109 protein-coding genes (2 of these 109 only partly in view) are annotated in these 115343 nt (G+C 55.8%); 52 read left to right on the plus strand and 57 right to left on the minus strand.

All coding sequences use genetic code 11. The features are described from left to right. From ACT3T6_RS05710 to ACT3T6_RS05740, 7 genes are all read right to left on the minus strand, one after another. A protein-coding gene (locus ACT3T6_RS05710; RefSeq protein WP_193054044.1) for a universal stress protein crosses the window boundary here: on the minus strand, positions 1-241 show its 5' end (the start). Its footprint begins 605 nt before the window's first position; only the first 241 of its 846 coding nucleotides appear in the window; its start codon is at positions 239-241; the stop codon falls past the left edge of the window. 111 nt (positions 242-352) lie between these two features. Beyond that, the gene (gene thiD, locus ACT3T6_RS05715) at positions 353-1174 is read right to left on the minus strand and encodes a bifunctional hydroxymethylpyrimidine kinase/phosphomethylpyrimidine kinase (RefSeq protein ID WP_087110476.1); all 822 of its coding nucleotides are present in this window, start codon (positions 1172-1174) and stop codon (positions 353-355) included. Between the two features lie 8 nt (positions 1175-1182). Continuing rightward, complete coding sequence (locus ACT3T6_RS05720) at positions 1183-2598, minus strand: TRAP transporter large permease (RefSeq protein WP_087110474.1); 1416 nt, start codon at positions 2596-2598, stop codon at positions 1183-1185. Further along, positions 2598-3146 (minus strand): TRAP transporter small permease subunit, encoded by a 549-nt coding sequence (locus ACT3T6_RS05725; RefSeq protein ID WP_087110472.1) that lies wholly within the window; start codon positions 3144-3146, stop codon positions 2598-2600. The genes ACT3T6_RS05720 and ACT3T6_RS05725 overlap by 1 nt, the downstream gene beginning before the upstream one ends. Positions 3147-3281: 135 nt before the next feature. Further along, complete coding sequence (locus ACT3T6_RS05730; RefSeq protein ID WP_087110470.1) at positions 3282-4106, minus strand: endonuclease/exonuclease/phosphatase family protein; 825 nt, start codon at positions 4104-4106, stop codon at positions 3282-3284. Positions 4107-4133: 27 nt separating this feature from the next. Beyond that, the gene (locus ACT3T6_RS05735; RefSeq protein ID WP_087110468.1) at positions 4134-4766 is read right to left on the minus strand and encodes a thiol:disulfide interchange protein DsbA/DsbL; all 633 of its coding nucleotides are present in this window, start codon (positions 4764-4766) and stop codon (positions 4134-4136) included. Positions 4767-4863: 97 nt separating this feature from the next. Continuing rightward, positions 4864-5493, minus strand: coding sequence for a c-type cytochrome (locus tag ACT3T6_RS05740; RefSeq protein WP_407647901.1), 630 nt, complete (start codon positions 5491-5493; stop codon positions 4864-4866). A gap of 338 nt (positions 5494-5831) precedes the next feature. On the opposite strand from ACT3T6_RS05740, the gene yihA reads away from it, so the two are divergent. Beyond that, positions 5832-6485 (plus strand): ribosome biogenesis GTP-binding protein YihA/YsxC, encoded by a 654-nt coding sequence (yihA, locus tag ACT3T6_RS05745; RefSeq protein WP_087110463.1) that lies wholly within the window; start codon positions 5832-5834, stop codon positions 6483-6485. Here yihA and ACT3T6_RS05750 read toward each other — a convergent pair. From ACT3T6_RS05750 to argH, 7 genes are read right to left on the minus strand one after another with little or no spacing between them, the layout of a single operon-like run. Beyond that, positions 6474-7214: an HAD family hydrolase gene (locus ACT3T6_RS05750; protein ID WP_087110461.1), complete on the minus strand. Its 741-nt coding sequence runs from the start codon at positions 7212-7214 to the stop codon at positions 6474-6476. The genes yihA and ACT3T6_RS05750 overlap by 12 nt on opposite strands. Continuing rightward, complete coding sequence (locus ACT3T6_RS05755) at positions 7211-8122, minus strand: tyrosine recombinase XerC (RefSeq protein WP_087110458.1); 912 nt, start codon at positions 8120-8122, stop codon at positions 7211-7213. The genes ACT3T6_RS05750 and ACT3T6_RS05755 overlap by 4 nt, the downstream gene beginning before the upstream one ends. Beyond that, positions 8115-8825: a DUF484 family protein gene (locus ACT3T6_RS05760; RefSeq protein ID WP_087110456.1), complete on the minus strand. Its 711-nt coding sequence runs from the start codon at positions 8823-8825 to the stop codon at positions 8115-8117. The genes ACT3T6_RS05755 and ACT3T6_RS05760 overlap by 8 nt, the downstream gene beginning before the upstream one ends. A 33-nt stretch (positions 8826-8858) precedes the next feature. Beyond that, complete coding sequence (gene dapF, locus ACT3T6_RS05765; protein ID WP_193054045.1) at positions 8859-9692, minus strand: diaminopimelate epimerase; 834 nt, start codon at positions 9690-9692, stop codon at positions 8859-8861. Continuing rightward, positions 9692-10963, minus strand: coding sequence for a diaminopimelate decarboxylase (lysA, locus tag ACT3T6_RS05770; protein ID WP_193054046.1), 1272 nt, complete (start codon positions 10961-10963; stop codon positions 9692-9694). Before lysA ends, dapF begins: the two co-directional genes overlap by 1 nt. A 23-nt stretch (positions 10964-10986) precedes the next feature. Continuing rightward, positions 10987-11109 carry an LPS translocon maturation chaperone LptM gene (lptM, locus tag ACT3T6_RS05775; RefSeq protein ID WP_087110450.1) on the minus strand — a complete coding sequence of 41 codons (123 nt, stop codon included), beginning with the start codon at positions 11107-11109 and terminating at the stop codon, positions 10987-10989. Beyond that, positions 11106-12509 (minus strand): argininosuccinate lyase, encoded by a 1404-nt coding sequence (argH, locus tag ACT3T6_RS05780; protein ID WP_193054047.1) that lies wholly within the window; start codon positions 12507-12509, stop codon positions 11106-11108. The genes lptM and argH overlap by 4 nt, the downstream gene beginning before the upstream one ends. 294 nt (positions 12510-12803) lie before the next feature. Here argH and hemC point away from each other — a divergent pair, with 294 nt between their 5' ends. From hemC to ACT3T6_RS05800, 4 genes are read left to right on the plus strand one after another with little or no spacing between them, the layout of a single operon-like run. Then, a complete protein-coding gene (gene hemC / locus ACT3T6_RS05785) occupies positions 12804-13748 on the plus strand; it encodes a hydroxymethylbilane synthase (RefSeq protein WP_087110446.1) in 945 nt (314 codons plus the stop codon). Beyond that, entirely contained in the window at positions 13745-14566 is an 822-nt protein-coding gene (locus ACT3T6_RS05790; RefSeq protein ID WP_193054048.1) for a uroporphyrinogen-III synthase, read from the plus strand. The genes hemC and ACT3T6_RS05790 overlap by 4 nt, the downstream gene beginning before the upstream one ends. Positions 14567-14583: 17 nt before the next feature. Continuing rightward, positions 14584-16038 (plus strand): uroporphyrinogen-III C-methyltransferase, encoded by a 1455-nt coding sequence (locus tag ACT3T6_RS05795; RefSeq protein WP_193054049.1) that lies wholly within the window; start codon positions 14584-14586, stop codon positions 16036-16038. Then, positions 16035-17297: a heme biosynthesis HemY N-terminal domain-containing protein gene (locus ACT3T6_RS05800; protein WP_193054050.1), complete on the plus strand. Its 1263-nt coding sequence runs from the start codon at positions 16035-16037 to the stop codon at positions 17295-17297. Before ACT3T6_RS05795 ends, ACT3T6_RS05800 begins: the two co-directional genes overlap by 4 nt. A 78-nt stretch (positions 17298-17375) precedes the next feature. On the opposite strand, the gene mscL is transcribed toward ACT3T6_RS05800, so the two are convergent. Further along, positions 17376-17891 (minus strand): large-conductance mechanosensitive channel protein MscL, encoded by a 516-nt coding sequence (gene mscL / locus ACT3T6_RS05805; RefSeq protein ID WP_193054051.1) that lies wholly within the window; start codon positions 17889-17891, stop codon positions 17376-17378. Between the two features lie 344 nt (positions 17892-18235). Here mscL and ACT3T6_RS05810 point away from each other — a divergent pair, with 344 nt between their 5' ends. The 7 genes from ACT3T6_RS05810 (at position 18236) to etfB (ending at position 27454) form a co-directional block, all read left to right on the plus strand. Beyond that, positions 18236-19372, plus strand: a complete 1137-nt coding sequence (locus tag ACT3T6_RS05810) for a GlxA family transcriptional regulator (protein ID WP_193054052.1) — start codon at positions 18236-18238, stop codon at positions 19370-19372. A gap of 196 nt (positions 19373-19568) precedes the next feature. Further along, positions 19569-20546, plus strand: a complete 978-nt coding sequence (locus ACT3T6_RS05815; RefSeq protein WP_193054053.1) for a dipeptidase — start codon at positions 19569-19571, stop codon at positions 20544-20546. A gap of 96 nt (positions 20547-20642) precedes the next feature. After that, entirely contained in the window at positions 20643-21176 is a 534-nt protein-coding gene (locus tag ACT3T6_RS05820) for a DUF5943 domain-containing protein (RefSeq protein WP_192526879.1), read from the plus strand. Between the two features lie 11 nt (positions 21177-21187). Further along, entirely contained in the window at positions 21188-23260 is a 2073-nt protein-coding gene (dgcA, locus tag ACT3T6_RS05825) for a dimethylglycine demethylation protein DgcA (RefSeq protein ID WP_193054054.1), read from the plus strand. An 84-nt stretch (positions 23261-23344) separates the two neighbouring features. Next, on the plus strand, positions 23345-25366 hold the full coding sequence (locus ACT3T6_RS05830) for a (Fe-S)-binding protein (RefSeq protein ID WP_193054055.1): 2022 nt from the start codon (positions 23345-23347) through the stop codon (positions 25364-25366). Beyond that, the gene (gene etfA, locus ACT3T6_RS05835) at positions 25363-26640 is read left to right on the plus strand and encodes an electron transfer flavoprotein subunit alpha (RefSeq protein WP_193054056.1); all 1278 of its coding nucleotides are present in this window, start codon (positions 25363-25365) and stop codon (positions 26638-26640) included. Before ACT3T6_RS05830 ends, etfA begins: the two co-directional genes overlap by 4 nt. Beyond that, complete coding sequence (gene etfB / locus ACT3T6_RS05840) at positions 26630-27454, plus strand: electron transfer flavoprotein subunit beta (RefSeq protein ID WP_192526875.1); 825 nt, start codon at positions 26630-26632, stop codon at positions 27452-27454. The genes etfA and etfB overlap by 11 nt, the downstream gene beginning before the upstream one ends. 81 nt (positions 27455-27535) lie before the next feature. Here etfB and ACT3T6_RS05845 read toward each other — a convergent pair whose 3' ends face one another. The 3 genes from ACT3T6_RS05845 to ACT3T6_RS05855 form a co-directional block, all read right to left on the minus strand. After that, on the minus strand, positions 27536-28423 hold the full coding sequence (locus ACT3T6_RS05845) for a DMT family transporter (RefSeq protein WP_193054057.1): 888 nt from the start codon (positions 28421-28423) through the stop codon (positions 27536-27538). Between the two features lie 96 nt (positions 28424-28519). Next, on the minus strand, positions 28520-30271 hold the full coding sequence (locus ACT3T6_RS05850; protein ID WP_193054058.1) for a sodium:solute symporter family protein: 1752 nt from the start codon (positions 30269-30271) through the stop codon (positions 28520-28522). A gap of 176 nt (positions 30272-30447) precedes the next feature. Further along, positions 30448-32025 (minus strand): BCCT family transporter, encoded by a 1578-nt coding sequence (locus ACT3T6_RS05855; protein WP_193054059.1) that lies wholly within the window; start codon positions 32023-32025, stop codon positions 30448-30450. A 200-nt stretch (positions 32026-32225) separates the two neighbouring features. Between ACT3T6_RS05855 and ACT3T6_RS05860 the strand changes: the two genes are divergently transcribed. Next, the gene (locus ACT3T6_RS05860; protein ID WP_193054060.1) at positions 32226-32459 is read left to right on the plus strand and encodes a hypothetical protein; all 234 of its coding nucleotides are present in this window, start codon (positions 32226-32228) and stop codon (positions 32457-32459) included. A gap of 98 nt (positions 32460-32557) precedes the next feature. Here the strand turns inward: ACT3T6_RS05860 and ACT3T6_RS05865 are convergent, their stop codons facing one another. Then, positions 32558-33844, minus strand: coding sequence for an aromatic ring-hydroxylating oxygenase subunit alpha (locus ACT3T6_RS05865; RefSeq protein ID WP_193054061.1), 1287 nt, complete (start codon positions 33842-33844; stop codon positions 32558-32560). A 368-nt stretch (positions 33845-34212) separates the two neighbouring features. On the opposite strand from ACT3T6_RS05865, the gene ACT3T6_RS05870 reads away from it, so the two are divergent. Continuing rightward, positions 34213-35319, plus strand: a complete 1107-nt coding sequence (locus tag ACT3T6_RS05870) for a hybrid-cluster NAD(P)-dependent oxidoreductase (RefSeq protein ID WP_192526870.1) — start codon at positions 34213-34215, stop codon at positions 35317-35319. Between the two features lie 173 nt (positions 35320-35492). On the opposite strand, the gene fdhA is transcribed toward ACT3T6_RS05870, so the two are convergent. Then, positions 35493-36680, minus strand: coding sequence for a formaldehyde dehydrogenase, glutathione-independent (fdhA, locus tag ACT3T6_RS05875; protein ID WP_192526869.1), 1188 nt, complete (start codon positions 36678-36680; stop codon positions 35493-35495). 437 nt (positions 36681-37117) lie between these two features. Here fdhA and glyA point away from each other — a divergent pair, with 437 nt between their 5' ends. From glyA to ACT3T6_RS05915, 8 genes are all read left to right on the plus strand, one after another. Further along, positions 37118-38446, plus strand: a complete 1329-nt coding sequence (gene glyA, locus ACT3T6_RS05880) for a serine hydroxymethyltransferase (RefSeq protein WP_192526868.1) — start codon at positions 37118-37120, stop codon at positions 38444-38446. A 46-nt stretch (positions 38447-38492) separates the two neighbouring features. Beyond that, positions 38493-39743: a sarcosine oxidase subunit beta family protein gene (locus ACT3T6_RS05885; protein WP_192526867.1), complete on the plus strand. Its 1251-nt coding sequence runs from the start codon at positions 38493-38495 to the stop codon at positions 39741-39743. Positions 39744-39755: 12 nt separating this feature from the next. Further along, positions 39756-40145 (plus strand): sarcosine oxidase subunit delta, encoded by a 390-nt coding sequence (locus tag ACT3T6_RS05890; RefSeq protein WP_192526866.1) that lies wholly within the window; start codon positions 39756-39758, stop codon positions 40143-40145. After that, positions 40142-43195: a sarcosine oxidase subunit alpha family protein gene (locus ACT3T6_RS05895; protein WP_192526865.1), complete on the plus strand. Its 3054-nt coding sequence runs from the start codon at positions 40142-40144 to the stop codon at positions 43193-43195. Before ACT3T6_RS05890 ends, ACT3T6_RS05895 begins: the two co-directional genes overlap by 4 nt. Then, positions 43188-43835: a sarcosine oxidase subunit gamma gene (locus ACT3T6_RS05900; protein WP_192526864.1), complete on the plus strand. Its 648-nt coding sequence runs from the start codon at positions 43188-43190 to the stop codon at positions 43833-43835. The genes ACT3T6_RS05895 and ACT3T6_RS05900 overlap by 8 nt, the downstream gene beginning before the upstream one ends. A 66-nt stretch (positions 43836-43901) precedes the next feature. After that, complete coding sequence (purU, locus tag ACT3T6_RS05905; RefSeq protein WP_192526863.1) at positions 43902-44768, plus strand: formyltetrahydrofolate deformylase; 867 nt, start codon at positions 43902-43904, stop codon at positions 44766-44768. Positions 44769-44922: 154 nt separating this feature from the next. Continuing rightward, positions 44923-46305, plus strand: a complete 1383-nt coding sequence (locus ACT3T6_RS05910) for an L-serine ammonia-lyase (protein WP_192526862.1) — start codon at positions 44923-44925, stop codon at positions 46303-46305. A gap of 313 nt (positions 46306-46618) precedes the next feature. Beyond that, positions 46619-47521: a LysR family transcriptional regulator gene (locus ACT3T6_RS05915; RefSeq protein WP_192526861.1), complete on the plus strand. Its 903-nt coding sequence runs from the start codon at positions 46619-46621 to the stop codon at positions 47519-47521. Between the two features lie 9 nt (positions 47522-47530). Here ACT3T6_RS05915 and ACT3T6_RS05920 read toward each other — a convergent pair whose 3' ends face one another. From ACT3T6_RS05920 to salA, 11 genes are all read right to left on the minus strand, one after another. Beyond that, positions 47531-47728, minus strand: a complete 198-nt coding sequence (locus tag ACT3T6_RS05920; protein ID WP_192526929.1) for a universal stress protein — start codon at positions 47726-47728, stop codon at positions 47531-47533. Between the two features lie 97 nt (positions 47729-47825). Continuing rightward, positions 47826-49022 (minus strand): benzoate/H(+) symporter BenE family transporter, encoded by a 1197-nt coding sequence (locus ACT3T6_RS05925; RefSeq protein WP_192526860.1) that lies wholly within the window; start codon positions 49020-49022, stop codon positions 47826-47828. A gap of 96 nt (positions 49023-49118) precedes the next feature. Continuing rightward, on the minus strand, positions 49119-50363 hold the full coding sequence (locus ACT3T6_RS05930) for a benzoate/H(+) symporter BenE family transporter (protein ID WP_192526859.1): 1245 nt from the start codon (positions 50361-50363) through the stop codon (positions 49119-49121). 72 nt (positions 50364-50435) lie between these two features. Next, entirely contained in the window at positions 50436-51236 is an 801-nt protein-coding gene (gene benD, locus ACT3T6_RS05935; protein WP_087110386.1) for a benzoate diol dehydrogenase BenD, read from the minus strand. Beyond that, positions 51233-52258 (minus strand): benzoate 1,2-dioxygenase electron transfer component BenC, encoded by a 1026-nt coding sequence (benC, locus tag ACT3T6_RS05940; RefSeq protein ID WP_192526858.1) that lies wholly within the window; start codon positions 52256-52258, stop codon positions 51233-51235. The genes benD and benC overlap by 4 nt, the downstream gene beginning before the upstream one ends. A 24-nt stretch (positions 52259-52282) precedes the next feature. Further along, positions 52283-52771 (minus strand): benzoate 1,2-dioxygenase small subunit, encoded by a 489-nt coding sequence (gene benB / locus ACT3T6_RS05945; protein ID WP_192526857.1) that lies wholly within the window; start codon positions 52769-52771, stop codon positions 52283-52285. A 26-nt stretch (positions 52772-52797) separates the two neighbouring features. After that, positions 52798-54165, minus strand: coding sequence for a Rieske 2Fe-2S domain-containing protein (locus ACT3T6_RS05950; RefSeq protein ID WP_192526856.1), 1368 nt, complete (start codon positions 54163-54165; stop codon positions 52798-52800). Between the two features lie 110 nt (positions 54166-54275). Then, a complete protein-coding gene (gene catA, locus ACT3T6_RS05955) occupies positions 54276-55247 on the minus strand; it encodes a catechol 1,2-dioxygenase (protein ID WP_192526855.1) in 972 nt (323 codons plus the stop codon). Positions 55248-55314: 67 nt separating this feature from the next. Beyond that, on the minus strand, positions 55315-55605 hold the full coding sequence (gene catC / locus ACT3T6_RS05960) for a muconolactone Delta-isomerase (protein ID WP_087110376.1): 291 nt from the start codon (positions 55603-55605) through the stop codon (positions 55315-55317). A 57-nt stretch (positions 55606-55662) separates the two neighbouring features. Then, complete coding sequence (locus ACT3T6_RS05965; RefSeq protein ID WP_192526854.1) at positions 55663-56781, minus strand: muconate/chloromuconate family cycloisomerase; 1119 nt, start codon at positions 56779-56781, stop codon at positions 55663-55665. 476 nt (positions 56782-57257) lie between these two features. After that, the gene (gene salA / locus ACT3T6_RS05970) at positions 57258-58544 is read right to left on the minus strand and encodes a salicylate 1-monooxygenase (RefSeq protein WP_192526853.1); all 1287 of its coding nucleotides are present in this window, start codon (positions 58542-58544) and stop codon (positions 57258-57260) included. Between the two features lie 204 nt (positions 58545-58748). On the opposite strand from salA, the gene ACT3T6_RS05975 reads away from it, so the two are divergent. Beyond that, positions 58749-59654 carry a LysR family transcriptional regulator gene (locus ACT3T6_RS05975; protein ID WP_192526852.1) on the plus strand — a complete coding sequence of 302 codons (906 nt, stop codon included), beginning with the start codon at positions 58749-58751 and terminating at the stop codon, positions 59652-59654. Positions 59655-59676: 22 nt separating this feature from the next. Here ACT3T6_RS05975 and ACT3T6_RS05980 read toward each other — a convergent pair whose 3' ends face one another. Beyond that, positions 59677-60567, minus strand: a complete 891-nt coding sequence (locus tag ACT3T6_RS05980; protein ID WP_192526851.1) for a LysR family transcriptional regulator — start codon at positions 60565-60567, stop codon at positions 59677-59679. A 196-nt stretch (positions 60568-60763) separates the two neighbouring features. On the opposite strand from ACT3T6_RS05980, the gene ACT3T6_RS05985 reads away from it, so the two are divergent. From ACT3T6_RS05985 to ACT3T6_RS05995, 3 genes are read left to right on the plus strand one after another with little or no spacing between them, the layout of a single operon-like run. Then, complete coding sequence (locus ACT3T6_RS05985) at positions 60764-60976, plus strand: hypothetical protein (protein ID WP_087110367.1); 213 nt, start codon at positions 60764-60766, stop codon at positions 60974-60976. Continuing rightward, a complete protein-coding gene (locus tag ACT3T6_RS05990; protein WP_192526850.1) occupies positions 60969-62426 on the plus strand; it encodes a sodium:solute symporter family protein in 1458 nt (485 codons plus the stop codon). Before ACT3T6_RS05985 ends, ACT3T6_RS05990 begins: the two co-directional genes overlap by 8 nt. A 16-nt stretch (positions 62427-62442) precedes the next feature. Further along, complete coding sequence (locus tag ACT3T6_RS05995) at positions 62443-63744, plus strand: amidohydrolase (protein WP_192526849.1); 1302 nt, start codon at positions 62443-62445, stop codon at positions 63742-63744. Positions 63745-63786: 42 nt separating this feature from the next. Here ACT3T6_RS05995 and ACT3T6_RS06000 read toward each other — a convergent pair whose 3' ends face one another. Continuing rightward, the gene (locus ACT3T6_RS06000) at positions 63787-64194 is read right to left on the minus strand and encodes a nuclear transport factor 2 family protein (protein ID WP_192526848.1); all 408 of its coding nucleotides are present in this window, start codon (positions 64192-64194) and stop codon (positions 63787-63789) included. Positions 64195-64330: 136 nt separating this feature from the next. Further along, positions 64331-65515 carry a 4-hydroxybenzoate 3-monooxygenase gene (gene pobA, locus ACT3T6_RS06005; RefSeq protein ID WP_192526847.1) on the minus strand — a complete coding sequence of 395 codons (1185 nt, stop codon included), beginning with the start codon at positions 65513-65515 and terminating at the stop codon, positions 64331-64333. A gap of 150 nt (positions 65516-65665) precedes the next feature. Here pobA and ACT3T6_RS06010 point away from each other — a divergent pair, with 150 nt between their 5' ends. Further along, the gene (locus ACT3T6_RS06010) at positions 65666-66562 is read left to right on the plus strand and encodes a helix-turn-helix domain-containing protein (protein ID WP_192526846.1); all 897 of its coding nucleotides are present in this window, start codon (positions 65666-65668) and stop codon (positions 66560-66562) included. Positions 66563-66593: 31 nt separating this feature from the next. Here ACT3T6_RS06010 and ACT3T6_RS06015 read toward each other — a convergent pair whose 3' ends face one another. From ACT3T6_RS06015 to ACT3T6_RS06030, 4 genes are all read right to left on the minus strand, one after another. Continuing rightward, on the minus strand, positions 66594-67883 hold the full coding sequence (locus tag ACT3T6_RS06015) for a TRAP transporter large permease (protein WP_192526845.1): 1290 nt from the start codon (positions 67881-67883) through the stop codon (positions 66594-66596). After that, on the minus strand, positions 67873-68400 hold the full coding sequence (locus ACT3T6_RS06020; protein ID WP_192526844.1) for a TRAP transporter small permease: 528 nt from the start codon (positions 68398-68400) through the stop codon (positions 67873-67875). The genes ACT3T6_RS06015 and ACT3T6_RS06020 overlap by 11 nt, the downstream gene beginning before the upstream one ends. A 3-nt stretch (positions 68401-68403) precedes the next feature. After that, positions 68404-69435, minus strand: coding sequence for a TRAP transporter substrate-binding protein (locus ACT3T6_RS06025; protein WP_192526843.1), 1032 nt, complete (start codon positions 69433-69435; stop codon positions 68404-68406). A 180-nt stretch (positions 69436-69615) separates the two neighbouring features. Continuing rightward, positions 69616-70281 (minus strand): GntR family transcriptional regulator, encoded by a 666-nt coding sequence (locus ACT3T6_RS06030; protein ID WP_193054062.1) that lies wholly within the window; start codon positions 70279-70281, stop codon positions 69616-69618. 145 nt (positions 70282-70426) lie between these two features. Here ACT3T6_RS06030 and ACT3T6_RS06035 point away from each other — a divergent pair, with 145 nt between their 5' ends. Genes ACT3T6_RS06035 through ACT3T6_RS06045 form a run of 3 tightly spaced genes read left to right on the plus strand, consistent with a single transcriptional unit; the run spans position 70427 to position 73531 of the window. Next, positions 70427-71491 carry an aromatic ring-hydroxylating dioxygenase subunit alpha gene (locus tag ACT3T6_RS06035; RefSeq protein WP_192526841.1) on the plus strand — a complete coding sequence of 355 codons (1065 nt, stop codon included), beginning with the start codon at positions 70427-70429 and terminating at the stop codon, positions 71489-71491. Then, positions 71488-72456, plus strand: coding sequence for a PDR/VanB family oxidoreductase (locus tag ACT3T6_RS06040; protein WP_192526840.1), 969 nt, complete (start codon positions 71488-71490; stop codon positions 72454-72456). Before ACT3T6_RS06035 ends, ACT3T6_RS06040 begins: the two co-directional genes overlap by 4 nt. 49 nt (positions 72457-72505) lie before the next feature. Continuing rightward, entirely contained in the window at positions 72506-73531 is a 1026-nt protein-coding gene (locus ACT3T6_RS06045) for a TRAP transporter substrate-binding protein (RefSeq protein ID WP_192526839.1), read from the plus strand. A gap of 97 nt (positions 73532-73628) precedes the next feature. Here the strand turns inward: ACT3T6_RS06045 and pcaG are convergent, their stop codons facing one another. The 10 genes from pcaG to ACT3T6_RS06095 all read right to left on the minus strand — a co-directional run bounded on the left by pcaG (position 73629) and on the right by ACT3T6_RS06095 (position 84160). Next, positions 73629-74261 (minus strand): protocatechuate 3,4-dioxygenase subunit alpha, encoded by a 633-nt coding sequence (gene pcaG / locus ACT3T6_RS06050; protein WP_192526928.1) that lies wholly within the window; start codon positions 74259-74261, stop codon positions 73629-73631. Between the two features lie 30 nt (positions 74262-74291). Further along, entirely contained in the window at positions 74292-75014 is a 723-nt protein-coding gene (gene pcaH, locus ACT3T6_RS06055; protein WP_192526838.1) for a protocatechuate 3,4-dioxygenase subunit beta, read from the minus strand. 137 nt (positions 75015-75151) lie between these two features. After that, on the minus strand, positions 75152-76087 hold the full coding sequence (gene pcaQ, locus ACT3T6_RS06060) for a pca operon transcription factor PcaQ (RefSeq protein WP_192526837.1): 936 nt from the start codon (positions 76085-76087) through the stop codon (positions 75152-75154). Positions 76088-76262: 175 nt separating this feature from the next. Next, a complete protein-coding gene (locus tag ACT3T6_RS06065; RefSeq protein ID WP_192526836.1) occupies positions 76263-77714 on the minus strand; it encodes an aldehyde dehydrogenase in 1452 nt (483 codons plus the stop codon). A 57-nt stretch (positions 77715-77771) separates the two neighbouring features. Then, positions 77772-78941, minus strand: a complete 1170-nt coding sequence (locus tag ACT3T6_RS06070; RefSeq protein WP_192526835.1) for an alpha/beta fold hydrolase — start codon at positions 78939-78941, stop codon at positions 77772-77774. Positions 78942-78952: 11 nt separating this feature from the next. Next, positions 78953-80155 carry a 3-oxoadipyl-CoA thiolase gene (pcaF, locus tag ACT3T6_RS06075; RefSeq protein WP_192526834.1) on the minus strand — a complete coding sequence of 401 codons (1203 nt, stop codon included), beginning with the start codon at positions 80153-80155 and terminating at the stop codon, positions 78953-78955. Between the two features lie 10 nt (positions 80156-80165). Continuing rightward, complete coding sequence (locus ACT3T6_RS06080; RefSeq protein ID WP_192526833.1) at positions 80166-80939, minus strand: CoA-transferase subunit beta; 774 nt, start codon at positions 80937-80939, stop codon at positions 80166-80168. After that, on the minus strand, positions 80939-81772 hold the full coding sequence (locus tag ACT3T6_RS06085; protein WP_192526832.1) for a CoA transferase subunit A: 834 nt from the start codon (positions 81770-81772) through the stop codon (positions 80939-80941). Before ACT3T6_RS06085 ends, ACT3T6_RS06080 begins: the two co-directional genes overlap by 1 nt. Before the next feature lie 199 nt (positions 81773-81971). Next, the gene (locus ACT3T6_RS06090; protein WP_192526831.1) at positions 81972-83312 is read right to left on the minus strand and encodes a class-II fumarase/aspartase family protein; all 1341 of its coding nucleotides are present in this window, start codon (positions 83310-83312) and stop codon (positions 81972-81974) included. A 176-nt stretch (positions 83313-83488) separates the two neighbouring features. Then, a complete protein-coding gene (locus ACT3T6_RS06095; protein ID WP_192526830.1) occupies positions 83489-84160 on the minus strand; it encodes a TetR/AcrR family transcriptional regulator in 672 nt (223 codons plus the stop codon). A 158-nt stretch (positions 84161-84318) separates the two neighbouring features. Here ACT3T6_RS06095 and ACT3T6_RS06100 point away from each other — a divergent pair, with 158 nt between their 5' ends. The 5 genes from ACT3T6_RS06100 to ACT3T6_RS06120 all read left to right on the plus strand — a co-directional run bounded on the left by ACT3T6_RS06100 (position 84319) and on the right by ACT3T6_RS06120 (position 89979). Beyond that, positions 84319-85353 carry a DctP family TRAP transporter solute-binding subunit gene (locus tag ACT3T6_RS06100; protein ID WP_226913505.1) on the plus strand — a complete coding sequence of 345 codons (1035 nt, stop codon included), beginning with the start codon at positions 84319-84321 and terminating at the stop codon, positions 85351-85353. Positions 85354-85453: 100 nt separating this feature from the next. Beyond that, on the plus strand, positions 85454-85951 hold the full coding sequence (locus ACT3T6_RS06105) for a TRAP transporter small permease (RefSeq protein ID WP_192526829.1): 498 nt from the start codon (positions 85454-85456) through the stop codon (positions 85949-85951). Then, positions 85948-87213 carry a TRAP transporter large permease gene (locus ACT3T6_RS06110; protein WP_192526828.1) on the plus strand — a complete coding sequence of 422 codons (1266 nt, stop codon included), beginning with the start codon at positions 85948-85950 and terminating at the stop codon, positions 87211-87213. Before ACT3T6_RS06105 ends, ACT3T6_RS06110 begins: the two co-directional genes overlap by 4 nt. Positions 87214-87241: 28 nt before the next feature. Then, on the plus strand, positions 87242-89110 hold the full coding sequence (locus ACT3T6_RS06115) for a bifunctional sugar phosphate isomerase/epimerase/4-hydroxyphenylpyruvate dioxygenase family protein (protein WP_192526827.1): 1869 nt from the start codon (positions 87242-87244) through the stop codon (positions 89108-89110). Then, complete coding sequence (locus tag ACT3T6_RS06120; protein ID WP_192526826.1) at positions 89107-89979, plus strand: shikimate dehydrogenase family protein; 873 nt, start codon at positions 89107-89109, stop codon at positions 89977-89979. The genes ACT3T6_RS06115 and ACT3T6_RS06120 overlap by 4 nt, the downstream gene beginning before the upstream one ends. A 63-nt stretch (positions 89980-90042) precedes the next feature. Here ACT3T6_RS06120 and aroQ read toward each other — a convergent pair whose 3' ends face one another. After that, the gene (gene aroQ / locus ACT3T6_RS06125) at positions 90043-90483 is read right to left on the minus strand and encodes a type II 3-dehydroquinate dehydratase (protein ID WP_192526825.1); all 441 of its coding nucleotides are present in this window, start codon (positions 90481-90483) and stop codon (positions 90043-90045) included. Between the two features lie 141 nt (positions 90484-90624). Here aroQ and ACT3T6_RS06130 point away from each other — a divergent pair, with 141 nt between their 5' ends. From ACT3T6_RS06130 to ACT3T6_RS06140, 3 genes are all read left to right on the plus strand, one after another. Further along, entirely contained in the window at positions 90625-91419 is a 795-nt protein-coding gene (locus tag ACT3T6_RS06130; protein WP_192526824.1) for an IclR family transcriptional regulator domain-containing protein, read from the plus strand. Between the two features lie 74 nt (positions 91420-91493). Then, the gene (locus ACT3T6_RS06135) at positions 91494-92342 is read left to right on the plus strand and encodes a DUF72 domain-containing protein (RefSeq protein ID WP_192526823.1); all 849 of its coding nucleotides are present in this window, start codon (positions 91494-91496) and stop codon (positions 92340-92342) included. 150 nt (positions 92343-92492) lie between these two features. Then, positions 92493-93836, plus strand: coding sequence for a sodium-dependent transporter (locus ACT3T6_RS06140; protein WP_192526822.1), 1344 nt, complete (start codon positions 92493-92495; stop codon positions 93834-93836). A 71-nt stretch (positions 93837-93907) separates the two neighbouring features. Here the strand turns inward: ACT3T6_RS06140 and ACT3T6_RS06145 are convergent, their stop codons facing one another. After that, positions 93908-94126, minus strand: coding sequence for a PA3496 family putative envelope integrity protein (locus tag ACT3T6_RS06145; RefSeq protein WP_087110325.1), 219 nt, complete (start codon positions 94124-94126; stop codon positions 93908-93910). A 272-nt stretch (positions 94127-94398) separates the two neighbouring features. Here ACT3T6_RS06145 and hexR point away from each other — a divergent pair, with 272 nt between their 5' ends. The 3 genes from hexR to ACT3T6_RS06160 all read left to right on the plus strand — a co-directional run bounded on the left by hexR (position 94399) and on the right by ACT3T6_RS06160 (position 98755). Then, positions 94399-95253 (plus strand): transcriptional regulator HexR, encoded by an 855-nt coding sequence (gene hexR, locus ACT3T6_RS06150; protein WP_087111253.1) that lies wholly within the window; start codon positions 94399-94401, stop codon positions 95251-95253. 86 nt (positions 95254-95339) lie between these two features. Continuing rightward, positions 95340-97538 carry a DNA helicase II gene (gene uvrD / locus ACT3T6_RS06155; protein WP_192526821.1) on the plus strand — a complete coding sequence of 733 codons (2199 nt, stop codon included), beginning with the start codon at positions 95340-95342 and terminating at the stop codon, positions 97536-97538. A gap of 128 nt (positions 97539-97666) precedes the next feature. After that, positions 97667-98755 (plus strand): TRAP transporter substrate-binding protein, encoded by a 1089-nt coding sequence (locus ACT3T6_RS06160; RefSeq protein ID WP_172116804.1) that lies wholly within the window; start codon positions 97667-97669, stop codon positions 98753-98755. Positions 98756-98839: 84 nt separating this feature from the next. Here ACT3T6_RS06160 and ACT3T6_RS06165 read toward each other — a convergent pair whose 3' ends face one another. After that, on the minus strand, positions 98840-99253 hold the full coding sequence (locus ACT3T6_RS06165; RefSeq protein ID WP_087110319.1) for an acyl-CoA thioesterase: 414 nt from the start codon (positions 99251-99253) through the stop codon (positions 98840-98842). Positions 99254-99336: 83 nt separating this feature from the next. On the opposite strand from ACT3T6_RS06165, the gene ACT3T6_RS06170 reads away from it, so the two are divergent. The 6 genes from ACT3T6_RS06170 to cysZ all read left to right on the plus strand — a co-directional run bounded on the left by ACT3T6_RS06170 (position 99337) and on the right by cysZ (position 105306). Next, the gene (locus tag ACT3T6_RS06170; protein WP_412767871.1) at positions 99337-100287 is read left to right on the plus strand and encodes a PstS family phosphate ABC transporter substrate-binding protein; all 951 of its coding nucleotides are present in this window, start codon (positions 99337-99339) and stop codon (positions 100285-100287) included. A 98-nt stretch (positions 100288-100385) separates the two neighbouring features. After that, positions 100386-101501, plus strand: coding sequence for an ABC transporter permease subunit (locus tag ACT3T6_RS06175; RefSeq protein WP_193054063.1), 1116 nt, complete (start codon positions 100386-100388; stop codon positions 101499-101501). Then, on the plus strand, positions 101501-102910 hold the full coding sequence (pstA, locus tag ACT3T6_RS06180) for a phosphate ABC transporter permease PstA (protein ID WP_193054064.1): 1410 nt from the start codon (positions 101501-101503) through the stop codon (positions 102908-102910). Before ACT3T6_RS06175 ends, pstA begins: the two co-directional genes overlap by 1 nt. Next, complete coding sequence (gene pstB / locus ACT3T6_RS06185) at positions 102904-103719, plus strand: phosphate ABC transporter ATP-binding protein PstB (RefSeq protein ID WP_192526819.1); 816 nt, start codon at positions 102904-102906, stop codon at positions 103717-103719. The genes pstA and pstB overlap by 7 nt, the downstream gene beginning before the upstream one ends. A gap of 44 nt (positions 103720-103763) precedes the next feature. Next, positions 103764-104489 (plus strand): phosphate signaling complex protein PhoU, encoded by a 726-nt coding sequence (gene phoU / locus ACT3T6_RS06190; RefSeq protein WP_192526818.1) that lies wholly within the window; start codon positions 103764-103766, stop codon positions 104487-104489. Between the two features lie 76 nt (positions 104490-104565). Continuing rightward, positions 104566-105306, plus strand: a complete 741-nt coding sequence (cysZ, locus tag ACT3T6_RS06195) for a sulfate transporter CysZ (RefSeq protein WP_172116799.1) — start codon at positions 104566-104568, stop codon at positions 105304-105306. Between the two features lie 82 nt (positions 105307-105388). Here cysZ and ACT3T6_RS06200 read toward each other — a convergent pair whose 3' ends face one another. The 6 genes from ACT3T6_RS06200 to ACT3T6_RS06225 all read right to left on the minus strand — a co-directional run bounded on the left by ACT3T6_RS06200 (position 105389) and on the right by ACT3T6_RS06225 (position 110687). Further along, complete coding sequence (locus ACT3T6_RS06200; protein WP_192526817.1) at positions 105389-105721, minus strand: hypothetical protein; 333 nt, start codon at positions 105719-105721, stop codon at positions 105389-105391. Between the two features lie 667 nt (positions 105722-106388). Beyond that, a complete protein-coding gene (locus ACT3T6_RS06205) occupies positions 106389-106769 on the minus strand; it encodes a hypothetical protein (RefSeq protein WP_192526816.1) in 381 nt (126 codons plus the stop codon). A gap of 305 nt (positions 106770-107074) precedes the next feature. Beyond that, entirely contained in the window at positions 107075-108370 is a 1296-nt protein-coding gene (phoR, locus tag ACT3T6_RS06210; protein WP_192526815.1) for a phosphate regulon sensor histidine kinase PhoR, read from the minus strand. A 2-nt stretch (positions 108371-108372) separates the two neighbouring features. Then, positions 108373-109062 carry a phosphate regulon transcriptional regulator PhoB gene (phoB, locus tag ACT3T6_RS06215; protein ID WP_087110299.1) on the minus strand — a complete coding sequence of 230 codons (690 nt, stop codon included), beginning with the start codon at positions 109060-109062 and terminating at the stop codon, positions 108373-108375. 129 nt (positions 109063-109191) lie between these two features. Next, positions 109192-110088, minus strand: coding sequence for a 4-hydroxybenzoate octaprenyltransferase (ubiA, locus tag ACT3T6_RS06220; protein ID WP_192526814.1), 897 nt, complete (start codon positions 110086-110088; stop codon positions 109192-109194). A 35-nt stretch (positions 110089-110123) separates the two neighbouring features. Further along, positions 110124-110687, minus strand: coding sequence for a chorismate--pyruvate lyase family protein (locus ACT3T6_RS06225; RefSeq protein ID WP_192526813.1), 564 nt, complete (start codon positions 110685-110687; stop codon positions 110124-110126). A gap of 85 nt (positions 110688-110772) precedes the next feature. On the opposite strand from ACT3T6_RS06225, the gene ACT3T6_RS06230 reads away from it, so the two are divergent. From ACT3T6_RS06230 to yccS, 5 genes are all read left to right on the plus strand, one after another. Further along, entirely contained in the window at positions 110773-111966 is a 1194-nt protein-coding gene (locus ACT3T6_RS06230; protein ID WP_192526812.1) for an NAD(P)/FAD-dependent oxidoreductase, read from the plus strand. A 105-nt stretch (positions 111967-112071) separates the two neighbouring features. Continuing rightward, positions 112072-112344 carry an HU family DNA-binding protein gene (locus ACT3T6_RS06235; protein ID WP_018918476.1) on the plus strand — a complete coding sequence of 91 codons (273 nt, stop codon included), beginning with the start codon at positions 112072-112074 and terminating at the stop codon, positions 112342-112344. Next, positions 112344-112700, plus strand: coding sequence for a hypothetical protein (locus tag ACT3T6_RS06240; protein ID WP_087110291.1), 357 nt, complete (start codon positions 112344-112346; stop codon positions 112698-112700). The genes ACT3T6_RS06235 and ACT3T6_RS06240 overlap by 1 nt, the downstream gene beginning before the upstream one ends. A 171-nt stretch (positions 112701-112871) precedes the next feature. Next, a complete protein-coding gene (locus tag ACT3T6_RS06245; protein WP_192526811.1) occupies positions 112872-113876 on the plus strand; it encodes an MDR family NADP-dependent oxidoreductase in 1005 nt (334 codons plus the stop codon). 109 nt (positions 113877-113985) lie between these two features. After that, positions 113986-115343 carry the 5' portion of a YccS family putative transporter gene (yccS, locus tag ACT3T6_RS06250; protein WP_192526810.1) on the plus strand. 859 nt of this gene lie beyond the right edge of the window, so 1358 of the gene's 2217 nt are visible here — the first part of the coding sequence; the start codon lies at positions 113986-113988; the stop codon falls past the right edge of the window.

Here is a 115343-nt window from a genome sequence, read left to right on the forward strand (position 1 = left end):
TTTGCACCACGGTCTTGGGGGCTTCCAGCGCGTAGTCTTCACGAATATCGGTCAACGTGGCGCCAATATCTTCATTGATCGCATGCTCTACTGCTTGCAGTAGCCGATGCGGCAGATGGGGGTCCAGCACATGCAGAACATCCAGATGGGCGTTGTGCGTATAAGCAAGGCGCAAGGCGCGCGCAAAGCCAGCGCGATTTTCAGCAGAGAGGTCAGTGGCAAACACAAACGTGCGGGTCATGGCATAACGCTCCTCAGACAAGCATCCAGGCAGTCGTTTCACAGACACCCTTCAGCATGGTGGGCGAAGCCATATCCCGCAAGCTAACGATTCATTTTAGCGTGTAGCGCGTTACCACCAGGCATGAAAATGGTGCACCGGCCCGCGCCCTTTGCCAACGCTTAGTTGAACGCTGGCCTCAAGAGCAGCATGCAGCCACCGTTTAGCATCGCTAATAGCCGCAGCGGGGGCCTGGGCAGGCGCATCCATGGGCAGCTTTGCCAGGCAGGCCGCAATAGCGGATGACAAGGCGCAGCCGGTGCCGTGTAAGTTCTCTGTTTGGATACGTGACGCAGGTAGCCACTCGTGACCATCCGGCGTTGCCAGCAAGTCAGGGCATGTCTCGCCACGCAAATGCCCCCCCTTTAACACGACATAAGGCGCGCCCAGCTGGGCCAAGCCTGGCAACATGGCTTCCATGGCGTCCAGGCTCGTAGGTGAGGCGGTATCCAGCAGCACGGCGGCTTCTGGCAGGTTAGGTGTGATCACATCGGCCAGCGGTACCAGAATGTCGCGTACCGCCCGAATCCCCACATCGTCTACCAAAATATCGCCACTTTTGGCGACCATCACCGGATCAAGCACGATCCAGCGTGGGCGGCGCTTGCGCAGTACATCAGCAATCACGTCAGCGACATCCTGGCTTGCGACCATGCCAATCTTGACGGCATCCAGCTCCACATCGTCCAACAGGGTTTCCAACTGCTCACGGATCGCCTGGGGGGATACCGGATAGACCGAGGAAACGCCGCAAGTATTTTGCGCAATCACCGCCGTAATCACATTGGTGCCATAGACGCCCAGCGCCGAGAACGTCTTTAAATCACCCTGCAGCCCTGCGCCACCGGAGGGATCAGAGCCTGCAATCGTCAGTACATTTACGTTTCGTGTCATGGGGTTTCCTAAATAACCGACGGTAGCCACGTGGCAAGCTCGGGGAACAGCGCCAGCGCCAATAGCATTCCCAGTTGCAAAAGAATAAACGGAATGACGCCTCGGTAGATGGCGGAGGTCGGCACACTTTGTGGCGTTACGCCCCGCAGGTAAAAGAGCGCAAACCCAAACGGCGGCGTTAAAAACGAGGTTTGCAGGTTAACGGCGATCATAATACCTAGCCAAATGGGGTCAACGCCCATGGCCAGCAGAACCGGGCCGACAATCGGCACCACAACAAAGGTAATTTCGATAAAGTCGAGGATAAACCCAAGCAGGAAGATCACCAGCATGACCACGATCGTGGCGCCTACAACGCCCCCCGGCATCGCTTCAAACAGGTGGGTCACCAGTTCTTCACCGCCGAAGGCACGGAAAACCAGCGAAAACAGCGCCGCCCCAATCAGGATTAAAAACACCATGCTGGTGACTTTAGCGGTGGAGTACACCACCTCGCGCAGCATGGGAACACTCAGTTGGCGATTAAAAGCGGCCAGCAGCAAGGCACCAAACGCGCCCACGGCGGATGCCTCGGTGGGCGTCGCAATGCCGCCCAAAATAGACCCCAGCACGGCAACGATCAGCAGTACCGGGGGTAAAAGCCCTTTTATGAGTAGCGGCCAGATACTGCCGGTATGCCCAAGCTCTTGCATCAACGCCTGACGATCAGCGGCAGGAGCGGCGCCCGGCTTAAGCCACGCCACCATCAGTAAGTAGATAATATATGCGACCACCAGTATCAGGCCGGGCACCAGTGCGCCAACAAACAGATCCCCTACGGAAAGCGTTTTCGGGCTCCAGGCGCCCATGGCAAGCTGGGCCTGTTGGTAGGCATTGTTGAGCACGTCGCCCAGTAACACCAGCGCAATGGACGGTGGAATAATCTGACCAAGCGTTCCGGTCGCACAAATAGTGCCGGTCGCAAGCGCTGGCGAGTAGCCACGCTTTAGCATCGTAGGTAGCGAGAGCAGGCCCATGGTGACCACAGTAGCCCCTACAATACCGGTAGACGCGGCCAGCAGCATACCGACCAAGACCACGGCAATGCCCAGCCCCCCACGTAGAGCGCCAAACGCCATGGTCATCGCGTCTAACAGTGTTTCAGCGACCTTGGACTTCTCAAGCAGCACACCCATCAGCACAAATAAAGGCACCGCCAGCAGGGTGCTATTGGTCATGATGCCGTAAATTCGGTTGGGCATGGAGTTCATCCAGCGCGCTTCAAACGGCACCGCAACGCCCATCGACTGAAGCAACCATCCCAACCCGGCAAATGCCAGCGCAGTGCCCGCCAGCGACAGCGCCACCGGATACCCCAGCATTAAAACAACGCAAACCGTGGCGAATAGTATCAGCGGCATACCTTCCAATAGAGTCGCCAGCACTAGATGATCTCCTCATGCTCAGAAATAGGCGCAGGCAGTTTGCCGCGAATGATCAATATTTTGCGGATTAACTGGGCTACCGCCTGGAGAAGCATCAGCGCCACCATCGCCAGGATCATTGACTTGAGTAGAAAGACGGCAGGAATACCGCCATTGGCGGAGCGTTCCATGATCGACCAGCTGCTGTAAACGTAGTGAAAGCTCGTGATCGCAATAAATAGCATCACCGGGATCAGTAAAAACAGCGTACCGAGAAGATCGATCCAGGCACGGCCGCGGTCGGACATGCGCCGATAAAAGATATCCACCCGCACATGGCCCTCGTGACGCAGCGTCCAGCCAGCGCACAGCATAAATACGGCGGCATGCATATACATTACCGACTCTTCCATCACAATACTGTTCATACCGAAGGCGTAACGCATGACAACGATGGCGAACTGAACCAGCATCATGATCACAACCAGCCAGGCAATGGCCCGGCCAACTCTCTCCGTCACGCAGTCGAGCCAGCGGAGCAACCGCGGCTCATGAGCATTGGCGTGCATGTTAAATGTCCTACACAAAGAAACGGCCTGGAATCATCGCTGATTCCAGGCCGAACGTCATCCCTAAACAGGCAATTATCTACCGGTTAAAGCGGCTTAAAACGCACATATTCGCCCGTTTGACGGCCTTAAGCGTTAGTTGGCGTTTTCAATCGCCAATAGACAGGCGTTAGGTAACGGTAGATCAACGGCAATAGGCAGGTGATCAGAGAACAGATGATCCATTACCCGCACCTCAGCGGCCTCCAGCGTTTGCGAGAGCAGAATATGGTCCAGCGCACGTCGTGGCTGCCACGAGGGATAGCTCAATAGCGGTTTAACCGGATGAAGCGGCAGCGAGGCACTAAACCGCTGATGGGCGTGCAACTGATCCGGCGTGCAGTTGAGATCGCCCATCACCACCACGTGATGTAGCGGCTCAATAATTTCACTCAAGTAGTCAAGCTGACGCCCACGCCCACGCTGGCTAAGCGCCAAGTGAGCAATAAAAATATGTAACGCATCCGGCCCGTTACCAAAACGTACGTGAATGGCCCCGCGACCAGGTAACGTACCGGGCAAACGGTGCTCTTCAATCTTCGTAGGTGTCAGACGCGAAAGCAGGCCGTTACTGTGCTGGGCGATACGCCCCAGATTACGGTTTAACTGTTTAAAGTGATGCGGAAACCCGGCCTGAGCGGCCAGGTACTCCACCTGATTGATACGACTGGAGCGAAAACTGCCGCCATCGGCCTCCTGAAGCCCCACCACATCAAACTGGCTCAACACATCGCCCATAATATCCAGACGTTTAACGCGCTGAGGGTTCGGCAAGAAGTGCTGCCAACTGCGGGTAAAGTAGTGATGATAAGCAGACGTTTGGATGCCCACCTGCAAATTAAACGTCAGCAAGCGAAGGTGCCCCGTTTCTAGCAGAGACGATAACTTGCCCGGCTGATTCACTGTTGTCAGATTGACCATCTGCTTATCACCCCATGCCCTTACACCTTACTGCGCGCGCTCAGTACGCACGCGCTCGATGAGTGCTTCTGCCACTTGCGGCATATTCTCAAGGCTGCCTGCGGTGCTGGGGGTAATAACGTAACGGCCATCAACCACCAGCGCGGGCACACCCATCAAGCGCATTTCACGAATACGACCGTGGGCGTTGTTAACTTCGCTGCGTACGCCAAACGAAGTTAAGGATTTTTTGGCATCTTCTTCACTGACACCATAATCGGCAAAAAAGTCGGCAATATCGTCCGCATCCGTTAACGCGCGGTCATCCTGGTGAATCGCCGTAAAGAAATCAGCATGCAAATCGTCTTCAATGCCTAGCGACTCGGCAGCATAAAAAGCCGTCGCGTGAACATTGGAGTTTCCGCCCATGACAGCGGGCATATGCACAATACTTACGTCATCATCTAGTGTTTCGTACCATTCAGTGATGGGTGCTTGAAGGCGGTTGCAGTGAGGGCAGCCGAACCAGAACACTTCGGTCACTTCGATGTGATCCTCATCGACCTGAGTCGCGACCGGTGAATCAAGCAGCGTATAGTCTTTACCTTCTACCAATTCCTGAGCGCTGACAGATGCTGAAAGGCCTAAACCGGTCAGGGCAACCAATAACGTTTTGAACATGCGACAATTCTCCAAGGGATAAGCGAAGATAGGACTATCTCTAACGCTATCAGGTTCCCTCACCGATAGGAAAGAGCATTCATTTTCAGGATACCACTTAGTGTAAACCAAAGAGGTAGTTAGCCACGGCCTGCATATCCTCCTCGCTTAGCCGAGTCGCAATATCGTGCATGCTACCGCTTGGGTCGTTCGTTCGTTCACCGCTAGCAAACGCGTGTAACGCCGTCATCGTATAGGCGGGGTACTGACCAGCAATCGCCGGGTAAACGGCGCTGCCAACACCGCCACCCGTGGGCGTATGGCATGCGCTGCAGGCAGGCACACCACGCGAGCGCACCCCTGCACGATAAATCTCTTCTCCGCGTGCCAATAGCGCCTCGTCTTCCGCATTGGCATGGCCCAGATTAGCCTCCTGGGCTGCATAATAGGCGGCAACGTTCCACGCATCCTGGTCAGAAAAGTCGTCAACCATGCCTGTCATTTGCACAACCACCCGCTCGCCATCACGAATATCTCTAATCTGTTTGGCCAGGTAAGAGGCTTGCTGCCCCGCTAAATGCGGAAATGCACTGGCCGGACTGATGCCCGTTTGCCCATGACAAGCCGCACACGTTTGCGCGCGCTGTTGACCGGCGGTGATATCCGTTGCTTGCGGGTCAGCAGGCTGCGCAGAAACGATAACGGGGGCACTTAAAGCAGCCGCCAAGCTTGCCAGCGCTGCTTTCACACAGATGTTCGTAAAGATTTTCGTAAAGACGTTCATAACGACGCTCATGATGACTCTAAGGACGGTTCTAATAACGACTCACTATGCGATTCAAGGGCTACGCTATTCATAACGGTGGGCGCTATCTGGCATGTCAAATAGGGTGCTCAACCTACCGATTAGTCGCTGTTGGCTTAAGCCCAGTGGTACACTAACGCCCCAGGTCACAGGTATCACCGCTTTTTAGCACAATGCTTGACCTGACTGACGGGGTAATTCGTCGCAGTGCGGCGTGCCATGTCATTATACGCGTGGTTAACGCAGACTGTTTTATAGGTTCGATTTTCAGGATTCATTCCATGTCCACCCCTCAAGATAGCCCCGTCGCTCGGTTGAACTACCCTACCGCCAAATTTGTTATCAGCGCCCCAACACTGGCTACCTGCCCTGACGATACGGGTGCGGAAGTGGCGTTTGCAGGACGCTCTAACGCGGGCAAATCGAGCGCTATCAACGCGCTCACGCAACAGAACGGCCTCGCCCGCACTTCGCGCACGCCAGGGCGCACGCAGCTGATCAACTTTTTCAGCGTCATGAACGACGAGGCGCGGCGTCTGGTTGACCTTCCAGGCTACGGTTATGCGAAAGTGCCAGAAGCCGTCAAAATCGAGTGGCAGCAGCATTTGTCTGACTACCTGCGGGGCCGGTTTAGCCTGCGCGGGCTGGTGCTGCTGATGGACGTTCGCCACCCGCTGAGCGAGTTTGACCAGATGATGCTGAGCTTCGCCGACCAGCGCAATATGCCGGTACATATCCTGCTAACCAAGGCCGACAAGCTGAAAAAAGGCCCGGCAAGTGCCTCGCTGCAAAAAGTCCGTTCTCGCTTAAAAGAGTGGGAAGACCTGGTGTCAGTTCAGCTTTTCTCATCGCTCAAGCGCCAGGGCGTCGATACACTTTCGCAAAAGCTTGACCAGTGGTTGCATACGCCACCGGAAGACACCTCAGGCCACTGAACCGTCCAGCTTATCCAATATACCCGGCAGCTCTTTAATATGTGCGATGCGGTGTACCCTGGGCGGCAGCGCCTGGCTCTGGTCGCTTGAGACCCACACCGCGTGCATGCCCAGTTGCTGAGCCGGTAAAATATCCTCTTCCCACGAGTCGCCGACGTGCATCGCGCACTCGGGCGTGACATTAAGCCTTGAAAGCGCCGTTAGAAAGGGCGTGTGTTCCGGCTTGGGCGCCAGAAGCTCGCCTGCAGCAATCGCCACCGGAAAATACGCCGCCAACGGCTGACGCTTTAAATGAATATTGCCGTTGGTAATGGCCGCCAGCTGGTAGCGCTCGCCTAACGCGGAAAGCAGGCCCGCCGCTTCCGGATGCGGAGAAACCTGGATACGCAGGCGATGAAACTCGTTCATGGCCGCTGCCGCCCACAAAATGGCCGCACTCCGGGGCAGGCCCTCGGCTTCCAACTGCGCCTCCAGAGCGCGCAGGCGTAGCCAGGTAAAGTCGCCGCGCCGCTCGGGCACATCTTTAGCGAACTGCTGGCGGCGCTGTAAATAGTCCTCCACGCCCGCCTCATAATCCAGCGACAGCGGCGCCTCTTGACGCGTTGCGCGCCAGATACTCAGCGCCTCAAGTAACCAGCCGTAATGCCCCTCCTCCGTGCGTAGCATCACGCCCTGGTTATCCCAAAGCGTATCGTCTAAATCAAACGTGATAGCTGCTAGTGCGGTCATGGTGTGTTTCCAGAAGGGCGGCGCTTGGCGCGTGGGTGGGCGGCGTCATAGCTGGTCGCCAAATGCTGCCAGTCGAGCCGAGTATATACTTGGGTGGTGGAGAGGTTTGCGTGGCCTAACAGCTCCTGAACCGCACGCAGATCCTGGCTTGATTCAAGCAAATGGCTGGCAAACGAGTGACGCAAGCGGTGAGGATGCAAGTGCTCGGGCAAGCCCCGGCTAACAGAGAGTTGGGCAAGACGTTTTTGAATGGCTCGATGCCCCAGCCGCGCCCCACGCTGGCCCACAAAAAGCGCCGTTTCACCCTCAGGTGCCATAGTTGCCCGGCAGGCAATCCACTCCGCCAGGGTGTGCTGGGCGCGCTGCCCGACAGGCACCTGGCGTGGTTTACTGCCTTTGCCTATCACACGTACGCGGCTGGTCTGCAGATCGTGAAGGTCCAGCGCGGCAAGTTCTGCCAGGCGCAAACCACTGGAGTAAAAAAGCTCCAACATGGCCTGGTCGCGTACGGCCAGGGGCGAACCATCATGCGGGCTATCCAGAAAATGGGCCAATGCATCCACATCGACCGGGCGCGGCAGGTGGCTGGGTTGCTTAGGCGTGCGCAGTAGCGCGACCGGGTTATCGGCAAGAATCCCCTGCTTGACCAGGTCATCGGCAAAGCGCGAAAGTGCCGCTCGGCGCCGTGCAAGGCTGCGTGCGCCAAGCCCGCGGCTGCGCTCTGTGCCTAGAAAAGTGCGCAGCAGCGCCGTATCCAGCAGCGCTGGGTCCTGTATTTCGCGCTGCTCGGCAAACCGGCACAGGGCGCTTAAATCCTGCTGATAGGCGGCGACGGTTGCCGGGCTTGCATGTTGGCCTAGCGCGCCGATATAGCGTGCCACCGCTGCGGCAAGAAGCGACTCAGCCATACGTTTCCAAGCGAATTAAAAGCCGTGCCACGATATCCCCAAGATACTCGGTAAACAGCGTATCCATGCTGGCGCGATAGCAGTCAGGGTTGGGGCTTGCCAGTAGCAGGTATCCCAGCGACTCGCCCGCCGAGAGGCGCGAGATAGCGCAGGAGCCCGCTTTACGTGGCGCTTTAGTATGCGGCAATAGGCACTTCCAATCGCTAACGCTTAACTTGGCACAGCGGCTGGTTTTACCGTCCAGTAACGCGGCCAAACGTGTACTGGCGTGCTGGTCCAGCACATGGCGCGGAGGCTGGGGCATGGTGGGTTCGCTATCGCTTAACGACGCCGGGCACCAAAGTGCCATCGCGGGCGTATCAAATCGCTCGTTAAGCTGAGTCGCCAGAGCTTGCGCTAAGGCGTCACGGCTATCCGCTTCGACCAGCGCCATCAGGGTTTCCCGTAGGCGCCGATACTGAGCTTCGTTGTGCCGAGCAGTTTCCAGTAAGTGCTCCAGGCGATCTTCGGCCTTCTCCGCCCGCTGACGCAAGTCCAGCACCAGCCTCTCAAGCAGCGATACCGCACCATCAATATGCGGGTGCGGCACTTTAAGCTGCTGCAACAACCCTTCACGGCCTACAAAAAAATCGGGATGCCGGGCAAGCCAAAATGCTACCTGGTCTGGATCGAGCGTCTTGCGCGGTTCAGGGGCTTGAGACATCACCGTTCTCCTTGTATCCGTTACGCGTCACTATCAATTAAGTGCTACGCGACCATCAAAAACGCGTGTAGCCGGGCCGACCATGATCAGCGACGCTTCCGGGTCGGGCCACTCGATCGTCAGCTCGCCGCCGGGCAGGTGAACGCTCACCGGGCTTTTCAGGATGCCCTGGCGGATTCCGCTAGCAACAGCGGCGCACGCACCGGTACCACAAGCAAGCGTTTCGCCACTGCCCCGCTCAAATACCCGCAGACGAATCTGGTTAGCCGAAAGAACCTGCATAAAGCCCACGTTAACACGCTTGGGGAAGCGAGGGTGCGCTTCCATCAACGGCCCAAAACGCTCAACCTGGGCGCGCTCAACGCTTTCCACCTGCAATACCGCGTGGGGATTACCCATGGATACCACACCAATGTGAAGCGTTTCACCGTCGACCTCAAGTTCGTGTAATGGTTGGTCGCCTGGGGCTTCAAAGGGCAGTGCTGCCGGGCTAAAGCGCGGCCGCCCCATATCGACACGCACAAGGCCATCGTGCTGTACGTGCAAAACCAGCGGGCCACCGGCTGTTTCTACGTGAATCTCATGTTTGTGGGTCAAGCGCTGGTCGCGCACAAAGCGCGCAAAGCAGCGAGCGCCGTTGCCACAGTTCTCCACTTCACTTCCGTCGGCATTGAAAATACGGTAGCGGAAGTCCATCTCGGGGTTGCGGGGCGGCTCAACCACCAGCAACTGATCAAAACCAATCCCAAAGCGACGATCAGCCAGCTGTTGGATATGCTCCTCACGCAGCCGGGCACGCTGGGTTACCAGGTCAACGACCATAAAGTCGTTGCCCAGGCCGTGCATTTTGGTGAAATGCAGAAGCATTAGCGCGCTCCTTCAGGCAGCAGCGCTTCGCCCGCCCAAAGGCTTTCGACCGTTTCACGGCGCCGTACCACGTGGCACGTATCGCCATCGACCATTAGCTCGGCCGGACGCGGACGGCTGTTGTAGTTGGACGCCATAACAAAGCCGTAAGCACCTGCTGAACGCACCGCCAGAAGATCGCCTTCGGCAATCGCAAGCTCACGCTCTTTACCCAGAAAGTCGCCGGTTTCGCACACCGGGCCGACCACGTCATACACCGCACTTGGGCGAGTTTCACGAGTGTCCACCGGCACGATAGCCTGCCACGCCTGATACAGCGCCGGGCGAATCAGGTCGTTCATGGCCGCATCAACAATGGCGAAGTTCTTGGTTTCGCCGGGCTTCAGGAATTCAACCCGCGTCAGCATGACGCCTGCATTGGCGGCAATAGAGCGGCCTGGTTCAAACAGCAGCGTCAGATTTTCGCCGCCTTCCCAGCGCGACAGGCGAGCCAACAGCTGGCTTGCGTAATCAAACGGCTGCGGGGGCGTTTCATCCCGGTAAGGCACGCCCAAACCGCCGCCTAGATCCAAATGATCAATCTCGATACCCCGTTCGCGCAGGCGCTCCATCAGCATCAATAGTCGATCCAGCGCGTCCAAAAACGGAGCGGTTTCGGTCAACTGCGAACCAATATGGCAATCCAGCCCCTTCACCTCAAGATTCGGCAGGCTGGCCGCCAGCTCGTAAACCTCAAGCGCGTCATCGACCGCGATGCCAAACTTGTTGTCCTTGAGCCCGGTGGAAATATACGGATGAGTGCCCGCGTCCACGTCCGGATTAACGCGCAGCGAAACCGGGGCAACGTTACCCAGTTCCCCCGCTACAGCGTTTAAGCGCTCCAGCTCAGGGCGAGATTCAACGTTGAAGCACTTGATGCCGACTTCAAGCGCACGGGCCATTTCGTGGGGCTGCTTGGCAACACCTGAGAACACCACTTTTTCAGGGTCTCCTCCGGCTGCCAGCACGCGCTCAAGCTCACCAATGGAGACAATATCAAACCCGGCGCCTAGCCTTGCAAGCAGGCCCAGCACCGCCAGGTTAGAGTTGGCTTTAACGGCGTAGCAGATCAAATGCGGGTGACCGCCAAGCGCTTCGGTGTAAGCGCGAAAGTGGCGCTCAAATGTTGCCTTGGAATAAACGTAACAGGGCGTGCCGTGCTCTGCGGCAATCTGCGAAAGCGGCACATCTTCGGCGTAAAGCACGCCGTCGCGGTAGTTAAAATGATCCATAATGTCGTCTCTCCTGCAGCCGCTTACCCAGCCTGTTCGGCCACACCGTTATCGGGTGAGTTATCGTCGGGCAGGTAGAGCGGTCCCTTCTGACCGCAACCCGCGACGAATAAAGCGATGATCGCGATAAGCGCTAATGTTTTCATGCCTGACCCTGCAGTAACGAGAGCGCCTCGCGGGCACGCTGTGCTGCGGCACGCACCTGATTGGGCGCCGTCCCGCCAATGTGATTACGCGCGGCCACCGAGCCTTCCAGCGTCAGTACGTCAAAAACATCCTGCTCGATGATAGAGGAGAACTGTTGAAGCTCTTCCAGACTCATTTCCGAGAGATCTTTTTGGGTTTTCAGGCCGTAAGCAACCGACTGGCCGACGATTTCATGGGCATCGCGGAAGGCAACGCCTTTACGGACCAGATAGTCGGCAAGGTCGGTGGCGGTAGAGAACCCACGCCGCGCCGCTTCATACATGCTGTCTTTTTTCGGCTCAATGGCAGGCACCATATCCGCGAACGCTTTCAAGCAGTCGCGCACCGTATCCACCGCGTCAAACAGCGGCTCTTTATCTTCCTGATTATCCTTGTTGTAGGCCAGCGGCTGCGACTTCATCAGCGTCAGCAGGCCCATCAAATGACCATATACGCGGCCTGTTTTACCGCGTACCAGCTCCGGTACGTCAGGGTTTTTCTTCTGCGGCATAATGGAAGAGCCGGTGCAGAAGCGGTCAGGCAGGTCGATAAAGTCAAACTGGGCGCTGGTCCACAGCACCAGTTCTTCGCTCATGCGCGACAGGTGCATCATCAAGATGCTGGCAAAGCTGGTGAATTCAATCGCGAAGTCGCGATCCGATACGGCATCCAGCGAGTTCTCTGCCGGACGCTCAAAGCCCAGCAGCTCAGCGGTGACGTGGCGGTCAATCGGGTACGTAGTACCCGCCAGCGCAGCGGCGCCCAGCGGCAGTACGTTAACGCGTTTACGGCAATCCAGCAGGCGCTCATGGTCACGGGCGAGCATTTCCTGCCAGGCCAGCAGATGATGACCAAAGGTGACCGGCTGGGCGGTTTGCAGGTGGGTAAAGCCGGGCATGATGGTATCGGCTTCGCGGTCGGCAAGCTCGATCATGCCTTCGCGCAGGCGCTTTAATTCCACCTCAATGACGTCAATCTCGTCGCGCATAAACAGGCGGATGTCGGTCGCTACCTGATCATTACGCGAACGACCGGTGTGAAGCTTCTTGCCAGTGATACCGATCTTGTCGGTCAGGCGTGCTTCGATATTCATGTGGACGTCTTCAAGCGGCACCGACCAGTTAAATTCGCCGCGCTCGATTTCACCTTGAATTTCGGTCAAACCGTTAATAATCGCGTCGCGTTCTTCGTCGGTCAGCACGCCTACGCGGCTAAGCATGGTGGCGTGGGCAATAGAGCCCTGAATATCCTGGCGCGCAAGGCGCTGGTCAAAGGTGACAGACGCGGTAAAACGCGCCACAAAGGCATCGGTAGGCTCGCTGAAGCGACCGCCCCAGGACTGATTCGTAGCTTGGCTCATCGGAGGTATATCCTGCTGACAAAACAAAAGAGTCGATGGCGGAAAGTGTAACAGAGTCATTGCGCTTATGGCTTGAGTTCGGGCCGCCTACATTTGCAGAGTAATGGCGTTTGGCCCGCCGAGCACTTATCTTTAAGGCAATTCTTTAAGACTGCTCTTGGAGACAGCTTTTGAAGACAGTGGCTTAAAACAGCTTCTTAAAAACAGCCAGTTATTTTTACTGTGCGCCCGGGTGCTTTATGATGAGACACATCATAGCTTGACGCGCCGCGTCAGCGGCAAAGGGAGAATAACGTGTCATCCATCACCAAACTGCGTATTGCTACGCGGAAAAGTCAGTTGGCCATGTGGCAAGCCGAGCACGTCCGTGACCGCTTGATGGCTGCCCATGAGGGCCTTGAGGTTGAGCTGGTCGCGCTCTCTACTAAAGGCGACAAAATTCTCGACACCCCTCTGTCTAAAATTGGCGGCAAGGGGCTATTTGTTAAAGAGCTGGAAGACGCCATGCTGGATGGCCGCGCGGATATTGCCGTCCACTCGATGAAGGATGTCCCCATGCTTTTCCCCGAAGGCTTAGGGCTTTCGGTTATTTTAGAGGGCTCAGACCCTACCGATGCGTTTGTATCCAACCATTATAAAAGCATCGATGAATTGCCTGAAGGGGCCAAAATAGGCACCGCCAGCCTGCGTCGCGGGCTCCAACTTCGTGAAGCTCGCCCTGACCTGCAAATTCTCAGCCTGCGCGGCAACGTGCAAACCCGGCTGGCCAAACTAGACGATGGTGAATTCGATGCCATTATCCTGGCGACCTCTGGCTTAAAACGCTTGGGCCTTGAAGAGCGTATTGCCCAGGCACTGCCGCCAGAAGTGTGCCTGCCCGCCTGCGGCCAAGGCGCGCTGGGCATTGAGTGCCGCCTGCATGACCCGGAACTGATCGGCCTGCTGGCTCCGCTGGATGACCCGGACACCGCCACCCGCGTACGTGCAGAACGCGCCATGAATACGCGCCTGGAAGGCGGCTGCCAAGTACCGATTGCCGGTTTCGCGGTGCTCGACAAGGCCAATGAGACGCTGTGGCTGCGCGGGCTGGTGGGCAATCCTGAGGGCACCGAAGTATTGCGTGCTGAAGGCCGCGGCTCAATGTACGAGCCTGAAGCACTGGGCATTCGCATTGCCGAAGAGCTGCTTGACCAGGGTGCAGGCGATATTTTGGCCGAGGTCTACGGCAACCACGTATGACACAGCCAGTGCTGATCTGCCGACCTGGCAAGCGCGGTGAAGTGCTTGCCAATACGCTGCGCGCAACGGGCGCCTGGGTAGAGCCAATGGCGGTGATGAGCCTTCAAGCGCTACCAGAGGACCCGCTGATGCGCCGCGTCTGGCTGGATATTGACCAGTACGACAAGGTAATAGTGGTTAGCCCCTTCGCGGCCCTGTGTTTAGGTAACGCGCTGGATCGCTACTGGCCACAGCTACCCACTGGCATTGCTTATTATGGCGTGGGGAGCGCTACGGCAGAGGCACTGTTTGACCAGTTGGGCGTACGGGTACGCATCCCATCAGCAGCGGCTGACAGACCCGGTGCTGACCAACAAAAGGCTGGAAATGAGCGCGGCGATAACACCAGCGAGGCACTTTTAGCGCTCGCCTCACTGAAGAATGTCGCACATCAGCGGATATTACTGGTGGCGGGAGAAGGTGGCCGAACGCTACTGGCCGAGACGCTGACAGAACGCGGTGCTCAGATGACCCGGGTCGCTGTGTATCGGCGCATTTTTCATCCGCCTTCGGCCTCACTCCAGGCCCGCCTTGCTACGGGAGATTTTCGAGCACTCATCGTCACCAGCAGCGAACTGCTCGAACATCTGGCAAAATGGTGTGATCAAACAGCGTTGAACCAACCGCTAATCGTTTCCAGTCAGCGTTTAGCTACACTGGCCGGTACACTGGGTTTTTGTGACCTCAAGGTGGCGTCGGGAGCAACGCCAGCTGCCCTTGCAGCTGCGTTGGGCAGGTCCTGTAATCCTATGGGTGCCGATGTCGATCAAGGAACTTAATTAAGGGCTAGCGACAGATGAGCAAACAACCAAACGACCAGGAAGACGTACAAAAAGCGTCCGCCGACGCGCCTCAAAAAAGCGCCACGCCGGGCGAAACTGCCGCGTCTACCTCAACTCCCTCGCCATCAAGCGCGGTTGAAAGCAGCCCACCCGCAAGCTCGGCTGCCGAACCATCAAGCAACGCGCCTAAAAATGCTAGCTCTCGTCGGCGTGGCAAAAACAGCGGCAAACCTGACGCGGCCTCTGCCACCGCCCCCCCTCCCAGTACGACGCCTAACAGCGAAAAACCGACAGCCAGCGTTACAGAACCTGCCACGGCTAAAAAAGAGCCCGATGGCAATACGGCAACGCCCAATCGCCCCTCCGGTAACGGTGGAAAAGGCACAACGCCGCCTCCCCCAAGTGGAGGTGAGCAGTATAAAGGCCGCAAAGGCGGCCTGTTAGCCTTGGTGTTGGTACTGGTGCTGGGCGTGGCGCTTATTGTGGTGGCCTGGCAAGGCTGGCAACGCCTTAATAGCCAGCAACAGCGCATCAATGCGTTAAGCCAACAGACTGACAGCAGCGCGACGCAGCAATCCGTGAGCGAGCTTGAATCACGCATTGAAAGCAGCGAACGCGAACGTACCCAGGCCCTTGATGGCACGCTGGAAGAGTTACGCAGCGAGCTTGATAGCTACCGCAGCGACGTCAACAGCACGCTGGATGACGTGCTGAACCAGCTTTCCCAGACGCAAGACACCGACGACCGCGATTGGCTACATGCAGAAGCGGCCTATCTGCTGCGCCTGGCAAATCAGCGCCTCCAGCTTGAAGGCGATGTTGACGGTGCTGCTGCGCTGCTGCGTACCGCCGACGCCCGCCTGGCGGATGCTGACAACCCAGCGCTAACCGCCGTGCGTCGTGATATTGCTAACGAGCTTGCCGAACTGGATGGCGTGCCGCGTGTGGATCGTACGGGACTCTATCTAGCGCTTAATGCGCTGCAAGAACGCGTTTCCAGCCTGCGTCTTTCGCAGGAAGTGGAAGAAAGCGCCGTCACCTCCGGCATTGAGCAGCCGCCTACCGGCAACTTCCAGCGTCAACTGGCACGTTTTGGTGAAGAGCTTAAAGACCTGGTCGTGATTCGTCATCACGACGAACCGATGGAAATGCTGGTCACTCCCGAGCAAGAGTCGTACCTGCGCCAAAGCCTGCGCTTGATTCTTGAGCAGGCCCAGCTTGCCCTGTTGAAAGAGGAGCAGCCGCTGTATGAAGCCAGTATCGATAAAGCGCTGGAATTACTTAACGGCTACTACGACCTGGACAGCGAGGCCACGCAAAGCGTGATCTCAAGCCTTCAGGAGCTTAAGCAAGCGGATATTGAGCCCGAACTGCCGGATATCAGCGCCTCCCAGCAGGCCATGACCCACTTTATTGAAAACCGCTTCAGGACGCGCCAGCAAAATGGCGAAGAGGGAGGTGATGCATGAGAAAACTTATTCTCCTGCTGGTCGCGGGCCTAGCCGTCGGTGCCCTGTTTGGGCACCTGATGATGTCAGTACCTGGTTATTGGTTAATTCGGGTAGGTGAAACCTCGGTCCAGACCTCGTTCTGGTTTGGCCTGATTCTGCTGCTGGCCGCATTTATTGTGGTGCATTTTGCACTGCGGCTGCTGACCGGCATCCTTCGTCCTGTGGGCCGTTTCCGTACCTGGAACAGCCGTGCGCGTAATCGCCGTGCCATGAAGCGTACCGTGCGTGGTTTGGTCGCCTTGACGGAAGGCCGCTGGAAAAAAGCCGAAAAAACCCTGGTCCACGCCGCCAATGACTCCAGCACGCCGCTAGTTAACTACCTGTCGGCCGCCCTGGCAGCACATTACCAGGGTAACCACACTAAATCTCAAGAGCACCTGAACCAGGCCCAGCTCACCACCGAAGGCGCCGACACGGCCATTGGCTTGATGCAGGCGCAGCTGATGATTGATCGACAGCAGCCTGAAGAGGCGCTGGCAATTCTGAATCGCCTGGACAGAAAACTAAGCGACCACCCGCAGGTACTGAAACTGCTCAAGCAGGTACACCTGAGCGTCAACGACTGGGAGGGCTTGCGCTGGCTGCTGCCACGCCTGGCTGCCCAAAAGCTGATTGCCCAGCAGGAGCGCGAGCAGCTTGAATTCAAGGCGTACCGTGAGCTGATTCTGTTTGAAGCTAAAAATCCCGGTAATATCGAGCGTGTTCGCGGCCTCTGGGCAGACATGCCCGAGTACCTGCGCGGCAACACCGAACTGGTCGTGCTGTATACCGATGCGCTGGTCCAGTCGAACGAAGAGAGCATCGCCGAGCGTCTGCTAAACCACTCGCTGGATCATCACTGGGATGCCCGGTTGGTGAAGCGTTATGGCCTGCTTAACGTGCATGCGGCGCGCCAACTGACAAAAGCTGAAAAGTGGCTGCAAGAGCGCCCCAATGACCCCGAGCTACTGCTAACCTGTGGCCGCCTCTCCCTGCGTACCGGTAAGTGGGAAAAAGCTCTGGAGTACTTTGAGGCCAGCCAGCGCCAGCGTCCCAATGGAGAGGTGTGCGCCGAGCTTGCGCGTCTCTACGCAAGCCTTGGCGAACACAATAAAAGCCAGCTTTACTACCGTCACAGCGTAGAAATGCTAGCGCAGTCACTGCCTTCGCTCCCCCAGCCCAGCGATGCCAGCGACAGCCAAAAATCGGATACGCAAGCGACCAAAAAACGCGCTTAAGGTACACTACGAAAAAAGGGGCGTCCTACGAGGCGCCCCTTTTTTATGCCGTTGATCCGTCCTGAATAGCGTTTCCCGTCACGCCTGCGGTGGAGGCGTTGCCGCCTTTAGAGACTGCTCTTCAGCTTGCGTGGGTACGGGCAGCTCTGACGTACAGTGTCCGCAGCGGGTCGCTTTGATAGGCACCGTCATAAAGCAGTAGGGGCAGGGTTTTTCGACCGGACTTTTGGGCGCCTCTACCTCTTCACGCTTTAAGCGGTTGATGGTTCTCACCAGCATGAAGACCACAAAGGCAACAATCGTAAAACTGACGACCGCATTGATAAACAGGCCAAGGTTGAGGGTCACCGCACCATCTGCCTGAGCCGCCGCAAGTGTGGGGTACGATGCTGACGTTGCTCCCTCTCGGAGCACGACAAACAAGTTAGAGAAATCGATACCGCCGACCAACAGGCCGATCACCGGATTCATGACATCTTTTACCAGGCTTTGCACAATCAGTGTAAACGCGCCGCCGATAATGATGCCCACCGCCATGTCTACCACATTGCCTTTAACGGCAAACTCGCGGAACTCCTTGAAAAACCTGGCCATTGATGCCTCCTTACGCATTCAGATTATGAGCTTATAGCGTTTTTGTGTGCAAAGCCTTTGGGTTCAATGACTTATTAAAACGACGCTGAGTGTTGAAAAAACGTTTCGCTAATCACTGACACCCGCTTAGTATCGGTATTTACCGCCTTTAAAACGACCTCAAGCATTCTATTTGCGACACCCGTTGAGTTGCCTTTCAGATTGCTTTGTCAGTATAAGCGTCATTCGTGCCAATATGCAGGCAAGCAGCACGTATCTAGCGCAGGGGCTCACAACAAGACACCAGCGACATAGAACGATAATAAAAAGAACATCAATGATGTTAGGTGATAGAGGTAAAGACCATGACCACCGATCAATCCCAAAAAACCATGCCAGTAGGTCACTCGCACATACCGCAAACGCTCGGTTTTCTGCTGCTGGACAACTTCACCCTCATTTCGCTGGCGTCAGCGATTGAACCACTGCGTATGGCAAACCAGTTGGCGGGGCGAGAGCTTTACCGCTGGTATACCTTGACTCAGGACGGTGCACCGGTGCGCGCCAGCGACGGCCTTAATGTGACGCCGGACGCCTCTATCCATGCGCCGCTCTCACTTGATTGGGTAGTCGTATGTGGCGGGGTCGCTCCTCAGCACAGCGTTAGCCGCGAGCATATTCAATGGCTACAGGCTCAGTCGCGCCAGCTGCGACGCTTGGGTGCTATCTGTACCGGTAGCTGGGCGCTGGGTCAGGCGGGTTTACTGGATCATTATGAAATCAGCATTCATTGGGAGTGCCTGGCCTCTCTTCAGGAAGCCTTTCCGAAAATCGTCCTGACGACGCGGCTGTTTTCCATTGACCGTGACCGTTTCACTGCCTCGGGCGGCACGGCGCCGCTGGATATGATGCTCAACCTGATCACTCACGATCACGGCAAGGAGCTTTCCGCCGGTATTTCCGAAATGTTCGTCTATGAGCGTATGCGCAACGAGCAGGATCAGCAGCGCGTGCCGTTAAAACACGTGCTGGGTACGACGCAGCCCAAGTTGCTGGAAATCGTCGCGTTGATGGAATCCAACCTTGAAGAGCCGCTTGAGCTTGATGAGCTGGCAAGCTATGTCGATGTTTCCCGCCGCCAGCTGGAGCGACTGTTCCAGCGTTACTTACACTGTTCGCCTTCCAGGTATTACCTAAAGCTGCGCCTAGTCAGGGCGCGCCAACTGCTCAAGCAAACGCCTCTCTCGATCATTGAGATTGCCTCGGTATGTGGCTTTGTTTCTACCCCGCATTTTTCCAAGTGCTATCGAGAATGTTTTGGTATTCCGCCACGCGATGAGCGCTTGGGCATCCATACACGCCAAAAAGCGCCGGAAAAGATTCCTCCGCTGCTGAAGCGCTGGGGAGCAGAACCTGTCAGCAACGAGCCGGCATCAAGCGCGCTGCTGGCTCTGGCCTATGCCCAGGGCGAACCCACCTTTGCCAGCGTTCCTCTTGGCTAAACGGGTGTACCACCGCTGAACTAGAGCTGCCGCAAGGCGGCTCTTTTTTTGTACCGTGTTTTCTGTTTATTCACCAGGCTTCCTGCGCCTGCATTTCTCATGATGACGCTTTTGGAATTTCCATCGTCGTTTCCAAGAGCAGATAGGCACCACCTCAGCGCTATGCTCCCTACATAAACAATTCAGGAGCCACGTTATGAACCCTGCCGAATTACACCAGGACGCCATCATCATTGACGGCCTAATCATTGCCAAATGGAATCGCGAACTGCTGGAAGACATGCGCCGTGGCGGCCTGACGGCAGCCAACTGCACTGTCTCGGTTTGGGAGGGGTTCAAGGCAACGGTGGACAATATTGTCGCCTCCAACAAACTGATGGAAGAGTGCAGCGACCTGGTTCGCCCGGTGCGTACCACCGCCGACATCATGCGCGCCAAGGAAGAGGGCAAGACCGGAATCATCTTTGGTTTCCAGAATGCGCACGCCTTTGAAGATCAGATCGGCTATGTCGAGATCTTCAAACAGCTCGGCGTAGGCATTGTGCAGATGTGCTACAACACCCAAAACCTGGTCGGTACTGGCTGCTACGAGCGTGACGGCGGGCTGTCCGGCTTTGGCCGCGAGATCGTTGCCGAAATGAACCGTGTGGGTATGCTGTGCGATCTTTCCCACGTAGGCGCCAAGACCTCTGAAGAAGTCATTCTTGAGTCCAAAAAGCCGGTGTGCTACTCCCACTGCCTGCCCTCCGGACTCAAGGAACACCCGCGCAACAAGTCGGATGCAGAGCTCAAGTTCATCGCCGACCACGGCGGCTTTGTCGGCGTCACAATGTTCACCCCGTTCCTCAAGAAGGGCGTTGATTCGACCATCGACGATTACTGCGAAGCGATTGAGTACATCATGAACATCGTGGGTGAAGACGCCATCGGTATCGGCACCGATTTCACCCAAGGCCATGACCAGAACTTCTTTGAGTGGCTGACCCACGACAAGGGCTATGCCCGCCGCCTGACCAGCTTCGGCAAGATCATTAATCCCGAAGGTATCCGTACTATCGGCGAATTCCCCAACTTGACAGAGGCGCTTCTCAAGCGCGGCCTGAGCGAATCTCAGGTCAGAAAAATCATGGGCGAGAACTGGGTTAGAACCTTGAAGGATGTGTGGGGCGAATAAGTACATGCACAGCCTGTACTGCCGTTCGACGAGATCCTGGAAGCCACTGAATAACTCAATGTCTTTTGAATAAATATAAGTGTAAGGAATACAACCGTGACCAAAACCGCCCCCGAGCTCCCGATTGACGTCGACAGCGAAACCGGTATCTGGACAACCGACGCGCTGCCGATGCTGTATGTCCCGCGCCACTTCTTCGTCAACAACCACGTCGCCATTGAAGAGGCCCTGGGTGCTGAAAAATACGCCGACATCCTCTACCAAGCGGGCTATAAAAGCGCTTGGCACTGGTGTGAAAAAGAGGCCGAACTCCACGGTATGGAAGGCGTGGACGTGTTCGAGCACTACATGAAGCGTCTTTCGCAGCGCGGCTGGGGCATCTTCGTGACTGAAGAGATTGACCTGAATGCAGGCACGGCCCGCGTGCGCCTTGAACACAGCGCCTTCGTGTATCAGATGGGCAAAGTGGACCGTAAAATCGAGTACATGTTCACCGGCTGGTTTGCCGGTGCCATGGACCAGATTCTGAGTGCGCGTGGAAGCTCGCTGCGCACGGTTGCCGAACAGACCCAAAGCGGCGCCGAAAAGGGCTGTGAGTACGGCCTGTTTGTTGTCACGCCCAAGAACTGAGGATCGCTGCCATGGCATTTGAGGCACTGTTCAAGCCGATCCAGATCGGCAACCAAACCATTCGTAACCGTGTGGTCAGTACGGCCCACGCCGAGGTGCACGCCACCGACGGCGGCATGACCACGGACCGCTACGTCAAATACTACGAAGAGAAGGCCAAGGGCGGCTGCGGCCTGTGCATCTGCGGCGGCTCGTCGATTGTTTCCATCGACAGCCCCCAGGGCTGGTGGAGTTCGGTCAATCTCTCGACCGACCGCATCATCCCGTACTTTCAGAACCTGGCCGATGCCGTGCACAAGCATGGCGGCAAGATCATGATCCAGATCACCCACATGGGCCGTCGCTCACGCTGGGATGGCTTCGACTGGTCGACGCTGGTATCGCCGTCGGGCATTCGCGAGCCAGTGCATCGCTCGACCTGCAAGACGATCGAAGTAGAAGAGATCTGGCGCATTATCGGTGACTTCGCCCAGGCCGCGCGCCGGGCGAAGGAAGGCGGTCTCGACGGCGTTGAGCTCTCTGCCGTACACCAGCACCTGATTGATCAGTTCTGGAGCCCGCGCGTCAACAAGCGCACCGATGAGTGGGGCGGCAGCTTCGAAAATCGCATGCGTTTTGGCATGGAAGTGATCAAGGCGGTGCGCGCCGAGGTGGGCAATGACTTCGTGGTGGGCCTGCGCATTACCGGGGACGAGTTCCACCCCGATGGCCTCGACCACGAGGAGATGAAGCGCATCGCGGCCTATCATGACGCCACCGGCATGATCGACTACTTCGGCGTGATAGGCTCTGGCTGTGATACCCACAACACCCTGGCCAACGTCATTCCCAACATGTCGTTTCCGCCCGAGCCCTTCCTGCACCTGGCCTCGGGCATCAAGGAAGTGGTCAACGTGCCGGTCATCCATGCCCAGAACATCAAGGACCCCAATCAGGCCCAACGTATTCTTGAAGGTGGCTACGTGGACCTGGTGGGTATGACCCGTGCTCATATTGCCGACCCGCACATCATCGCCAAAATCAAGATGGGCCAGATCGACCAGATTAAGCAGTGCGTGGGTGCCAACTACTGCATCGACCGGCAGTACCAAGGACTCGACGTGCTGTGTATTCAGAACGCCGCGACCGCACGTGAATACATGGGGCTGCCGCATATTGTCGAGAAAAGCGAAGGCCCCAAACGCAAGATAGTCATCGTGGGCGGTGGCCCAGGGGGCATGGAAGCGGCACACGTATGCGCCAAGCGCGGTCATGATGTCACCCTGTTTGAAGCCCAGGATCAGCTCGGTGGTCAGATCACTCTGGCCTCGAAAGCCCCCCAGCGCGATCAGATTGCTGGCATCACTCGCTGGTACCAGCTGGAGCTGGCACGCCTTGAGATCGACCTGCGCCTGAATACCCGTGCCGACGAAGCGACCATTGCTGATCTGCGCCCGGACATAGTAATTCTGGCTACCGGTGGGCAGCCGTTCCTCTCCCAGGTACCGGAGTGGGGTTACGACAGCGACCTGGGCAAGAGCCTGGTGGTCAGCACTTGGGACATTCTTAGCGGCAGCGTAGCGCCGGGCAAGAATGTACTGGTCTACGACACTATCTGCGAGTTCTCCGGCGTTTCAGCGGCCGACTACCTGGCAGACAAGGGATCAAAGGTCGAGATCGTTACCGACGATATCAAGCCGGGTGCCGCGGTGGGTGGCACCACCTTCCCGACCTACTACCGCAGCCTGTACGAGAAAGAGGTGATCATGACCTCGGATCTCGCCCTGCATAAGGTATATCGCGAAGGCGACTCACTGGTGGCGGTGCTTGAAAACGAGTACTCCGGCGCGCTAGAAGAGCGGGTGGTGGATCAGGTGGTGGTGGAAAACGGCGTGCGCCCGGATGAAGCCCTCTACTACAGCCTCAAGGAGCAGTCGCGTAACAAGGGCCAGACCGATATCGAAGCGCTCTACGCGATCAAGCCTCAGCCCTGTCTGTCTGAAAGCGGCGATGGCTTCGTGCTGTTCCGTCTGGGTGACTGCACCGCGCCACGCAACACGCATGCCGCCATTTATGACGCGCTGCGGTTATGCAAGGACTTCTGACCCACTAACGCTGTAAGCTGAATGTCATGGGCCATCAGGCTCATGACATTTCGTACTTACGGTGTCTCTGAGAGGAGAGACGCCATGCTTGATACCCTCCTACCGATACTGCTGTTTTCTGCGCTGTTACTGGCTGCCATTGGTGCTGTGCGCCGTGTGCGTCTGTGGCGCCAGGGGCGGCCCTCTCCTGCACCGATTATCCGCGGCCTGATGCAGGTACCCAGGCGCTACCTGGTGGATCTACACCACGTTGTCGAGCGGGATAAACTCATCTCCCATACCCACGTGGCCACCGCGGGCGGCTTTGTGCTGGCCGCATTACTGGCAATTGTGGTACATGGCTTTGGGCTTGATAGCACTATCTTGGCCTGGGTATTGCTGGCCGCCACGGTGAGCATGTTCTTGGGTAGTTTAGTGGTTGCCAAGCGGCGCAGCCCGCCACCCTCACGGCTTTCCAAAGGGCCGTGGATGCGCCTGCCCAAGAGCCTAATGGCGTTCTCCATCGGCATGTTCGTGGTGACGCTGCCCACTGCCGGTATTCTGCCAGAAGGCTTTTTCCAAAGCGGAGCAGGCTGGCTGGCTGCACTGGTGCTGGCCGGTGTCATCACCTGGGGCCTTGGCGAGATGTTCTTCGGCATGACCTGGGGCGGGCCGATGAAACACGCTTTTGCCGGCGCCCTGCACCTGGCCTTCCATCGCCGCCCCGAGCGTTTTTCCAAGCGCGCTGGCGGAGAGCACCGCTCAACCGGGCTCAAATCGTTGGCGCTGGATGACGAAAGTGCCAAGCTCGGCGTTGAGGTACCGGCTGACTTCACCTGGAACCAGCTGTTAGGCTTTGATGCCTGCGTTCAGTGTGGGCGCTGTGAAGCCGTCTGCCCGGCCTTTGCCGCCGGCCAGCCGCTCAACCCCAAGAAGCTGATTCAGGACATGGTAGTCGGCATGGCAGGCGGCACCGACGCCCACTATGCAGGCTCGCCCTACCCCGGCAAGCCGGTCGGCGAGCATGGCGGCAGCCCCCACGACCCGATTGTTGCCCGCACGGGTAGCGCATTGGTGGATGCCGAAACGTTGTGGTCCTGCACGACCTGCCGCGCCTGCGTTGAAGAGTGCCCCATGATGATTGAGCACGTTGATGCCATCGTCGATATGCGCCGCTTTCTGACCCTGGAACACGGTAATACGCCCAATAAGGGCGCCGAAGTGCTAGACAACCTGATTGCGACCGACAACCCCGGCGGCTTCGAACCTGACTCACGCCTGCACTGGGCGGCAGACCTCAATCTGCCGCTGATGGCCGACAAGCGCGAAGCCGAGGTGCTTCTGTGGCTGGGCGACGGCGTGTTTGACATGCGCAACCAGCGCACGCTGCGCGCGTTTATCAGTGTGCTGCGTGCTGCCGAGATCGATTTCGCCGTACTGGGTAATGAAGAGCGTGATAGCGGCGATGTCGCCCGCCGTCTGGGCGATGAGGCTACTTTCCAGAGTTTGGCGCGGCGCAACATTAAGACGTTGAGCCAGTACCGCTTCGCACGCATCGTTACCTGTGACCCGCACAGTTTCCACGTGCTGAAAAACGAGTACGCCGATCTCAGCACCGCCGACATGCCTTCCCGGTATGAGGTTTTCCATCACAGCACCTATATCAACCAGCTCGTCACCGACGGCAAGCTCACGTTCAAAGCCTGGAAAGGCGGCAACGTGACTTATCACGACCCCTGCTACCTGGGCCGTTATAACGGTGAATACGAAGCCCCACGCGCGGTGCTCAAGGCGCTAGGGATTGAGGTTAAGGAGATGGCTCGCTCTGGCTATCGCTCGCGCTGCTGCGGTGGCGGTGGCGGCGCACCGATCACCGATATTCCTGGCAAGCAGCGGATTCCCGATATGCGTATGGAAGATGTTCGCGAAGCCGGTGCTGACCTGGTCGCGGTAGGCTGCCCACAGTGCACTGCGATGCTTGAAGGCGTGGTAGAACCCCGCGCTGACATCAAGGATATCGCCGAACTGGTCGCCGACGCGTTGATCATCACAACGCCTGACGAAAAGGCGACCCAAAGTAAGCCCGCGCCAGCATCACCGCGCGCCACCCTGGAGGTAATGCCATGAGCGAGCTTGTTCGTCGTGACCCTCGAAAAGAGTGGATCGCCCGCAACCGCCTGCACCCGCAACATCTTGAGATGCTCGCCGAACTGGGTGGCGGCGCAGTAGCCAGCGAATGGATGGGGCCTAACGGCGTGATGCGCCGCAACCCCCATGCGGTCGGCTTCATCGGTCCCAACGGCATTCGGCGCATTGATCGTAGCGGCGTCCAGCAGGCGGCACAGGCGCCAGGGCGCAGCGTTGAGGCCAAGGATACGAGGACGCCGGTCACTATCGACACTCCCGCCTTTATGGTGGCGGTCGTACCGGATATGGCTGGTGGGCGCCTTTCCTCCCACGACCGTGATCTGTTAGGGCTTGCCCGCCAGCTAGCCGATGCCGACCCGGCCCAGCCTGGTGCCGTACTGGCCGTGGTGTTTGGCGAGCATAAAGAAACCACCTTTGACGAGGCGGGTATTGACCGGCTACTACACTTGGAAGGCGAGCGTTTCTCGGGCTACCTGCCGGAGCTTAGCGTCGCCACCTTGCAGAGCGTAGATCGTGAAATGATGCCCCGCTACTGGCTGCTACCCGACTCAAGCGTTGGCGGTGAGCTCGGCAGGCGCCTCGCCACAAGGCTTGGCGAGCGCCCGGCCGCTCAGGTCTGGCAGGTCGAGGCAGACACTGAAAGCGCAACCGGCTGGCGCTGTACCGCACGTGGTGCGGCAGGTAGAAACGACATTACCCGCGTCCTGCCCCGTATCGTACTGGCCTTGGCCGAGTGCGCCGACCCGGTCAGCGAAACCCGCCACGCGGCTGAGCCGATCACACTTTCTAACGGGCTTCCCGAAATACTCGGCCGCATTGAGGACATGGGCGAAGTCGCGGTGGACCCGGCCAGCGTATCGCTCGCGGAAGCAGAATTTATCCTTTCTGCTGGCAATGGCGTGAAAAGCTGGGATAGCTATCATCACGCTGCCGAGGTGCTCGGCGCCACCAAAGGCGCCTCACGGGTGGTGGTGGATGACGGCTTTATGCCGCGCGACCGCCAAGTGGGCGCCACCGGCACCTGGGTCTCTGCCCGCGTTTATGTAGCGGTAGGAATTTCCGGCGCTATCCAGCATCTTCAGGGCATTCAGAGCTGCGAGAAGGTGGTGGCGATCAACCTCGATGAAGGCTGCGATATGGTCAAACGTGCCGACCTGGCAGTGATCGGCGATGCCAGCCAGATACTCGCTGCCCTTGTTACACAGGTTGAGCAGTACCGCGCTGAACAGCAGGAGAATCGCGATGCCGCATGATGTCAGTAACAAAAGTGCCAAGCAATCAACCGCCAACGCGCTGAACGTCGCTGTACTGGTTTCGGTAGGCCAACACCCACTGACCGCGCGCGCACGCCGCGCCGACCAGGATGCCCGAGCGGTAGAAATGGCCCTGACGCTGGAAAACGCCTCGGTCAGCCTGCTACATGCCGGCCAGCAAAATAGCGATCATGAAGAGGCCATCCGCGGCTATCTCGGCATGGGTATCAACTCTGTTGGCTTGATCGAGCAGCAACCCCACGCCGATGTAATCCCCGCGCTGGCCAACGCGTTACGCGCCAGCGCCCCGCAGCTGGTGCTGACCGGTACTCGCGCCGAAACCGGCGAGGCCTCGGGTGTAACGCCCTACCTACTGGCCGAGGCGCTTGGCTGGCCGATCATTACCGGTCTAGCGGCGGTAGAAAAGGTCGAGCAGGGAGTGATCACGGTGCTGCAAGCATTGCCGCGCGGCAAGCGGCGGCGCCTGCGCATTCGTCTACCGGCGCTTGCCACGGTGGACAGCAGCGCTCCCGCCGCCCGCCAAAGTGCCTTTGGCCCCGCCAGGCGCGGCGAGTTAGCCCATCAAAAAGCGGCCAGCGAGCTTGATGAAGCACTAAGCACTTGGCAGTTCCAGCCAGCGCGCAAGCGTCCCAAGCGGCTTAAGATCGTTAAGTCATCATCGGCGCGTGACCGTTTCAAAGCCGCCGCTGCCAAGTCCGGCGGTGGTGGTGGGCAGACGCTTAACGACGTCACCCCAGAACAGGGTGCCGAAGCGATCTTCAAACTGCTCAAGGAGGAAGGAGTACTGCGCTAGGCGCACTGCTTCACGATAACGATACTGTCAGCCCGCCTTCTCGGCGGGCTTTTTAGTCCAGGTTCATGAGCGGCAAACGTACTACTTTCCCATAAAGCCCGAGTATAGCCGCAGGCGCTGCCTTTCCAAATGCAGGCCAATCCCCGCATGTACCATCAGCACGCTGATCACCACCGCCCCGCCCGCAAGCGTTGAGGCCGTGGGCTGCTCGCCCAACAACCACCATACCCAGAGCGTACCCAGCGCGGTTTCAACCAGATAGAACAACGCCACTTCCGTCGACGGCAGATAGCGGGTCGCGCTGTTGATCAGCACGGTGGCCAGCGGCATCTGAATAAGCCCCATCACCGCGAGGACGCCATAGCGCGGGGCATCCAGCGCAAACGGCGAAGCCAAAGGCAGCGCGATTGCCGCAGAAAGCAAGCCCCCACCAGCAATCACCACGATGCGATCAATGCTCGGAAAGCGGCGCAGCACCGTCAAATTACCGCCAATCGCCGCTGCCGCCGCCAGCGCATAAAGATTGCCTACCAGCATGCCGTGAGCGCCCTCGCCCATAAAGACCAAACTCATGCCCAGCATGCAGACGGCGATCGCAACCAGCGTGCGCAAAGCGACACGCTCTTTGAGAAACACCCGTGAAAACAGGGCAGCGAACAGCGGCGCAGTGCTAAGGATCACCACCACGTTGGCTACGTTGGCGTTCATCACCGCGAGTACGAAAAGCGCCGAAATCAGCCCCAACAGTATTGCCGAAACCAGCGATGAAAAAGGGTTCACGCGTAGCGTGGCCAGTCGGTTGCCTCGACAACACGCAAGCCCCAGCACACAGAACATCAAAAAGCCGCGCCAGAAGACGATGGTCCAACCCTCGGTATCGGCAAGGCGGATCAGCAGGCCGTCGAAACTGAGAAACACCACCCCCAGTACCACCATCAACAGACCGCGCTGATAACCACTTAACTGCATGATATTGACTCCCGGTTGGCAGAAAAAGATAACCGCTCACCCATGGGCGAGCGGTTAAGCGTAACAGTTGAGCGCAGGCTCACGGCCCAGGCCGTGTTAACGGCCAGGTGACACGGCCACCGGCGCAGTTGAAGCCCTCTGCTGGCGAGGGCGAACTACCCAGAACCCTACGGCTCCCGCCATCAGCAACATGCTCCCGCAGCCGACCGCCAGCATATAGCCACCCTGCACGGCACTGCCAGGCACACTAAACTGCTCGGCGAACCCGGCCAACGTGACCGCGTACTGTTGCCAGAGAAATACCCCGATGGCGCCACCGGAAAGCATGGTGCACAGGGCAATCACACGGGTGCCTGTCACCCAGCCACTGACGGCCTGAGCATCAAATGTATGCAGAAACGTCTGGTACTCTTTCTCGGCCTGGCTGACATGGGTAAACCTGGAAGCCAGCGTAATCGCCACCAGCGCCATCAAGGTGCTTAGCAGTACCGGGTGCAAATATACCGGCAGGCTAAGCCACTCGGCCTGAATCATCATCGACAGCGCGACGTTACCCACAAAGCCCACCGCCAAGCCCCAGCCCGCGCCTGCGGCGGTAATCCGCTTGCTCCAGATGCTCATCAAAGCAACCGGCCCCCAGGAAGAGGCAAATAGCGTGGCGGCAAACCATACCACTGACATAACCGCAGGCGGTTGAAACAGCGCCAGCAGCAGTGCTATCAAGCCCGCAGCGAGCACCGCAATACGGCTTTTTCGCATGGCCGACGTCTCATCTTGCGAGGCTGAGAGGATATCGTTGGAGAGGCTAAAGCCGATGATCGACAGAAACGTCGAGCAAGACGATAGCCCCGCCGCAAAGACGCCCGTTAGAATGACCACACCAAGCCAGGTTGGCAGCACGTTGAGCGCCACCCAAATCATGGAGCGCTCCGGGTCCAGCCCGGCATCGTAAAGATTGATGGCCGCCCCGGTCATCATCATCAATGCGTAGAAGATGGCCAGCGCCACTGCCGTCAACATGGCCGAACGCATTACCACGTGCTCATTGCGGGCCATCAGGTAACGGCTGGATTGCCAAGGACTCGCCGCCAGCACCGCTGCCCACACAAGGCCGAGTGTTAGTCCCCAGGTAAGCGCCTCGCCAGGCGAGGAGAAGTTGGCCTCAGGCCCTTCCAGCACGCCGTGCCATAGCGCAATGCCGGGCTTGTCGGTTTGGGTAAGCAGGCCTTCCACCACACCGTTCCACCCGCCCAAATCTTGAATCACATAGATCGAACCGCCCAAGGCTGCCAGCGAGAAGATCACAAACATGATGGTGTCGGTGAGCATGACACCGGGCGATCCCGAATAGAGAATAAAACCCGTATACGTTGCCCACACCAATACCAACCCGACCCAGTACGGCATACCGGTCAGCTCAGAGAACATGATGCCCGCGCCCTGCATAACGCCTAACAGATACGCGCCAAGGCCGATAATTGTGGTCAGCCCGGCAATCACCTGAACACGGCGCGAGGCAAAGCGCTTGCCAAAAAATTCCGGCACGGTACGTGCCCCGCTGCGCCGAAGGTAACGCCCAAACACCAGCGCACCCAGCAGGCATCCCGAGGTGCTGACGGCCGCGAAGATCAGCATCACAAACGGATAGCCCTGATAGGCAAAACCCGTTTCACCGAGAAACGCGCTGGTGCTGAGATAGCTTGCTACCAGCGTACCCAGGATAAAAAACGTGGGAGCATTGCGGCCAGCAACCAGATAATCATCCAGACCTTTGACGCGCCGTCCGGCGAGATGCCCGATAACAAAGTAGCCCACCAGGCTGAGCAGTATTGCGATGGTGTAAATCATGAGAATAGCCGTCAGGTTATTAATATTGTTTAGCCATGGTGCAATGCTTTGGCTGTCTACTCTTTGCTATTAGCGGCAACGCATGCAGGAATCACGACACGATATCCGCTAACCAATAGGGGCGCCATTGAAATGGCGCCCCTATTGGCAACAACAAAGTACAGCAACAAACCTGACTATCGCGCTATTTTGGGCACCGCATTGAGCTCGCGCCACTCCTTGTGAAGCCCTTTGTAAAGGCTGAAACACATCAGCAGAAGCACCAGCGTAAAGGGTAACCCTGTCGCCACCGCGCCTGCTTGCAGCGCGCTAAGCGCCGCGCTACCGCCACCGTAAAGCAGCACACCAGCGATGACACCTTCAAGCGCGGCCCAGAACACCCGCTGCCCCTTGGGCGCATCGGTTTTCCCACCCGCGGTGATATTGTCGATGACGAGGGAGCCAGAATCCGCCGAGGTAATGAAAAAGACCAGCACCAGCACAATCGCCAGCGTCGAGGTGATGCCAGTGAACGGCAGTAGCTCCAGCATGTGGAACATGGCAAGCGAAACGTCGCTGATGCCGTTGGCTAATTCGCCCATGCTATTTTCGGCCTGAAACAGTGCCGCGCCGCCAAAGGTGCTCATCCATACCAGCGTGACCAGCGTCGGCACCAACAGCACCGCAATCAGGAACTCGCGTACCGTGCGCCCCCGGGATACACGGGCAATAAACATCCCCACAAACGGCGACCAGGAGATCCACCACGCCCAGTAGAAGATGGTCCAGCCGTGATACCAGACGTCATCATCGCGGCCAATCCAGTTCGAAAGCGGCAGGATATGGCTGACATAGTCCACTGCCGTGGTGCCAATTCCCGTTATAATCATCAGCGTCGGTCCGGCGATTACCACAAACAGCAGCAGCACTGCCGCGACCACCATATTGATGTTCGAGAACAGCTTGACGCCGCCGTCGATTCCCCGCCATACCGAAAACAGTGCAATCACTGTAACCACCAGGATGATTGCCATCTGCGTTCCAAGGGTATTGGGTATGTCGAAAAGATAGGCAAGCCCGCCAGCCGCTTGGGTAGCGCCAAAGCCAAGCGACGTTGCCAAGCCAAAGATGGTTGCCAATACGGCAAGAATATCAATGGCATGGCCTGCCCAGCCGCGCGTTCGCTCACCCAAAATCGGGTAAAAAGCAGAGCGCAGGGTTAGCGGCAAGCCTTTATTGTAGGTAAAAAAAGCCAAGGATAGCGCGACAACGCCATAGATCGCCCATGGATGAAGCCCCCAATGAAACATGGTGGCGCCCATAGCGGCGCTAGCGCCCTCCGGTGTACCTGGGGGAATATTCAAGGGTGTACCGTACCAATCGGTGTAGTAGGCCACTGGTTCAGCAACACTCCAGAACATCAGCCCGATACCCATACCCGCCGCAAACAGCATGGCGAACCAGGAGGTGCGCGAGTATTCCGGCTTGGCATCATTTCCGCCCAAGCGTATCCGCCCAACCGGAAGACAGATAAGCGCCAGACAGAACACTACAAAAATATTACCCGCAATCATGAACAGCCAGTCGAAATGCTCAATCGACCAGTTCTTGGCAAGGCCAAGCTGGGTATTCGCAGCATCGGAATAGATCAGCGCATAAAGAATAAACAGCAGAATGGCGAGTGCGGAGAGCGGAAAGACGGGGTTATGGAAATCCAGCCCCATCACCTGCTTGTTATCCTGACCGGGGGTCAAAACAGGATCATCATGGTCCATAGGTTATCCTCATTGTTATTTTTTTCTGTACGCTAACCGCCAAGGTGGCGGATAGGGCGTTTAAATTTTTAGGCGATACTCACTTGCGCAGTTATTCAAAACCGACCCCGGCATAGCTATTGCCGCGTTGCCAGCGCTATTGCCGGCCGATTTATAGGTACACTGACAGACCAACAACCAACACAAGAGAGGATGCCGTCATGATGATTGTCGAACTGATTGATGGTGATGATTTTCGGGCACAGCTGACCGCGCTGGGTATCGATATTCCAGAGAACGCCGACCCCGATACATGTGCTCAAATCGCCGCTGAGGCCCATCGCAAGCAGGAGATTGTCGAGCTGCCAACGTTGGTGCGCAAGCTTATCGATCAAAAGGACATTCTGCTGCCTTCGGTACGCCACGCTATTGAGCGTTTTCTGCCCTTTGAGTAAGGGCATGAGCTGATTGATTAATGCGTTGATGAACGGATTGGCAATTGCTAGACGCAGGCTGGCCCGCCAAAGCGGGCCAGCCCATCATCAGCGTGCAGTTAGCCCTGCGCCAACTGCAGCGATACGCTATCGCTTCCCAGATTGCTGAGCATGCGCTCGGAGTACCAATCAATAAAGTCGATGACGCCAAACTCGTAGGTTGGTGAATAGGGGCCGGGCTGGTAGGCCTTGGAGTTGATACCGCGCTGATTCTCTTCCGCCAGCTGGCGATCCTGATCGTTGGTGGCGTCCCACACGCGACGCATGTTTTCCGGGTCGTAATCCACGCCCTCTACCGCGTCCTTGTGCACCAGCCACTTGGTCGTGACCATGGTTTTCTGCGGGCCAAGCGGCAATACACGGAACACGACGGCATGGTCGCCCATGAAGTGGTTCCAGGAGTTGGGCAGGTGCAGAATGCGCAGCGAGCCCATGTCCGGGCTGGTCAACCGGCCCATCAGCTTGTTACACGCTGGCTTGCCATCCATGGTCATGGACACCACGCCATCAAGTAGCGGTGTGCGCGTCAGGCGGTTACGCTTGTCAAAGCGCTTGAGCCGCCAAGGCACCTGCTCGCCGTTCCAATCGGCCTGCTTGCGGGTCACCAGGTCTTTATATTTGTCCGTCGCGCGCGGGTCTTCGGTATCGTCAAACTCGATTAGCGAGTTCAAAAGCTCTGGGTGCGCACCATTACAGTGATAACACTCGCGGTTATTCTCGATGACCAGCTTCCAGTTGGCCTGCTCAATAATACTCGACTCTACAGCGACCTTGACGTTATCCATCTGGTACGGCTCAAGGTAGTGCTCAAGCGTCTCCAGGAGGTCGTCGATGGCGGGCGGGTTATCGCTCAGATTAATAAATACAAAGCCCCCCGCCGTGCGCACGTTAACCGGCTTCAGCCCGAACTGGTTAAGGTCGAAGTCCGTACCCATGTCGCTTCCGGCAAACAGCAAGCGACCGTCAAGCTCGTAAGTCCACTGATGGTAGGGGCATACCAGTTTAGCGACTTTTCCTTTGTCCTTGGTGCACAGCCGTGAGCCACGATGGCGACATACGTTATGAAAAGCATGAATCTGACCTTCACCGCCACGCACAATCACAACGGGATTATCACCGATTTCCAAGGTCATAAAGTTGCCCTTGGCCGGGATCTCGCAGGTCATCCCTGCGAATAGCCACTCTTTTTCAAAGACTTCCTGCATGTCGAGCGCAAACAAGCGGGCGTCGTTATAGAACGGTTGGGGTAGAGAAAACGCGTGCGCGCGGGACTGTAGCATATCAACCGTCGCTTCACGCATGGCAGCCAGAGGGTCGTTGAGTGTGTCATCCATTGTCTTGTTCATACCAGATATCCTTTTAAATACCGCCTCCCTTACCCAGGGTGGCGACAGAGTCATTAACCAAACGTAATTGTGTTGTTGTTAAGTTGCTGAACCTGGCGATTGTGTGAAGCGCGCAGCGCTTGCTACTTGTTGATGGATTGTGGTCCACGCCATTTGCTTTCAATTGTCTGCCCACGACACTATGTGGCGTGGCGACGACGTGGGCGGAGATTTTTGATAGGCAGAAGGTGCCGCAAGGTAAGTGCGTGTCGCTAACAGGCAAGCTGGTCATAAAGCGCGTACCCAGAATGCAGGTTAATGGTGCTGGACCGTGCAGACAGGACGGGCCGGTGAAGGCAACGCGATAGCACGGCCATATTGAGACGACGATGACAACGAACTTCTTTAATCCCGTCACGACCCAAACCTGGACCAACGGCCGCCACCATGTGCGGTGCGTCAAGATCATTCAGGAAACCTGGGACGTTCGCACGTTCTGCTTTATGGCTGAACAGCCGGTAATGTTCTTCTTCAAGCCGGGCCAATTTGTGACACTAGAGCTCGAAATCGATAATCAGCCCGTTATGCGCTCCTATACGATTTCAAGCTCTCCCTCTGTGCCTTACAGCTTCTCAATCACGGTCAAACAGGTGCCGGGAGGCCAGGTCTCCAACTGGCTGCATGCCAATTTAAAGGTCGGCGACGAGCTAGTGGTCCATGGCCCGGTGGGCAACTTCAACTCCATCGACTTTCCTGCCGAAAAGGTACTGCTTCTCTCAGGCGGCGTAGGCATCACACCGCTAATGTCGATGACGCGCTGGCTCTTCGATACCAACGCCAACGTCGATGTGGAGTTCATCCACAGCGCCCGTGCCCCGCGCGATGTCATTTTCCATCGCGAGCTGGTGCACATGTTCTCGCGCATCCCCGAATTCAAGCTCCATATCGTGTGCGAGAAGAAAGAAGATATCGGTGAGGCATGGGCTGGCTACCGCGGTTTTCTAACCCAGCCCATGCTTGAGCTAATGGCACCGGACTTCCTTGAGCGGGAGATCTTCTGTTGCGGCCCCGTACCGTATATGAATGCCATCAAAGCGATTTTGCGCGCCAACAACTACAACATGGACCACTACCATGAAGAGCTGTTTGGCGAGACGCCGGTTGACGTTCAGGAAGACGTCCTGGAGCTTGCCGAGCAGGCCGAAGTGGAAGCCGAGCTAGCAGAGCCTGAGGATCTGATCAACATCGAATTTGCCCAGTCGGGCAAAAGTGTACGTATACAAGCAGGCGAAACGGTTCACGCCGCAGCCGCCAAGCTGGGGCTGCATATTCCCAAGGCGTGCGGTATGGGCATCTGCGGCACCTGCCGAGTGGAGCTGAAATCTGGCGAGGTGGAAATGGAGCATAACGGCGGTATCACCGACGAAGATATTGAAGAGGGCTACATTCTGTCCTGCTGCAGCAAACCGAAAGGCGACCTGGTGGTCGATTTCTAACGCGGTAGCCCCTCATTCATCCACAACACTAGCCCAACCCCAAAACGGATACTGAGCTCCTCGGTATCCGTTTTTTGTGCCGTACACTCGCCTTAAGCGGACACAAAAAAACGCCCATGGCACGTAGCCATGAGCGTTATTAGCGTTGGTTACCCGCTTCTTTTAGCGCTTAATCAGGCAACACCAAGCAATCCATGCGGATCAAGCACGAACTTGCTGGCCACGCCCGCATCGAACTGCTCGTAACCTGCTGGCGCATCTTCCAGCGAAATCACCTGGGCGTTAACGATCTCGGCAATGTTCAAACGCCCGTGCAGAATGGCCTGCATCAGCTGGCGGTTGTACTGCACTACCGGCGTCTGGCCGGTATGGAACGAGAGCCCCTTGGCCCAACCCTGGCCAAAGCGCAGGCTCAGGCTACCAGTTTGTGCAGCTTTCTCGGTCGCACCCGGATCTTCCGTTACGTATAGACCAGGAATGCCGATAGAACCGCCTTCGCGAGTGACTTCCATCATCTGGTTAAGCACCACTGCCGGCTGCTCTTTACCGCCATGCCCGATCGCTTCAAAGCCCACCGCATCAATGGCGCTGTCCACACTAGGCTCGCCGACCACTGCGGCAATCATCTCGCCCAAACGGTCATGCTTGCTTAGATCAATCGGTACAAAGCCCATCTTGCGGGCGTGCTCCAGGCGATCCTTGTTGAAATCGCCAATCATCACTACCGCTGCGCCTAACAGGCGTGCCGAGGCGGCAGCGGCCAGCCCTACAGGGCCTGCGCCCGCTACGTACACGGTGGAACCCGCACCAACGCCCGCTTTCAAGGCGCCGTGGAAACCAGTCGGAAGAATATCGCTCAACATGGTTAGATCGCGAATCTGGCTCATGGCCTGATCACGGTCCGGGAACTTGAGCAGGTTGAAGTCAGCGTAGGGCACCATTACGTAGTGCGCCTGACCGCCCACCCAGCCACCCATATCAACATAGCCGTAGGCACCGCCCGCTCGGTCATCGTTAACATGCAGGCAAAGACCGGTGTGGCCCTCTTTACAGGTGCGGCAGCGGCCGCAAGCGACGTTGAAGGGAACGGATACAATATCGCCAATGTTTAGAAACTCGACGCCCTTGCCTTTTTCGATCACCTCACCAGTGATCTCGTGCCCCAGCACCATACCGGTAGGCGCCGTGGTGCGTCCGCGTACCATGTGCTGGTCGGAGCCGCAAATATTCGTGGACACTACTTTCAGAATGACACCGTGATCAATGGGCTTGCCATGGGGGGTTTCCATTTTCGGGTAGGCGATATCCTGAACTTCGACTTTACCGTCGCCGATATAAACAACACCACGATTGTTGGACATGCGAAATCCTCTCTTCCGGGTGCTGGCGCAGTCTCAAGAGGTTTTCTCAGAGAGCGGTCTCAAGGACGCTATCAAGGGCCACTCCAACAACTGCGCTGGCATCATTATTTTAAATCGAGCTGGCGTATGTGAAGCGCTTTCGAGAAACGCTTCCTGATCAGCAGGCCAATTAAAGATTAGCCTGTTGCCGCAGCATGACGCACCCGGCCTACCCGCAATTACTTATAAACGACGTCGAGCAATAAATGAGCGACGCCTTATAAAGGCCCATAAAAAATTCACGTCAATGTCGCAAATACGCCGAGCGGTGACGTCGGTAAGCATCTTGGGGGGCAAGCCCAGCGATACTATCGCGGCACGATAGCGTGAATGGTGATGCCATTCCTGACGCTAACAAACTCCCAGACCGAATATAAGCGACTAGCCTGGAGACCCAGATGACTCACAATAACTTTTCTCCCGAAGCCCGCTTGGCCAACTACGACACGGCCCTTGCCTCGGCAATCGCTGAAGAGACAGCGCGTCAAGAAGCCCACATCGAACTGATCGCCTCTGAGAACTACACCAGCAAGCTGGTGATGGAAGCGCAAGGCACCCAGTTGACTAACAAGTACGCCGAAGGCTATCCCGGTAAGCGCTATTACGGCGGCTGTGAATTCGTCGACAAGGTGGAAGCGCTGGCTATCGAGCGGGCTTGCAGCCTGTTTGGTGCCAACTATGCCAACGTACAGCCCCATTCCGGCGCTCAGGCCAATGCGGCGGTATTCATGGCGCTGGTAAGTCCTGGCGACACTATTCTGGGCATGAGCCTGGCCCACGGCGGCCACCTGACCCACGGTGCAGCCCCCAACTTCTCGGGCAAGCACTACAACGCTATCCAGTACGGCCTGGTCGAAGGCACCGGCGAAATCGACTACGACGAAGTAGAGCGGCTGGCGCGAGAGCATAAGCCGAAAATGATCATTGCGGGTTTCTCGGCCTATTCACGCGTGGTCGACTGGCGCCGTTTCCGTAACATCGCCGATGAAGTCGGCGCCTATCTGATGGTCGATATGGCCCACGTAGCGGGCCTGGTAGCTGCTGGTCTCTACCCGAGCCCGCTGCCCTATGCCCATGTCGTGACGACCACGACCCACAAGACACTGCGCGGCCCGCGCGGCGGCCTGATTCTCTCCGCCGATGGCGACGAGACGCTTTACAAGAAGCTCAATGGCGCGGTATTCCCCGGCCAGCAGGGCGGCCCGCTGATGCATGTGATCGCGGCCAAAGCGGTGGCGTTCAAAGAGGCCATGAACCAGGACTTCGTTAACTACCAGCGTCAGGTTATCGCCAACGCCCGTGCGATGGCGCGCATCTTCGTTGAGCGTGGTTTTGATGTGGTTTCCGGCGGTACCGACGATCACCTGTTCCTGGTCTCGCTGATCAAACAGGGCATTACCGGTAAAGATGCCGACGCAGCCCTTGGGCGCGCGCATATCACGGTCAACAAGAACACCGTGCCCAACGACCCGCAAAGCCCCTTCGTTACCTCGGGCCTGCGCATTGGCACTCCGGCGGTAACCACCCGCGGAATGGTTGAGGCAGACTGTGAGCACCTGGCAGGCTGGATTTGCGACATTCTTGACGTACTGGCCGACCAGCAGGACACCACTGACGTAGAAAACCAGGTACGTGAAAACGTCGCCGACCTGTGTGCCCACTACCCGGTATATGGCCAAGCCCAAACCACCAGTGAGCACGTAGCCGATAGCGCCTCAATCGCCTGACGATAGCCGCCAGCCGGCTCCGCGGAGCCGATCAAGGAGAAACTTTATGCAACGTTATTCCGGCTTCGGACTGGTCAAACATGCGCTTGGACATCACGAAAACTGGGAGCGCCAGTGGCGCAACCCTGAGCCCAAGAAGCGCTACGACGTCATCATTGTCGGTGGTGGCGGTCACGGACTAGCCACTGCTTACTACCTGGCGAAAGAGTTCGGCATCAAGAATGTCGCCGTGGTTGAAAAGGGCTGGCTGGGCGGCGGCAACACCGCACGTAATACCACCATCGTACGCTCTAACTATCTATGGGATGAATCAGGGCGGCTTTACAACCACTCGCTGGATCTGTGGAAGGGCCTCTCCCAGGATTTGAACTACAACGTGATGTTTTCCCAGCGCGGTGTACTCAATCTGGGCCACACCCTGCAGGACATGCGTGATATTCAGCGCCGCGTTCATGCTAACCGTTTGAACGGTATCGACAGCGAGGTAGTCACTCCGCAACAGATCAAGGAGATCGAGCCTCAACTGGATATTTCCAGCCGTGCCCGCTACCCGATCATGGGCGCTTCCTGGCAGAAGAGTGCCGGCGTGGCGCGCCACGATGCGGTGGCCTGGGGCTATGCGCGTGGTGCCGATGCTCTCGGCGTGGATCTTCTGCAAAATACCGAGGTCACCGGCTTCAAGATTCGCGATGGCAAGGTGCTGGGCGTCCACACCAACCGCGGTGATATCGAAGCCAATACCGTGGGCTGCGTGGCGGCGGGCAACTCCGGCGTATTGGCTAACATGGCGGGCATCAAGCTGCCGTTGGAATCCCATCCGCTACAAGCATTAGTGTCCGAGCCGCTCAAGCCGGTCCTCAATACCGTCACCATGTCCAACCACGTTCACGGCTACATCAGCCAGTCCGACAAGGGCGACCTGGTCATCGGGGCGGGCATCAACGGCTACGTCGGTTACGGCCAGCGCGGCAGCTACTCGACCATTGAGCACACCCTTCAGGCCATCGTCGAGATGTTCCCGATGTTCTCTCGGGTGCGTATGAACCGCCAGTGGGGCGGCATCGTCGATACCTGCCCGGATGCTTGCCCGATCCTGTCCAAAACGAAGGTTAAAGGTCTGTATTTCAACTGTGGCTGGGGCACCGGTGGTTTCAAGGCGACCCCCGGATCCGGGCATGTTTTCGCCGCAAGCCTGGCCAAGGGTGAAATGCACCCCATCGCTGCGCCTTTTTCCATCGACCGTTTCAATACCGGTGCGCTGATTGATGAACACGGCGCCGCTGGCGTGGCGCACTGAGGAGAGCCCATCATGTTTTATATCTTCTGCCCCTACTGCAAGGAGCACCGCGAGGAAGAGGAGTTCCACCCTCGCGGCCAGGCCCACTTGATGCGCCCTTCCGACCCGGACAATACCAGCGACGAGGAGTGGGGTGACTACCTGTTCTTCCGCAACAACCCGCGCGGTATTCACCACGAAATGTGGGTGCACTCGGTGGGCTGTCGCAAGTTCTTCAATATCACCCGCAATACGGTGACCTACGAAATTCTCGAAACCTACCCCATGGGTGAGCAGCCAAGCATTACGGCGGCAACGCCCGATGTTCGTCACGAACAAGGTGTTCAAGTGGCCGATGGCGGCTGGCAGACCGTGGGCGCACGGCCTGAAAACAAAGCACTGAATGAGGAGGCCTCGCCATGACCCAGAAAAATCGTATTGATGCCGGCGGGCGTGTCGATCGTTCCCAAGTGCTTGAATTCACCTTTAACGGCCAGCGTTACCAGGGTCTGAAAGGCGACACGCTCGCTTCGGCACTGCTCGCCAACGGCGTGAATATCGTCAACCGTAGCTTCAAGTATTCACGCGCTCGCGGCATTGTCGCCGCCGGTGCCGAAGAGCCCAATGCCGTCGTTCAGTTGGGCGCCAAGGATGACACCCAAGTGCCCAACGTCCGCGCTACCCAGCAGGGCCTGTACAACGGCCTGGTGGCGCGCAGTACCAATGGTTGGCCCAACGTTCAGCGTGACGTAATGAGCTGGGTAGGCAAGCTGGGCGGTGGTTTTATGCCGCCAGGGTTCTACTACAAGACCTTTATGGCCCCTGCCTCAATGTGGATGACCTATGAGAAGTATATCCGCATGGGCGCGGGGCTAGGTCGTGCACCGACCGAGTCCGATCCGGACATTTATGATCACATGCATCACCACTGCGATGTGATGGTGATCGGCGCGGGCCCAGCGGGGCTTGCCGCGGCGCTTTCTGCCGCGCGTTCCGGTGCGCGTTCCGGTGCGCGTGTGATCCTGTGTGATGAACAGGAAGAGATGGGCGGCTCGCTACTGGATAGCCGCGAAACCCTGGATGGCGTTTCAGCGACGCGCTGGGTTGAGCAAACAGTAAAAGAGCTTGGCGCGATGGATAACGTGACGCTGCTGCCACGCACCACCGCCAACGGCTATCACGACCACAACTTTGTCACGCTGCACGAGCGGCGTACCGAGCATATGGCCGATACCGCCCGTGAAGCGGGCTTCCCCGGTGAATCACGTGCGCGTCTTCACCGCGTGCGCGCCCGCCAAGTGGTGCTGGCCAGCGGCGCCCACGAACGCCCCTTGGTGTACGCCAACAACGACTTGCCGGGCACCATGCTCGCAGGCGCCGTTTCCAACTATATTCGCCGCTACGCGGTGGTGCCCGGCAACAGCCTGGTGCTTTCCACCAGCAACGACCACGCTTACCGCGCAGCTCTCGACTGGAAAGAAGCCGGACGTAAGGTCGTCGCCATTGTCGATGCCCGCGCCAACCCTGATGGCGACCTGGTTCGCCAGGCACGCGACAGCGGTATTCGCGTGATCACTGGCAGTGCCGTCATCGAAGCACGCGGTAATCAGCGTGTTACCGGCGCACGCGTCTCGGCCGTTGATCTTGAGCGTTTCGTGGTGACCGGCAAAGCCGAAGAGCTTGAGTGCGATACCATCGCCACCTCCGGCGGCTATAGCCCGGTGATCCACCTCTCCTCACACACCGGCACACGCCCGGCATGGGACGAAGAGTTATTAGGTTTTGTGCCCGGCACGGTCAAGGGCATGCAGTCGGCTGGCGGCGTGGCGGGCTATTATGCCCTCGGCGAAACGCTTGCCGATGGCGCTCGCATTGGGTGTCAGGCAGCGCTGGAGTGCGGCTTTAACAGCGCCGAGGAAGCTGCCCTGCCCGCCACGCGAGCGCGGCGTGATGCGCCTTCCTGCGCGCTTTATCAAGTGCCGCATGAAAAGAGCGCCCTACGCGCGCCCAAGCAGTTTGTTGACCTGCAAAACGATGTCACCGCGGCGGGTATTGAGCTTGCCACCCGCGAAGGCTTTGAATCCATTGAGCACGTCAAGCGCTACACCGCGCTGGGCTTTGGTACCGACCAAGGGAAGCTTGGCAACATCAACGGCATGGCGATTGCTGCACGCTGCCTGAAACGCTCGATTCCCGAAGTAGGCACCACCGTGTTCCGGCCCAACTATACGCCGGTGACCTTTGGCGCCATCGTTGGCCGTCACTGCGGCGAGCTGTTTGACCCTGAGCGCTACACCGCGCTGCACCAGTGGCACGTGGAAAACGGAGCCGAGTTCGAGGATGTCGGCCAGTGGAAACGCCCGTGGTACTTCCCTCGCACCGTGAATGGCAAGAAAGAAACCATGCACGATGCAGTCAACCGCGAGTGCTTGGCGGTGCGCGAAGGCGTGGGCATTCTGGATGCCTCGACGCTTGGCAAGATTGATATTCAAGGCCCGGATGCCCGCGAGTTCCTGGGTCGCGTCTATACCAACAAGTGGGCCCAGCTCGCCCCTGGCCGCGTGCGTTACGGCCTGATGTGTAAAGACGACGGCATGCTGATGGATGATGGTACCACCAGTTGCCTGGGTGATAACCACTTCCTGATGACCACCACCACCGGCGGCGCGGCAGGCGTACTCGAGTGGCTGGAGCTGTGGCACCAGACCGAGTGGCCGGAGCTTCAGGTCTACTTCAACTCGGTGACCGACCACTGGGCAACCATGACCGTGACCGGCCCGGACGCCCGCAAGCTTTTGTCCGAGCTGACCGACATGAATCTTGATAAAGAGAACTTCAAGTTCATGGATTGGCGCGATGCCACGGTCGCCGAGGTGCCCGCGCGCATCTTCCGCATTTCGTTCACCGGCGAGCTGGCGTTCGAGATCAACGTGCAAGCCAACTACGCCATGCACGTCTGGAAGAAGCTTTTCGAGCACGGTAAAAAGTACAACCTGACGCCTTACGGTACCGAAACCATGCACGTCCTGCGTGCGGAAAAAGGCCTGATCATTGTCGGCCAGGATACCGACGGTTCGGTGACGCCGGAAGACCTTGGAATGCGCTGGGCGATCGGCTACGACAAGCCCTTCCCGTGGATCGGCAAGCGCGCCCTGTCACGCCCCGACACCCGCCGTACGGACCGCAAGCAGTTTGTCGGCCTGAAACCCAAAGACCCAAGCGTGGTACTGGAGGAAGGCGCCCAGGTCGTCTTTGACGGCAAGCAGTCGATCCCTATGGACATGAAGGGGCACGTAACGTCGAGTTACTACAGCGCCTCGCTCAAACACGGCTTCGCCCTTGCCGTGGTAATGGGTGGTCACGAGCGAATGGGGCAGACCGTCTATATTCCCATGACCGATGGCACAGTGCATGAAGCTGAAATCGTAAGCCCTGTCTTCATCGACCCGAAAGGAGAGCGCCAGCATGTCTAACGCGAGTGTACCTAACGTTTGCGAGTTCAACACCGTGCCCGACGGCAATCCGCAGGTCGAATCTCCTCTGGCGTGGAGCTACCAGCAGCACCCGGTGCCCCGCACTAATGGTCAGGCAGGCGTTGTCCTGCGTGAAAAAGCACTGCTGGGCCACCTGGTGCTGCGCGGCGGGGCCATCGTGCTCGATGAAGCGGTTCGCGCCACGCTTGGCATGAGCCTACCGGCCAAGCCCAATGCCCTGGAACACGACGATAGCGGCGAGCGCACAATCCAGTGGCTCTCGCCCGACGAATGGCTAGTGATTGTGCCGGGCGGCGAAGAGTGCGCGCTAGAAAGTGCGCTGCGCCAGGCCTTGGGCGATGCCCACGTGAGCATCGTCAATGCAAGCGGCGGCCAGACAGTGCTAACGCTTAGCGGCGACAATGCCCGCGAGGTGCTGATGAAGTCGATCTCCTATGACGTACATCCCAGCACATTTACCGTGGGCAAGGGGGTAACCACCGTGTTTGCCAAGGCCACCGTGGTTTTGCGCCGCCCTTCCGAGACACACTGGGAATTGGTGGTGCGCCGCAGCTTTGCCGACTACTGCTACCGTTGGCTGCTCGACGCCTCGGCGGAATATGGTATCGACACACAATAATAAGCCGGCAGGCCGGCACCACCGGCCTGCCCTGACTGCTGATCAAGCTGATGAAAGAGAAGCGCCATGAGCCGAATGACGGATACCTGGATACTTGCCGCCCAATGCCCCAGCATTCTGGGCACGGTCGATGTGGTGACCCGCTTTTTAAAAGAGCAGCACTGCTATATCACCGAACTGAGCTCATTTGATGACCGGTTGGGTGAACGCTTTTTTATTCGAGCGGAGTTTCGTCCCGAGCGAGAAGCGTTTGATGAGCAGGCGTTTCAGGAAAATTTTCTGCCGCGCGCCACCGATTTCGACATGACGTTTGAACTGACCCCTCCGGCCAAGCGCACGGGTGCAGTCATTCTGGTATCCAAGGCAGATCACTGCTTAAACGACCTGCTCTACCGCTACCGTACCGGGCAGTTGCCACTGGATATCAAGGCGATTATCTCCAATCACCCGGATCTTGAGCCCTTAGCGAGCTGGCATGATCTGCCTTACTATCATCTGCCTATCACGCCCGAGACCAAGGCAGAACAGGAGGCCCAGGTACTCGATATTATTGAGAATACGGGGGCGGAGCTAGTAATTCTGGCGCGCTACATGCAGGTATTGTCACCGAGCATGTGCGAGCTTTTGAGCGGGCGAGCCATCAACATTCACCACTCACTACTACCGGGCTTCAAAGGTGCCAAGCCCTACCACCAGGCCTACGAAAAAGGCGTTAAGCTGGTAGGCGCTACGGCGCACTACATTAATAACGACCTCGACGAGGGGCCGATTATTGCTCAAGGAGTGGAGCCAGTTGATCATGCACACTACCCTGAGGACCTGGTCGCCAAAGGGCGCGATATAGAGTGTCTGACGCTCGCCCGCGCTATTGGCTATCACCTTGAGCGGCGAGTCTTTCTGCACAATGGGCGCACGGTGGTATTTGGCAACTAGCCGCGCTTGCTTGACGCTACTCCTTTCATCCACAGAACAATCATCAAGTCTGCTCATTAATCGACGCCAGGACCAGGTTACGCGGCATTAATTCGCGATTCCCCTGTCCAACGTTGGGTGAGTCGACTTTTTATTTCCCATTCAGAGGTCTTCCATGCCTATTAGTGTCTTCGACCTTTTCAAAATTGGCGTCGGCCCCTCCAGCTCACACACGGTCGGCCCCATGATGGCGGCCTTCAAGTTTTCGGCCGTTCTGCGCGATAGCCAGTTGCTCGACCAGGTGAGCCGCCTGGAAGTGCATCTGTATGGCTCGCTTTCCGCCACGGGTATCGGCCATGGAACCGACCATGCCATTATCATGGGCTTGTTGGGCGAACGCCCGGACACCATCGATCCTTCGATTATCAACACCACGATTGCGGCGTTGAAAGAGACGCGTAGCCTATCGCTGGGGCGCCAGAAAGATGTCACGTTTGAATGGGACCAGGACATTATCTTTCATGAAGAGAGCCTGCCCCATCACCCGAACGCCATGAAACTTTGCGCCTTTGCCGAAGATGGCAGCCTACTGACCGCCAACACGTACTACTCGGTAGGCGGCGGTTTTGTGGTTGACCAAAACCAGGTGGATGCCAAGCTTGAAGACATGGACACCGCCAAGATCCCCTTCGACTTTAACTCCGCCGAAGAACTACTCGCCATCTGTAAGCGTGAAGGCATGAGCATCAGCCGCCTGATGATGGAGAACGAGAAAACCTGGCGCGGCGAGCAGGAAGTAAGAGACGAGCTGTGGCGCATCTGGCAGGTCATGTGCGAGTGCATCGATAACGGCCTAACCCACGAAGGCATTCTACCCGGTGGGCTTAACGTCAAACGCCGGGCAAGGCAGCTGCATCAGCGCCTGCAGGCGGCCGAGCAGAACGACTGCCTGATCGCCACAACCTTTTCCGCCATGGAGTGGGTCAACATCTTTGCACTGGCGGTGAACGAAGAGAACGCTGCGGGAGGGCGCATGGTGACGGCCCCAACCAACGGGGCAGCGGGTATTATTCCCGCCGTGCTGCACTACTACATGAAGTTCCAGGCGGGTGCCAATGACCGCAATGTGGTGGACTTCCTGCTTGCCGCCGGTGCCATCGGTATTCTGTGCAAGAAAAATGCGTCCATATCCGGCGCCGAAGTGGGCTGCCAGGGCGAGGTGGGCTCAGCGTGCGCCATGGCCGCCGCAGGCTTGGCCGAGGTGATGGGCGCTACGCCTGAGCAGGTCGAAAACGCGGCTGAAATAGGTCTTGAGCACAACCTCGGTTTGACCTGCGACCCAGTAGGCGGGCTGGTTCAGGTGCCCTGCATCGAGCGCAACGCGATTGCCACCGTCAAGGCGATCAACGCCGCCCAAATGGCCCTGCGCGGCGACGGCACTCACTTTATCTCTTTAGATAAAGTTATCCGCACCATGCGTGATACCGGCAAAGACATGCTGGACAAGTACAAGGAAACGTCCAAGGGTGGGTTGGCGGTTAATGCGATTGAGTGTTAGCGCAGCGCTTTAGCCACGTTACACGCCACAATGTGCCAAGTTACATTGTGGCTTTTAGGCGTCAGCATTGAGCTTCACGTCCAGCGCCTAATATCCCGACTCTCTCAGGTCCCTTTCTCAAGACCAGCCTGCCTATAAGCGTTGCCTTTACCTTGACTAAAGTCGTAGCCAGCTCATCGTTTGAATACTGGTAGGGTATACGACTTTATTACAATGCCTAAACGATTGGCTGAAAAATGCCCCAGTTGCTGGCTTGGCAACAGCTAAGTTCATAAAGGTAATGTTAAGTTGTCGCTTATACCTTGGAGGCATCATGGAGCTACGCCACCTTAGATACTTTTGCATTGTGGCCGAAGAGCTTAATTTCACCTGTGCTGCTGAAAGATTGCACATGTCGCAACCGCCTCTATCGCGCCAAATTAAGCAGCTAGAGCAGGAAGTGGGTGCCGAATTGTTTGAGCGAAGCTCAAGAGGGTTGCGCCTAACGCCTTCTGGTGTATTTTTTCAGCAGCACGCTTTGCAGATATTAGAAAAAGTGGAAGTCACCATCGATGCCACGCGACATATGGCGCGCAGCAAGCGTGCGCTATTCGGTATTGGTTTTGTGCCATCTGTTTTTTATGGACAGCTTCCGACATTAGTCCGTGACTTACGCCGCATTGAGAATGTTGAACTTACACTGGCAGAACTCACAACAGTACAACAAATTCAAGCACTCAAAGCAGGCCGCATCGATATGGGATTCGGACGCATTCGCATTGATGATCCAGACGTAGAGCAGGATATTCTCTTCGATGAACCGTTGATTGCAGCCCTCTCGAGCGGCCATCCACTCGAGGGTACGACCCCGACCTGCGAGGAGCTGGCTCGCTATCCCCTCATTGTTTTCCCCGCAAAACCACGTCCCAGTCTTGCGGATATGATACTAGGTATTTTCCGACGCCAAGGTTTAAAGGTTGAGGTGGTACAGGAGGCGAACGAAGTACAGACAGCGCTTAGCCTTGTCGCCTCCGGTATAGGCATTACATTGGTCCCAGAGCAAGTAAAACGCGTTCAACGTGACGGTATTACCTATGTAGCATTGGCAGACAAGACCATAACCTCCCCCGTTATCTGCAGTCGTCGGCGAGGAGAAAAACCCTCGCCTCTAATGCAGGAAGCCAACGCTATCTTAGAGGTGCTCGTGGAAAATCGCCGTTCTGGCCGTTACCCATAGCACCACCCTTTATGGGCGCAGTATGGCGACCGGACAAGCCGCTTCGTGCAGCACTTCGTGACTAACGCTGCCAGCCACTACTTGCGAAAGACCACTACGTCCATGGGTTGTCATGGCAAGCATCGTATTATGACGACTTGCCAAATAGCTGACGATAGAGTCCGCTGTGCCGCCACCCCAAGCTGGGCCGCAAATATTTGCCCAAATGCCAAGGCATGCAAAGCACTTTCACTATCATCCATCAACCGCCACAACGATCTTTTCCATGGTCCACCCCACTACCGCGTAAGCAGTATCACGGTTATTAGGTTTTATGGTTAAGCGAGTTAAAACGTCGATGCAGCAGGTTATAGGCAAGCGCCCCAACGATCACTCCCCAGAAGGCGGAGCCTAAGCCTAGAAAACTAATGCCAGAGGCGGTGGCAATAAACGTAATGACAGAGGCTTCCAGATGGCTCTTTTCGGCCGCAAACGCACTGATATTGCTACTAATCGCGCCAAGCAGTGCAAGGCCTGCGAGTACCGCCACAAACTCCCCTGGCAACGACGTAAATAGCGCTACAATAGTGTCTGCAAAAATAGCACCAAACAGGTAGAAAACCCCATTTGCCACCCCGGCAACATAGCGCTTAGCAGGATCTTCGTGAGCTTCCTTACTGGTACAGATTGCCGCGGTAATCGCTGCGATTACCGTGGTGATACCGCCAAAAAAAGCGGTGAAAAAGGACGTTGCGCTAGCCACGATAACGATTGGTCTGGCCGGGGTCGAATACCCAGAGGCGCGTAGAATCGCCATGCCGGGTAGGAACTGTCCCGTCAAACTCACCAGTACCAAGGGAATAGCCAAGCTCAGGGTCGCATTCCAGGACCACTCAGGGCGAATAAGCTGAGGCTCGGCAAGCTGGAGTGCCACTCCCTCCAGGCTCGCGCCCTCCAGCAAGACGGCTAACGTGATACCAGCAATTAATAGCAGTACCAGGCTATAGCGCGGAGTAAGTCGCTTAAAGAGCAAATAAGCGATAATCATACCAATCGCCAGCGCCGGCACACTCTCTAAAGAGACGAAGACGCCCACCCCGAATTGGAACAGAATGCCTGCCATCATCGCGCTGGCGATACCTGGCGGTATCATTCGGATAATGCGGTCAAAAGTGCCTGTAACGCCGATCAGAAAAATGATCACAGCGGCTGTTAGGTAGGCGCCCACCGCTTCATTGAGCGTCAACCCCGGGAACAGCGTTACCAACAGCGCAGTCCCCGGCGCCGACCAAGCGGTCACCACCGGCACTTTTAACCACAGGCTTAAAAAGATACCCGAGATAGCTGCGCCGATAGAGATAGCCCACACCCAGGACGTCATCATGGCACTGGATATTTCGGCACTCTGAGCCGCTTGGAAAAAAATGGCCAAGGGCCCGGAGTAAGAAATTAGCACCGCCACAAAACCAGCAGTGATGGCAGGGATCGACAAATCCTTTTGCAATTGCTTATGAAATTGCATGCAACACACTTCCCCGTGTCAGTATTTAACGAGCAACCAACGGCCCCGGCAAGCATCTGCTTACTGAGGCCGTATCAAGCAACGCCGAGGTGAGTTTCAAGGCGAGAGGTCAGCTGCTCCACGAGTAAAAATGACGTCAAAGTCTTTGGTTTCGACGATTGCCGAAACAACGACACCCAGCACTAACGCCCAAAACGTGGCGCCAATGCCAAGAATCTGAATACCGGAAGCGGCGATCAGAAAGGCGAACAACGCGCCTATTTCATGCTTTCTGCCAGAAAAGGCGATGGCCATCGAGGAAGTAATCACGCGCATTAGCGCCAATCCCGCAATAATGGCGATGAAATAGCGCGGCGTAGCCTCCAGTAAGCTGACCACGTAACCGTAGAATGGCGCGGCAATTACGAAAATAGCTCCTGCTATCACGGCAGCAACCCAACGTTTATCGGGGGCTCCCGCTTCTGGAGAAGCGCATACGCCGGTCATGGGCGCCGCAATGCAGGTGCTATGCAGATTAAAGAATGACGACACCATGGTACCTAAGCCCCCTACAGCGGTAATCGCATTCGCTGGCGCATCTTTATAGCCCATCCCCTTTATCAAACCGACTCCCGCAGGGGTCTCCATTCCAATCAGGATGATAGCAAGTGGTAAGCCATACGTTAGGAAAGCTTCCAACGTAAACGCAGGCATGATGAACTCAGGGAATCGAATAGTGGCGTCGATGCCGGATAAATCAACGCCTGTCACGGTTAGATAGACAAGACCAGCCACCATCGAAATGATCAATGGCGGAATCTTGCGAAAGAGCCGAGAAGAGATAAAGAACGCCAGTATCATGATCGACGCTGGTACAATGGCACTTTCAAGCGGCTTGACCATATTGAGACCGAAACTAAGCAGCATTCCACCCACCATGCCCATCACTATCGGCATCGGTATCAAGCGCATGACGATCCCCATTATCCCCGTCACACCGGCAACCAGCGTGATAGCCCCAGCAATAAAGCTAGCGCCCAAGGCAGCTTCCAAGCCAATTACCGGAATAACCGCGGCAAACATCAATGCCCCGGGAATGGAGTTAGCCATGGGAAGCGGCAAACGGTAGTAAGCGGGCATGAAAAGCCCAAACAGGCCATTGATCATCAAGTAGCTGATAACCCAGATCATGATGAAGGAGGGGTCGAGGCCGGCCGATGTGCCCGCACTGATGTGAACGACGCCGACGCCGAGCCCTAATATACCCGCTACCAACCCCGTACTGGCATTGTCGGCATTGAGATCGCGCAGAAAATCACGGGGCGCATGTCTTAAGCTGACACCCTTCTCGATATGTTTCACGGTGTGCTCCAGGGAATTATTGTGCTTAGAGTTATTGTTAACACTTATACAGATTTATTTTTAATCGACTCGTTAACCGAGGTCACCGCCTGCGACAGGAAGCACGCTGCCGGTGATATAACTGGCCTCATCGGATGCAAGGAATAGAATAGGAGCGACCATTTCATCCAGCGTGCCATAACGTCCCATTAAGCAGCTCTGCTTCGTCTGATCGATATGGGCTTGAAACCATTCTTTTTCCGTCTCGTTCGTTGGCTCTGGCGTTCCACGCGAAATACGCCTTGGTGGTGCTTCTGTGCCACCAGGTGCCGTTGCAACAATACGAATACCGTGCTCGGCATACTCAAATGCTAGCGACGCGGTTAATGCATTAATACCGCCCTTCGCTGTCGAATAAGGAATACGATGAATACCCCGGGTTGCCGCTGAAGAAACATTGACGATCACACCTTGCCCTTGAGCTACCATGGCTGGCAGCACTGCTCGACAGCACCAAAGCGAGGGCATCAACGAGCGGTTGATCTCCGCTGTAATCTGCGTTTCGGTAAACTCGGTAAATGGCTTGAAGTTAATCGCTCCGCCTACGTTGTTCACCAGAATATCGATACGGCCAAAGTGAGCGAGCGCCGTATGCATCGCTTGCTCAGCGCCTCGCCACGTTTCCAAGTCAGCCTGTACCGCAATCGCTTCGCTTCCTTGCTTGCTAATTTCAGCGACAACTTCGTGGATAGCGTCAGCGCGATCTATCAGTACCAAACGCGCGCCTTCAGCGGCTGCGCGCTCGGCAACTCGTAGCCCAATCCCTTGAGCAGCTCCGGTGATCACCATTATTCGATCTTGAAAACGCGCACTCGCGAAACGTTGATTGCTCATGCGCCCTCTCCCACTTGGTTAGGGGTGAACTTCTCATAGTGAAAGCTTTGCGGTTCAATGCCTTCTGCGTCGAAGTGCTTTAGAACGGCATCTACCATCGGGGGTGGGCCACACAAGTAAATGTCGACATCGCCGTCATGCATTACGCTGGCATCCATATGGTGCGTCACATACCCTTTACGTGGATGCTCGCTGGCTTCGTCGACGACGACGGTGGCGTAACTGAAGTTTGATAACTTCTCAGCGAAGGCATCTAACGCGTCGGTTTTGACCAAATGATCATCTTTATTGGCACCGTAAATCATATGGATCGGTGCATCACAGCCCTTCTCGACCATCTGCTCAAGCATGGAAAGGAATGGCGCTAATCCCGTGCCGCCCGCCAACATAAGGACAGGACGTGTCACTTCGCGTAGATAGAAGCTGCCCAGTGGACCAGTGAGCGTAAGCTTGTCGCCCACCGCGGCACGTTCAGTCAAATAGCCACTCATTACCCCATTGGGAATATTACGAATTAAGAAAGTGGCACGCTTATGACCGGGCTGCGAGCTAAATGAATAGGAGCGGTGTACTTCAGTACCGGGAACATCAATATGAATGTATTGGCCAGGTAAAAAAGCGAGGCCTCCTTCATCACCCAGATCGACCACCAGTTCAATACTGTCTTCGGAGAGCTGCTCAACCGCTGCTATCGTGCCTTCAAGCTTGCCTACTTGTGTTTTACACAGCGTGGAGGCCACTGGCACTTGGATCACACAATCCGAAGAAGGCACCATTTGGCAAGTAAGTATCTGTCCCTCAGCGGCTTCCTCATCGGAAAGCGCTTCCTCCAGGTACTCATCACCCATATCAAATTGGCCCTGCTCGCAGTGACCCTTGCAGGTGCCACACACGCCGTCTGAGCAATCCATGGGTAGGTTAACTTTTTGCCGGTAAGCGGCATCCAGAACGGTTTCCCCTTCTTTACAGCCGATGAAGCGAGTCACTCCGTCTTCAAAGTTGAGGGCAATGGTATAGCTCATGATTAACTCTCCTCTACCATCGGGTCAGACGTGATAAACGTCGATAACCTGATGGATATAGTCGTTATTAAGCTGCACGACTTTTCTTGTGATCAACGGCATCTCACCCGACACGTCCAGCGTATAAAACGAGCTGCCGAAAAAGCTGTCGGTCTTCTTGTAACGGTGGCTTAGCGTGTGCCAGTTGAAACGCAACTCCACCGTGTCGTCGTCCTGAGACAAAATCTCAATATTGGTAACCTGATGGGTGGTGCGCGGTTCCGGCATACTCGCTCCGCTGCGTTCGGTTTTGATTCGGTAAACACGATCTTCCAACCCTTCGCGGTTGGGATAGTAAATCAACGAAATTTCACTGTGCGGATCGCGGGTCAACTGATCGTCGTCATCCCAGGCGGGCATCCAGTACTCGGCATCTTTGCGGTAAAGCGCGAGCCATTCGTCCCATTCCCGATCGTCCAGCAGTCGCGCTTCGCGGTACAGGAAGGCTTGGAGTTCGTGATAGCTAATGCTCATGGTCTTTTCCCTCTCTTCACAGACACTCAGGCGGACGCGGTGGCGATAAACTGGCTACGCTCTTTATCGATGGCGCGCAGCATCTCGTGGACCCAGTGCTTGTGGTGCAGCACGTAGAGCCCTTCGTCTTCCGGGGAGGCCCCGCTGAGTAGCGGTTTCATGCCAATCGCCTGGGCGTTTTCATCAGCGCCTTCGATCCACTGCTGAGCACCGCGAGAGAGGTCATTCCATTCCGCTAGGGCGCCGTCGTAGCCCTCCTGGCAGGCACGGAATTCTTCAAGGTCATCTGGGGTGCCCATGCCAGAAACGTTGAAAAAGTCTTCGTATTGGCGAATACGCAACCGACGGTCCTCCGCCGACTCTCCCTTAGGGGCGAAGCAGTAGATCGTGACTTCGCTCTTGTCCACGGAGAGAGGACGAATCACGCGAATCTGCGTGGAGAACTGGTCCATCAGATAAGCGTTCGGATAAAGGCAGAGGTTGCGCGTCTGGTTGACGATTGAGTCGGCACGAGCCTCGCCAAACTGCTCCTTGATCCAGTCCTTACTCTGATAGACCGGACGAACATCCGGGTTAAGCAGCTGCGTCCAGAGCATCATGTGACCGTTTTCGTAGGAGTAGAAACCGCCCTTGCTCTTCGACCAGCCGTCGGCATCGACCGACTTGGTGCCACCGGCGTCGTAATTGCGTCGCTCCATAGTCGAGGCGTAGTTCCAGTGCACAGAGCTTACGTGGTAGCCGTCGGCGCCGTTCTCGGCACCCAGCTTCCAGTTACCGTTAAAGGTATAGGAAGACGTGCCGCGCAAAATCTCGAGGCCTTCCGGGGCCTGGTCGACAATGTTGTCGATTACCTTGGTGGTTTCGCCCAGATGCTCGTCAAGCGGCATAACATCGTCGCTTAAGCTGCCGAACAAAAAGCCCTTGTAGTTCTCGAAACGCGGCAGGCGCTTGAGGTTGTGAGATCCATCCTGCTTGAAGTTCTCCGGATAGGCGCCAGTTTTCTCGTTCTTGGCCTTGAGCAGTTGGCCATCGTTCTTAAACGTCCAGCCGTGGAAGGGGCAAGTAAACGTGCCCTTGTTGCCACGCTTGCGGCGGCACAGGGTCGCGCCGCGGTGGGCACAGGCGTTGATCAGGCCATGCAGCTCGCCCTGCTTGTCGCGGGTAATGATTACCGGCTGGCGGCCCATAGTGACGGTCATGTAGTCACCTGGCTCGGCGACCTGACTTTCGTGGGCCAGAAACAGCCAGTTGCCTTCGAAAACGTGCTTTATTTCAAGTTCGAAAAAATCGGGGTCGGTAAACATGCTGCGGTGGCAGCGGAACCGGCCGTTGGCCGGGTCATCTTGAACGGCATTGCGAACACGGGCTTCAAGTTGATCAAGCTTCACGGTCATGATCGCGCTCCTCGGGGTTATTATGATGTGCTGTTGAACTTGAGAACGACAGGTTTCAGGGGAGTCTGCCGTTCTCATGGGGTGGACAGTCAGGGGCTGTGCCGAGGGACTTATACCTTGGCAGTACCCGCCAGTTGACTGGCCAGGTCTTGCTCGTCCTCTTTGGCACGGGGCCGAGCGTGGCGTGCCTGAAGCTCCGGGGCAGAGACTTGTGTCAGCTCAACATCGAATACTACTTGGGAGAATGGACCGCTCAGGTCCCGCTGGGCGATTTCAGCCGGGTCGTCGATGCGCTCGGCGGGGATCACCAACTCTTCTCGAGTGGCGAAGGCGAAGTCATCAAACGTGTAGGGGTCGCCCGCCAAGTTGATCTGGGTGGTCAGGTGCTGATGGCCCGGGGCGGAAACGAAGTAGTGGATATGGGCCGGGCGCTCGCCATGACGGCCAAGCGACTTGAGTACCACATCGGTGGGCGCGCCTTCGGGAACGCCGTAACCGGAGGGAATGACGCTATGAGCGGTATAACGACCGTCACTATCGGTGTAGATCGTGCGGCGCAGGTTATACTCGGACTGCGACGGGTCAAAGAAAGAGTAGCCGCCCTTGTCGTTGGCGTGCCATATCTCAACCTTGGCCCCGGCAATCGGGGTGCCATCCACGTCCCGAACCTGGCCGGTCAGCCACATGGTCTCGCCTTCGGTGGTTTCGTCGGCCATACGCGCAAACCCTTCAGCTTCCGGGGCACCGGCCACGTACAGCGGGCCTTCGATGGTACGCGGCGTGCCGCCGGTGCGCTGGGCCTCGGCATCGATGGCATCGTGACGCATATCAAGGAAGTGATCGAACCCAAGGCCCGGCGAGAGTAGGCCGAACTGGGTCTGGCTACCCAGCGCGTTGAGCAGATTAACCGCCGCCCAGTACTCTTCTTCAGTGACATCGAAGTCATCGATCAACTTGAAAAGATCGCCCACCAGGCGATGGACAATCTGCTTGGCACGGCCATTGCCGCCAGCCTGGTCGAGCCCGGCGACCGTGTTAATGAAGTCTTGTACTTCTGGCGTGTCGAAGATTTTCACAGTCATTATATAATCCTCAGATTTTTATAAGATATTGTTCTATTAGTAATAAGCTGACGTGGTGCGTATTTGTTTAACTATCATCTTCGCGAATGGAGGAGGGGTGGCGGCACAAGGGCTTGACGCTGATCTCCATATACGGAAATAGTGGGAGATTGCTAACGAGCTCTTGTAACTCAGCATTATCTTTAACGTCGAAAATACTGACATTGGAGTAGCTGCCCGCTACCCGCCATAAGTGACGCCACTTGCCCTGACGCTGTAATTCTTGCGAATACTCTTTTTCGGTTGACTTGATCCTGGCCGCCTGCTCAGCCGGCATATCGGGCGGTAGTTTGACGGTCATTTCTACTTGAAAAAGCATGCCTATCTCCTTTCTAAATCACGTGTACGCTTAGTGATGGCAACTTGAACACAAGGGTTATTTACGGGCGTAGTGGGCCAATTTATCTTCGTCCAGCGTCATTCCCAAGCCCGGCCCTTTAGGCACCTCGACACCGAACTCGGTGTAATTGAGAGGCTCGACGACGATGTCGTCTTTTTGCAAAAGCGGGCCAAACATCTCGGTGCCCCAAGCCATTTCTGGGAGGATGGACCAGGCGTGAAGTGATGCGGCTGTGCCGATAGTGCCTTCCAGAAGCGTACCGCCGTATAAACCTATACCGGCGGCCTGAGCGACGTGGGCCAGCTCTAAGGCGCCATAAATGCCGCCAGCCTTGGCCAGTTTGAGAGCATAGGCACCGCTGAAGCCGCGACAGATAAGGCCCAGCCCGTCGCGCGCATCCTGCACTGCTTCGTCTGCCAGCATTGGAACGTTAAAGCGGTTGGCTAACCGCACTAAACCAGCGTGTTCCCGTGCAGGGATAGGTTGCTCAATCAGATCAATGCCAGCATCTTGAAGCGCCTGGATACCACGCACCGCCACGGACTCATCCCAAGCCTGATTGACGTCGACACGTACACTGGCACGATCGCCTAACGCCTCTTTAATCGCCGCCACATGACGGACATCTTGGTCGACAGGGTTAGCGCCTATCTTCAGCTTGAAATCACAGTGGCGGCGCTGCTCCAGGCGTAGTAACGCTTCATCGATATCCTTGGCGGTATCGCCACTAGCCAGCGTCCATAACACGGGGAGATGCGCTTGCTGATGGCCGCCGAGAAGTTCGCTGATGCTCAGGTCCAAGCGCTTCCCCTGCGCATCCAGCAGCGCCGTTTCGAGTGCCGACTTGGCAATCATGTTGCCGCGAGCATGCCGATTGAGCCGCGTACGCAGGGAGTGGATGTTAGTAGAAGGCTGACCAATCAGCAGAGGTGCTAGATAAGTATCGATATTGCGTTTGATACTTTCTGGACTCTCTGGGCCATAGGCCAAGCCACCGATAGTAGTGCCCTCTCCGAGCCCTTCGATACCATCAGAGTGGCGCATACGCACGATGACCATGGTCTGGCAGGCCATGGTTGCCATGGAGAGTTTGTGGGGACGAATAGTCGGTAGATCGACTAGCAGCGTCTCGATATGTTGGATGACGGTTGACATGGCAACTCCGGCGTAAGGCAATCATTTCACTGAATATCAGTTTGATTGGCGCTGTCAGCCGGAACCAATATTGTTTAAGTGCTTTGCCATACCAAGGAGGTATTACCAGGGAGTAATTAGCTCGGCAGTTTTAGCGTTCCGACGCCATTATTGATTCACTCTCGTCACTGCCAAAGCCTGCCGGCATCCATTATTTTTTGTTAATTATCAATTTCTTGAGAAAACACCCGACAACTAAGCAACTCATTCCCAAGAATTGGATGGCGTAGCGTACGGAAAATAGCTGTTTTCTTGCACAAGCAGCTCCTGCTACTTGCTAGATAAGGTATCTACGAACCTGAAAACCTATGCCTTACTGTGGCTTGTAGCGGTAATCTTCTTTCTTCAAAGTACACTGAGTTATGAATCTTTTGCGACAAAAGAATAAGCCGCTACTGCCGAATCAGCGTCATTTCACGGCTTACTTGGTGGTAACGTTAGGGAGCTAAGGCTAATTTATGTCTTGCTGCCACCACATCATCATAGGGGTCATGGTCCCAAAGCCACTCGAAACGGGTTTCCAGATTTTCGATCAGCCTGGTTTCATCGGCGCTACTACCAACACCGGCATATTCGTAGATATCCCCGGCTTCATGGGATGTTCGCTGTGCCTTGCAGGTGCGGTCATAGCGCACCTGCTCAAAGGCAGACAGCACATCACTCACATTATGGCGATCACAACTAGTATCTGTCAGCAGGCTGGCTAGCACATAAGCATCTTCAAGTGCCAGGCCGGCTCCAGCCCCTTGGTGCGGCACTAGCGCATGAGCAGCGTCGCCAACGATTAACACGCGATCCCGATGGTAACGGGTTAACTCAGGTAACTCATGTAATGCCCACCGCATTGGTTCTGGAATACATTCCAGGATAGCCTGGCAAGCAGGACCCCAATCTTTAAACACCCCCAGCATTTCTTTGTGAGTTACGGCTTGTACCCACTCTTCACCTTCGGGTAGCTTGGGATTTGTTGTCGAACGATCAGTAATAAAGGCGACAACATTAACCAATTGCGACTGTTTAACTGGGAACGTCAAGATGTGACGATCTTTACCAAGATACATTTGAGGTACTAGTGCTAAACGCTTCTTGCTGCCGTGAGCCTCTAAGGTAGTCTCTAGTTCACTTGTCGGGATCATGCCACGGTAGGCGTAAGTACCACTCCAAAGCGGCGTAATCTCGCCGTACTGCTCTGGGGGTAAAACGTGCTGACGCACTGCTGATTTAATCCCGTCAAAGCCTATAATCACGTCGCCGGTGAAGTGCGTACCGTCACTGAAGTAAGCCGTTGCACTCTTGGCATCCTGCTGCACCTCGACACAGCGCTTGCCGAAGTGAGCGATGCCGTCAGGAAGGTTGGCAACAATGGCATCCAGAAAATCAGCACGGTGCACCGAGGATTGACCAACGCCTGGTGCTAAGCTGGCAGTTAAATAAGTGTCATCACTGCCACGCCGCCATTCAAACCACACATCTTCAAAGGGCGCGGGTGAAGAATCGGCAATACGTTGATAAGAGGCTTCCAATCCCAGCCGTTGAATAGCTTTCACAGCATTAGGGCCAAAGGAAACTCCAGCACCAATCTCAGAGAACTGGGGGGCTGATTCAAAAAGCTGAACATCAAGCTGGCTATCGCGGGATAACGCAACCGCAAAGGCCACGCCACCGATGCCACCACCGATAATACCAATAGAAAGACGTTTTTGTTGCACCTGTGTGGCTTGCATATTGTCACTCCGGTCAGAGATTTATCGTTATCATGTTGAGCTTTATGCTCTTGCCCTAACGCTATTCGGATGAAACAGCGGCCACCACACAGCCCTCTTCATTCGAACTATAAGCGGCGCTAATAACATTACGAAACAATGAGTTGGAATCAGTTCATTTAAATTAAATAGACCAATGTCGAACAAATGACGAGGCATCGAGGGATGGTAAAACTTACGGATATCGACCTTAACCTACTGGTTGTTTTTGATCTTCTGTACCAGGAACAGAACACCCAACGGGTCGCTCTACGTTTAGGTATTACCCAACCTGCCGTGAGTCATGCGCTTAAGCGTTTAAGGCTTTTACTGCAGGACGAACTCTTCGAGCGCACTTCTCAAGGGCTTCAGCCAACGCCGCGCGCCAGTCAGTTGCATCCCGGCATCGCCGATGCACTCGCAAGAGTGAACGATACCTTGAACATAAACGAGGTTTTCAATCCCGCGGTGAGCGAGCGCACCTTTAATATCAACATGACTGATATTGGCGAGATCGTCTTTCTGCCGCGCTTGCTTGAGCATCTTTCAAAAGCAGCGCCGGGCGTGTCACTGACAACCGTGCGCAGCCGCAATAGCGACCTGAAACAGGAGATGGAGGCGGGCCAGATCGACCTATCCGTTGGCCTTATTCCACAGCTTGGGGCTGGTTTTTATCAACAACGGCTATTTGGGCAGCGCTATGTGTGCCTAATGCGCCAGGGTCACCCGTTGGCCACCGGCGAGTTTGATGTGGAGCGTTTTCGCACCGCCTCTCACGCCGTGGTAATGGCACAAGGTACCGGCCACGGCATCGTAGAAGAGCAGCTGGCACGTGCCAAAATCACGCACCCCGTCAGGTTAACGTTGCCGCATTTTGCCGCCATTCCTTATATCATCAGCAACAGCGACCTTATCGTCACGGTGACCGATAAATTGGCCGAAGCTACCTGCGAGCGTTTTGGGCTAACGATTCGAGAGCACCCATTGGCGTTTCCCGAGATCCCGATCAACCTTTTCTGGCACCGCCGCTTTCACCAGGACCCAGGCAGTCGGTGGTTGCGTGGGCTGATGTTCACGATGTTTTCCGAGTAATTACAACGAAAAAGCGCCAACTTCATCCAAATATATCTCCTGCCATTTGGATGAAATTATCAAGCACGGGAGATGCGCTGCTCCTGCGCCACGCCAGCCAAAGTGGCATATCACAGGTTGTTAACTCTTCTAGCTCAATAAAATGGATGCCAGGCATGGGATGGCAGCGACTGGCAGCCGGGACAATCGCTATCCCCAATCCTGCCGAAACCATACTGAGAATGGTAATGTTATCCGCGCCATACTGCACCACGCGAGGCTCAAAGTTTAGCCGTGCAAAGTGCGTAATCACACGATCATAATAGACTGGAGAAATACTGCGGTACCCCCATACAAACTCAGCCTCAGCAAGGTCCGCAAGTTTTGTCGGAGGCAATCGTGCCCAAGACGAAGAGGTGGGTACGGCGAGTATTAGGTGATCTTGCTGAAGTAGACGTGCGTCAATGCCCGACGGAGCATGATCATCGTGATAGATAATACCGACATCAAGACTACCCTGTTGCAGCTTTTCTAACTGAGGGCCGGAAAGCAATGGCAAGACATCCAGCGCCACATGGGGATAGCGGCTACGATAGTCGCCCATGAGTTTGGCCACTTCGGTTACCCACAAATGCGTCACGGTTATACCAAGGCTAAGTTTTCCTGTTTGCCCACTGCCCAGCGCTAACAAGCGCGCCTTGATATTCGCACGCTCGTCTAACATGCGTGTAGCATCGTCGTAAAGCGCACGCCCCGCCACTGTCAATCGGATCCCGCGAGCGTGGCGATCCAGAAGTGGTGTACCAACCTTTTCTTCTAACAGGCGCATCTGCCGTGTCAACGCAGGCTGTGCAACGTGTACCTTGCGGCTAGCCCCAGAAATCGATCCGCTCTCCACCACGGCAATAAAATACTCCAGTTGACGAAACTCCATGGTTTGACAACACCTCGCATACGCCCGTGAACCACAAGTAAAAGCAGCTTAGCTACCAACACTTTAAACCATACCGCCCATTCATACCTAAATGGTATATCTAACATCTAAAAGATATATTTTTGATATCCCAATGCTTGTTTCATAGTGAATAAACAATCCATAACAAGACTCGCTATGACGAGCAGGAAACCCGATGAACAAGACATACCACCTTCTAACAGGGTTGCACTTTGCGGTGTGCACCCTGGCAATGATCTGGCCCGGCGCACTGATCGCCAATCGTATCGAACCCACCGTACTCGGACTGCCCTTTCTATTTTTCTGGTACATCCTCTGGATGCTGATTCTATTTGTCGGTATGTGGGTAGCCTTTGTGATTCGCCACGGAGGTGATCGCCATGAATGATTCAATCATTGTCGTCGGCATCACCCTGACCTATCTCGCTCTGGTGCTATGGGTGGGACTCCGCGCTCGCGGTCAGAAAAATTCAAGCCTAGAGGGCTATGTAGCAGGTGGACGCCATGTTGGCGTGGTGATTTTGTTCTTCATCCTCGGCGCCGAAATATTCTCCGCCTTTGCCTTCTTGGGCGCGCCGGGCTGGAGCTATCAGCATGGTGCACCAGCCTTCTATATTCTCGCTTACCTGTCGCTGATGCCCATCACCATTTGGGCCATGGGACCACGAGTGGCCAAGCTAGGTCGAGAACGGGGCTATCTCACCCAAGGCGACATGATTGCCGATCACTATCAAAGCAAAACGCTGGGTATGCTGGCTGGCGTGATCGGTGTGCTAGCGCTAGTCCCCTATCTTACGATTCAGATTGCCGGTGCAGGCCTGTTGTTTCAGGCGGCTACTGATGGCCTGATCCCCTTCTGGCTGGGGGCATTGCTAGCCTTCCTGGTAGTCGCCGCCTACGTCTTCTGTAGTGGTCTGAACGGCATCGGGTGGACCAACCTACTCCAAGGAATCATGATGATAGTCATCGCTTGGTTCCTGGGCCTCTCCATCTCTGAGCGCCTCTACGGCGGCGTGGGCGAAATGTTCCGCCAGATCCAGTTAACCATGCCTGAATACCTGACCATGCCTGGGGCCACTGGTATGAACTGGGGCTATTTCAGTACTGCGGTGCTGGTCAGTGCTTTCGGCGGTGCCATGTGGCCGCATCTGTTTATGAAGTTCTATTCGGCGGACAGCGGTAAGACGCTGCGTAAGGTTAGCGTCTTTTACCCGCTTTACGCCTATCTGTTGGTGCCGCTATTGTTTATCGGCTTTGCGGGCATTTTGACCTTCTCCGGCTCTCCTTTAGAACGCTCCGATACGGTGCTCCTGCGTATGGTAATGGACGCGGCCAACTTCTCACCCTGGGTGGTCGGCTTGATGCTTTCTGGCGCGCTGGCCGCTGCCATGTCTACAGGCGCTAATCTAGCCCATACCGCTGCCGTAGTGTTGGTGCGTGATGTGGTTGGCCCCACCATAATGAAAGGGGCAAGCGAGAAGGTGATCATCAGCGCAACACGCGGCAGCGTGCTCGGCTTGTCGTTGATCGCCTACCTGTTTGCACTGGCCAACCCCTCGTCGCTGGTACTACTCCTACTCGGCGCCTATGGCTTAATTGTTCAACTCTTCCCGATGGTAATTGGCGCGCTGTTTATGCCACGCCTACGCCGCGCTAGCGTCATGGCGGGCGCCCTATTCGGCAGCCTGGCCTACTTGCTGATGGAATTCGCCTGGGGCTCTCCACTTGGCTGGCACGCTGGCATCTGGGCGATGCTGATCAACGTCGGCACTGTGGCTGCCTGGCAGTGGTTGGTTAACCCCACCCTTGCGGCCTCTACGTCAACATCTCCCCATTGAATGCCTGGAGAAACACATGGCTACCCAAACAGAATGTTTCAATTTAAAAGATGCTATCAGCAAACAGGCCGAGGCAACGTTCGTAGATATCCAAACGCTATATCGCGAGTTGCATCGAACGCCAGAGCTTCCCTTCCAGGAGTATAAAACCAGTGCGCGTCTCGCCGACGCTTTGGAAAGCCTCGACTATGAAGTAACACGCGGCGTAGGCGGCACTGGCGTCGTCGCTCTAATGCACAACGGAAGCGGCCGTACGGTCATGCTGCGTGGCGATATGGATGCCCTCCCCATCAAGGAAGAGACTGGACTCGATTTTGCCAGTAACGAAACCACTACTACGTCAGATGGTAATGAAATACCACTGATGCACGCTTGCGGGCATGACCTACACAGCAGCTGTATTGTAGGAACAGCTGCTGTGATGGCAGCGCTAAAAAAACACTGGTCCGGCACGTTGATGCTCATCTGTCAGCCTGCAGAAGAGATTTTTGGCGGTGCCAAAGCGATGTTAAATGATGGCCTCTATGAACGCTTCCCACGCCCAGACATCATTTTAGGTCAACACAATATGCCAGCATTAGCAGGAAGTGTTGGGCATATTTCTGGCAGCGCCATGGCCGCCTGTACTAATTTGGCGGTGACTATTCATGGCGCTGGGGGCCACGGGTCTATGCCTGCACAAACGGTAGATCCGGTCGTGATCGCAGCGCATGTGGTCACCCGGCTACAGAGTATCGTTTCCCGGGAAGTACCACCGGAAGAAACCGTGGTGGTCACCGTAGGAAAGCTCCACGCGGGCACCCAAGCTAATATTATCCCCCACTCCGCCGAACTTGAGATTAATATCCGTAGCTTTGATGATGTGCTGCATAGCCAAGTAGTGGCATCTATTAAGCGTATTATCCGCGCAGAATGCGAAGCGGGCCGCTCGCCCAAACTGCCGGAATTCCGAACACTCAACGAGACTATCGCTCTGCACAACGATCCGATGGCGGTAGAGCATGTTCGCCATGCCCACACTGAATATTTTGGCGATGCCAACCTTTTCGCCATGCCACGCCTTAATGCCAGCGAGGATTTCCCGCTGCTTGGCAACGCCGAAGCCAGCGGTTTTGGTGGCAAAGATATCCCCTACGTCTACTGGTTTATTGGCGCCACGCCCGCCGAGCGCTGGGCAAAAACCTTAGGAACGAGCGTGTCGCAGAAAATGCGCCACCTTGAAATGCCTCATTCACCTTACTATTTTCCGGGTAATGACGTGACGTTGCGAACCGGTATTGAGGCAATGGCAACCGGCGCTCTCGCCTATTTAGCCTAGTGTCACTGCAACCTTAACGGCCACGGTCTACCAGCACAGCCGTTAAGGTTTTGGCTTGGCCCACGCCGCGCGGGTGCTGTGGGCAGCCGTTTTATTGGTAATCTTCCAAGTACCGTCGACCTTCACCAGGGCAATAACATCGACCCAAGAGTCTGCAAGATTGTCACTGTTATCAAAACCCAGTAGCACGCTGGCCACGTCCCCGGCTTGGGTGACTGCAATAAAACGGCTTGTGACCTTTCGGTAGCTATTCGCCCAGCGTTCAAAACGAGCGCTGATCAGATCAGTCGCTAGAATGCCTTCAGCATCCACAGCAAATATCCACGCATCCTTATGAAAGGCCTCCTGCAGCTTTTCCATACCGCCTTGAAAGCCATCAACATATAGCTGCACGACGTGTTTAATCTCATCAATCTCGAAGGCATTACCTATTGTAGTAGCGTTATTCACGTTTGAACTCCTGCAAGTAATTTAGCGTTTTTTTATAGCCTTGGCATCTCGCGGGCCTGTTGCCAGCTAGCAAACAATACCGTAATGGCCCAAGCACGCACTTGGGCATTGAGAGCAAACAGAATCAGGCTTGGCGCTACTCAAGCGACTCATAAGGCAAGCCTACATAGTTTTCCGCGATGGTTGTGAGCCCCGCTTCAGAGCTCGTCACGTAGTCGAGTTCAGCCAACTGTAGGCGGCCATTAAAATCATCCTGTTCTGAAAAAGTGTGCAGCATGGACGTCATCCACCAGGAGAAGCGCTCCGCTTTCCAGATGCGTTTCAGGCAGGTTGGCGAATAGCGCTCGATCAAATCTGTTCGACCTTCCTGATAGACCTTGACCATCAATCGATAGAGCGTATTCACGTCGCTGGCCGCCAGGTTGAGCCCCTTGGCGCCGGTGGGTGGAACGATATGCGCCGCGTCGCCCACCAGAAACAGTTTGCCGTACTGCATGGGTTCCACCACGAAGCTGCGCAGCGGTGCGATGCTTTTTTCAATCGATGGCCCGGTCACGAGCTTTTCTGCCACTTCATCAGGCAGGCGGCGCTTAAGCTCTTCCCAAAAGCGCTCATCCGACCAGTCTTCGATTTTTTCGTCTAGCGGTACCTGAAGATAGTAACGGCTGCGGGCAGCGGAACGCATACTGCATAGGCTGAACCCACGCTCGTGGCGTGCATAAATCAGCTCGTCGGATACGGGTGGCGTATCCGACAACATCCCGAGCCAGCCAAAGGGGTAGATCTTCTCAAACTCGGTAATACGGTCTTGCGGAATCGCCTGGCGCGATACGCCATGATAGCCATCGCAACCGGCGATGTAGTCGCAATCAAGCCGCACTGTTTCGCCGTTGTGCTCGAACGTAAGATAAGGCGAGTCGCTGTCCAGATCAAAAGGCTGAACGTTTTCCGCCTCATAGAGCGTTGTTGCGCCAGCGGCCTCACGGGCCTCCATCAAGTCACGGGTGACTTCGGTCTGGCCATACACCATCACCTTGCTGCCGCCGGTCAGCTTATCCAGCGGAACACGTACTCGTCGATTATTAAACGCCAGCTCAAAACCATTGTGAGGCACGCCTTCTCTGTCCATGCGCTGATGCACACCAGCTTCGCGCAACAGATCCACCATGCCCTGTTCCAGCACGCCTGCCCGGATACGGCTGAGTACGTACTCACCTGAACGGCGCTCTACAATAACGTTATCAATACCCTGACGGTGTAATAATTGGCCCAATAACAGGCCGGAGGGGCCCGCGCCGATAATGGCGACCTGTGTCTTCATAGGGGATGCCTCATTGTTATCATTGGCTTAAATACATGACTTGTATTTTTCAATGAAACGGAGGGCATAATAAGGCAGTATACAAACCACTATTTGGACTTTTAAGGTATTATCACTCAACCTTAGTCGCATATCCCAAGGGGGCAAGCGATGCTACCAAGCGCCACGATTCCAGTGTTTAAACTCTATGGCGAGACGCAGCATTGGCCAACCCCGGATCTTCTGCACTGCGAGTCAATTCCAGAGCGTAGCCGTCTGCATGACTGGCATATTCATCCGCATAGACATGCCGATCTTGTCCATATTCTATTGATTAGCCAAGGCAGCGTTGAACTAGAGCTAGAAGGGAGCAGCCACCCACTGGAAGGCATGTCCGTCATTATTGTGCCGGCCATGACCATTCATGGTTTCCGTTTCTCACCTGATGTGGATGGGCATATTATTACGTTAGCAAAACCACTGGCGGATCATCTGCATGGCACATTGGATAATGGAAGGATATTGAAAAAAGCCGGTTTTTATCATCTCACCTCTGCTAATAGCGCAGCACGGATTGCCACACTGGTTGACCAGGTCGATCAGGAGTATCGGCAACCCGCCGTTGGCCGCAAGCAGCTTCTGGACACATTGGCCCGAGCCCTGACAATAGAGCTTGAGCGTTTAGTAATGCCTCCAAAGGCAAGCCTCAAACGTCTAGGACCACAGCGGCGCGAGAAAGGGCAGCAGCATTTCGAGCACTTTCAAGCACTAATCGAAAAAGCCTATCGAGAACAGCCAAGTATTGAAGCATTAGCCAAAGAGGTCGGTATTAGCAGTGCTCATCTAAACTTGCTATGTCGCAAGATTGCATGCCGCAGTGCACTGGAACTTCTGCATGAACGTCTTTTGCTCGAAGCCAAGCGTCAACTGACTTATACCAACATGACAATTGCTCAAGTGGCTGATAACCTGGGTTTTTCTGAACCAGCCTATTTTACTCGTTTCTTCAAGCGCAATACCCAGCTGGCGCCGCGTGAATTTCGACAGCGCCAGCTGGGTAGCGAGTAGACGCGTCACAACGCTCCCACCCTGATCATGCTTAAAGCAAAAAGAACGTGCTAAGCACGGGAAACGCTATAAGCAGCGCTAAGCGAATGAAATCAGCGACAATAAAGGGGGCCACTCCCTTAAATATTTCGCCTAGTCTAACGTGCGGTGCCATAGCCTTGATGACGAATACGTTCATGCCCACTGGTGGCGTAATCAGCCCAAGTTCGACTGTTAAGACGGTAATAATGCCGAACCAGATTGGGTCAATTCCCAGCGCTTGAATAATGGGATAGACGACAGGCACGGTAATCACCAGCATCGCTATCGAGTCCATGAACATGCCAAGGATAAAATAGAGCAGCAGGATGCATAGCACGATGACGATAGGCGCCATCTCGGTTCCATACAGGAAGTCGCTAATCGAAAAAGAGATACGCGATACAGAAATAAAGTAGCCAAGCGTTTCAGCGCCTACCAGCATAAAAAAGACGACAGCAGAAAGCGCCAGCGTCTCCTGAACGCTTCGCCAAAAGCCTACCCAGCGCATACCCTTGAAGAGTGCATAGAGCAGCGTAGCGAAAGCCCCGACACTTGCTCCTTCCGTAGGTGTGAAAAGACCAAAATAGATGCCCAGTATCATCACCAAAAAAACGGCGAAGAAGGGAATCAGCCCCGATATTGAGCCCACCTTGGCTCGCCACGAAGTAGGCTCACCTGCCACCGCCAGCGAGGGACGCAACCGCATGACAACGGTTACCGTCAGCGCATACATGACAAGCCCCATCAACCCCGGAATCAACCCCGCCATGAACATGTCGCCCACCGATTGCTCAGTGAGTATGGCGTAGATCAGCAGGGCAATACTGGGAGGGATCATGATGCCTAGCGTGCCGCCAGCGGCCAGCGCACCGGTGGCCAGGCCACGGTTGTAGCCATAGCGCTCCATTTCGGGAAGTGCCACACGCGTCATGGTGCTAGCCGTCGCCAGCGAAGAGCCTGAAATTGCCGAAAAGACGCCGCATGAGCCTACTGCCGCAATAGCCAGGCCACCTTTCCAGCCACCACAGATGGTACGCGTGGCATCAAAAAGCTTACCTGCCATGCCCGAGTGCGCCGCCAGCACCCCCATCAGGATGAACATGGGTACAGCGCTGAAACTGTAATTGGAAAGCACCTCGATAGGTACCGTTTTTAACTGGGCAATAGCAGCGCTCCAACTGATCACCCAAGCAAAGCCACCCACACCAATCAATAGCATGGTCAGAGCAACGGGCACCCGCAACACCATCAGCACCAACAGCAGACCAAGGCCTATAGCCCCTATCATTTCACTCCCCATTGGAAACCTCTCCTTCAACGCCAAACAGCGCTCCCAACAGGGCGTGCAGCGCGCTTCGCACGCCTAGCAGCAAGCTAAGTACTGCTGCGGCGTAGTAGATTGGGCCCATCGGTAGGCGCAAATCCTGGGTGACCTCGCCATGGCGCGAAGCAGCCGCCGCTGAATCCAGAAGTCCTATAAACAGCACCATACCTAACGCTGCAAAACCAATTAGATAAACACCTTGAAGCCGGTTTTTTATCCACTGAGGAAGGCTATGCGACAGTGCTTCCACAACAACCTGACTCTTTTCCACGTTGGCCGCCATGGCAGCCAGCAATGAACAGAGCATCAAGTAACTCACTAGCTCCACGCTTCCGCTCACGCGTAGCGCTATGGCACCTTCCGTTAAACGATAAAGATAGCGCGTGCTCACATCCGCAATGGTTACCAATAAAAGCGCCACCAATGCCACACCCGCGACCCAGCGACATAGCAAGGCCAGCCAGTGGCTGGCCTTCTCCAGGTAGGTCTGCATCAATTACTCCTGAGGGCCTGCGCAAGAGGCGCTGGCTACCAATGCTGCCTCATAGACCTCTCGGGCCTGGCTCAAACCACGCTCTTCCAGCTCGCTGAGGTACGTTTCGATACCGGCTTCCAGCGGGCCTTGCCAATCAGGGTTCTCAAGCGGGTTTTCGATTTCACGAATGGTATGACCCGCTTCAACGGCTTCCTGCTTACCTTCTACATCAATACGGTCGAACACGGCACCGGCCTTTTCTGCCCACTTCATACCGGAGTTGTTGTCGATCACCGCTTGCTGCTCAGGAGATAAGCGCTCATAAGTACGCTGGTTCATCGTGGCAACAAACACCAGCGTATAAAACGGTACTTCTGTGTGGTAGCTCACCAGTTCGTTGATACGAAACCCCTTTAAACCTTCCCAAGGAAAGCTCAAACCATCAATAACGCCACGCTGCATGGCGGTATAAATATCTGGCGCTGGCATACCTACAGGGTTTGCCCCCATGTTCTCCAACATTTGACCGGCAACCGCCGTTGGACGACGGATACGTAGTCCTTCCAGATCAGCAGGTGTTTGAACATCGGTACCAATAGTGTGAATGCCACCAGGCCCGGTAGTGAACATGAATAGCGGGCGCGTATCATCGTATTCACTGGCCAGATGGCCATCGTCGTAAAGGCTTTGTAATACACAAGCGCCTTGGGTAGCCGAACTTGCCACACCAGGGAGTTCAACAATCTGTGACAGTGGGAAGCGGCCCGCCGTGTAGCCCTGTGCCGTCGCACCGATGTCGGCGATACCATTGGCGGCAGCTTCGTAAATGGAGTCAGGCTTAGCTAGCGTACCCGACGGAAATACCTGAATGGACAGATCGCCACCGGATTCTTCAGCAATTGTATCGGCCCATACTTGTAGGATATCTTCGTTGACGCCTGATGCGCCCGGCCAGAAATGAGCCATACGCAAGGTCGTCGAAGCCTGTGCCGCACTCATCGTTAGACCTGCAATGACGGCTGCCAACACGCACTGAGTTAATTTCGTTTTCATTGGGGGGACTCCGAGCCTTGAGCATGCGATGTTCGCATAACGAATATTAGTTCGTTTCACTAAACCAACTTTAATCCACTAACCGCCTTAGAGCTAATCGACCTTGGTCTACGTCAACACCCTTTATGACTTTCCACCCGTATTTAATGTTGGCTTTATACGAAATAAAGAACGCCGTTATCAAAGCAGTTCCGAGTAACGGATTCCAATTAGCGCATGCTCGCGCATCAGCATCTCGACACGCGCCCCTTCACCATTTACCAGCGATTGAAAAATAAGCTCATGATGGAGTTGAGCAAGCTGAAGCTTGCGGTACTCATGCGAGAGCTTACCTTTATCAATTACGATGGAAGCCGCCGCCGCAAAAGGCAGATGGTTATTGCGTGAAATGGCATCGGCGATAACGCCGCTACCGGCCGAGCACACAATGAGCTCATGAAAATGCCAGTTAAGCTCTATCAAGCGTTGAATATCCTCTTCAACCAGGTGCCCCTTATCAAGCACTTCCCTGCCTTTTTGGATCCAAAACTCAAATTCTTTACGCTGTTGACCAGATACGCCATATTCCGCCAAGCGTCGTGCAGCGAGGCCTTCAAGCACTCCTCGCACCTCCACCGCACAGTGCACATCCGCATCGGTAAATTCACGCACCATAAAGCCACGCTTGCCCGCACGCTTGAGCAACCCTTCCTGTTCAAGCGTGCGGAATGCCAAGCGTACTGGCGTCCTTGAGGTCCCGAGCTGTTCTGCGACGGCCTCTTCACCTAACCGCCCCCCTTGGGCATAGTGACCATCCTCAATCAACTTGCGTAGCTGGCTGGCAACGCTCTGATTGTTATTACTCATTTGTCTTCTCTCATTTCCATAACGATTGGGGTGCTTAACCAGAACCCTACACCAAAGTCTAGGTTGACGATAAAAACCTCTATGGCCTTTACTTTGGATCCAAAACCAACAAAAACCAATAATTAATTCCGACAAGGAGTAGCCCGTGACTCAGCCAGCCCCCTACCCATTAAACACGTGGTACGTTGCCTGTACTCCCGATGAACTCGACGATAAGCCACTGGGGAGAACTATCTGCAATAAGCAACTCGTTTTCTTCCGCGGTGATGCGGGCCGTGTCGCTGCCATGGAAGACTTCTGCCCCCACCGTGGGGCGCCCCTCTCCTTGGGCTTCGTGCGCGATGGCAAGCTGGTGTGCGGCTACCATGGCCTTGAAATGAACTGCAGCGGCAAATGCGACAGCATGCCTGGCCAACGCGTTCGCGGCTTCCCTAGCGTGCAATCGTACCCCGTTGAGGAGCGCCATGGTTTTATCTGGATCTGGCCTGGCGATCCCGACAAAGCGGATGCCAGTCTCATTCCCAAGCTTGAGTGGGCGAACAACCCTGACTGGGCGTATGGCGGCGGGCTCTACCATATTAAGTGCGAATATCGACTGATGATCGATAATCTCATGGATTTGACCCATGAGACGTACGTCCATGCCTCAAGTATCGGGCAGCCTGAAATCGAGGAGGCAGCACCCGATACCAAGGTGAATGGTGATGAAGTCATTACCAGCCGCCAAATGGAGAATATTCCTGCGCCGCCTTTCTGGCAGGCAGCGCTGCGTGGCAACGGCCTCGCCGACGACGTTCCAGTGGATCGCTGGCAGGTTTGTCGCTTCACCCCACCTAGCCATGTATTGATCGAAGTCGGCGTCGCGCATGCTGGCAACGGCGGCGCTGATGCGCCAGCGGACAAGAAAGCCTCAAGCGTGGTGGTGGATTTTATTACGCCTGAATCGGACACCTCCATCTGGTATTTCTGGGGCATGGCGCGCAATTTCAAACCTGAGGATCAGGCGCTGACGGATAAAATCCGTGAAGGTCAGGGCAAGATTTTCGAAGAGGATCTTGAAATGCTCGAGGCGCAGCAACGCAACCTGCTTCGCTATCCGGACCGTCAGCTGCTGAAGCTTAATATCGACGGCGGTGGTGTGCAGGCGCGCCGCATCATTGACCGCATCCTCACCGAGGAGCGCGAGGCTAAAGCGGAGGCCACCGCATGACCCATACAGTTCCTTCGCTTATCGTGGAGGTCAAGGCACGTCATGATGAGGCGCTCGATATCGTGACCTTCGAGCTCGCTGATCCGCATGGCCGGGAGCTACCGGCCTTTAGCGCGGGTGCACACGTTGATGTGCGCGCTAAAGACGGCGTTATCCGTCAATATTCTCTTTGTAACCACTCAGACGAGCGCGACCGCTACTTGATTGGCGTATTGCGCGACCCCGCTTCACGCGGTGGCTCCAGCGCCATGCACGATGAGATACAGGTTGGCGATCTTGTGCAGATCAGTGCGCCTAAGAATCACTTTGCACTCAAGCCTGCCCCGCGCATTGTACTGCTGGCAGGCGGTATCGGCATTACACCACTGCTCTGCATGGCCGAGCGCTTGGCGCATACTGATGGCGCCTTCGAGCTCCATTACTGCACGCGCTCCCGGGAGCGAACCGCTTTTTATCAACGCCTTGTTGATGCCGATTTTGCCGCCCAGGTACATTTCCACTTCGATGATGGCGAGCCAAGCCAGCACCTGGATCTCGACACTCTGCTTGGCCAGCCAGACGCTGATACCCGCGTCTATGTCTGCGGGCCTAAAGGCTTCATTGATGCGGTCATGACGACCTGTAAAGCACATGGCTGGCCTAGCGACCAAGTGCATACCGAGTATTTCAGCGGCGCCGAGACCGACAGCTCGCAAGATGGCAGTTTCGAAGTGCGTATCGCCAGCAGCGGCGAAAGCTTTACCGTGCCCGCCGACAAGACCGTTCATCAGGTTCTCACCGAGAACGGCATTGAAGTGATGGTCTCCTGTGAACAGGGGGTTTGCGGTACGTGTTTAACACGCGTATTGGAGGGTGAGCCGGATCATCGTGATCTTTACCTGGAGGATCATGAACACGCTGCCAATGACCAGTTCACGCCTTGCTGTTCACGCTCTAAAAGCAAAGTGCTTGTACTGGATCTGTAATACGCCAGCCACTTTAATAGCCTATTGGATAGTCCAAAGGATAACTACAATGAAGAAACTCCAGACAACCGTGACCCAGGCCGCACTGCTCAGCGCACTCGTTTTATTGCCGGCGGCCGCCCAGGCCCAGACAACGCTGCGTTTGGCACATGTATGGCCCGGCGGCTCAATGATCGATAGCGCGCTTTTCGAAGCGTGGGCAGAGAGCGTTAGCGAGGCTTCAGAGGGCCAGCTTAACGTCGAGGTGTTTCCCAGCCAAACGCTAGCCAAGTCGGCACAGACGTACGAAAGTACGACGCGTGGTATCGCTGATGTCGGTGCGTCCGCTCAAGGTTACACGGCCGGCCGATTCCCGCTGACTCAGATCGTTGAGCTGCCCGGGGTCTCTTCTAGTGCACAGGAAGGGGCGTGTATCTTGCAGTCGCTTTTTGAGCAGGGCTATCTGGAGCAAGAGTACGCCGACACCCATCCGCTATTCTTCTTCACCACGGGCCCGGGTTATCTGCATACCAAAGAGAAGCGGATTCAAACGCCTGACGACTTGGCGGGTTTGCGGCTGCGCAGGCCTACGCCCTTGGTAGGCGATATGATGGAGCGCCTCGACGCACAGGCCGTCGGTATGCCCGCTCCGGATGTATTTACGTCAATGCAGCGTGGCGTCGTGGATGGCTTGAGCTTCAACTGGGAAGGGATGAAAACGTTCCGCCTCAATGAACTGGCGCAGTACCATACCGAAGTACCTCTCTACGATCTGTCACTGTTCGCGGTCATGAACCAGCGTAACTACGAGAACCTCCCCGCAGAGCTTCAGCAGGTGATCGATGAACATAGCGGTATGGAGTGGTCGATGCGCGCCGCCGAGGTCTACGACACGTTGATCGCGCAAGGCCGGCAAGAGGCTGAAGAGGCAGGGCATGAGTTTATCGTTATCGAAGATGCGCTTAACGACCCGGATTGGGGTCCGGTATTACAGGAAACCATCGACAGCTACTTAAACGAGGTAGGGGGTAATGCCAGAGAGATCTACGATACGGCGATGGGCCTGAAAGAAGAGTGCGCGATTACTAACGCTTAGCAAGCGGCCTTACTAGCACTTGATCGCCGCCAACAAAAAAGCGCCGGACTCAACCCCGGCGCTTTTTGCTTACTGATACTCACCCATGAAACGTGCGTCAGAAGTCAAAAAAGACCGTTTCACCAGGCCCCTGCAAGCGAATATCAAAACGATAGCGGATAACGCCGTCGGCCTCTTCGCGTTTGGCAATCAGCGTCTGGCGACGCTTATCGGATTCAACCCGCGAAAGCACCGGACACTCGCGGTTGGCCTCAACCTCATCATCAAAATAGAGACGCGTTTGCAGGTGAATATTCACGCCACGAGCAAAAATCGCCAGGTTGATGTGCGGCGCCATCAGCTTGCCGTTAGGGTGCGCGACGGCGCCCGGCTTGATGGTCTTTAACGACCACTCGCTGCCCTGCTCGGCTATCGTGGCGGTTCTTCCGAAGCTGTTGAATGGCTTGCGCAGGTCGTAATCGGCCTGATAATGCCCCTCGGCATCGGCCTGCCATGCTTCCAGGAAGGCATCACGCACCAGATCACCGTTACCATCAATCACGGTGCCCACAATCTCGATAGGCTCGCCCGAGGCATCGGGCTTGGCCATTTCGCTCCAGATCTCTTCGTCGCGCTCGGGGTTACCGGCCGCGGCCAGTGCCAAACCAATATGCACGTAAGGTCCAGCGGTTTGCGAGGCGGTTTCACGCAGCATCATTTCGCTCACCGGCTGGGTGTTAGGCTGTTTCATCATCAATCCCCCTGCCTTATTGGTTTTCAGCTATTGATTTTCAAAGAAGGTTTGCAGCTCGCCGCGCACCACAATGTCAAAACGGTAAGCCAGGCAATCCATCGGCCTGCTGTTAGCCATATCTAGGCGGCCAACCATCGTTTCCACGGCTTCGGGGTCTTTCAGCGTGTGCACGATGGGGCATAGCGGAATCAGGGGGTCCCCCTCAAAGTACATCTGCGTAATCAGCCGGGAAGAGATAGATGGCCCCATGACCGAGACATGAATATGCGCAGGCCGCCAGCTATTCACATCATTCGGCCAAGGGTAGGGGCCTGGCTTGATGGTACGAAAACGGTAAAAGCCCTGATCGTCGGTCAGGCAGCGGCCCACACCACCAAAGTGAGGGTCCAGCGGTGCCAGGTAAGCATCTTTCTTGTGGCGATAGCGCCCGCCCGCATTGGCCTGCCACATTTCTACCAGCGTATGGGGCACCGGCTTGCCAAACTGGTCCATCACGCGGCCAAACAAGATGATCCGTTCACCCTGAGGCAGCCCTTCGCCTTGCGTGAAGTTCATCAACAGGTCGTTGTCATAGGGCCCCACCCGCAGATGGCTGAAATCAGGCCCTGTCAGTTCTGAGGCAGTGGGCTGCTGCATGCTCATCAATGCCTGCTGGGGCGAGCGCGCAACGGAGGTTTTATAGCCAGGGGCATAGGCAGGCGGATGCCAGTTACGGTCACGGGTTACAAAGCGATTATATTTAGGCTGCATGGCAAATGCTCTTTATGGCGAGGTAAGCATCGGGCGGCGCTTGCCCCCTTTGCACTTTCACTCGCCAAGTGTGCCGCGTAGCCTCCGCCATGCCAATTGAAGAGTCATCCCCACTCATAACCTATAGGTTATCGGCTTTACGACCTTGGTATAATACGCTCCGCCGCCACTTGGCGTAGCGTTTCGCAAAAAGCGTCGCGGGTCAGCGACTTCGTCATACTCACATTCGTGCAAATGCCTACAGACCCACCCTGCGCCTCAAACGGCAATGCGAGCTCTTTGAGCAGACCGCTCTCCAGCTCTTCGCTCACCGCTTCCCGCGGAGCTATCCAGAGCGCGTCACTCTCCAGCGTGTAGCGGTAGCTGACCGGCAGCGAGAGGGTCTCCAGCAACAGCGGTGGCAGCGTGATGGCATGGCGTACACAAAAGCTGTCCACCTGTTGGCGCAACGTAGTTTGCGGGGGTGGCAATGCCCAAGGGTAGGCGATGAGCTGGCTCGCGGCTACCGGCGTTACCTGGGCAAGCGGATGACCGTTGCGTGCCACGATAACCAGCGGTTCATAGTAAAGATGTTCAAAATAGAGATCGCCAATTTCCCGCGCCTCGGTCATTCGCCCGACCACCATATCAAGCTCGCCCAGGCGCAAGCGCGAAAGTAGATAGGCACTGGCACCGGTTACTACCGAGACGCTGGTATCGTGCTGGCCCGTTGAAGCACTGTGCCAGCGCTGTATCGCCACAGGCAGGAGGCGGCTCTCGACGGTGGATAACGCTCCTACACGCAGCCAGCGGCCGCCATGATGCGCATCACCGATGGCACTGACACCTTCGTCCAGCGCCCGCATGGCAGGGCCTGCATGGCGCAGCAGCGTCAAGCCCGCTTGGGTGAGCGACACCCCTTGCGAGGTGCGCTCAAAAAGCGGCGTTTGCAGGATCTCCTCAAGCTCGCGTATCGCCTTGGAGATCCCCGGCTGGGTAATCGCCAGCGCCTCAGCGGCACGGGCAAAGCTGCGCCGCTTGGCAACTTCTAGAAACGCCATCAAGTGGCGTAGTTTGATGCGGGCGTTGAGCATAGCTTTCTATTATCAGCGAAACAGAAGACGCTACCTTCGCTGATTAGCGCATACAAGGAAATCGTTAAATTTACGCTGCACACTTATCCGACAGGTTTAGGGATTGTTGGCCTCGGCACGGCCTTGTTGTCAGAACGGCGCCCTGGAGCGCCATTCTGAACCGCCGTTATACGCGCTAGATAGGATAGTGGCGCGGGCCAGTTTGCAGCGTCATCCAACGCAGTTCCGTGAACTCCTCGATGACCGCCTTGCCACCGAAGCGCCCGTAACCGCTACTTTTTACGCCACCAAACGGCATTTGCGGCTCGTCATGTACCGTTGGGGCATTGATATGACAGATGCCTGTTTCAATGCGCCCAGCAACCCGCAGCCCGCGTGCGCTATCGCGGGTAAACACGGCGCCTGAAAGACCGTACTCGCTATCATTGGCAACGCGAATGGCTTCCTCTTCACCCTTGACGCGAATCATGGCGACCACAGGGCCAAAGGACTCTTCCGAATAAAGCCGCATTGCCTTTGTGACGTTATCCACCAGCGTTGGCTGCATCACGACACCCTCGGCCTTTCCTCCAGAGGCTAAACGGGCGCCATTGCTGAGGGCATCATCAATCAGCTCGTTGAGCTTATAGCCAGACTCCTGGTTGATGAGTGTCCCCAGTGCATTGCCTTCTGCACGAGGATCCCCCGCTGTCAGTGTCTTCGCTTTGGCCGCCAACTTCTCGACAAACTCATCGGCAACGGCTTCATCTACGATCAAGCGCTCGGTCGACATGCAGATTTGCCCCTGATTGAAGAAGGCGCCGAAAGCGGCCGCTTCAACCGCTGCGTCAATATCGGCATCATCAAGCACCAGAAAAGGCGCCTTGCCGCCCAGCTCTAGCAGTACGGGCTTAAGGTGCTTAGCGGCTTTCTCCGCAATGATGCGCCCAACCGTTGTAGAGCCGGTAAAATTGATACGCCGAACCGCCGGATGCTCGATTAATGCGCCCACCACGCTTGCTGCTTGCTCGGGCTGGTTATGGATAACGTTAACCACGCCGTTACCCAGGCCCGCATCATGCAGCACCTGCCCAATCAGCGCGTGCGTATTCGGACACATTTCAGAAGCTTTAAGGATAACGCTGTTACCACATGCCAAGGGCGCGGCAATGGCCCGCGTGCCCAGTATGATAGGCGCGTTCCACGGAGCGATTCCCACCACCACGCCGCACGGTACGCGAATGCCCATGGCCAGGCTATCAGGCACATTGGAGGGAATCACATCGCCCTGTATCTGTGTGGTTAAGGAGGCCGATTCACGCAGTAAGTTCGCCGCCACCATGACATTAAAGCCTGCCCAACCCGGTGTAGCGCCCGTTTCATCGACCATGGCATCAATAAATTCTTGCTGGCGGTCCTCCATTAAATCGGCGGCTTTAGTCAGCTTCGCTCGACGCGCGGCGGGGCCTGTCTGAGACCAGGACTTGAAAGCGCCGTGAGCCGCTTCGATAGCCCGGTTGGCATCGTCAAGCGAGGCCGCTGCCACTTGAGAGACCGTTTCGCCGCTCAGCGGATTGCAGCGCTTGAAGGTGGCGCTATCTGAAGCAGGACATTGTTGGCCGTCGATTAATAGTTGAACTGACGTCATGACATGGCTCCATTTGATGTATGAATTGTTATTAGTGTTCAGAAGACAACTGATCGATTATTCACCCCAGCCCAGCTCTTTGGCGAGCGCAAAGGCATGGTTGGCCGCCGGTACGCCGCCATAAATTGCTACATGCATGATTACCTGACGAAGCTCGGCTTCCGTCAGGCCAATACGTTTGGCGGTTTTCAGGTGTAACGTCAGCTCCTCGCGACCAAGAGCTGCCAGAATACCGGTGGTAATCATGCTGCGCTCGCGGCGGGTCAGGTCCTCGTTACTCCAAAGCTCGCCCCAGGCCAGGCGGGTAATCATCTGCTGGAAGGGGATATCCAGGCTGTTAGCGTTAGCGGTTGAACGCGCCACATGCTCCTCGCCCAATACCTGCTGGCGAGTTTGCAGACCGGTGGCGTAAGCCACGCCCTGGTTTGCCACATCCCCCAGCTCTGCCGCCATGGCGCTCAGGAGTTTCTGTGCAAAACGCGCTGGCGCCTCTATCGATGGCACGTGCCCGACACCGTCAAAAATTTCCAATGTCGCACCGTCAAGCTCTGCTGCCAGCGCGTCAAGCGTCGTGGGCGGTGTAGCAAGGTCCTCGCTGCCGCCGAATAGCTGCACCTTGGCTGACTTGCCGGATAGCCGCCCGGTAAACGTATCACGGCCCAGCATCTCACACAGTTGAGCGTAGGATTCGTCGTCGCCGCGGCCCATCTGAATGCACCAGCCCGCTTTCAGCGCGGGGCTTGCTTCAAAGGCCGTGGGCGCAAACCAGCGCGGCACAATCTCTTGTGACATCGCCGCGAGACCTTCCTGACGCACGCGACCCGCGCGAGTGTTCCAGAGCTCTGAGTTGCCGATAACCGCGCCGGTATTGGTGAGCGTGGCAGAGAGCAAACGGTCGCTGTGCTCAGCGATCAGCTGCTGACCGATTACACCACCAATGGAAGTACCGACAAAGTGAAAGCGCGCAGCGCCTGAACGCTCTGCCAGCGCCAAGGCCTCGGCGGCCAGATCAGCGGGCGTAACCTGTGCTCCACTGACCGCCTGACTAGCCCCGTGACCAGGTAGGTCCCAAGTCAGCACGCGATAGCGTGGCAAGAGTACCGGGATGATGTCATCCCACACTGCTTGGCTCATGCCCAAGGGGTGCGCCAGCACTACCAAGGGGTTAGCTTCTATGCCGAGCAGCCGATAGGCCACGCTGCGGCCATTGATGGTATGAAATGCCATGGCGACCTCCGTTAAACGCGTTCGATCAGTGTGGCGATGCCTTGGCCAACACCCACACACATGGTGCATAGCGCGTAGCGCTTGCCGCTGTTTTGCAGCTCATGGGCGGCGGTGAGCAGCAACCGTGCGCCGGACATGCCCAGCGGGTGACCTAAAGCAATCGCTCCACCGTTAGGGTTTACCCGAGGGTCATCATCGTCCAGGCCAAGGTCACGCATGCAAGCCAGCGCCTGAGCAGCAAAGGCTTCGTTAAATTCAAATACATCAATTTCATCTAGCGAGATACCGGTGCGCTTAAGCAGTTTCTGTACTGCCGGTACCGGGCCATAGCCCATGATGCGCGGTTCAACGCCAGCCGTTGCCATGCCGATAACCTTGGCCATGGGTGTCAGGCCGTGCTGCTGAACGGCCGCTTCGCTTGCCACCAGCATGGCTGCCGCGCCGTCGTTGACGCCGGAGGCGTTGCCTGCTGTGACGCTACCGCCATCACGGAAGGGCGTCGGCAAGGCCGCGAGTTTCTCCAGCGTGGTATCCCGCAGATGCTCATCGGTATCAAATACCAATGGCTCCTGCTTACGGCGAGGAATCTCGATGGCGGTGATCTCTTGAGCAAAACGCCCAGCCTGTTGAGCGGCAGCCGCTTTCTGCTGGGAGCGCAATGCAAAAGCGTCCTGATCTTCCCGGGAAATCTTGAACTGCTCGGCGACGTTCTCCGCCGTTTCGGGCATGGAGTCCACCCCATAGGCTTTCTTCATCAGCGGATTGATAAACCGCCAGCCGATGGTGGTGTCTTCGATTTTTTGCCCGCGGGCGAAGGCGCTGTCGGCTTTGCCCATCACGTAAGGCGCGCGCGACATGGATTCCACGCCGCCGGCCAGCGCCAGCTCCATCTCACCGGCTTTAATCGCCCGAAACGCTGTACCTACCGCGTCCATTCCGGAGCCGCACAAGCGGTTCATGGTGGTGCCAGGGACCGAGGTGGGGATGCCTGCCAAGAGCGACGACATGCGCGCGACGTTGCGGTTATCTTCACCAGCCTGGTTGGCGCAACCCATAAACACTTCTTCGATCGCGGCAGGATCGAGATCCGGCGCGTCGGCCAGTACGGCCTTGAAGATCGTGGCGGCGAAATCATCCGGGCGCACACTTGCCAGCGTGCCGCCAAACCGGCCTACGGCGGTACGCCGTGGGTGACATAAATAAACGTTTGTCATAACCGACTCCTTATTCGCCCGTGTGAGCGCGTTCGGTGCGGGCTTTCAGCTCGCGCAGGATCTCAAGTTCTTTTTCGCTGGGCTCAGGGGTGCTCTCAAGCTGGTCGGCAAAGCGTACTTCCCAGCCGGTCGCGTCCATTACCTCTTCACGGGTCACTCCAGGATGCAGCGATACCACCACAAGCTCTTTGGTCTCAGGGTCGGGCTTCATCACGCATAAATCGGTGATTACCCGGGTAGGGCCTTTACCGATATTAGGCACGTTATCGCGCCCTTTGCCGTCACGGCCAAAGCCTAGCGTGGTAACAAAGTCGACATCTTTCACAAACGCCCGCTTGGAGTGCTTCAGGGTGATAAATACCTCACCCGCGTTGGTAGCAATCTCCGGCGCCCCACCGCCGCCCGGCAGGCGTACTTTAGGTGCTTTGTAATCACCAATCAGCGTGGTATTGAGATTAGCAAAGCGGTCAATTTGTGCGGTACCCAAAAAGCCCACGTTCACTTTGCCGCCCTGTAGCCAGTAACGGAACATTTCCGGCACTGCCACGGTAGTGAGTGCTGATTCACACAGCTCGCCATCGCCGATGGAGAGCGGCAGAATGTCGGGCTTGGTTTGCAGCGTGCCGGATTCGTAAATCAATACCACGTCCGGCGCATGGGTAAGGCGCGCCAGGTTGGCAGCTTCAGAAGGCAGGCCGATTCCCACAAAGCAGGTGGTGCCGTTTTCCAGCGCGCGTGCCGCCGTGACGGTCATCATTTCAGAAGAGGTATATTCCAGACTCATCAGACGTTCTCCCCTGCATGACTTTGAACACCCTTAAAGACGTTCTCATCGAGCCACTGAGTAAAGGTGTCGCGGTCGCGGGCAATGGCATCCCACTCTTTATAAAAGCGGTTACTGCGACCGTAATAGCCGTGAGTATAAGAGGGCAGCGCGCCTTTCTCGGCCACCGCAATGGCACTGATCGCCCAGCCTGGAATCACGCAGGCATTGGGATGCGCTTTCAAGTCATCGACGATCTCTTCGACCGTGACGATGCTGTGTTTGGCGGCGAGTATGGCTTCTTTTTGTACGCCGACAATTCCTTCCACCAGCACGTTGCCCTGGCGGTCCGCACGCTGAGCGTGAACGATGGACACATCCGGGCGTACCGAAGGCACGGCGGCTAAGCGCTCACCAGTAAACGGGCACTCGATGAATTTGATCTGATCATTCACGCTGGGCAGTTCGCTGCCGATGTAACCGCGGAAAACAGCCATCGGCAAACCCGCAGCCCCCGCTTCAAAGGCGCAGGCCATGGCCGCGTGACTGTGCTCAAGAATCTCAACCTTGTGCGGCCAGCCTTTCTCAACCGCATCACGCAGGCGGTGCAATGAGCCAACGCCTGGGTTACCGCCCCAAGAGAAGATCACCTTTTTGGCGCAACCGGCACCGATTAGCTGATCGTAGATGATATCGGGGGTCATGCGGATCAGCGTCAGGTCACGCTTTTGCTGACGGATCACTTCGTGACCAGCGGCAAACGGGATGAGATGGGTAAAGCCTTCCATGGCCACGGTAGCGCCGTCTTGAACGTAGCGCGCTACCGCGTCATGTAAGCTGAGAAACTCGGCCATGATGGGTGCCTCTTAGCGGGTCGTTGGCATACTTACTGGTGGCAATTAACAGATTGTTCGCAAAGCGAACATGAATCCTCTATACGAACAAGTTACTGCCGAACGTGAATGGGGTCAAACCCCACCACGCATGCCTAACGCCCCATTACGACACCTGTCTATTTCATGAAATAAAATAAACATTTGTTTTTAAATGATATTATTTACAATCCAACCATTTCTTGGCACGCTTCACCTGAGCCACACTACTACCAAGGTATAAAGCCGGATCGCAAGCTTTACACAGTGATTCGTTATCAATAATTCCGTTTGTCTCAGGGTGCTCAGCCAGTAAATCCATCAACACGTCGGCATAATCCCGGGATTCGCGACGCGAGGTTTCCGCTGCCGCAGCACTTACCGTTTTGGCATGATCTGCACCTAGTGCCGGGGTCAACAGGCGCGCCACCGGCTCAGCCATGATGCCACCCCCAGTAGCCGCCAGGTTGCGTCGCATGTTACCGGGATTCACTTCAAGTCCCTCAAGCAGCACGGCCACCTGTTCCAGCGCGCCTTCCACAAGTAAGGCGCTTTCCGTCAGCGGTGCCCACTCGGCATGCCATTCGCCCAGACCGCGCTCCAGCGGCTGTGCAGCCGCGTTCAGCAACACGCAGGTATGTCCATGTACCTGCCTAGCCGCGCCCCGGATCAGCGCGCTGCGCACCGGGTTGCGCTTATGGGGCATCGAGGACGACTCGCCCATCCCCGGTGCTGAAGGCTCGGCCACCTCGCCTACTTCGGTCTGGGTAAGCAGCGATATATCCAGGGCCAGTTTCTCGGCAGCGCCCGCTACGGCATCCAGCGCCGTACCCAGCGCGTGAATGGGATAGCGGTCGGTATGCCATGGCAATACCGGTGCTGCCAGACTTAGTTTTTCAGCCAAGGCATCCATCCACTCAAGCCCCAGCGCATCCCACCCGGAATGCACACCCACCGCGCCACCAAACTGAACGGGTAGCTCAATATCACCTAAACGCCGACGCGCCTGCTCAAGACCCACGGCCCAGTGAGATACCTTGACGCCAAAGGTAATCGGCAGCGCCTGCTGCATGAGGGTGCGTCCGACCATGGGCGTATGGTTGTGCGTATTCATGAGATTTATCGCCGCCGCGCGGCAGCGCAACAGCAGTCTATCCAGCGCGGCCAGGCGCGGTTTGAGCAACAGCATCAACGCAGAGTCGACGACATCCTGGCTGGTCGCCCCCTGATGCCAGTAACGCTTAAGGTCCTTGGCAAGAAACGCACGGCCCTGCTTGACGAATGGAATGGCGACATTGCCGCCGCTGGCGATGCCCTCGGCCATCTCAACGATATTGAAAGAGGCGTTTTCCAACTGAGCGCGCATCTGCTGACTCGTGCCTTCGGGCACCGCACCACTGGCTTCCTGAACCTCGGCTAGCGCCAGCTCGAAGGCCAGCATGGCGTGCACCATGGCGTCCTCGTCGCAGGCAGCCAAGGCACTTTGATTCATAAACGGGTGCTTTAAAAATGCTGAGGGCATGGGCGCTAGGCCTCCTAATAAAGTCGTTCAGAGCCTGAACAAAGCGCAAAGAGCATGATTCAGAAAAATCGTACTTATGTTCGCTATTCGAACTATAGATTAAACGGGCAGGGGCTAACTAGCCAGTAACACACGGCGTTATGGCAGCTTGATGCGCTGGCGCCAGCGACGCTTGTTTACGTTCGAGGCGTGGCGTCTTCACAACGCACGTAACGCAGCACCATCTCGGTTACATGATCTTCCAATTTACGCTGGTTTTCCGGTGCAGCCTGTTGCCAATCAAAAATCCGCGAGAAGGTGTGTTGATTGGAAACGTTGAAAAACGACAAGGCGCTGATCAGCCAGTGCAGTTCTCGCGGGTCCAGGCCTTCACGAAAACAACCATCGGCGATACCTCGTGCATACACAGTGGTCAGAACGTCGATTACGCCTGCGTTAAGCGATTGAATTAATGCTGACTGCGCCAGATAGCGGCCATGATGGATATTTTCGATCATGACAAGGCGGATGAAGTCAGGGTTCTGGGCGTGATGGCGAAAAGTAAATTGAACAAGCCGACTTAGCGCCTCGAGTGGCGCCAAATGGTCAAGATCAAGCTCGGCCTCCTGCAGGCGCACTTTCTGATAGGCAGCTTCCAAGGTGTGCAGGTAGAGCGTCTCTTTGTCCTTGAAGTAGTAATAAATCATACGCTTGGAAGCGCGCGTTTTTTCGGCGATTTCATCGATCCGCGCGCCAGAAAGGCCTTTTTCGGAAAACTCACGCGTGGCCACCGCCAAGATATCGGCCTGCACAAATTCCGGATCGTTTTTACGTCGTGTGATGGAGGATGTGTTGGGATTCGCTGGCATTGGCTTACCTTTTATTATCATGATCGTCTTTGGTCTACTATGTCACAGCTTGACTGAACGTACCATTTCGTACATTGTTTTTAGACAGCTAAAACACGCTGTTGCTTACGCTCTTGAAACCTTATAACAACTGCCCCGACGACAAGAGGACAACAACAATGTCTATGAAGCTAACTTCCATACAACGCATGCTTACGGCCGCCATTGCCGCCGCTACGCTTGCCGCCGCTGCCAGTGCCAGTGCCTCCGCCCAGACACTACGCTTTGCCCACGTTGACCCGGATGACTGGACCACGTCGAAAAAAGGCTCGGCCGGGCAAGTATTCAAGAACCTGGTGGAAGCTGAAACCGACATCAAGGTTGAGCTATACCCCGCGGGGTCGCTCGGCGGTGAAACCGAGCTGATTGAAGGCGCGCAGGATGGCACTATCAGCATTGCCATGGTCTCCGGCTCTTACGCCAATTTCTGCCCCGCCGTTGCCGTGACCGATATCCCTTATACCTTCCCTTCAGCGCCAGTGGCATGGCAGGTAATGGACGGCGAATTCGGCACCGCGCTGGCTGAGCACTGCCTGGAGCAGACAGGCCTGCGCACGCTGGCTTACGGCGAGACGGGCTTTCGCCACTTCACCAACTCGGTGCGCACTATCAACTCGCCGGAAGACATGAAAGGCCTGAAATTCCGCGTACAAACCATTCCGCTCTATATCGAAATGATGCGTGGCCTGGGAGCCGAGCCACAGGGCATTACCTGGGGTGAAGTGCCTACCGCCCTGGCAACCGGCGTGGTAGATGGCCAGGAAAACCCCATTTCGGTGATTTTTGGCAACAACTTCTACGAGTTTCAGGACTACCTGACGCTGGATCGCCACGTGTACGGCGTTGACCACCTGCTGATCAACGACGACATCTTCCAGTCGCTTAGCGAAGAAGAACAGGCTGCCGTGAAACGCGCCGCCGTGGTTGCGGGTACTACCGGCCGCGCCATCCAGCAGTTCAATTCCGCAGAAGGCATTGCCAAGCTGGAAGCCGCAGGCATGGAAATTACCCAGCCCAACGCTGAACAGATGGAAGCTTTCCGGGAAGCGGCGCAACCGCCGGTTCAGGCGTACCTGCGTGACGAGCTTGGCGATGATGCAGAGTGGATTGACCGCCTTTCTGCCGCGGTTAGTGAGGCGTCCGAGCGCTTCTAAGCCTGCTTGATCAAAGCACTTGTGAGAAAGCACTTTGTGAGTGGGCCAGCATGGCCCGCTCCTGCTCCTGCGTACCTGACTACCGATTGAAGGTGCCCTTATGCCTCATCTTCTTGCCCGGATACATCGTGGCCTGATCCTGTTCAATGGCAGCTTGGCAGGCCTTGCCATGGTGCTGATTTTTCTACTGGTCGCTGGCAACGCCTTTGCGCGCTATACCTACGGCGGCTCCATTAGCTGGGGGGAAGATACCGCCATCTATCTGATGATTTACGGCTTGATGTTTGGCATGGCGTGGGCGTATCTGCAGGACAAGCACATCGGCTTTGATCTTCTTCGCCGCTTGCTGCCTCCACGCTGGCTGCGCTGGCAGGCGGTGGCGATTGATCTTGTGGTGTTGGCCGTCGGCATTGGCTTGATGGTGTCGGCCATTGAATTTATCGCCGCTCGCGGTAATCGCACCTCATCAAGCACCGGGATACCGATGTGGGTCTTTCAAACATCGATGCTGATGGGCGGCGGTCTGCTCAGCCTTTCAGCACTGGTAATGGGCGCACAGCGTTTGAGTGGCTACTCTGATGAGGAGCCATCATCATGATTTTTGTACTGCTTTTAGCCCTCATACTGCTGGGCGTACCGTTTGCCTTTGCCATTTTGGGTGCCCTCACGGTGCTGATGAGCACCGGCGATCTTCCCTATCATATTCGCATTGTGTCGCAGCAGTTTTTTGGCGGCATGGAGTCTTTTCCGCTGCTGGCAATACCGCTGTTCATTCTGGCCGGCGAGCTGATGAACGAAGCGGGTATCACGCATCGGATCATTAACCTGGCCACGGCCATTGTTGGCCGCCTCAAGGCGGGGCTGGCACACGTCAATATCTGGGCCTCGGTAATTTTTGCCGGCCTTTCCGGCTCGGCGATTGCCGATACTTCCGCCCTTGGCCGGGTATTTATCCCCTCAATGGAAAAAGAGGGTTACCCGCGTGATTTTGCCGCCGCCCTTACCGCAGCTTCATCGGTGATTGGCCCGATTATTCCGCCGAGCATTCCGGTGATTATTTACGCGCTCACGGTGTCGGGTGTGTCAGTGCCGGGGCTCTTTTTGGCCGGCATCGTACCGGGATTTTTGCTGGCGCTGGGGCTTTCCATCTACGTCTACTTTTTTGCCGGCGACCTAGGTGCCACGCAGTCAAGGCAGCAGTCGCGCCGTCACGCGCTTCTGCATGGCCTTTTGCCCGCGCTCATGCCGGTCTTTGTGGTGGGTGCCATTCTGGCAGGCATCGTGACACCAACTGAGGCAGCGGCCTTTGCCGTGGTGTATGCGCTGATTCTTGGCGTGGTGCTCTACCGTAATATCAAGCTGGTTAACCTGCCCGGCATCTTCGCTCGCGCCATGCGCGATAGCGCCGTCATCATGGTCATCATGGGTGCCGTTGCGGCCGCTAACTGGGTACTGACGTTTAATCGTATTCCCAACATGCTCACCGAGTGGGCGCTGATGAGTATCGATACCCAGTGGACCTTCCTGATTGCCGTCATTCTGCTGCTTCTGGTAGTAGGACTGTTTCTGGAAGGGATCGCAGCCATTCTGGTGCTGGTCCCCATTCTTCACCCCATTGCCATGGCGCTGGGCATTGACCCGCTGCACTTTGGGATCGTGGTGATCTTCAACCTGATGATGGGCCTGATCACGCCACCCATGGGGCTCTGTCTGTTTGTCGCCGACTCGGTTTCCGGCGTGGGAATGGGGGCCATTATCCGCCGCATTATGCCGATGCTCGGCGTACAGTTCCTGATCCTGCTGTTGATCACATTTATACCCGCGCTGGTCACCTTCCTGCCGCGCCTGTTGGGCTACTGATTTTACTGAATGCAAGGAGCGTAATGCCATGTACTCATCCATTGCCACGGTTTGCCTAAGCGGTTCGCTGGAAGAGAAGGTAGACGCCATCGCTCAGGCCGGTTTTGAAGGGGTTGAGCTCTTTGAAAACGACCTTACGGCGTTTACCGGCACACCCAGGGAAGCGGGCGAACTGATTCGCTCGCGTGGGCTAAAGCTAGTCACCCTTCAACCGTTCCGTGATTTTGAAGGCTTACAAGGGCGCGCGCGGGAGCGGGCCTTTGACCGCGCCGAGCATAAGTTCGACCTGATGGAAGAGCTCGGCACGGATCTATTAATGGCGTGCAGTACAGTGCACCCCGACTCGCTACCCGGCTTGAGCCGCGCCGCCGATGACTTCTATGAATTAGGCGAACGTGCCGCTCGGCGTAACATGCGCGTGGCCTATGAGGCGCTGGCTTGGGGTCGGCATATTCACGACTACCGCGATAGCTGGGAAGTGGTGCGCCGCGCCGCGCACCCCAATGTTGGCTTAGTGCTGGATACTTTTCATATCTTCTCGCGCCAAACGGAGCTGGGTACCATCGGGCGCATTCCAGGAGACCGCATCTTTCTGGTGCAAACCGCCGATGCGCCGCGCCTCTCTATGGATCACCTGTCGTGGAGTCGCCATTACCGCTGCTTCCCGGGTCAGGGCGAACTGCAAATGGACAAGTTCATGGCCATGCTGCAGGAGACCCGTTACGACGGCCCGCTATCTCACGAAATTTTTAACGATGTTTTCCGCATGGGCCACAGCGACCAGACGGCGCGCGATGGCTTGCGCTCTTATCATTTACTGCGCAGCATGCAGGATGACAGCGGCATTCCCGCTCCCCAGTCCATTGAGTCGGTCGCGTTTCTTGAAATTGCCGTTGAGGCTGCGGATTTGCAGCGCCTACGCGAGCTGCTCAGCGCGCTGGGTATGGCGTGTGTCGGGCGTCATCACACGCTCAATGCGGAGCGCTGGGCCGCGGGTGACGTTAACCTGGTGCTTAATACCGAGGCGAGTTTCACGGGTCGTGTGCCGGGGCGCGATGCCACGGCGATTACTGCTATCGGCCTGAAGGTGAGCAACGCCTACGAAGCCTTCAAGCGGGCGGACAAGCTCGGTTACGATATCGTCGAGCCTGAAGAAGTGGGCGCCAGCCACCGTATGAGCGCACTGCGCAATGTCGACGGCAGCCTCTCCTACATCATTGACGACTCACAGCTCAGCCGCACCTGGGATCGTGAGTTTCCGGTGGATGTGCAACCCGTGCCTAATGGCGCCTTGGTCGATGTCGACCACATCAGCGTTGCGCTTTCCTATCACGATTATCTCTCGCTGATGCTGCAGTACCGCGCTATTTTCCAGCTAGAGATCACGCCCTCCTTCGATGTCACCGACCCGCGTGGGCTGATTCAAAGCCAGGTACTGCAAAACTATAATGGCCGTTTCCGTCTGGCGCTTAACGCCAGCGCCTCGCCCAATACCGCCAGCAACCGGTTTGTGCGCCAGTACGGCGGCTCGGGGATCCATCATGTTGCCCTGCGCACGGAGTCGATGCGTGCCACCAGCGCCGCGCTGCAGCGGGCGGGTACACCGGTGCTGCCCATTCCCGGCAACTACTACCGCGATCTGGCGGCACGCTTTGATTTACCGTCGCAGACCCAGACGTGGATGCAGGACCACCACATCCTGTTTGATCAGGACGGCAGCGGCGAATTTCATCAGCTGTATGCGCAGCAACCTGCCCACCAGGCGTTCTTTTTTGAACTGGTACAGCGTGACGGCTATCAAGGATTGGGCGCCCCCAATGCCTTTGTACGCGTGACGGCCCAGCAGCGCCTTGAGGCAGAAACGCTGCACCACAACACAGATGAGAGCGCATCATGATCAAGCTCGGACTGGTCGGCGAAGGCATCGCCAAATCGCAATCTCCCGACCTGCATGAACGCCTGGGCGCATCGCTTGGCCTACCTGTACGCTACGATTTAGTGGATAGCCTGGGTGTGGCAGATTTTGATTTCCCCGCGGCGATACAAACGCTGCGCACTAAAGGCTATCAGGGCACTAACGTTACTTTCCCGTTCAAGGAAAAAGCTGCGCAGTTGGCCGATATCCGCGGCGAAGGCGTACTCCGAGTTGGCACTGCCAATACGTTGCTGTTTGATGCGCAGGGGCTGCGCGCCGAGAATACCGACTACACCGGCTTTATCAGCGCCTACCGCCACTCGTTTGGCAACCAACCCGCAGGCGAGGTGCTCCTAATTGGCGCTGGCGGCGTTGGCCGTGCGGTAGCCTGCGCCTTGGGTGAGCTCGCCGTTAGCCACCTGTATATTCTTGAGCACGATACGACGCGTGCACAGAATCTATGTCGCGATCTTAGCGCCATGGGCATTAATGCCTCGTGCATCACGCCAGAACAAGCCCAACAGGGCCTGCCTAACTGGCAGGGCGTGGTCAACTGCACACCCATCGGTCATATCAACCACCCGGGGTGCCCTATTGACACGTCTGGCCTTGGCAGCCAGCACTGGGTATTTGATGCCGTATACATACCCGCCCATACCGAGCTTTTAAACGCCGCCGCCCAGGCGGGAGCCAAAACGCTCTCAGGCGTGGATCTCTTTGTATTCCAAGGCGTGGACGCGTTTCGCTTTTTTACCGCAGATCGTCTGAGCGCTGACCGGATCGGCCCTCATGTTATGCCATTACGGGCCTATTATATTGAACAGCTTGTCGCCTTGCCGTCCCAACCCTGATGCGGTAAGGATGATAGAGTGAAAGGTGTCAGCAGTAGCGTGGCACTACTGCTCTTACAACACCTAGCGAGCCTTTATAATCGCTTCAAGAGCCGCCTGATACCCGTGGATCCCAAGCCCGGCGATCACCCCGTCGGCGCGCAGCGACACGTAGGAATGGTGACGAAAACTCTCGCGCTTGTGCACATTGGAGATATGCACTTCAATGACGGTGCCTTCGAACGCGTTTAGCGCATCGAGTATGGCAACCGATGTGTGCGTATAGGCTGCCGGGTTGATAATTATCGCTTGACTGCCGTCCTGCCGGGCGGCGTGTATTGCATCAATCAGTGCGCCTTCATGGTTGCTTTGAAAACAGTTGATTTCCCACCCTGCTAACACTGCTGTCTCGCGCAGTTGTTTATTCACGTCATCCAGAGTTTCATGACCATAGATTTCGGGCTGCCGGGTGCCTAAAAGGTTGAGGTTCGGCCCGTGCAGTACCGTTACTTTTTGTTGGCCCATAAGTAGCTTTCCTAATGGCGAGTAAAGCACATGTAAGGCGCACATGCGCCGTGGCAAAGACTAAGCGAATAATTGTTCGCCATTCGAACAACATGTTACATTGGAATTTTGAAAATGTGTCCAAGCGGTGAATTATTCGTTATGAAAGACTCTTTACAAGAAGACACTCTCACACCTGATAGCCGTGACTTTGTTTCAGCGCTTGCCAGTGGCCTGGATGTTATCTTGGCGTTTGACGATACGCATTCGCGCATGACGTTAAGTGAGGTCGCCGCGCGAACCGACATGAACCGCGCCAAGGCGCGCCGCTTTCTACTGACACTGCATGCCTTGGGCTATGTTCGCAAACATCAGCGCTATTTCGAGCTGGCGCCCAAGGTCTTACAGCTAGGCTATTCATTTCTTTCCGCGAACAATTATCGTAGCGTTATCCAGCAGTACTTGGAAGATATTACCGCGCAAACTGGTGAGTCCTCATCGCTTGGCCAGCTTGAAGGTGACGATGTTATCTATATCGCACGCTCGGCCGCCCCCCACCGCTTGATGGCAATCTCCCTTTCCGTGGGTACACGTCTGCCGGCGGCTCATACCTCAATGGGTCACGTATTGCTTGCCCAGCTCTCTGAGCAGGCGCTGGAAAGCTATCTTGAACGTATCGCGCTGAAGCGCTACACCGATAAAACCATTATCGACAAGGGCGCGCTTAAAAAGCGGATTGAAACGGTGCGCGAACAGGGTTATGCCATCGCTGACCAGGAGTTGGACTCGGGCCTGCGCTCATTGGCAGTACCTGCGTTTAATGCATCCGGCCAACTGCTTGGGGCAATCAACATCAGTACGAACGCAGCGCGCATTGATATGGATACATTACTGGTGGAGTACTTGCCGCTTCTACACGAAAAAGCGGCTCAGATACGCGCGTCTATTACGACGTGAACTAAGGCGTGATGATGGAAGGGATTGAATGATAAGCCACGCTTCGCTGAAGAACTCATGATGATGAATGCCCCATGACCCTCTACCTAGGCCTACCCATGTGGGCCAACCAGGATTGGCAAGGCAGCCTGTATGCCCGCCACGCCAAGACAGATCTGCTCAGCGACTATGCCAGCGTATTCTCAAGCGTGGAAGGCAATACGACCTTTTATAGCGGCGCGCCCAAGGCCGAGACCGTTGCCGCCTGGGCTCGCCAGGCACCTGCTCATTTTCGCTTCTGTTTTAAATTACCTGCCAATATCACCCATGACCAGCGGCTTACCCATTTGGATGATGTCTGGTCCTTTTTAGCCGCACTTGAGCCACTGCATGATCGACTCGGCCCTACCATGGTCCAACTACCGCGCGACTTTGGTCCCGAGGAGCTACCAAAGCTAGAGGCCTTACTGGCTGCCTGGCCCGCTCACTTACCATGCGCGGTTGAAGTTCGTCATCCTGTTTTTTTCCACAAAGGCGCGGCTGAAAAAGCGCTTAACCAATTGTTGATAACTTATTGTGCCAACCGTGTAATGCTGGATGTGCGTCCGGTGTTTTCAACCCCTGCTGAGGGCCACGCGGGCCTTGCGCACGCTCAGCAGGAAAAGCCGAAACTCCCGTTACACGTGCTTTCCACAGGTAATTTTCCGGTCGTTCGCTTTATTGGCCATATTGACAAAACGATTAATACGCACTACTTCGCCCCTTGGAAAGCCCGCCTCAACCTGTGGATAAGTCAGGGGAAAACCCCTTTCTTATTTGTGCATACTGCTGATAATCGCGAGTCTCCCGAGATGGCACGTCAGCTATACAATGCGCTTGGCGAACTTGCCGACCTACCCCCGCTTAGTGCCTTCCCCGGTGAGGCACAAAACCTGTTGTTTTAAGCTAATATTAATTTAACCTAACTGGCACGAGGTCTCTTGATCGGATAAATTGCGCATACTTTTGAAAAGCGCAGAGCGATCTGCTCTTTTTGAATATGCGTAAATGGGCGCATAGCGGTTTATTACAATTCAACTAACAGTAGGTGATGTATGGCAAAACTTGCACATGCACAATGGTCATCGCGTATGGGCTTTGTGCTTGCAGCTGCCGGTTCAGCGGTAGGCTTAGGGAATATCTGGCGCTTCTCATATATGGCGGGTGAAAGCGGCGGCGCTGCTTTTGTTCTGGTCTATCTTGCATGCGTAACGCTGGTTGGCCTGCCCATTCTGGTAGCGGAATGGATGATTGGTCGCCGGGGCCAGAAAAATCCGATTAACACCATGGCCGACCTTGCCACGCGTCACGGGCGATCCAGGGCTTGGGCAACTATCGGTATTAGTGGCGTTCTGGCGGCCTTTTTAATTCTATCTTTTTATAGTGTTATCGGCGGCTGGTCGCTCAATTACACGCTGGGGGCGGTGATCGGGACGTTTAACGGCCAGGATGCCGATGCCGTCGGGGCTATTTTTGGCGATCTGCTGGGCAGCCCTACAACGCTTCTGCTTTGGCATACCGCGTTCATGGTGTTGGTCGTTGGTATCGTGGCACGTGGTGTGACCAAGGGGCTTGAAGCCGCTTCACGACTTCTGATGCCAGCGCTGATCGTGCTTCTTTTGATTCTGGTCGGCTATGGCGTAACAAGCGGCTCCTTCGGTGAAGCACTTGCGTTCATGTTCAGCCCTGACTGGGGTGCACTGGACGGTGGTGTCGTACTGGCGGCGATGGGCCAAGCCTTCTTCACCCTATCATTGGGTATGGGCATCATGATGGCGTATGGCTCTTATCTGGGCGAAGACGTCAACCTGATTAGCACAGCGCGTACCGTTATTATCCTGGATACGGTCATTGCCCTGCTTGCAGGTCTTGCGATCTTCCCCATTGTGTTCGCCAACGGGCTGAGCGCAGGCGAAGGTCCGGGACTCATCTTCGTAACGCTACCCCTGGCCTTTGGCAACATGGCGGGCGGCACCATTCTCGGTTTGATGTTCTTCCTGCTGCTGACGTTTGCAGCACTTACGTCGGCTATCTCGCTGCTGGAGCCGGTCGTTGAGACACTCGAAGAACGCACGTCATTGAGCCGGATAGGATCGACACTGGCGAGCGGTATTGCGGTGTGGGTACTCGGTGTGGCGGCACTGCTGTCATTTAATGTGTGGTCCGACGTGCTGTTATTCGGCCTCAACATTTTTGACTTCCTCGACACCTTCACCAGCAAGATTTTGCTGCCGCTGACGGGCCTGGGCGCGATAATTTTCTTCTCGCTATGTTTGGACAAAGAAGAAGCGCGCAAGGAGCTACGGTTAGATATCTACGATTTCACCTTGTGGAATCTACTCGCCAAGTACGTGGCGCCACTCGGTGTGATTATCGTATTCCTGACCGGCTTGATCTAGCGATACCTACGCCCTGCCGCTTGGCAGGGCTGCACTATATGGGTACTGCTTAAACACCGAGCTACATGCCGTTAGTGCAACTCGCTCTCTTGCCGTTCATCATCGTCTGGCAGGGGGGCGATATCCCGGTATAGCTTCTGAAACTCCCGATGCAACTCAATTCCTCGGCGAGCTCGTAAATTGCGTTGTGCGGCGCTACGCTGGCGCTGAGCATGCTCATCCACTTCCATGCCCATAAAAATATCCAGCAACTCGCTTTTGACCGAGGTAATTCGTTCGACGTTTTTCATGATCGACGTGCCTCCAGGTGAATATGCCTTCGTCCACCTGCATCTGTGGCGACTGTTGAATGATGCAGTGCGACACTTCACTTCTTACTATACCTTACTTGACAGTATGATGACGAAACTTGGCGAAATGCGTTAACGCCTTTTAAACGCACGCCTAAACATCGTTTCGCTGCCCTTTTATGCCATCACTCAGGCATACTGTGGCAAATGCTGACAAATACAGCAAAGCGCGCAGTGCAAAACGCGCGCACTGGATAATCGAGGAGCTGAACGTGAGTCGCGCCCTGTTCGATGAGATGAGACGCCGCATGGAGCACTTTCGCCGCTCCGAACAAAAAGTGGCACGCTTCGTACTGCGTAATCCTGACGAGGTTATCCACATGCGGATCGTTGACCTCGCCACCGAAGCCAACGTTAGCGAGCCTACCGTGGTGCGCTTCTGTCGCGCCCTGGGCTGTAATGGCTTTCAGGATTTTAAACTGCAGTTAGCGCAAATGCTGGCGTCTGGCAGCCAATTCGCGCAGTTCTCAATGAACGACAGTGACTCCGTTGCTGAGTTCTCACACAGTATTTTTGACTCCACGGTCGGCACCCTGCTTTCGGTACGTGACAGGCTCGATAACGACGCGCTGGGCCAAGCGGTTAATGCGCTGGCGATGGCCAATCGGGTTGAGTTTTACGGCTTTGGCGCCTCAGGCGCTGTCGCGTTTGATGCACAGCACAAATTTTTCCGTTTACAGATATCTACATCGGCCTATGCTGACCCGCACATGCAGAACATGTCGGCGGTGACCCTTAAAGAGGGCGATGTGGTGGTGGCTATTTCTCAAACGGGCCGGACCAAAGCATTGGTCGCCAGCGTACGCTTGGCCCGTGAAGCGGGCGCTACGGTGATTGGCCTGTGCCCCAGCGGTTCACCCTTGGCAGAAGAAGTCAGCCTGCCGCTGTATATTGATGTTCACGAAGATACCGAGATCTACACGCCACTCAGCTCTCGTATTGCCCACCTGGTGTTAATTGATGTGCTCGCCGTGGGCGTTGCCAAAACCCGCGGCCCCAAGCTGGCTGAGCAGCTTAAATCGGTGAAGAAAAGTCTGAATACCCTGCGCTACCCTGAAGACAACTAAATCGTCGTACGCTAACGCCTGTATGCACAGCCAGTTCACCTGCTGTGCTAAACTACCCGCCCCTTTTCGATCCGGCAGCGGCTTTTATGGACGACGTCACGGCGATACTCGATCAGCTCAACACAGCCCAGCGTGAGGCAGTCAGCGCTCCTCAGGGTAATCTTCTCGTGCTGGCCGGTGCAGGCTCCGGTAAAACCCGGGTACTGGTTCACCGGATTGCCTGGCTGATGCAGGCAGAGGGCCTGTCGCCCTATGCACTACTGGCAGTTACCTTTACCAACAAGGCTGCCCGCGAGATGCGCACGCGTCTTGAAGCCCTGCAAGGAATCTCCTTACGCCACGTTTGGGTAGGCACGTTCCACTCTATTGCTCACCGCTTGCTTCGAACCCACTGGCAGGACGCCCGGCTACCGCAAAACTTCCAGATCATTGACTCCGATGACCAGCTCCGGCTGGTGAAGCGGCTGCTCAAGGATTACGCCATTGACGATGAGCGCTTTCCGCCGCGTCAGGTCCAGAGGTTCATCTCAAGCTGCAAGGAAGAGGGCTTGCGCCCGCACCAGGTGAACGTGGACGGTGATGCCTACATGGCGCAAATGGTAGAGCTTTACGAGCGCTATCAATTGACCTGTGAACGCGGCGGGCTGGTGGATTTCGGAGAACTACTGCTTAGAAGCCTTGAGCTTCTGCGGGATAACCCGGCGCTTTTAAATCATTATCGTGAGCGCTTTGGGCACATATTGGTGGATGAGTTTCAGGACACTAACACCTTGCAGTATGCCTGGCTAAAGCTGCTGAGCGGCATGCAAACCCCCATGACCGCAGTGGGCGATGACGACCAATCCATTTATGGCTGGCGCGGCGCCAAGGTCGAGAATATTCGCCGGTTTGAGGAGGAATTCCCACAAACGCAGACGGTGCGCCTTGAGCAGAACTACCGTTCAACCAGTGCCATTCTGGATGCTGCCAATGCGCTGATCAGTCACAACAGTGACCGGCTGGGCAAGAACCTGTGGACCGATGGTATCGAGGGCGAGCCTATTTCCGTCTATGCCGGGTTTAACGACCTGGAAGAGGCGCGCTATATCGTCGACACTATCAAAGAGAAGGTCGCTGAAGGCTTTAACCGCCGTGATATTGCGATTCTCTACCGCTCCAATGCCCAGTCGCGGCTGTTGGAAGAGACGCTGATTCGTCAAGGCATGCCTTATCGCATTTACGGCGGCCACCGCTTCTACGAGCGCCTGGAAATCAAGAACGCCCTCGCCTATTTACGTTTACTGCTTAACCGCGATGACGACGCCTCGCTTGAGCGTGTGATCAACGTGCCAACCCGCGGCATTGGCACACGTACCGTGGAAATTCTGCGCCTGCGCGCGCGCGAACAGAGTATTTCACTTTGGCAGGCGCTGCATGATGCCCTTCAGGACGGTACGTTAAAGGGCCGTGCGGCCAATGCGGTACAGACGTTTGCCAACCTGATTGAGCAGTTGGATAACGACGCGGCAGGCTTAACCCTTTACGAAATTATCGACCACGTCACCGAGCACACGGGCCTGATTGAGCACCATAAGAGTGAGCGCGGAGAGAAAGGCCAGGCGCGGGTCGAAAACCTCGAAGAACTGGTCACTGCTGCCCGAGCCTTTACCCAAGGCGATGCGTTTGAAACGCCCGAGGCGGGCGAAGGCATGGCCGCTCTGGAGGCATTTCTTTCCGAGGCGGCGCTTAACGCGGGCGACCATGAAGCTGAAGAGTTTGAAGATAGCGTACAGTTAATGACGCTTCACTCTGCCAAAGGCCTCGAGTTTCCGGTGGTATTTATTGCCGGTGTGGAAGAGGGGCTGTTCCCGCATAAAATGTCGCTCGAAGAGCCGGGGCGTTTGGAAGAAGAGCGCAGGCTCTGCTACGTGGGCGTTACCCGCGCCATGCAGAAACTCTACCTGACCCACGCAGAAACTCGCCGCTTACACGGCAAAGAGGTGTTTCCGCGCCCCTCGCGCTTTCTGCGTGAATTACCGCCGCACCTGCTTGAAGAGGTTCGCCTGCGCGGCCATATCTCACGCCCGGTGACCGCCGCCCGCACCAGCTTTGCGCAGCAGCGTGTTGAAAGCGATGGTGATTTACCTGCCCTGCATGTGGGCCAACGTGTTGGCCACGCCGTCTTCGGTGAAGGCATTATTCTTAATGCCGAAGGCGAAGGCGCACGCGCCAGAGTACAAGTGAGCTTTGAAGGCGAGGGCGTTAAGTGGCTAGTGCTGGGGTTTGCCAAGCTAATCCCGCTGTAACGCCTATGTTAAGGGGAAGTGTCTTAACAGGTTGCCCAATAAAACCGGGTTAGCGCATACTGGCGAGCGGACACGTACGCTCACGCGTAACGCAATAATAATCGTATTTATTCGGAGTTATAGCCGCCATGCAACGCCGCCAATTCTTAAAAACCGCTGGCTTAGGTGCTGCCGGTGTCGCTGCCGCCCCCTTTGTAGCGACCGCGCATGCAGATGAAACGTATACCTGGGACATGGTGACCTCTTGGCCGAAGAACTTCCCGGCGCTAGGCACGGGCGCCAACGACTTCGCTCGCCGCGTTGAGCAGCTTTCCAACGGCCGTATGAAAATCCGCGTACACGGCGCAGGCGAGCTGGTACCTGCATTGGAAGTGTTTGATGCGGTATCGGCTGGAACGGCAGAGATGGGCCACTCCACGCCTTATTACTGGCGTGGCAAGCTCCCGGCTGCCCAGTTCTTTACCGCCGTGCCCTTTGGTATGTCAACGACAGAGATGAATGCGTGGCTGTATCACGGCGGTGGCCAAGAGCTGTGGGACGAGGTTTACGCCAAGCATAATCTTAAGCCGTTCGCAGTGGGCAACACTGGCCCTCAAATGGCGGGCTGGTTCAAGAAAGAGATCAACTCGCTGGACGACATGCAGGGACTTAAACTACGTTTGCCAGGACTTGCCGGTGAAGCCATGAACGGCATCGGTGTCAGCACCGTGAATATGCCAGGCTCTGAGATTTTCACCTCGATGCAAACGGGTGTTCTGGATGCCGCCGACTGGGTAGGCCCTTACAACGATATGGCGTTTGGTCTGCATCAAGTGGCCGACTACTACTACACCACGGTGTGGAACGAGCCGACCGCAACCGTCGAGACGATGATCAATCTGGATGCCTGGAATGCCTTGCCAGAAGATCTGCAGGACGTTATTCGCGAAGCAGCACGCGCATCCAACCTGGCCATGTACACGGAGTTCGCTTACCGCAACGCGCAGGCGCTAGAGACTCTGGTTGATGAGCATAACGTTCAGCTACGCGAATTCCCCGACGATGTTGTTCAGGCACTCTACGAATCCTCGCAAACCGTGATCCAAAACCAAGTGGAGGGCGATGAAGACTCACGGCGCATTTATGAGTCGTACGCTAACTTCCAGAACCTTATCCGCCCGTTTAGTGATATCGGCGAGTATGCCTACCTGAAAGGTCGTGATGCCGTTGGCGGTTAATCGCTACCCACGGTTGATAAAAAGGGCGCCCAGGCGCCCTTTTTTTGCAAACCATTGTGCAACCTGATGAAGGGTCAGCAGGCCTTAACCATGCACGGCACGGATACGACCATTATCGTCCAGAGCGACCATGACGAAACGCGCCTCAGTGACTTTTTGGCGCTCTTCAAGGCGCCGCCCATGAGGGATACGCACCCATACTTCGACATCGATCTTAAGAGAGCTGCGGCCAATTTCCTGTACATGAGTATAAACACTCACCATGGAACCCACGCGCACAGGGCTTAAGAAATCCATCGATTCGATGGCCACTGTCGCAGTACGCCCGCCGGCCTCACGACCGGCTGCCAGTTCTGCCGCCTGATCCATGTGATTAACCAGCCACCCGCCCGAAATATCGCCGTAAAGGTTGGTATCCTGTCGAGAAGCCAGTAATTTGAGTGTGAGCAGGCCTTGGGGGGCCGGAGCATCATCCAGGTCGGTTTCTAAAAGTGTCATAAGTCGGTCGCTTAATAGGGTTATTGTTGTGTGGTTGCTGCATAGCAACATAAGGCATTAGTTAATCATACGAGGGCATACGTTTGAAGCGCATTGGTTTGTCGTCAGGGAAAAAAAATCGCCTGCGTTTTACGCTTACCACGGTACTAATGCTATTCGCATCAGTTGCCTGGGGGCAACCACAACCGGTTAGCGGCACCCTGAGTGCGATTGGCTCCGACACCATGGCCGGACTCATATTGCGCTGGGGCGAGGCGCTAGCCGTGCGCTATCCAGAGATTAACGTGCAGTTTCAGGCTACTGGCTCAGCCAGCGTACCGCCAGCGCTTACGGCGGGCACTGCACGGCTTGGCCCCATGTCACGCCCCATGAATGACCAAGAGCGACAAGCGTTTATCGATCGCTACGGTTATCCACCGCTAGAGCTTAAGGTGGCCAGAGATGCGCTTATTCTGGTCGTTCATCGTCATAACCCCTTGCGGGCCATTACGCGCCAACAGGCCGATGCCATTTTCTCCACCGGCCAAGCGTGCGGCGCCGAAAAGCCGATAAGACGCTGGAGCGAATTGGCCGCCACACGCGAGTGGCCCTATGGAAATATCGCGCTGCATGGGCGTAACCTGGCATCGGGCACCTATGGGTTGTTTCAGGCCGAGGTGCTGTGTGATGGCCAGTTCCGCCCCGACATCAGCGAGCACCCGGGCTCTTCTGCCGTTGTCGCGGCCGTGGGTGAGTCGCCCAACGCCATGGGGTATGCCGGATATAAACACCTGACACCGATGGTACATGCGCTGCGCTTTGTTACCGAGGAGGGGGAAGAAATCGCACCCAGCGAGCAGGCTGTTCAGCGTAACGAGTACCCGCTATCACGCGATCTTTACCTCTACGTTAATTTACCGCCAGGTGAGTTACTACCCGCCGCCGAGCAGGCATTTTTAGCGTTTATTTTATCGGAAGAAGGCCAGCAAATTGCCCGTGCGGCGGGTTTTGTACCGCTGCCCGATGATGAACTCACAAATCAGCAACGCTGGTAGTTCACTATCATCCAATTGTCATAAAAGTGTCTTAGAGTAAGGAGAACTCACCATGCAACCCATCTTCGCGACGGCCATGCCTTCCCTATGATGTTGATATGATCCCACCTCGCGTTCCTGCTTCTTATCAGCCGCTACGCCAGTTTAAAAATCGTGTCGCCACCGGCCTTATTGCGGCGGGGGGCATCGCGGTGCTGCTCGCGATTCTGGCGATTGGCGTGTTTCTATTTTGGGAAACGCTGCCGCTGTTGGCATTGGATAAGACCTTTGCCTTCGATAAGCTCTCGCCACTGGTATGGGGAACGCTTAAAGCGGCCTTGGCGGCGACGCTCTTCGCGCTACCTATCGCCTTGGGCGCCGCCATGTACTCGGCGCTGTTCATGTCAGCACGCTTGCGCAGCCGGATTAAGCCGACTCTTGAGATGATGGAGGCAATGCCCGGCGTGGTAGTGGGATTTATTGCCGGTTTAGTACTTGCTCCATGGGTGGAGCGAAACCTGGCCAGTACGCTGGTGCTGCTGGTATGGCTACCAATCAGCGCGGGGCTTGCGGGCGTACTCTGGTACATGGCCTCGTCTCGCTGGCATCGGCGACTGCCGTTTTCCTGGGCCGGGCTATGGCTTGTACCCTGGCTTATCGGCATGGTGGCACTGGCGGTGTGGTTGACGCCCTTGCTGGAGCAACTCTTTCTGGGCGGCGATCTGCGCCGCTGGTTAGAACAACGCTGGGGCATGGACTACGTCACTCGCAATGCGCTGATTGTAGGTATCGCCATGGGGTTTGCGGTAATACCCAGCATTTACTCTCTTGCCGAAGATGCCCTTGCCGACGTCCCGCCCTCCCTGATGGAAGGCGCCCAAGCGCTCGGGGCCAGCCGCTGGCAGGCGCTATGGAAAGTCGCGCTACCAGCGGCGGGGCCGGGTATCTTTTCTGCGGTGATGATAGGTATGGGTCGTGCGGTAGGTGAAACCATGATTGTGTTAATGGCCAGTGGCAACACCGCTCTGCTGAGCGCCAGCCCCTTTGAAGGCATGCGATCAATGGCCGCCGCCATCGCGATTGAGCTCCCAGAAGCCTCCCCCGGCGGGTTTACTTATCATCACCTGATTCTAGCGGCGCTGGTACTGTTTCTATTTACGTTTTTAGTAAACACCCTGGCCGAAGCGGTGCGCTTACGTATGCGCCGCCGCTACCATAAAGTGGGGCATTACTAATGAGCCGCCTATTCGCCTCCGCTTCCAAGCATCGGCTCGATAAACTATGGCCGTGGCTATGCGCCGCTAGTGTTGCCTTGTCACTTTTAATGTTAAGCGCGTTACTTACACTATTGCTTGTTCGTGGGTTAGGCCATTTTTGGCCCGCCACGCTTGAAGAAATAACACTACGCTCGGGTAGCGTTGTTGCAGGGCAAGCTATCCGCGAAACGCCACTACCTCAGGAAGCCGGGGTTGAGCGCCTCTATTTTAAAGGTAACCGTGATGTAGACGGCGTCAGTTGGCACTGGGTAGATATCGACGATATTACCTCACGTACAACACCGCACGACCTAATCCGCCTGGAACGTGCTCCGTGGGGCAGTTTTATTGGTCGTCTGGCCGCAGTAGAAACCGCTCAACAATCGTTGCATGGCCGCGAAGCGTGGGACTATTTAAACAACGCGCTTACCCTACCGGCTAATCAGCGCCCGCCGGGGCAACTGCTACTGGTCACGGCACAGGGCGAGACGTTACGCCAATCTTTGGACAGCGTTAGCCAAGCACTGGCGCCTAACGCCATGTCCTGGTGGCAAAAAACGCACACCTGGGGCACTAACGTTTGGCAGTTTTTAAGCGAGGGACCACGCGCGGCCAATACCAGCGGTGGCGTATGGCCGGCTATTTTCGGTACTGTGCTGATGGTCATCTTAATGTCCGTAATCGTCACCCCCTTTGGCGTACTGGCCGCTATTTATCTTAATGAAATTGCCCATCAAAACCGACTAACCCGGTTAGTACGCATTGGCGTACGCAACTTGGCAGGCGTGCCTTCTATTGTGTACGGCGTATTCGGCCTTGGCGTATTCGTTTACGGCATTGGTGGCACGCTGGATAGCTGGTTCTTCAGCGATACACTGCCTTCGCCAACGTTCGGCACCGGCGGTCTTTTATGGGCCTCTTTAACGCTCGCGCTATTGACGCTTCCTGTCGTGATTGTGGCCACCGAGGAAGGGCTTGCTCGCATTCCCGACGCCCAGCGTGAGGGGGCAGTAGCGCTGGGGGCCACCCGTCTGGAAATGCTAACGCGTATTGTCCTGCCCATGGCTACTCCTGCCATGCTAACTGGCGTTATTCTCGCTATCGCCCGCGCCGCAGGCGAAGTCGCTCCGCTTATGCTGGTGGGAGTTGCCAAGTTAGCTCCGCAAATGCCGGTCGACGGTGAGTTTCCTTATGTGCATCTGGAACGCAAATTTATGCATCTTGGCTATCATCTATTTGATACTGCTTTTCATGGCGAGGATGTACAGGCCGCTATGCCTCTGGTTTACGCCACGGCGCTCCTTTTAGTGGTTATTATTTTGGTGCTTAACCTAACTGCCATATTTCTGCGTCATTATTTTAGGCGCCAACGAGGAAGCGAATGCTAGCGTCATTAGATATAGCCAATGCCCCACAGGCGCCGGTGACGCACTTTTCATCCGAGCACTGCGCCTTGAGTATCGACCAATTTAACCTCGCCTATGCGGGGAAATCGGCGTTGCGTAATTTAACGTTGAGTGTGCCACGCCACCGGGTAACGGCCTTTATTGGGCCTTCAGGCTGTGGCAAGTCAACACTGCTACGTGCCATTAACCGGTTACATGACCTTAACGAGAGCGTGGAGCACAGTGGGCATATTCAGCTTGAAGGGCAAGATATTTACGCCGCGCAGATGAACGTGACCGAGCTACGCCGCCGGGTAGGTATGGTGTTTCAAACGCCCAATCCGTTTCCCATGTCGATCTATGAAAACGTCGCTTTTGGCTTGCGTTTACAGCATCGCCTACCCAAGCGGCAACGCGATGACATTATCGAGTGGGCGCTGACCTCAGCAGCCCTATGGGATGAGGTAAAAGACCGCCTGCATCGTTCGGCGTGGCAGCTATCAGGTGGTCAGCAGCAGCGCTTGGTCATCGCTCGAACGCTAGCCGTTCAACCGGATGTGCTACTACTGGATGAGCCGGCATCAGCGCTTGATCCAATTTCAACGCTGAAGATTGAGGAGCTGATTCGTAACCTTAAATCACAGCTAACCCTTATCCTTGTCACCCACAATATGCAGCAAGCCGCACGGGTCTCCGATTATACGGCCTTTCTACACAACGGAGAGCTGGTTGAGTACGGCCCTACCGACCAGGTCTTCACTAATCCGCGTTTACAGCGCACCGAAAACTACATCACCGGCCGCATGACGTAGTCGTCAATCATCAGGCCTAACTCACCCAACATCAGGAGTGCTCAATGGATATTACGAGCGATACCCACAGCCAGCATATCTCGCGCCAGTTCAACCAGGAGCTGGAAGAGCTAAAAACCCACCTGATGGCCATGGGCGGCCTGGTGGAAAAACAGGTTCAGGATGCCGTATTCGCCCTACTGGAAAACGATACCCGCTTGGCTGAAAAAGTGCGCGATAACGACCAGCAAGTGAACGACCTTCAGCTGCAAATTGATGAAGAGTGCACCCGTGTATTGGCACGCCGCCAGCCTGCAGCATCAGACTTACGCCTGGTGCTTGCCGTTATTCGCGCCACTTCAGATCTTGAGCGTATCGGCGATGAAGCCAGCAAGATTGCGCGTAATGCAATCCTGATCAGCGAAAACAACAGCACGGTTCGTGGCTTAATTGAAGTTCGCCATATCAGTGAACATGTACGTAAAATGCTGCGCGATGCGCTGACAGCCTTTGCCCGTTTCGATACCGACTTGGCGATGAAGGTAGTGCGTGAAGATGAGTCGGTCGATGATGAGTACGGCAGTGCCATGCGCTCATTGATGACCTTCATGATGGAGGATTCGCGCTCAATTAGTTCAATACTCAGCATTATGTGGGTGCTGCGCGCGTTGGAACGCGTCGGCGACCATGCCGACAACCTGGCGGAGTACGTTGTGTATCTCGTGAAGGGGCTCGATATTCGACATAGCGACCTGGATACCGTCGACCAGAGGGTAACGAAAAAGCCTTGACCCATGAGGCATTTCCTCTTGCAATACGTCTGGGCGGACACCCGCCTGGACGTTTGTATTGATGAGGACTGCTTGAATGTTGGATGCAATAACAGCGCTTAGCCGAGGTACGCGGCTGGTCTATCAAAAAGGCCTGCGGCGTTATATTTTTCTTCCTATCCTCGTCAATATTATTGTTTATGCCGCCATGTTCAGCTTTGTGATTACGCGCTTTTCGGGCTGGATTGATCACTGGATGACATTAGTGCCTGCTTGGCTGGATTGGCTCTCCTGGCTGATCTGGCCGCTGTTTGTGGTTAGCCTTATTGTCATTGTATTTTTCACCTTTACCCTGATAACAAGCTTTATTGCGGCGCCGTTTTACGGCTTTTTAGCGGCTAAAGTGGAAATTCAAGAAACAGGCCGTATACCGCTGGATGATCGCGGGCTGACCAAAACGGCGCTTGATGCGCTAGGCCGAGAGCTGGTCAAACTCGCGTATATCGCCCCACGCGCCATTGCCCTCTTTATCATCAGCTGGATTCCAGGGCTCAACCTCTTTGCGCCGATTCTATGGGGGCTGTTCTCCGCATGGGTAATGGCCATTACCTATCTGGACTATCCTATGGATAATAATAAAGTCTCGTTCAAGGATATGCGTCAACGGCTTTCCAGGCGCTGGTGGCAAAGCCTCAGCTACGGCGGGCTCGTGACTCTGGTTACCTGGATACCGCTTGCCAATCTTTTTCTGATTCCGGGGGCCGTAGCGGGAGCCGTACTCATGTGGGACCAATATTATCGTACGGCAAATGAGCTTACGATCCAGCGGCCCTCATAACACCTGAAAAGCCATGCTTTTTTCTACGCTTTTAGACGCGAAACCCCGCTTTAACGGGTTTTTTAATGCTTTCAGTAGTGGTTTACCAGTCCAGGCTATCGCCTTCTTTGTGATTTAACTCGGTCGATTCGAACGAATGGGTGTTACGACGCTGGGTGCCATCCTGATCCCGCTGCCGCTGGCTTGACGGTGCATAGTTGCCGTTCATATGATCACGCTGACTATGGTTAAGCTCACTGGGTGAGTAGTGAGGACTAGACGTGCTAGTGGATTGCGGCATGTCGATGACATCGCTGCCGACTGCACGATCTTTAGTACGCTCAATAGAGCTTTGGGCAAAAGCTAGCGGGCTTGCAATCAAACCGATAGAAATACCTAAAACACCTGCCGTTTTTAAAACTGCTTTAAATGACATAACGCTCTCCTGATGTGGGGTGCCGCTCACCTGTCTTGGCTATTATCACACTAACGTAAATACCATTGCACTGAAGGGTGAGAAGCGATCAGTGTCTTTGACTGCAAGATTATGGTCCAAGTGCCCAAACGTCCCAAATTCGTGAAATGCTGAATGATTAAAAATATTTTTAAACACGACCACACAAATAAAGCTATCCAAGTAAATAACAAGCTAACATTTTTTTAGTGTTGGCACAGCACCATGGTGAACAAGCTAAAAAGCTCGTTATCAACCTTTGCGTTTAAAAAGCATGAAAGGGGTCATCACGCCGTGGGACAAGAGAATCGTGAAAAAAACTATTATGAGCGGGTGTAATGTTAAAAAAACGTAGATAGGGGGGGTTCAGTTTTAAAACCAGCCAAACACGACTGCTCATCAAAGGCTACATAACAAGATTAGGCCCTGCCATGGCAGGGCCCTAACCTCGCATCTATGGACAATAACTAGCGCTAGCTTCCACTCCTTTTGCGGGACTCCAACCTTGGAATTTACCCTGACTAACGCTCTGATTGTCGCTTGATTCAATCCATGAATCGGTGAGCATCCATGCGATGGGACATCCTTATCCCGTGCTCGTTCCTAAACTGTAGTACAAATTTTTAGCGCTGAGTGTTTAAACCGCTGGTCACTGATCTTGACCAGTGGTCACAGAGCTATTTTGCTCAGGCAGGTCGCTCGGCTCAAATGACGTATCGCCGCCACCTGTTACGCCCGTTGGACCACCATCCATCGACTCATTATGAGTTTCATGTTGAGAAGAACCTGCACCGGGGCGAGTAGTATCGCCTGCGCTTTCACCGTTCATATCTGAGAGCTCGTCTGCATCATAGGTAGATGCATCACCACCTGCTCCTGTACCAGATGATTGCGGCTGCACGGGTTCTTCATCAGCAGTAATATCATGGCTCGGATCTACTGGCTCTTGGGCAAAAGCGAAGGGGCTTGCCAGTAAACCGAATGTTACACCTAAAATCCCAGCTTTCTTGAGTAGTTCCTTGGACATCATGTTCCTTCTCCTCGATCGCTGTTGATACCGCTTACCTTAAGGAAGTGCCTTCCTGGCGTACCATTTCCTGCGGTAATCTTCCTTGCCCAGCTTAATGCAGATGTGATGCCAAAAAACAAAAATAAAAAAATATTTCTTATTAATAAACAACTTAAAACAAATACCGCGTGCCAATCATGCTCGCTGATCGTGTATAAGGGACCACCATAACTGACTAAAAATGACACATGAGCAGACTTGAACCATAGATGACTTGTCCATATGGCACGCTTGGATAAAGGTTATACAGAAGACCAGGAAGGAGGCTAGGAGGTAGCAGCCAGCCGAGTGGCGGGGAAAGTACAGCGAAATAGCGAACCTTCGCCAGGGTGCGATTCAACCTGAAGCTGAGCATCATGGCGCAGCAGGATATGCTTAACGATGGCAAGACCAAGCCCAGTACCGCCTGTCGCGGTACTCCGGCCTTTATCAACCCGATAAAAGCGCTCCGTTAGCCTGGGGAGGTGGACAGGATCGATGCCCTCTCCATCATCTTCTACTTCTATACATCCGCTTCCATCTTCCATGGGCGCCCAGCGCAGTATAATTTGGCTACCCTCTGGGGTATATCGCACCGCATTGAAAGCCAGGTTAGAAATGGCGCTACGTATTTCCTGCTCGCTCCCTATGAGCTGGGCGTCACTTTCAATAGCAACACGGACAACATGCTTACGGTGCGATAGCGCCAATGCATCCTGGCAGACGCTATTAAGCAATTGCTCAACCGACAGCGCCTGATGGTCTTGCCCGCCTTGATCAATTTCCAAGCGTGACAAAAGCAGCAGGTCGTTAACCAGATTTTGCATGCGCTGCGTCTGGTCCTGCATTTGCTCGATCCCCCTGCCCAAGCGAGGCGGAAGCTGCTCAGCCAAGTCACCATAGGTTTCGAGGTAGCCAGAAAGAACAGTAAGCGGCGTACGCAGCTCATGGGAGACGTTGGCCACGAAGTCTCTGCGCATCTGCTCAAGGCGGTGCAAACGAGTGATATCCCGCGCCATCACCAGGCGCTCATCGTCGCCATACAAGGTAATTTGGTATTGCAGAATGCTGCGCTCATCAATGGGTGAGGTCAGCGTAAGCGGTTCGCTGTAATCGCGGGCGTTGAAGTAGCTGATAAAGCGTGGGTCACGCAACAAATTGGTAATGTGCTGGCCACGATCGTGCGCGGTTTGTAGGCCCAGCATATCCGTCGCTGCACTGTTCCACCACTCCAAATCACCGTGGCGGTCGAGCATTACCACGCTGTCGCGCATGGCCTCTGAGGATTCCTGGATACGCGCAAGCGTAGACCGCAATCGACCTTGTGTAATGCGCTGGCTTTTTTGGTAGCGGTAAAGACGATCAAGCAAATCCCCCCACATGCCACCCGCAGCCGGGGGCTCGTTATGAGGATTAAGGGTTAACCATTGAAAGAGGACGCGCAGTTGGCGTAAATGGTAAAAAAGGCAAACGGCCAACCCGGTTGCCAAACCAAGGCCCGCTGAACCTAATAGCCACCCCAGGCAAACACCTATGGTCGCTAACCAGGCAATACGCCAAAGCTCACGGCTCCATAGGCGCACAGTTACACCCGGGCTGAGAAACGATAACCGGTACCCCGTACCGTCTGAATCAGGTTTTGGTGCACATCGCCTAACGCCTTACGCAAGCGCCGAATATGTACATCCACTGTGCGTTCTTCAACATACACATTGCCGCCCCATACCTGGTCCAGCAGTTGGCTGCGTGTATAGGCTCGCTCCTGGTGGGTCATAAAGAACTGCAGCAGGCGATATTCAGTGGGCCCCATTTCCAGCGCCTTGCCATGCGCACTAACACGGTGGCTGACGGGGTCGAGTAGAAGGCCGTTAATTTCGATGGGGTCTTCTACGCCACGTGGGGTGGTGCGTCGCAATACGGCTTTCAAGCGCGCGACCAACTCACGGGGCGAGAAGGGTTTGGTGATATAGTCGTCCGCGCCCGCCTCAAGGCCTTGAATCTTATTGTCTTCCTCACCCTTGGCGGTGAGCATAATAATCGGCATTTCGGCGGTTGCTTCTTCACGCTTAAGGCGTCGCGCCAACTCAATACCACTGGTGCCTGGCATCATCCAATCCAGAAGCAGTAAGTCAGGCTGATGGTCAACGACTAACGCGTGGGCATCCTGGGCGTTATCCGCTTCAAGCACGCGATAGTCAGCCATTTCCAGCGCCACTGCGATCATTTCGCGAATAGGTGCTTCATCATCGACAATCAAAACGGTCTTGGCGGTCATTCCAGGGCCTCACGGTGCTCAATGAAAGGTAATTCAATGACATCTCAGTGACAATAACACCATGACTTGATGACACTTATATGACAATAGCCAATAACAAGAACGAATGACAGGCCTAATCACGCTTTGCTAGAGCGGCCCGGCCACTGGCCACCAACTTAGCGCAATGCCGGCAAAAACCAGCAGCCCTGACCAGTAGTTATTCAAAAAAGCCTGAAAACACGGGTCGCGTTCACGATGCCGAATCAGGCGCTGTTGATGAATAAAGGTGGCCGCCATACCGGCAAGGCCCAGCCAGAAAAAACCACCCAGCCCCACACGAACACCCACAAAGGCTAACAGCACCAACGTCGCCAGTTGCAGTAATCCAATCATCAAGCGGTCTGCACTGCCAAACAGCACCGCCGTTGATTTAATACCAATTTTTAGGTCATCGTCACGGTCGACCATGGCGTATTGGGTATCGTAAGCAACCGTCCACAGTACGTTCGCAAAAAACAGCAACCAGGCTTCCACAGGTACATATCCCAGCACCGCCCCAAACGCCATGGGGATTGCCCACGAAAAAGCCGCCCCCAGCACCACCTGAGGAAGATGGGTGTAACGCTTCATAAAGGGGTAGATAAACGCCAGGACCACGCCACCAATCGACAGCAGCACCGTAAACCAGTTGGTCAGCAGCACTAACACAAACGCAACAGTGACCAGCCCAATAAACAGCAGTTTGGCTTCGGTTTCACTGATTCGCCCCGTCGCCAGTGGACGATGTTTCGTGCGCTTAACGTGGCCATCAACATGGCGGTCAGCGTAATCATTCACAACGCAGCCAGCAGCGCGCATAACATAAACACCTGCCACAAAAATAAGCAGCACGTTGCGACCAGGCACCCCGTTTGTAGCCACCCAAAGCGCCCATAAGGTAGGCCACATCAATAGCCAGGTACCAATGGGGCGGTCCAGGCGCATTAAGTGTAAAAAATCAGCGACTCGCGCCCATCCGACTGGCCGCAACAAAGAACGATCCATGCCTACCTCACGTAAAGAAGAGATGCCGAGCAAGCCTACCGCGAAGACAAACGAAGGTCATCTGCCATGGTGGATAAAAAGTACTCTTGTACAAGTAGCGATAACCCACCATGTTGAAACACTGAGCGCCGCCCCCAACGACTTTTCACGCCAGCAACCTGAGGGAAGGCAAAGCGTGGCGCACCGCTCGTAGCTTCAAGAGGGCCGCGTACTAAATCTGGCTGGCGAAACAGCCAACTGCCCAGCGAGCGCTCACCAAGTTGCTCCAATCGCTGGCCTTTTAGCTGTGTTAAGGGGGCAACCGAACGTGCGACCACCCAAGGGTTATCACCCACGCACAGGGCGACCTCCCTTAACCAGGCATAGCGACGAAGCTCAATCCCCAACGCCTGCGCTTCATCATGCAGAGGCACGCCGGCGCCTTGGCGCAGCAGGCGAACACGGAATGGTTGCCCTGCGCCTGCCGCTTGTAAGCGAGCCGTTAGCGAATCCGTAGACGCAACCCACTTCCACCAGGCAGCGCTCATGGCGGGGCGTAACGCAGCCACGGGCTGCCAAACAGGAAAGGCATACGCTTGCCGAAAAGAGAACGTCACCACCAGATACTCCTGGGCAAAAAACAGAGAAGCTAGTGTAACATGGTGGTCTTAAAAGCTTTTACGACACCGATTATTTGGGGATGGCATGCCTGCATCACATCCGGTTAGCAACCCGACTGGCCACGCTGAGTTGATCATCATTGGTACCGGCATGGCAGGCATTGGGCTTGCCCGTGCGCTACGTCGCCAAGGCGATAAGCGCTCGATTATTTTGGTGAGCGCAGACAGCGGCGAGGACTACAGCAAGCCGCTGTTATCTACCGGCTTTGCAAAACGCCTCTCGCCCAATCAGTTGGCCAGGCATTCAGCCACGGCACTGGCCGATGAATTGGATGCCCATGTGCTTACCCATACGTCAGTAGAGCACGTGACAACAGACACGCACACTGTACAGCTTAGCGACGGACAAACACTTGCCTACGATACACTGGTGCTGGCGATCGGTGCTGAATCCCGGGTGCCTTTTGACATTCCAGAAAGCGTTGCTCGCTACTGCTTTACCATTAACGATCTCGACGACTATCGTCTGCTTCATCACGCGCTGAGTGAGCGCCCCACGCGCATTGCCGTTATCGGCGCAGGATTAGTCGGCTGTGAATTTGCCAACGACCTGCATGCAGGTGGCCATCAAGTCACCCTGATTGCTCCAGAGGCCACGCCGTTACCCAAGCTATTACCAGAACCGCTGGGGTTTGCGCTGAGTGATGCCTTTCAGGAAGCCGGCATAAAGCTTGCGCTTCACCGCACGATTAAAGAGTTAGCCCCGAATAATGACAGCACTGTTCGTCTAACGCTTAGCAACGATGACATCGTCAACGCCGATGTTATTTTACTGGCAACCGGCCTTACGCCAAGAACCGCGCTGGCAAAGGCCGCTGGGCTTGCCGTTTCACCACAAGGTATTCAGGTAGACCGATATTTGCGCACTTCGCACCCGCATATTTATGCCTTGGGCGATGTTGCTTGCATAGAAGGCATCAATGCCATGTACGTCCAGCCATTACAAGCCAGTGCCAAAGCACTCTCGGCAACGCTTACCGGCTCACCAACGCAGGTCAGCTTTGGCGCCTGGCCCATCATTGTGAAAACGCCGCTATTGCCCGTAGTGGCCTATCCGCCTTCGGCGATACTCGAACACTGGCGAATTGAGGGCGAAGGGGGTGATATGACGGCGCTTGCCGAAGATAAAGACGGGAATTTAGTCGGTTTTGCGTTGACAGGCGGCTGCGTGAGACGGAAAGTGGAGCTTTCCCGGGCAGCTCCCGCACTGCTGGGCTGATTTTTATCGCGCTCACGTCTAGGCTGGATAAGCTAGCCCAGTCTAGTGAGCACTTTTAACAACACCGCTATGCTTTACGCTTAACGTTAATGAGGGGAACTTCCTATGCGCAAACCTGAACTCGCCGCTGCCATCGCTGAGAGTGCCGACTTATCCAAGGACAAAGCAGGCCAGGTCCTGAATGTTATTCTGGATGAAATCACCAACAGCGTTGCGAAAGGCGAAGATGTGGCATTGATTGGTTTTGGTACCTTTACCGTACGTGAGCGTGCAGCGCGTACCGGCAAAAACCCGCAAACGGGTGCGCCTTTACAAATTCCGGCTAGCAAAAATGTTGCCTTTAAGCCGGGTAAAGCGCTTAAGGACGCCGTTTCCTAATGAAACTCAAGCTGACGCTGTGGCTATTGAGCCTAATGCTCAAACGTGCCCTGCGCCGCAAGCCGCGCTTTCGTGAGCAGCTTGAAAGGATGCGTCACTTGGACTGGGGCATTGCTACAGAAGACTTGAGCATTGCTCGCTACTACCGGATGGCCCCCAAAGGGATCTCTTCTGGTAAAGGCCTGCCAGTCGATTTGGATCTTGAATTGCGCTTTCGCGATCAGGAAGCCGCATTACGTATCCTTAGAAAGCCAACGCAGCAAGCTTTCCTCGATGGAATGCTCAACGGCGAGGTACGCCTTGTCGGTGACTCCACCGATATGAACAAGCTGCAAAAACTGCTGAAGTATTTATAACGCTTCTTCCAGCGGTTCTACCCGCCACCCATAGGTGGCGGGTTCCTACTCGTTTCACCTGCCTTTCTCCCGCCATAATGTTTGCACAGCGCTTTTTAAACACATTTTAAACAGGTCTTTTGCGTTTATTCCCGCTAACGTTAGCGCTATTAATGCCATGAACGGACCGCTATGACCGTATCCAGGAAAAAAACGACAGGCTTAACGATTGCCCACTTGCCTGAGGGAGAGTTGCGTTGCGAGCACATCGAAAAGACAGTGATTAGCCTGCCAGACATAACGCGATTACTGCTAAAACCTCTCGCGATCAGCGTTGACCCCTACATGCGCACGCGGATGCAGCCCAGCGGGTATGACTATATTGAGCGCTGGAAGGCTGGCAGCACCCTATCAGGCTGGACCATGGCCGAGGTAGTTATCAGCAGTGAGCCGGGGTTTAAGCAGGGCGACCTCGTCGTGGGCCACCTCCCCATGCAGGAGCTCATTGCCGCTGACGGACAGCACCTAATACGCGTACCGGCGGGCAGTGACCCCGAAGCCTACTTGCATCCACTAGGAATGACGGGGTTTACTGCCTGGGTAGGTATGCAGTTACTGGGGCAGCCCACCGCTGAAGATACCGTACTGGTAAGTGCCGCTGCCGGTGCGGTTGGCTCTATTGCCGCACAGCTTGCACAGCGCCAAGGGGCAAACGTGATCGTGACGGCCGGGCGTACCGACAAGCGTGACTGGCTGCACCGTTTGGGATTCAAGACCGTACTTAATCACCGCAGTCCTGATTACGCCAGGCAACTCAATAACGCGGCGCCTTTCGGTATTACGCTCAATTTTGAAAATATCGGGGGCAGCGCTTTTACTGCTGCGATTGACGCAATGAGACCGAATGGACGCCTCGTGCTTTGCGGGTTAGTAAGCCAATATCAAACTCGCAACCCGCGTAAAAGCCCGGATAATTTTGCGCAGCTGAGGCAAAAAAAGGTCGCAATCCATCCCTTTGTCGTGCCCGATTATCTAACGCATTGGAACGACTTTCAGCGCTTTATGGCGCCTTTGGTTGGTCAAAAAAATATCACATGGCGGCTCGATAAAGTAAGCGGTGGACTCGACAGCGTGGCTCCAGCGCTCATTGGGTTGCTCAATGGCGATAATATAGGCAAGCGTGTGGTCGAATGGTAGGAGCTTATCTGCTCCAAAAACGCATAACGTGATAACCCCGAAGCCATAGCAACGAACCAGCCCAAGAGCTTATACTAAAGTCTAACAGCAACTGACAATAAGAGCGTCTATGCCTATTTCACTGCCGCTTCGGCGTCTTTGGACACTTGATAAGTTTGCCTATAGCCTGCGCGTTTTTATCGCATTCAGCGCAGCCCTGCTATTTAGCCTTTATTTTGGCGACATCGCCCTGGTAATACCGCTGTTTCTGGGCATTATCGCCTGCGCGCTCTCCGAAACCGATGACAGCTGGCAAGGCCGATTACAGGCACTGCTGGTAACCCTGGTATGTTTTACCTCAGCCTCATTTATCGTGCAGTGGCTGTTTCCTTGGCCATGGCTGTTTGCGCTGGGGCTGGGAGTATCCACGTTCACCCTCATCATGTTGGGCGCTATCGGCCAGCGATACGCCACGATTGCCTCAGGCACGCTGATTTTATCGATCTACTCAATGATCAATATTGAGCAGCACGGCGGTGTGGATGCCGATGTGGCCTCACGCCAGTTGCTGCTGCTGGCGGGTGCGGCCTGGTACGGGGTTATTTCCGTTGTCTGGTGTATTCTTTTTTCTCGTCAACCCGTCAAGCAGAGCATGGCGCGCGTGTACAAGGCGCTGGGCGAATTTCTGATTCTCAAATCAGCGCTGTTTGAACCCGTACGCGGGGTCGATGTAGAAGCCCGTCGCGTGGCGCTGGCACGCCAGAACGGGAAAGTGGTGGATGCCCTCAACCAGGCAAAAGAGATGATTTTTCGTCGTCTGGAAGGCCAACGTGGAAGCCAAAAGCTTAACCGTTACCTGCAGATATACTTTATTGCTCAGGATATTCATGAACGGGCAAGCTCGACCCATTACCCCTACAGCGCCCTCACCGAAGCATTTTTTCATCACGACGTGCTGTTTCGCTGCCAGCGGCTTTTGGATCAGCAGGGCCGTGCCTGTCGTCAGTTAGCCAAATCGTTACTGCTTAAGCGCCCTTTTGACCATGAGCAGAGTGAACAAGCCTTGGCCGACCTTAGGGCCTCTATCGATAATTTGAGCGAACGCGGCAAACCCGAATGGCGCAAACTGATGCGCCCGCTTAATGCGCTGGCGGACAACCTCGCGACGCTCGAAGCACAGATCGCCAGTGCTCATAATCCGGATACCACCAGCGACCGCGGAGATAGCGCGCTCTATGATCGTTCGCCCTCCAGCCTGCTGGAAGCGTGGAAGCGAGTACAGCTCAACTTTACGCTTGGCTCCCCCACCTTTCGCCACGCGGTACGCCTGACAACCGCGCTCATCGCGGGCTACGGCCTGCTTCAGTGGCTGGACCCCGAACAAGGCTTCTGGATTTTGCTGACTACCCTGTTTGTATGTCGGCCTAACTTCGCCACGACGCGACGCTTTCTTTCCCAACGCATTTTGGGCACGGTACTTGGCCTTAC

The organism is Halomonas sp. 72, assembly GCF_052379785.1.
Classification (GTDB): Bacteria; Pseudomonadota; Gammaproteobacteria; order Pseudomonadales; family Halomonadaceae; genus Vreelandella; species Vreelandella citrativorans.

Coding starts and splice junctions, on each gene's coding strand:
- ACT3T6_RS06080 (WP_192526833.1), bottom strand. CDS start 80,939: ATGAGTCTGGAATATACCTCTTCTGAAATGATGACCGTCACGGCGGCA.
- benC (WP_192526858.1), bottom strand. CDS start 52,258: ATGAGCTATACCATTGCCCTCAACTTTGAAGACGGAGTGACTCGCTTC.
- catC (WP_087110376.1), bottom strand. CDS start 55,605: ATGCTTTTTCAAGTAGAAATGACCGTCAAACTACCGCCCGATATGCCG.
- dgcA (WP_193054054.1), top strand. CDS start 21,188: ATGGCATTTGAGGCACTGTTCAAGCCGATCCAGATCGGCAACCAAACC.
- ACT3T6_RS05915 (WP_192526861.1), top strand. CDS start 46,619: ATGGAGCTACGCCACCTTAGATACTTTTGCATTGTGGCCGAAGAGCTT.
- ACT3T6_RS06025 (WP_192526843.1), bottom strand. CDS start 69,435: ATGAAAACGAAATTAACTCAGTGCGTGTTGGCAGCCGTCATTGCAGGT.
- pstA (WP_193054064.1), top strand. CDS start 101,501: ATGAGCCGCCTATTCGCCTCCGCTTCCAAGCATCGGCTCGATAAACTA.
- purU (WP_192526863.1), top strand. CDS start 43,902: ATGAGCCGAATGACGGATACCTGGATACTTGCCGCCCAATGCCCCAGC.
- ACT3T6_RS06140 (WP_192526822.1), top strand. CDS start 92,493: ATGGCAAAACTTGCACATGCACAATGGTCATCGCGTATGGGCTTTGTG.
- ACT3T6_RS05735 (WP_087110468.1), bottom strand. CDS start 4,766: ATGTTCAAAACGTTATTGGTTGCCCTGACCGGTTTAGGCCTTTCAGCA.
- ACT3T6_RS05810 (WP_193054052.1), top strand. CDS start 18,236: ATGACCACCGATCAATCCCAAAAAACCATGCCAGTAGGTCACTCGCAC.
- ACT3T6_RS06205 (WP_192526816.1), bottom strand. CDS start 106,769: ATGATGTCCAAGGAACTACTCAAGAAAGCTGGGATTTTAGGTGTAACA.
- ACT3T6_RS06030 (WP_193054062.1), bottom strand. CDS start 70,281: ATGAGTAATAACAATCAGAGCGTTGCCAGCCAGCTACGCAAGTTGATT.
- uvrD (WP_192526821.1), top strand. CDS start 95,340: ATGGACGACGTCACGGCGATACTCGATCAGCTCAACACAGCCCAGCGT.
- thiD (WP_087110476.1), bottom strand. CDS start 1,174: ATGACACGAAACGTAAATGTACTGACGATTGCAGGCTCTGATCCCTCC.
- ACT3T6_RS06040 (WP_192526840.1), top strand. CDS start 71,488: ATGACCCATACAGTTCCTTCGCTTATCGTGGAGGTCAAGGCACGTCAT.
- ACT3T6_RS05995 (WP_192526849.1), top strand. CDS start 62,443: ATGGCTACCCAAACAGAATGTTTCAATTTAAAAGATGCTATCAGCAAA.
- ACT3T6_RS06145 (WP_087110325.1), bottom strand. CDS start 94,126: ATGAAAAACGTCGAACGAATTACCTCGGTCAAAAGCGAGTTGCTGGAT.
- ACT3T6_RS05950 (WP_192526856.1), bottom strand. CDS start 54,165: ATGACCGTGAAGCTTGATCAACTTGAAGCCCGTGTTCGCAATGCCGTT.
- ACT3T6_RS06130 (WP_192526824.1), top strand. CDS start 90,625: ATGAAAGACTCTTTACAAGAAGACACTCTCACACCTGATAGCCGTGAC.
- ACT3T6_RS05900 (WP_192526864.1), top strand. CDS start 43,188: ATGTCTAACGCGAGTGTACCTAACGTTTGCGAGTTCAACACCGTGCCC.
- ACT3T6_RS06105 (WP_192526829.1), top strand. CDS start 85,454: ATGCCTCATCTTCTTGCCCGGATACATCGTGGCCTGATCCTGTTCAAT.
- ACT3T6_RS06120 (WP_192526826.1), top strand. CDS start 89,107: ATGATCAAGCTCGGACTGGTCGGCGAAGGCATCGCCAAATCGCAATCT.
- ACT3T6_RS05890 (WP_192526866.1), top strand. CDS start 39,756: ATGTTTTATATCTTCTGCCCCTACTGCAAGGAGCACCGCGAGGAAGAG.
- dapF (WP_193054045.1), bottom strand. CDS start 9,692: ATGCTTCTGCATTTCACCAAAATGCACGGCCTGGGCAACGACTTTATG.
- ACT3T6_RS05755 (WP_087110458.1), bottom strand. CDS start 8,122: ATGGCTGAGTCGCTTCTTGCCGCAGCGGTGGCACGCTATATCGGCGCG.
- ACT3T6_RS05860 (WP_193054060.1), top strand. CDS start 32,226: ATGATGATTGTCGAACTGATTGATGGTGATGATTTTCGGGCACAGCTG.
- phoB (WP_087110299.1), bottom strand. CDS start 109,062: ATGACCGCCAAGACCGTTTTGATTGTCGATGATGAAGCACCTATTCGC.
- ACT3T6_RS06100 (WP_226913505.1), top strand. CDS start 84,319: ATGTCTATGAAGCTAACTTCCATACAACGCATGCTTACGGCCGCCATT.
- ACT3T6_RS06200 (WP_192526817.1), bottom strand. CDS start 105,721: ATGTCATTTAAAGCAGTTTTAAAAACGGCAGGTGTTTTAGGTATTTCT.
- ACT3T6_RS06015 (WP_192526845.1), bottom strand. CDS start 67,883: ATGGGGAGTGAAATGATAGGGGCTATAGGCCTTGGTCTGCTGTTGGTG.
- ACT3T6_RS06135 (WP_192526823.1), top strand. CDS start 91,494: ATGACCCTCTACCTAGGCCTACCCATGTGGGCCAACCAGGATTGGCAA.
- ACT3T6_RS05985 (WP_087110367.1), top strand. CDS start 60,764: ATGAACAAGACATACCACCTTCTAACAGGGTTGCACTTTGCGGTGTGC.
- ACT3T6_RS05865 (WP_193054061.1), bottom strand. CDS start 33,844: ATGAACAAGACAATGGATGACACACTCAACGACCCTCTGGCTGCCATG.
- pobA (WP_192526847.1), bottom strand. CDS start 65,515: ATGAAGACACAGGTCGCCATTATCGGCGCGGGCCCCTCCGGCCTGTTA.
- salA (WP_192526853.1), bottom strand. CDS start 58,544: ATGCAAGCCACACAGGTGCAACAAAAACGTCTTTCTATTGGTATTATC.
- ACT3T6_RS05870 (WP_192526870.1), top strand. CDS start 34,213: ATGACAACGAACTTCTTTAATCCCGTCACGACCCAAACCTGGACCAAC.
- ACT3T6_RS05990 (WP_192526850.1), top strand. CDS start 60,969: ATGAATGATTCAATCATTGTCGTCGGCATCACCCTGACCTATCTCGCT.
- pcaF (WP_192526834.1), bottom strand. CDS start 80,155: ATGACAAACGTTTATTTATGTCACCCACGGCGTACCGCCGTAGGCCGG.
- ACT3T6_RS06110 (WP_192526828.1), top strand. CDS start 85,948: ATGATTTTTGTACTGCTTTTAGCCCTCATACTGCTGGGCGTACCGTTT.
- lysA (WP_193054046.1), bottom strand. CDS start 10,963: ATGGATCATTTTAACTACCGCGACGGCGTGCTTTACGCCGAAGATGTG.
- ACT3T6_RS06085 (WP_192526832.1), bottom strand. CDS start 81,772: ATGGCCGAGTTTCTCAGCTTACATGACGCGGTAGCGCGCTACGTTCAA.
- ubiA (WP_192526814.1), bottom strand. CDS start 110,088: ATGGATCGTTCTTTGTTGCGGCCAGTCGGATGGGCGCGAGTCGCTGAT.
- pcaG (WP_192526928.1), bottom strand. CDS start 74,261: ATGAAACAGCCTAACACCCAGCCGGTGAGCGAAATGATGCTGCGTGAA.
- lptM (WP_087110450.1), bottom strand. CDS start 11,109: ATGAAAACATTAGCGCTTATCGCGATCATCGCTTTATTCGTCGCGGGT.
- ACT3T6_RS05975 (WP_192526852.1), top strand. CDS start 58,749: ATGGTAAAACTTACGGATATCGACCTTAACCTACTGGTTGTTTTTGAT.
- phoU (WP_192526818.1), top strand. CDS start 103,764: ATGGATATTACGAGCGATACCCACAGCCAGCATATCTCGCGCCAGTTC.
- ACT3T6_RS06160 (WP_172116804.1), top strand. CDS start 97,667: ATGCAACGCCGCCAATTCTTAAAAACCGCTGGCTTAGGTGCTGCCGGT.
- yihA (WP_087110463.1), top strand. CDS start 5,832: ATGTCCACCCCTCAAGATAGCCCCGTCGCTCGGTTGAACTACCCTACC.
- ACT3T6_RS05750 (WP_087110461.1), bottom strand. CDS start 7,214: ATGACCGCACTAGCAGCTATCACGTTTGATTTAGACGATACGCTTTGG.
- argH (WP_193054047.1), bottom strand. CDS start 12,509: ATGAGCCAAGCTACGAATCAGTCCTGGGGCGGTCGCTTCAGCGAGCCT.
- ACT3T6_RS06245 (WP_192526811.1), top strand. CDS start 112,872: ATGACCGTATCCAGGAAAAAAACGACAGGCTTAACGATTGCCCACTTG.
- ACT3T6_RS06230 (WP_192526812.1), top strand. CDS start 110,773: ATGCCTGCATCACATCCGGTTAGCAACCCGACTGGCCACGCTGAGTTG.
- ACT3T6_RS05895 (WP_192526865.1), top strand. CDS start 40,142: ATGACCCAGAAAAATCGTATTGATGCCGGCGGGCGTGTCGATCGTTCC.
- ACT3T6_RS06010 (WP_192526846.1), top strand. CDS start 65,666: ATGCTACCAAGCGCCACGATTCCAGTGTTTAAACTCTATGGCGAGACG.
- ACT3T6_RS06235 (WP_018918476.1), top strand. CDS start 112,072: ATGCGCAAACCTGAACTCGCCGCTGCCATCGCTGAGAGTGCCGACTTA.
- etfB (WP_192526875.1), top strand. CDS start 26,630: ATGCCGCATGATGTCAGTAACAAAAGTGCCAAGCAATCAACCGCCAAC.
- fdhA (WP_192526869.1), bottom strand. CDS start 36,680: ATGTCCAACAATCGTGGTGTTGTTTATATCGGCGACGGTAAAGTCGAA.
- ACT3T6_RS05885 (WP_192526867.1), top strand. CDS start 38,493: ATGCAACGTTATTCCGGCTTCGGACTGGTCAAACATGCGCTTGGACAT.
- ACT3T6_RS05730 (WP_087110470.1), bottom strand. CDS start 4,106: ATGGTCAATCTGACAACAGTGAATCAGCCGGGCAAGTTATCGTCTCTG.
- ACT3T6_RS06065 (WP_192526836.1), bottom strand. CDS start 77,714: ATGACGTCAGTTCAACTATTAATCGACGGCCAACAATGTCCTGCTTCA.
- ACT3T6_RS05830 (WP_193054055.1), top strand. CDS start 23,345: ATGCTTGATACCCTCCTACCGATACTGCTGTTTTCTGCGCTGTTACTG.
- ACT3T6_RS06020 (WP_192526844.1), bottom strand. CDS start 68,400: ATGCAGACCTACCTGGAGAAGGCCAGCCACTGGCTGGCCTTGCTATGT.
- glyA (WP_192526868.1), top strand. CDS start 37,118: ATGACTCACAATAACTTTTCTCCCGAAGCCCGCTTGGCCAACTACGAC.
- ACT3T6_RS05760 (WP_087110456.1), bottom strand. CDS start 8,825: ATGTCTCAAGCCCCTGAACCGCGCAAGACGCTCGATCCAGACCAGGTA.
- ACT3T6_RS05965 (WP_192526854.1), bottom strand. CDS start 56,781: ATGTCAACCGTCATCCAACATATCGAGACGCTGCTAGTCGATCTACCG.
- ACT3T6_RS06070 (WP_192526835.1), bottom strand. CDS start 78,941: ATGGCATTTCATACCATCAATGGCCGCAGCGTGGCCTATCGGCTGCTC.
- ACT3T6_RS06165 (WP_087110319.1), bottom strand. CDS start 99,253: ATGACACTTTTAGAAACCGACCTGGATGATGCTCCGGCCCCCCAAGGC.
- pstB (WP_192526819.1), top strand. CDS start 102,904: ATGCTAGCGTCATTAGATATAGCCAATGCCCCACAGGCGCCGGTGACG.
- ACT3T6_RS05910 (WP_192526862.1), top strand. CDS start 44,923: ATGCCTATTAGTGTCTTCGACCTTTTCAAAATTGGCGTCGGCCCCTCC.
- ACT3T6_RS05815 (WP_193054053.1), top strand. CDS start 19,569: ATGAACCCTGCCGAATTACACCAGGACGCCATCATCATTGACGGCCTA.
- ACT3T6_RS05845 (WP_193054057.1), bottom strand. CDS start 28,423: ATGCAGTTAAGTGGTTATCAGCGCGGTCTGTTGATGGTGGTACTGGGG.
- cysZ (WP_172116799.1), top strand. CDS start 104,566: ATGTTGGATGCAATAACAGCGCTTAGCCGAGGTACGCGGCTGGTCTAT.
- ACT3T6_RS06090 (WP_192526831.1), bottom strand. CDS start 83,312: ATGCCCTCAGCATTTTTAAAGCACCCGTTTATGAATCAAAGTGCCTTG.
- ACT3T6_RS06175 (WP_193054063.1), top strand. CDS start 100,386: ATGATCCCACCTCGCGTTCCTGCTTCTTATCAGCCGCTACGCCAGTTT.
- benD (WP_087110386.1), bottom strand. CDS start 51,236: ATGAGCAATCAACGTTTCGCGAGTGCGCGTTTTCAAGATCGAATAATG.
- ACT3T6_RS05725 (WP_087110472.1), bottom strand. CDS start 3,146: ATGCACGCCAATGCTCATGAGCCGCGGTTGCTCCGCTGGCTCGACTGC.
- etfA (WP_193054056.1), top strand. CDS start 25,363: ATGAGCGAGCTTGTTCGTCGTGACCCTCGAAAAGAGTGGATCGCCCGC.
- ACT3T6_RS05800 (WP_193054050.1), top strand. CDS start 16,035: ATGAGAAAACTTATTCTCCTGCTGGTCGCGGGCCTAGCCGTCGGTGCC.
- benB (WP_192526857.1), bottom strand. CDS start 52,771: ATGAGCATTAGCTATCACGAACTCCAAGCCTTCCTGTACCGCGAAGCG.
- ACT3T6_RS06095 (WP_192526830.1), bottom strand. CDS start 84,160: ATGCCAGCGAATCCCAACACATCCTCCATCACACGACGTAAAAACGAT.
- ACT3T6_RS05925 (WP_192526860.1), bottom strand. CDS start 49,022: ATGCAATTTCATAAGCAATTGCAAAAGGATTTGTCGATCCCTGCCATC.
- ACT3T6_RS06240 (WP_087110291.1), top strand. CDS start 112,344: ATGAAACTCAAGCTGACGCTGTGGCTATTGAGCCTAATGCTCAAACGT.
- ACT3T6_RS05795 (WP_193054049.1), top strand. CDS start 14,584: ATGAGCAAACAACCAAACGACCAGGAAGACGTACAAAAAGCGTCCGCC.
- ACT3T6_RS05790 (WP_193054048.1), top strand. CDS start 13,745: ATGACACAGCCAGTGCTGATCTGCCGACCTGGCAAGCGCGGTGAAGTG.
- mscL (WP_193054051.1), bottom strand. CDS start 17,891: ATGGCCAGGTTTTTCAAGGAGTTCCGCGAGTTTGCCGTTAAAGGCAAT.
- pcaQ (WP_192526837.1), bottom strand. CDS start 76,087: ATGCTCAACGCCCGCATCAAACTACGCCACTTGATGGCGTTTCTAGAA.
- catA (WP_192526855.1), bottom strand. CDS start 55,247: ATGACTGTGAAAATCTTCGACACGCCAGAAGTACAAGACTTCATTAAC.
- ACT3T6_RS06045 (WP_192526839.1), top strand. CDS start 72,506: ATGAAGAAACTCCAGACAACCGTGACCCAGGCCGCACTGCTCAGCGCA.
- ACT3T6_RS05980 (WP_192526851.1), bottom strand. CDS start 60,567: ATGGAGTTTCGTCAACTGGAGTATTTTATTGCCGTGGTGGAGAGCGGA.
- aroQ (WP_192526825.1), bottom strand. CDS start 90,483: ATGGGCCAACAAAAAGTAACGGTACTGCACGGGCCGAACCTCAACCTT.
- ACT3T6_RS05855 (WP_193054059.1), bottom strand. CDS start 32,025: ATGGACCATGATGATCCTGTTTTGACCCCCGGTCAGGATAACAAGCAG.
- ACT3T6_RS06115 (WP_192526827.1), top strand. CDS start 87,242: ATGTACTCATCCATTGCCACGGTTTGCCTAAGCGGTTCGCTGGAAGAG.
- pcaH (WP_192526838.1), bottom strand. CDS start 75,014: ATGCAGCCTAAATATAATCGCTTTGTAACCCGTGACCGTAACTGGCAT.
- ACT3T6_RS05850 (WP_193054058.1), bottom strand. CDS start 30,271: ATGATTTACACCATCGCAATACTGCTCAGCCTGGTGGGCTACTTTGTT.